At 70.3% G+C, this 113,214-nt stretch carries 110 protein-coding genes and 1 pseudogene (1 of these 111 only partly in view); 52 read left to right on the top strand and 59 right to left on the bottom strand.

Annotated features, from left to right (window positions below):
- Positions 1–494 carry the beginning of a uroporphyrinogen decarboxylase/cobalamine-independent methonine synthase family protein gene (locus ABD989_RS07185; protein ID WP_345312940.1) on the bottom strand. It extends 535 nt beyond the left edge of the window, so only the first 494 of its 1,029 coding nucleotides appear in the window; it begins with the start codon at positions 492–494; its stop codon lies off the left edge, out of view.
- Positions 495–545: 51 nt separating this feature from the next.
- Between ABD989_RS07185 and ABD989_RS07180 the strand changes: the two genes are divergently transcribed.
- Entirely contained in the window at positions 546–2,462 is a 1,917-nt protein-coding gene (locus tag ABD989_RS07180; RefSeq protein WP_345312939.1) for an N-6 DNA methylase, read from the top strand.
- Positions 2,463–2,474: 12 nt separating this feature from the next.
- On the opposite strand, the gene mnmA is transcribed toward ABD989_RS07180, so the two are convergent.
- The 6 genes from mnmA to ABD989_RS07150 all read right to left on the bottom strand — a co-directional run bounded on the left by mnmA (position 2,475) and on the right by ABD989_RS07150 (position 8,619).
- Positions 2,475–3,611: a tRNA 2-thiouridine(34) synthase MnmA gene (mnmA, locus tag ABD989_RS07175; protein ID WP_345312938.1), complete on the bottom strand. Its 1,137-nt coding sequence runs from the start codon at positions 3,609–3,611 to the stop codon at positions 2,475–2,477.
- Positions 3,611–4,780 (bottom strand): cysteine desulfurase family protein, encoded by a 1,170-nt coding sequence (locus ABD989_RS07170; protein ID WP_345312937.1) that lies wholly within the window; start codon positions 4,778–4,780, stop codon positions 3,611–3,613. The genes mnmA and ABD989_RS07170 overlap by 1 nt, the downstream gene beginning before the upstream one ends.
- A complete protein-coding gene (locus ABD989_RS07165) occupies positions 4,692–5,666 on the bottom strand; it encodes a lysophospholipid acyltransferase family protein (RefSeq protein WP_345312936.1) in 975 nt (324 codons plus the stop codon). Before ABD989_RS07165 ends, ABD989_RS07170 begins: the two co-directional genes overlap by 89 nt.
- Positions 5,667–5,713: 47 nt before the next feature.
- Positions 5,714–6,562 (bottom strand): GNAT family N-acetyltransferase, encoded by an 849-nt coding sequence (locus ABD989_RS07160; protein WP_345312935.1) that lies wholly within the window; start codon positions 6,560–6,562, stop codon positions 5,714–5,716.
- Positions 6,563–6,834: 272 nt separating this feature from the next.
- The gene (locus ABD989_RS07155) at positions 6,835–7,791 is read right to left on the bottom strand and encodes an electron transfer flavoprotein subunit alpha/FixB family protein (protein WP_345312934.1); all 957 of its coding nucleotides are present in this window, start codon (positions 7,789–7,791) and stop codon (positions 6,835–6,837) included.
- Positions 7,792–7,833: 42 nt separating this feature from the next.
- A complete protein-coding gene (locus ABD989_RS07150) occupies positions 7,834–8,619 on the bottom strand; it encodes an electron transfer flavoprotein subunit beta/FixA family protein (RefSeq protein ID WP_345312933.1) in 786 nt (261 codons plus the stop codon).
- A gap of 211 nt (positions 8,620–8,830) precedes the next feature.
- On the opposite strand from ABD989_RS07150, the gene ABD989_RS07145 reads away from it, so the two are divergent.
- The 5 genes and pseudogenes from ABD989_RS07145 (at position 8,831) to ABD989_RS07125 (ending at position 13,748) form a co-directional block, all read left to right on the top strand.
- Positions 8,831–9,631, top strand: a complete 801-nt coding sequence (locus ABD989_RS07145; RefSeq protein WP_345312932.1) for a class I SAM-dependent methyltransferase — start codon at positions 8,831–8,833, stop codon at positions 9,629–9,631.
- Entirely contained in the window at positions 9,628–11,163 is a 1,536-nt protein-coding gene (locus tag ABD989_RS07140; protein ID WP_345312931.1) for a 1,4-alpha-glucan branching protein domain-containing protein, read from the top strand. Before ABD989_RS07145 ends, ABD989_RS07140 begins: the two co-directional genes overlap by 4 nt.
- Positions 11,160–12,413 carry a glycosyltransferase family 4 protein gene (locus ABD989_RS07135; RefSeq protein ID WP_345312930.1) on the top strand — a complete coding sequence of 418 codons (1,254 nt, stop codon included), beginning with the start codon at positions 11,160–11,162 and terminating at the stop codon, positions 12,411–12,413. Before ABD989_RS07140 ends, ABD989_RS07135 begins: the two co-directional genes overlap by 4 nt.
- A gap of 164 nt (positions 12,414–12,577) precedes the next feature.
- Positions 12,578–12,949, top strand: a pseudogene (locus ABD989_RS07130) (AIM24 family protein); the annotation flags it as partial.
- A 49-nt stretch (positions 12,950–12,998) separates the two neighbouring features.
- Entirely contained in the window at positions 12,999–13,748 is a 750-nt protein-coding gene (locus ABD989_RS07125; RefSeq protein ID WP_345312929.1) for a nuclear transport factor 2 family protein, read from the top strand.
- 32 nt (positions 13,749–13,780) lie between these two features.
- Here ABD989_RS07125 and arfB read toward each other — a convergent pair whose 3' ends face one another.
- Positions 13,781–14,221 (bottom strand): alternative ribosome rescue aminoacyl-tRNA hydrolase ArfB, encoded by a 441-nt coding sequence (gene arfB, locus ABD989_RS07120; protein WP_345312928.1) that lies wholly within the window; start codon positions 14,219–14,221, stop codon positions 13,781–13,783.
- Positions 14,222–14,451: 230 nt separating this feature from the next.
- On the opposite strand from arfB, the gene ABD989_RS07115 reads away from it, so the two are divergent.
- The 3 genes from ABD989_RS07115 (at position 14,452) to ABD989_RS07105 (ending at position 17,879) form a co-directional block, all read left to right on the top strand.
- On the top strand, positions 14,452–15,630 hold the full coding sequence (locus ABD989_RS07115) for a hypothetical protein (RefSeq protein WP_345312927.1): 1,179 nt from the start codon (positions 14,452–14,454) through the stop codon (positions 15,628–15,630).
- Between the two features lie 169 nt (positions 15,631–15,799).
- Positions 15,800–16,825: a DUF2804 domain-containing protein gene (locus ABD989_RS07110; RefSeq protein ID WP_345312926.1), complete on the top strand. Its 1,026-nt coding sequence runs from the start codon at positions 15,800–15,802 to the stop codon at positions 16,823–16,825.
- A gap of 124 nt (positions 16,826–16,949) precedes the next feature.
- Positions 16,950–17,879: a glycoside hydrolase family protein gene (locus ABD989_RS07105; RefSeq protein WP_425556498.1), complete on the top strand. Its 930-nt coding sequence runs from the start codon at positions 16,950–16,952 to the stop codon at positions 17,877–17,879.
- A 28-nt stretch (positions 17,880–17,907) separates the two neighbouring features.
- On the opposite strand, the gene ABD989_RS07100 is transcribed toward ABD989_RS07105, so the two are convergent.
- Positions 17,908–18,672, bottom strand: a complete 765-nt coding sequence (locus ABD989_RS07100; protein WP_246991336.1) for an acyltransferase — start codon at positions 18,670–18,672, stop codon at positions 17,908–17,910.
- Between the two features lie 111 nt (positions 18,673–18,783).
- Between ABD989_RS07100 and ABD989_RS07095 the strand changes: the two genes are divergently transcribed.
- Entirely contained in the window at positions 18,784–20,088 is a 1,305-nt protein-coding gene (locus ABD989_RS07095) for an outer membrane protein assembly factor BamB family protein (RefSeq protein WP_345312924.1), read from the top strand.
- A 29-nt stretch (positions 20,089–20,117) separates the two neighbouring features.
- On the opposite strand, the gene ABD989_RS07090 is transcribed toward ABD989_RS07095, so the two are convergent.
- Genes ABD989_RS07090 through ABD989_RS07080 form a run of 3 tightly spaced genes read right to left on the bottom strand, consistent with a single transcriptional unit; the run spans position 20,118 to position 23,133 of the window.
- Positions 20,118–21,338, bottom strand: coding sequence for a class I SAM-dependent methyltransferase (locus tag ABD989_RS07090; protein WP_345312923.1), 1,221 nt, complete (start codon positions 21,336–21,338; stop codon positions 20,118–20,120).
- 30 nt (positions 21,339–21,368) lie between these two features.
- Positions 21,369–22,334, bottom strand: coding sequence for a methyltransferase domain-containing protein (locus ABD989_RS07085; RefSeq protein WP_246991342.1), 966 nt, complete (start codon positions 22,332–22,334; stop codon positions 21,369–21,371).
- A gap of 10 nt (positions 22,335–22,344) precedes the next feature.
- Entirely contained in the window at positions 22,345–23,133 is a 789-nt protein-coding gene (locus ABD989_RS07080) for an enoyl-CoA hydratase/isomerase family protein (protein ID WP_345312922.1), read from the bottom strand.
- Positions 23,134–23,210: 77 nt separating this feature from the next.
- Here ABD989_RS07080 and ABD989_RS07075 point away from each other — a divergent pair, with 77 nt between their 5' ends.
- Positions 23,211–24,212 carry a DNA polymerase domain-containing protein gene (locus ABD989_RS07075; RefSeq protein ID WP_345312921.1) on the top strand — a complete coding sequence of 334 codons (1,002 nt, stop codon included), beginning with the start codon at positions 23,211–23,213 and terminating at the stop codon, positions 24,210–24,212.
- Positions 24,213–24,267: 55 nt separating this feature from the next.
- Here the strand turns inward: ABD989_RS07075 and ABD989_RS07070 are convergent, their stop codons facing one another.
- The gene (locus ABD989_RS07070; RefSeq protein WP_345312920.1) at positions 24,268–25,095 is read right to left on the bottom strand and encodes an NUDIX hydrolase; all 828 of its coding nucleotides are present in this window, start codon (positions 25,093–25,095) and stop codon (positions 24,268–24,270) included.
- 67 nt (positions 25,096–25,162) lie between these two features.
- Positions 25,163–26,002, bottom strand: a complete 840-nt coding sequence (locus ABD989_RS07065; RefSeq protein WP_345312919.1) for an ABC transporter ATP-binding protein — start codon at positions 26,000–26,002, stop codon at positions 25,163–25,165.
- A 70-nt stretch (positions 26,003–26,072) separates the two neighbouring features.
- Between ABD989_RS07065 and ABD989_RS07060 the strand changes: the two genes are divergently transcribed.
- The gene (locus ABD989_RS07060) at positions 26,073–27,080 is read left to right on the top strand and encodes an LLM class flavin-dependent oxidoreductase (protein WP_345312918.1); all 1,008 of its coding nucleotides are present in this window, start codon (positions 26,073–26,075) and stop codon (positions 27,078–27,080) included.
- A gap of 13 nt (positions 27,081–27,093) precedes the next feature.
- On the opposite strand, the gene ABD989_RS07055 is transcribed toward ABD989_RS07060, so the two are convergent.
- On the bottom strand, positions 27,094–27,834 hold the full coding sequence (locus ABD989_RS07055; protein WP_345312917.1) for an aminoacyl-tRNA hydrolase: 741 nt from the start codon (positions 27,832–27,834) through the stop codon (positions 27,094–27,096).
- A 68-nt stretch (positions 27,835–27,902) separates the two neighbouring features.
- On the opposite strand from ABD989_RS07055, the gene ABD989_RS07050 reads away from it, so the two are divergent.
- On the top strand, positions 27,903–29,069 hold the full coding sequence (locus tag ABD989_RS07050; protein ID WP_345312916.1) for a polysaccharide deacetylase family protein: 1,167 nt from the start codon (positions 27,903–27,905) through the stop codon (positions 29,067–29,069).
- On the opposite strand, the gene serB is transcribed toward ABD989_RS07050, so the two are convergent.
- Positions 29,070–30,275, bottom strand: coding sequence for a phosphoserine phosphatase SerB (serB, locus tag ABD989_RS07045; RefSeq protein ID WP_345313039.1), 1,206 nt, complete (start codon positions 30,273–30,275; stop codon positions 29,070–29,072). It abuts the gene before it with no gap.
- Positions 30,276–30,404: 129 nt separating this feature from the next.
- Positions 30,405–32,120, bottom strand: coding sequence for an aa3-type cytochrome oxidase subunit I (gene ctaD / locus ABD989_RS07040; RefSeq protein ID WP_345312915.1), 1,716 nt, complete (start codon positions 32,118–32,120; stop codon positions 30,405–30,407).
- A gap of 236 nt (positions 32,121–32,356) precedes the next feature.
- Between ctaD and ABD989_RS07035 the strand changes: the two genes are divergently transcribed.
- The 5 genes from ABD989_RS07035 (at position 32,357) to ABD989_RS07015 (ending at position 38,799) form a co-directional block, all read left to right on the top strand.
- Positions 32,357–33,403: an ABC transporter substrate-binding protein gene (locus ABD989_RS07035; RefSeq protein WP_425556493.1), complete on the top strand. Its 1,047-nt coding sequence runs from the start codon at positions 32,357–32,359 to the stop codon at positions 33,401–33,403.
- Positions 33,404–33,415: 12 nt separating this feature from the next.
- Positions 33,416–36,280 carry a DEAD/DEAH box helicase gene (locus ABD989_RS07030; RefSeq protein ID WP_345312914.1) on the top strand — a complete coding sequence of 955 codons (2,865 nt, stop codon included), beginning with the start codon at positions 33,416–33,418 and terminating at the stop codon, positions 36,278–36,280.
- Positions 36,281–36,293: 13 nt separating this feature from the next.
- Positions 36,294–37,076: an SWIM zinc finger family protein gene (locus ABD989_RS07025; protein ID WP_345312913.1), complete on the top strand. Its 783-nt coding sequence runs from the start codon at positions 36,294–36,296 to the stop codon at positions 37,074–37,076.
- 107 nt (positions 37,077–37,183) lie between these two features.
- Positions 37,184–38,110, top strand: coding sequence for an AurF N-oxygenase family protein (locus ABD989_RS07020; protein ID WP_425556492.1), 927 nt, complete (start codon positions 37,184–37,186; stop codon positions 38,108–38,110).
- Entirely contained in the window at positions 38,107–38,799 is a 693-nt protein-coding gene (locus tag ABD989_RS07015; protein ID WP_345312912.1) for a DUF4873 domain-containing protein, read from the top strand. Before ABD989_RS07020 ends, ABD989_RS07015 begins: the two co-directional genes overlap by 4 nt.
- On the opposite strand, the gene ribB is transcribed toward ABD989_RS07015, so the two are convergent.
- From ribB to ABD989_RS07000, 3 genes are read right to left on the bottom strand one after another with little or no spacing between them, the layout of a single operon-like run.
- Positions 38,789–39,994: a 3,4-dihydroxy-2-butanone-4-phosphate synthase gene (gene ribB / locus ABD989_RS07010; RefSeq protein ID WP_345312911.1), complete on the bottom strand. Its 1,206-nt coding sequence runs from the start codon at positions 39,992–39,994 to the stop codon at positions 38,789–38,791. The two genes, ABD989_RS07015 and ribB, sit on opposite strands and share 11 nt — an antisense overlap.
- Complete coding sequence (locus ABD989_RS07005) at positions 39,991–40,512, bottom strand: flavin reductase family protein (RefSeq protein WP_345312910.1); 522 nt, start codon at positions 40,510–40,512, stop codon at positions 39,991–39,993. Before ABD989_RS07005 ends, ribB begins: the two co-directional genes overlap by 4 nt.
- 7 nt (positions 40,513–40,519) lie before the next feature.
- The gene (locus ABD989_RS07000; protein WP_246991365.1) at positions 40,520–41,686 is read right to left on the bottom strand and encodes an LLM class flavin-dependent oxidoreductase; all 1,167 of its coding nucleotides are present in this window, start codon (positions 41,684–41,686) and stop codon (positions 40,520–40,522) included.
- A gap of 171 nt (positions 41,687–41,857) precedes the next feature.
- Here ABD989_RS07000 and ABD989_RS06995 point away from each other — a divergent pair, with 171 nt between their 5' ends.
- Positions 41,858–42,622 carry a helix-turn-helix transcriptional regulator gene (locus ABD989_RS06995; protein WP_345312909.1) on the top strand — a complete coding sequence of 255 codons (765 nt, stop codon included), beginning with the start codon at positions 41,858–41,860 and terminating at the stop codon, positions 42,620–42,622.
- Positions 42,623–42,655: 33 nt separating this feature from the next.
- On the opposite strand, the gene nrdF is transcribed toward ABD989_RS06995, so the two are convergent.
- Positions 42,656–43,657 carry a class 1b ribonucleoside-diphosphate reductase subunit beta gene (gene nrdF / locus ABD989_RS06990; protein ID WP_345312908.1) on the bottom strand — a complete coding sequence of 334 codons (1,002 nt, stop codon included), beginning with the start codon at positions 43,655–43,657 and terminating at the stop codon, positions 42,656–42,658.
- A 186-nt stretch (positions 43,658–43,843) separates the two neighbouring features.
- Between nrdF and ABD989_RS06985 the strand changes: the two genes are divergently transcribed.
- From ABD989_RS06985 to ABD989_RS06965, 5 genes are all read left to right on the top strand, one after another.
- Positions 43,844–44,500: an LON peptidase substrate-binding domain-containing protein gene (locus tag ABD989_RS06985; RefSeq protein ID WP_345312907.1), complete on the top strand. Its 657-nt coding sequence runs from the start codon at positions 43,844–43,846 to the stop codon at positions 44,498–44,500.
- Positions 44,501–44,593: 93 nt separating this feature from the next.
- Entirely contained in the window at positions 44,594–46,144 is a 1,551-nt protein-coding gene (locus ABD989_RS06980; protein ID WP_345312906.1) for a protein kinase domain-containing protein, read from the top strand.
- Between the two features lie 11 nt (positions 46,145–46,155).
- Entirely contained in the window at positions 46,156–47,031 is an 876-nt protein-coding gene (locus ABD989_RS06975; RefSeq protein WP_345312905.1) for a serine hydrolase, read from the top strand.
- A gap of 102 nt (positions 47,032–47,133) precedes the next feature.
- A complete protein-coding gene (locus tag ABD989_RS06970; RefSeq protein ID WP_345312904.1) occupies positions 47,134–47,415 on the top strand; it encodes an MFS transporter in 282 nt (93 codons plus the stop codon).
- 22 nt (positions 47,416–47,437) lie between these two features.
- On the top strand, positions 47,438–47,803 hold the full coding sequence (locus tag ABD989_RS06965; protein ID WP_345312903.1) for an MFS transporter: 366 nt from the start codon (positions 47,438–47,440) through the stop codon (positions 47,801–47,803).
- A gap of 67 nt (positions 47,804–47,870) precedes the next feature.
- Here ABD989_RS06965 and nrdE read toward each other — a convergent pair whose 3' ends face one another.
- From nrdE to ABD989_RS06945, 4 genes are all read right to left on the bottom strand, one after another.
- On the bottom strand, positions 47,871–50,120 hold the full coding sequence (gene nrdE / locus ABD989_RS06960) for a class 1b ribonucleoside-diphosphate reductase subunit alpha (RefSeq protein WP_345312902.1): 2,250 nt from the start codon (positions 50,118–50,120) through the stop codon (positions 47,871–47,873).
- 55 nt (positions 50,121–50,175) lie between these two features.
- Entirely contained in the window at positions 50,176–50,631 is a 456-nt protein-coding gene (gene nrdI / locus ABD989_RS06955; protein ID WP_345313036.1) for a class Ib ribonucleoside-diphosphate reductase assembly flavoprotein NrdI, read from the bottom strand.
- Positions 50,632–50,752: 121 nt separating this feature from the next.
- Positions 50,753–50,986 (bottom strand): glutaredoxin-like protein NrdH, encoded by a 234-nt coding sequence (gene nrdH / locus ABD989_RS06950; RefSeq protein WP_246991388.1) that lies wholly within the window; start codon positions 50,984–50,986, stop codon positions 50,753–50,755.
- 309 nt (positions 50,987–51,295) lie between these two features.
- Entirely contained in the window at positions 51,296–51,853 is a 558-nt protein-coding gene (locus tag ABD989_RS06945) for an NAD(P)H-dependent oxidoreductase (protein WP_246991389.1), read from the bottom strand.
- Between the two features lie 158 nt (positions 51,854–52,011).
- Here ABD989_RS06945 and ABD989_RS06940 point away from each other — a divergent pair, with 158 nt between their 5' ends.
- Entirely contained in the window at positions 52,012–52,647 is a 636-nt protein-coding gene (locus ABD989_RS06940) for a TetR/AcrR family transcriptional regulator (protein WP_345312901.1), read from the top strand.
- Between the two features lie 20 nt (positions 52,648–52,667).
- Here ABD989_RS06940 and eccB read toward each other — a convergent pair whose 3' ends face one another.
- Positions 52,668–54,035: a type VII secretion protein EccB gene (eccB, locus tag ABD989_RS06935; RefSeq protein WP_345312900.1), complete on the bottom strand. Its 1,368-nt coding sequence runs from the start codon at positions 54,033–54,035 to the stop codon at positions 52,668–52,670.
- Between the two features lie 141 nt (positions 54,036–54,176).
- Here eccB and ABD989_RS06930 point away from each other — a divergent pair, with 141 nt between their 5' ends.
- Positions 54,177–55,511, top strand: a complete 1,335-nt coding sequence (locus ABD989_RS06930; RefSeq protein WP_345312899.1) for a type VII secretion protein EccE — start codon at positions 54,177–54,179, stop codon at positions 55,509–55,511.
- Positions 55,512–55,608: 97 nt separating this feature from the next.
- Here ABD989_RS06930 and manA read toward each other — a convergent pair whose 3' ends face one another.
- The 3 genes from manA to ABD989_RS06915 are packed head-to-tail and all read right to left on the bottom strand — an operon-like array spanning position 55,609 to position 58,487.
- On the bottom strand, positions 55,609–56,850 hold the full coding sequence (gene manA, locus ABD989_RS06925) for a mannose-6-phosphate isomerase, class I (RefSeq protein ID WP_246991393.1): 1,242 nt from the start codon (positions 56,848–56,850) through the stop codon (positions 55,609–55,611).
- 43 nt (positions 56,851–56,893) lie between these two features.
- Positions 56,894–58,021 (bottom strand): hypothetical protein, encoded by a 1,128-nt coding sequence (locus ABD989_RS06920; protein WP_246991394.1) that lies wholly within the window; start codon positions 58,019–58,021, stop codon positions 56,894–56,896.
- Positions 58,022–58,046: 25 nt separating this feature from the next.
- A complete protein-coding gene (locus ABD989_RS06915) occupies positions 58,047–58,487 on the bottom strand; it encodes a DUF3499 domain-containing protein (protein ID WP_345312898.1) in 441 nt (146 codons plus the stop codon).
- Positions 58,488–58,572: 85 nt separating this feature from the next.
- Here ABD989_RS06915 and ABD989_RS06910 point away from each other — a divergent pair, with 85 nt between their 5' ends.
- Complete coding sequence (locus ABD989_RS06910; RefSeq protein WP_246991396.1) at positions 58,573–59,064, top strand: metallopeptidase family protein; 492 nt, start codon at positions 58,573–58,575, stop codon at positions 59,062–59,064.
- Between the two features lie 113 nt (positions 59,065–59,177).
- On the opposite strand, the gene ABD989_RS06905 is transcribed toward ABD989_RS06910, so the two are convergent.
- Positions 59,178–59,516 carry a WhiB family transcriptional regulator gene (locus tag ABD989_RS06905; RefSeq protein ID WP_246991398.1) on the bottom strand — a complete coding sequence of 113 codons (339 nt, stop codon included), beginning with the start codon at positions 59,514–59,516 and terminating at the stop codon, positions 59,178–59,180.
- A 289-nt stretch (positions 59,517–59,805) separates the two neighbouring features.
- On the opposite strand from ABD989_RS06905, the gene cofD reads away from it, so the two are divergent.
- The 3 genes from cofD to ABD989_RS06890 are packed head-to-tail and all read left to right on the top strand — an operon-like array spanning position 59,806 to position 62,764.
- Positions 59,806–60,813: a 2-phospho-L-lactate transferase gene (cofD, locus tag ABD989_RS06900; protein WP_345312897.1), complete on the top strand. Its 1,008-nt coding sequence runs from the start codon at positions 59,806–59,808 to the stop codon at positions 60,811–60,813.
- 26 nt (positions 60,814–60,839) lie between these two features.
- On the top strand, positions 60,840–62,192 hold the full coding sequence (locus ABD989_RS06895) for a coenzyme F420-0:L-glutamate ligase (protein WP_345313035.1): 1,353 nt from the start codon (positions 60,840–60,842) through the stop codon (positions 62,190–62,192).
- The gene (locus ABD989_RS06890; RefSeq protein ID WP_345312896.1) at positions 62,192–62,764 is read left to right on the top strand and encodes an NUDIX hydrolase; all 573 of its coding nucleotides are present in this window, start codon (positions 62,192–62,194) and stop codon (positions 62,762–62,764) included. Before ABD989_RS06895 ends, ABD989_RS06890 begins: the two co-directional genes overlap by 1 nt.
- A gap of 42 nt (positions 62,765–62,806) precedes the next feature.
- Here ABD989_RS06890 and glgC read toward each other — a convergent pair whose 3' ends face one another.
- From glgC to dapE, 10 genes are all read right to left on the bottom strand, one after another.
- Positions 62,807–64,021 carry a glucose-1-phosphate adenylyltransferase gene (gene glgC, locus ABD989_RS06885; RefSeq protein ID WP_345312895.1) on the bottom strand — a complete coding sequence of 405 codons (1,215 nt, stop codon included), beginning with the start codon at positions 64,019–64,021 and terminating at the stop codon, positions 62,807–62,809.
- Positions 64,022–64,119: 98 nt separating this feature from the next.
- The gene (locus ABD989_RS06880; RefSeq protein ID WP_345313034.1) at positions 64,120–64,941 is read right to left on the bottom strand and encodes a putative RNA methyltransferase; all 822 of its coding nucleotides are present in this window, start codon (positions 64,939–64,941) and stop codon (positions 64,120–64,122) included.
- Positions 64,942–64,982: 41 nt separating this feature from the next.
- The gene (locus ABD989_RS06875) at positions 64,983–65,150 is read right to left on the bottom strand and encodes a DUF3117 domain-containing protein (protein WP_246991403.1); all 168 of its coding nucleotides are present in this window, start codon (positions 65,148–65,150) and stop codon (positions 64,983–64,985) included.
- A 61-nt stretch (positions 65,151–65,211) separates the two neighbouring features.
- Complete coding sequence (locus tag ABD989_RS06870) at positions 65,212–65,565, bottom strand: DivIVA domain-containing protein (RefSeq protein ID WP_246991404.1); 354 nt, start codon at positions 65,563–65,565, stop codon at positions 65,212–65,214.
- A gap of 9 nt (positions 65,566–65,574) precedes the next feature.
- Positions 65,575–66,561, bottom strand: a complete 987-nt coding sequence (locus ABD989_RS06865; RefSeq protein ID WP_246991405.1) for a glucosyl-3-phosphoglycerate synthase — start codon at positions 66,559–66,561, stop codon at positions 65,575–65,577.
- The gene (folP, locus tag ABD989_RS06860; protein ID WP_246991406.1) at positions 66,558–67,436 is read right to left on the bottom strand and encodes a dihydropteroate synthase; all 879 of its coding nucleotides are present in this window, start codon (positions 67,434–67,436) and stop codon (positions 66,558–66,560) included. The genes ABD989_RS06865 and folP overlap by 4 nt, the downstream gene beginning before the upstream one ends.
- 32 nt (positions 67,437–67,468) lie before the next feature.
- Positions 67,469–69,262, bottom strand: coding sequence for a long-chain-acyl-CoA synthetase (locus ABD989_RS06855; protein ID WP_345312894.1), 1,794 nt, complete (start codon positions 69,260–69,262; stop codon positions 67,469–67,471).
- Positions 69,263–69,303: 41 nt separating this feature from the next.
- On the bottom strand, positions 69,304–69,846 hold the full coding sequence (locus tag ABD989_RS06850) for an LOG family protein (protein WP_246991413.1): 543 nt from the start codon (positions 69,844–69,846) through the stop codon (positions 69,304–69,306).
- Entirely contained in the window at positions 69,843–70,637 is a 795-nt protein-coding gene (locus ABD989_RS06845) for an LOG family protein (RefSeq protein WP_345312893.1), read from the bottom strand. The genes ABD989_RS06850 and ABD989_RS06845 overlap by 4 nt, the downstream gene beginning before the upstream one ends.
- Before the next feature lie 69 nt (positions 70,638–70,706).
- Complete coding sequence (dapE, locus tag ABD989_RS06840; protein ID WP_345312892.1) at positions 70,707–71,810, bottom strand: succinyl-diaminopimelate desuccinylase; 1,104 nt, start codon at positions 71,808–71,810, stop codon at positions 70,707–70,709.
- A gap of 35 nt (positions 71,811–71,845) precedes the next feature.
- On the opposite strand from dapE, the gene dapD reads away from it, so the two are divergent.
- Entirely contained in the window at positions 71,846–72,805 is a 960-nt protein-coding gene (gene dapD, locus ABD989_RS06835; RefSeq protein WP_345312891.1) for a 2,3,4,5-tetrahydropyridine-2,6-dicarboxylate N-succinyltransferase, read from the top strand.
- Positions 72,806–72,846: 41 nt separating this feature from the next.
- On the opposite strand, the gene dapC is transcribed toward dapD, so the two are convergent.
- Entirely contained in the window at positions 72,847–73,953 is a 1,107-nt protein-coding gene (gene dapC / locus ABD989_RS06830) for a succinyldiaminopimelate transaminase (protein ID WP_308221316.1), read from the bottom strand.
- A gap of 2 nt (positions 73,954–73,955) precedes the next feature.
- A complete protein-coding gene (gene fdxA / locus ABD989_RS06825; RefSeq protein WP_246991421.1) occupies positions 73,956–74,282 on the bottom strand; it encodes a ferredoxin in 327 nt (108 codons plus the stop codon).
- Between the two features lie 240 nt (positions 74,283–74,522).
- Between fdxA and ABD989_RS06820 the strand changes: the two genes are divergently transcribed.
- Entirely contained in the window at positions 74,523–76,172 is a 1,650-nt protein-coding gene (locus ABD989_RS06820) for an FAD-dependent oxidoreductase (protein ID WP_345312890.1), read from the top strand.
- A gap of 44 nt (positions 76,173–76,216) precedes the next feature.
- Complete coding sequence (locus ABD989_RS06815; RefSeq protein WP_246991425.1) at positions 76,217–76,375, top strand: hypothetical protein; 159 nt, start codon at positions 76,217–76,219, stop codon at positions 76,373–76,375.
- Positions 76,376–76,632: 257 nt separating this feature from the next.
- Here ABD989_RS06815 and ABD989_RS06810 read toward each other — a convergent pair whose 3' ends face one another.
- Genes ABD989_RS06810 through typA form a run of 5 tightly spaced genes read right to left on the bottom strand, consistent with a single transcriptional unit; the run spans position 76,633 to position 84,284 of the window.
- The gene (locus ABD989_RS06810) at positions 76,633–79,197 is read right to left on the bottom strand and encodes a bifunctional FO biosynthesis protein CofGH (protein ID WP_425556491.1); all 2,565 of its coding nucleotides are present in this window, start codon (positions 79,195–79,197) and stop codon (positions 76,633–76,635) included.
- 19 nt (positions 79,198–79,216) lie between these two features.
- Positions 79,217–79,558 carry a hypothetical protein gene (locus ABD989_RS06805; RefSeq protein ID WP_246991429.1) on the bottom strand — a complete coding sequence of 114 codons (342 nt, stop codon included), beginning with the start codon at positions 79,556–79,558 and terminating at the stop codon, positions 79,217–79,219.
- Positions 79,555–80,427 carry an N-acetyl-1-D-myo-inositol-2-amino-2-deoxy-alpha-D-glucopyranoside deacetylase gene (gene mshB / locus ABD989_RS06800; RefSeq protein ID WP_308221317.1) on the bottom strand — a complete coding sequence of 291 codons (873 nt, stop codon included), beginning with the start codon at positions 80,425–80,427 and terminating at the stop codon, positions 79,555–79,557. The genes ABD989_RS06805 and mshB overlap by 4 nt, the downstream gene beginning before the upstream one ends.
- Entirely contained in the window at positions 80,424–82,361 is a 1,938-nt protein-coding gene (locus ABD989_RS06795) for an ABC transporter family substrate-binding protein (RefSeq protein WP_345312888.1), read from the bottom strand. The genes mshB and ABD989_RS06795 overlap by 4 nt, the downstream gene beginning before the upstream one ends.
- Positions 82,362–82,376: 15 nt before the next feature.
- Positions 82,377–84,284, bottom strand: a complete 1,908-nt coding sequence (gene typA / locus ABD989_RS06790) for a translational GTPase TypA (RefSeq protein WP_345312887.1) — start codon at positions 84,282–84,284, stop codon at positions 82,377–82,379.
- A 155-nt stretch (positions 84,285–84,439) separates the two neighbouring features.
- On the opposite strand from typA, the gene ABD989_RS06785 reads away from it, so the two are divergent.
- Positions 84,440–84,634, top strand: a complete 195-nt coding sequence (locus tag ABD989_RS06785; protein ID WP_246991435.1) for a hypothetical protein — start codon at positions 84,440–84,442, stop codon at positions 84,632–84,634.
- On the opposite strand, the gene ABD989_RS06780 is transcribed toward ABD989_RS06785, so the two are convergent.
- From ABD989_RS06780 to ABD989_RS06765, 4 genes are read right to left on the bottom strand one after another with little or no spacing between them, the layout of a single operon-like run.
- Complete coding sequence (locus ABD989_RS06780) at positions 84,594–85,019, bottom strand: (deoxy)nucleoside triphosphate pyrophosphohydrolase (protein ID WP_345312886.1); 426 nt, start codon at positions 85,017–85,019, stop codon at positions 84,594–84,596. The genes ABD989_RS06785 and ABD989_RS06780 overlap by 41 nt on opposite strands.
- Positions 85,016–86,071, bottom strand: coding sequence for an ABC transporter ATP-binding protein (locus ABD989_RS06775; protein ID WP_345312885.1), 1,056 nt, complete (start codon positions 86,069–86,071; stop codon positions 85,016–85,018). Before ABD989_RS06775 ends, ABD989_RS06780 begins: the two co-directional genes overlap by 4 nt.
- Positions 86,068–87,711 (bottom strand): ABC transporter permease, encoded by a 1,644-nt coding sequence (locus tag ABD989_RS06770; protein ID WP_345312884.1) that lies wholly within the window; start codon positions 87,709–87,711, stop codon positions 86,068–86,070. The genes ABD989_RS06775 and ABD989_RS06770 overlap by 4 nt, the downstream gene beginning before the upstream one ends.
- Complete coding sequence (locus ABD989_RS06765; protein ID WP_345312883.1) at positions 87,711–88,733, bottom strand: thiamine ABC transporter substrate-binding protein; 1,023 nt, start codon at positions 88,731–88,733, stop codon at positions 87,711–87,713. The genes ABD989_RS06770 and ABD989_RS06765 overlap by 1 nt, the downstream gene beginning before the upstream one ends.
- Before the next feature lie 273 nt (positions 88,734–89,006).
- On the opposite strand from ABD989_RS06765, the gene ABD989_RS06760 reads away from it, so the two are divergent.
- The 3 genes from ABD989_RS06760 to ABD989_RS06750 all read left to right on the top strand — a co-directional run bounded on the left by ABD989_RS06760 (position 89,007) and on the right by ABD989_RS06750 (position 92,480).
- The gene (locus ABD989_RS06760; protein ID WP_246991445.1) at positions 89,007–89,894 is read left to right on the top strand and encodes an Rv1157c family protein; all 888 of its coding nucleotides are present in this window, start codon (positions 89,007–89,009) and stop codon (positions 89,892–89,894) included.
- 227 nt (positions 89,895–90,121) lie between these two features.
- Positions 90,122–91,162, top strand: a complete 1,041-nt coding sequence (locus tag ABD989_RS06755) for a hypothetical protein (RefSeq protein WP_345312882.1) — start codon at positions 90,122–90,124, stop codon at positions 91,160–91,162.
- Between the two features lie 130 nt (positions 91,163–91,292).
- The gene (locus ABD989_RS06750; RefSeq protein WP_246991458.1) at positions 91,293–92,480 is read left to right on the top strand and encodes an alpha/beta hydrolase; all 1,188 of its coding nucleotides are present in this window, start codon (positions 91,293–91,295) and stop codon (positions 92,478–92,480) included.
- A 37-nt stretch (positions 92,481–92,517) separates the two neighbouring features.
- On the opposite strand, the gene ABD989_RS06745 is transcribed toward ABD989_RS06750, so the two are convergent.
- On the bottom strand, positions 92,518–93,024 hold the full coding sequence (locus ABD989_RS06745) for a hypothetical protein (RefSeq protein WP_246991459.1): 507 nt from the start codon (positions 93,022–93,024) through the stop codon (positions 92,518–92,520).
- A gap of 102 nt (positions 93,025–93,126) precedes the next feature.
- Here ABD989_RS06745 and ABD989_RS06740 point away from each other — a divergent pair, with 102 nt between their 5' ends.
- Positions 93,127–93,699 (top strand): HhH-GPD-type base excision DNA repair protein, encoded by a 573-nt coding sequence (locus tag ABD989_RS06740; protein WP_246991461.1) that lies wholly within the window; start codon positions 93,127–93,129, stop codon positions 93,697–93,699.
- Between the two features lie 84 nt (positions 93,700–93,783).
- Positions 93,784–94,812 carry a hypothetical protein gene (locus ABD989_RS06735; protein WP_246991463.1) on the top strand — a complete coding sequence of 343 codons (1,029 nt, stop codon included), beginning with the start codon at positions 93,784–93,786 and terminating at the stop codon, positions 94,810–94,812.
- 45 nt (positions 94,813–94,857) lie between these two features.
- Here the strand turns inward: ABD989_RS06735 and ABD989_RS06730 are convergent, their stop codons facing one another.
- Positions 94,858–96,231, bottom strand: a complete 1,374-nt coding sequence (locus ABD989_RS06730; RefSeq protein WP_246991465.1) for an NAD-dependent succinate-semialdehyde dehydrogenase — start codon at positions 96,229–96,231, stop codon at positions 94,858–94,860.
- Positions 96,232–96,240: 9 nt separating this feature from the next.
- Positions 96,241–97,548: a wax ester/triacylglycerol synthase domain-containing protein gene (locus ABD989_RS06725; protein WP_345312881.1), complete on the bottom strand. Its 1,308-nt coding sequence runs from the start codon at positions 97,546–97,548 to the stop codon at positions 96,241–96,243.
- Positions 97,549–97,618: 70 nt separating this feature from the next.
- Here ABD989_RS06725 and ABD989_RS06720 point away from each other — a divergent pair, with 70 nt between their 5' ends.
- Together ABD989_RS06720 and ABD989_RS06715 are read left to right on the top strand one after the other, a co-directional pair.
- Entirely contained in the window at positions 97,619–100,003 is a 2,385-nt protein-coding gene (locus ABD989_RS06720) for an acetyl-CoA acetyltransferase (RefSeq protein ID WP_345312880.1), read from the top strand.
- A 56-nt stretch (positions 100,004–100,059) separates the two neighbouring features.
- A complete protein-coding gene (locus ABD989_RS06715) occupies positions 100,060–100,449 on the top strand; it encodes a hypothetical protein (RefSeq protein WP_246991470.1) in 390 nt (129 codons plus the stop codon).
- Between the two features lie 10 nt (positions 100,450–100,459).
- On the opposite strand, the gene ABD989_RS06710 is transcribed toward ABD989_RS06715, so the two are convergent.
- Both ABD989_RS06710 and ABD989_RS06705 read right to left on the bottom strand, forming a co-directional pair.
- Positions 100,460–100,918 (bottom strand): peroxiredoxin, encoded by a 459-nt coding sequence (locus tag ABD989_RS06710; protein WP_345312879.1) that lies wholly within the window; start codon positions 100,916–100,918, stop codon positions 100,460–100,462.
- A gap of 40 nt (positions 100,919–100,958) precedes the next feature.
- Positions 100,959–101,741 carry an enoyl-CoA hydratase gene (locus ABD989_RS06705; RefSeq protein ID WP_246991474.1) on the bottom strand — a complete coding sequence of 261 codons (783 nt, stop codon included), beginning with the start codon at positions 101,739–101,741 and terminating at the stop codon, positions 100,959–100,961.
- A gap of 101 nt (positions 101,742–101,842) precedes the next feature.
- Between ABD989_RS06705 and ABD989_RS06700 the strand changes: the two genes are divergently transcribed.
- A complete protein-coding gene (locus tag ABD989_RS06700; protein ID WP_345312878.1) occupies positions 101,843–102,259 on the top strand; it encodes a YbaN family protein in 417 nt (138 codons plus the stop codon).
- A gap of 69 nt (positions 102,260–102,328) precedes the next feature.
- On the opposite strand, the gene ABD989_RS06695 is transcribed toward ABD989_RS06700, so the two are convergent.
- Positions 102,329–104,563: an NADP-dependent isocitrate dehydrogenase gene (locus tag ABD989_RS06695; protein WP_246991478.1), complete on the bottom strand. Its 2,235-nt coding sequence runs from the start codon at positions 104,561–104,563 to the stop codon at positions 102,329–102,331.
- A gap of 220 nt (positions 104,564–104,783) precedes the next feature.
- Here ABD989_RS06695 and ABD989_RS06690 point away from each other — a divergent pair, with 220 nt between their 5' ends.
- The 7 genes from ABD989_RS06690 (at position 104,784) to ABD989_RS06660 (ending at position 110,349) form a co-directional block, all read left to right on the top strand.
- Positions 104,784–105,137 (top strand): HNH endonuclease, encoded by a 354-nt coding sequence (locus ABD989_RS06690; RefSeq protein WP_345312877.1) that lies wholly within the window; start codon positions 104,784–104,786, stop codon positions 105,135–105,137.
- Positions 105,138–105,249: 112 nt separating this feature from the next.
- Positions 105,250–105,837, top strand: a complete 588-nt coding sequence (locus tag ABD989_RS06685; protein ID WP_345312876.1) for a TetR/AcrR family transcriptional regulator — start codon at positions 105,250–105,252, stop codon at positions 105,835–105,837.
- A 209-nt stretch (positions 105,838–106,046) separates the two neighbouring features.
- The gene (locus ABD989_RS06680) at positions 106,047–106,904 is read left to right on the top strand and encodes an MFS transporter (protein WP_345312875.1); all 858 of its coding nucleotides are present in this window, start codon (positions 106,047–106,049) and stop codon (positions 106,902–106,904) included.
- A gap of 101 nt (positions 106,905–107,005) precedes the next feature.
- On the top strand, positions 107,006–107,998 hold the full coding sequence (locus tag ABD989_RS06675) for a pseudouridine synthase (RefSeq protein WP_345313033.1): 993 nt from the start codon (positions 107,006–107,008) through the stop codon (positions 107,996–107,998).
- Positions 107,999–108,121: 123 nt separating this feature from the next.
- Positions 108,122–108,406 (top strand): FmdB family zinc ribbon protein, encoded by a 285-nt coding sequence (locus ABD989_RS06670; RefSeq protein WP_345312874.1) that lies wholly within the window; start codon positions 108,122–108,124, stop codon positions 108,404–108,406.
- 47 nt (positions 108,407–108,453) lie between these two features.
- A complete protein-coding gene (fmdA, locus tag ABD989_RS06665; protein ID WP_345312873.1) occupies positions 108,454–109,710 on the top strand; it encodes a formamidase in 1,257 nt (418 codons plus the stop codon).
- Positions 109,711–109,782: 72 nt separating this feature from the next.
- Positions 109,783–110,349 (top strand): YdeI/OmpD-associated family protein, encoded by a 567-nt coding sequence (locus ABD989_RS06660; protein WP_345312872.1) that lies wholly within the window; start codon positions 109,783–109,785, stop codon positions 110,347–110,349.
- A gap of 119 nt (positions 110,350–110,468) precedes the next feature.
- Here the strand turns inward: ABD989_RS06660 and ABD989_RS06655 are convergent, their stop codons facing one another.
- Positions 110,469–111,041, bottom strand: coding sequence for a dihydrofolate reductase family protein (locus tag ABD989_RS06655; RefSeq protein ID WP_345312871.1), 573 nt, complete (start codon positions 111,039–111,041; stop codon positions 110,469–110,471).
- Position 111,042: 1 nt separating this feature from the next.
- On the opposite strand from ABD989_RS06655, the gene ABD989_RS06650 reads away from it, so the two are divergent.
- The gene (locus tag ABD989_RS06650; RefSeq protein WP_345312870.1) at positions 111,043–111,267 is read left to right on the top strand and encodes a hypothetical protein; all 225 of its coding nucleotides are present in this window, start codon (positions 111,043–111,045) and stop codon (positions 111,265–111,267) included.
- Position 111,268: 1 nt separating this feature from the next.
- Positions 111,269–111,490, top strand: a complete 222-nt coding sequence (locus ABD989_RS06645; protein WP_345312869.1) for a hypothetical protein — start codon at positions 111,269–111,271, stop codon at positions 111,488–111,490.
- Here ABD989_RS06645 and ABD989_RS06640 read toward each other — a convergent pair.
- Positions 111,487–112,323: a mycofactocin-coupled SDR family oxidoreductase gene (locus ABD989_RS06640; RefSeq protein ID WP_345312868.1), complete on the bottom strand. Its 837-nt coding sequence runs from the start codon at positions 112,321–112,323 to the stop codon at positions 111,487–111,489. The genes ABD989_RS06645 and ABD989_RS06640 overlap by 4 nt on opposite strands.
- A gap of 272 nt (positions 112,324–112,595) precedes the next feature.
- Between ABD989_RS06640 and ABD989_RS06635 the strand changes: the two genes are divergently transcribed.
- A partial coding sequence (locus ABD989_RS06635; RefSeq protein ID WP_345313032.1) for an IS256 family transposase occupies positions 112,596–113,214 on the top strand: 619 nt, incomplete at its 3' end.

The following is a 113,214-nucleotide window of genomic DNA, read 5'->3' as shown; positions in this document are numbered from 1 at the left end:
CGTTCCAGGTCCTGCGCCTGCTCGTCCAGTCCGGCCGCCAGCGAGGCCGCGATGTCGCGCACGGCGCCGCCGTCGCGGATCACCTTGTGTCCGCCGCGCAGCTCGACGTGCGCGGCGAAGGTGTACGGACCGCACGCCTGCATCTTCAGGACCTCGTGCTCGCCGCCCAGACCGCCCGTCTCCCAACACTCTTCGACGGCGTCGACATCCCAGCGCAGGTAGTCACGGGCCCGCCGCGTCTCGACGGTGGGCGCCACCGCCAACCGGTAGGTGCGGTGCACGTAGTCCACCGGAACGTCGACGAGCAGACCGGCGGTGCGCCCGATGAGGTCGCCGCCGACCCCGCGGCCGGGCAGTTCCGGCAGATGCGGCAGACCTGATTCGCCGGTCACGACGGTCGCCGCCTCGCGGGGATCGGTGCCCGGCATGGAACCGATCCCGGTCGCCGTCGCCACGGGGATCCGGGGGGCCGCCGGTACGGAACGCTCGCTCACCACGCCAGCCTAATCTCCTCGGCCGTACCGCACCGCCCTAGGATGAGGGCCATGCCCTCGCCCTCGAACTCGCACCTCGGCGAGGCCTTCCGCAGCCTCTACTTCCACCTCTACTCCAACGGGCAGAGCAGTCGCGCCGAACGCATCGTCGAGGACATGACGCTCGCGCTACTGGTGAAGCTGGCGGCCGAACGCGCCGGCCGCACGCAGGTGTGGCAGTCGGTGCTCGACGGCGCCGACCCGGCGCTGCTGCTCGACCTGGCCCATCACGAGTTCCCCGGTGCCATCTCCCCCGACGAGGCCTTCCACAACGACGACGCGGTGATCCGCGACGCGCTGCGCGCCCTGTCCGACATCGCCCTCGACGATGCGCCCGCGCACATCGTCGGCGACGCCTTCCAGGCCGTCCTCGGGCCGCGTATCCGCGGTGAGAAGGGCCAGTTCTTCACCCCGCGCACCCTGGTGCGGGCCATCGTCTCGATGCTCGATCCGGCCGACGGCGAGCGCGTGGTGGATCCGTCCGCCGGTTCCGGCGGCTTCCTCGCCGAGGCCGTGGCCCACGCCGCCGACCGCGGGGCCCGCGTCGAGGTGGTGGGCGCGGACAAGGACTTCGACCTCTACCGCCTGATGACCGCGCTGCTGGCCATGGTGGCCGGCGACGACGGCCGCGCCTTCCACCGCAACTCCCTGGACCCGGCCGCGTGGATCGACGCCGACGGGCGCACCGAGCAGTTCGACGTGGTCGCCACCAATCCGCCGTTCGGCGCCCGGATCGGCGTCACCGACCCGGACCTGCTGCGGCGGTACGACTTCGGGCACGTCTGGACCCGGGACACCGCCGGAGCGTGGACGCAGACCGAACAGGTGGAGAAGAGCCGCGATCCGCAGATCTTGTTCGTGGAACTGTGCGTGCGGCTGCTGCGGCCGGGCGGCCGGATGGGCATCGTCTTGCCCGAGGGCGTCTTCGGCAACCTGGGCTCCGGCTTCGTGTGGACGTGGCTGCGGCGCCGCGGCACCGTCGACGCCCTCCTCGACTGCCCGCGCACCACCTTCCAACCGGGCACCGACACCAAGACCAACGTGCTGTTCTTCACCAAGAACGACGAGGAGACCCCCACCGCCGACGACGACGGGGGCGACGCGACGACGTGGATCGCGGCGGCGCTGCACTGCGGGCACGACCGCCGCGGCAAGTCGGTGACCGCCGACGGCGCGGCGTATCCGGATGACTTCGCCGATCTCGCCGCGGCGTATCCGCACCGCGCCGACGGCACCACGGCCTGGTCGGCGGCGGACCTGACCGGCCACACCTATCTGGTGCCGCGCTACTTCGAGCGCCCCGCACCGCGCAGCGCCGACGAGCAGGCCCTCCTGGCCGGCGCCGAGTGGGTGACACTCGGGCAGCTGCGCGAGGCCGGCCTGATCCGCGTGCGCAAGGGACGCGAACCGGGGTCGGCGGCCTACGGCACCGGCGACATCCCGTTCATCCGCACCTCCGACCTCAACAATTTCGAGGTGTCCACCGATCCCACCAAATCGGTGAGCGAGGCGGTGTACCGGGAGCATCGCGGGCCGATCGACCTGCGGGTCGGCGACGTGCTGATCGTGGTCGACGGCCGCTACCGGATCGGCGCCGCCGCCATGATCACCGAGCGCAACGTCCGGAGCCTGGTGCAGAGCCACCTGCAGGTGATCTCGGTGAGCCCGGACGCGCCGGACCTGGACCCGTATGCGCTGCTGTTCGCACTGACCCTGCCGTCGGTGCGGCACCGCATCCGCGATCTGGTGTTCGTGCAGAGCACCCTGGGCACCCTGGGAAAGCGCCTCTTCGAGCTGGAGATTCCGCTGCTCGGCGGGCCGGGGCCGTGGACCCCGCGCGTCCAGGAGTTCGCGCGGGTGATCACCGCCCGCGACCGTCTGCTGGGCGAACTCGAGACCGCGACCGCCGGCGAGACCTTCGAACTCTGACCCGGGGCGGGTTCAGGCGGCCGCGGAGATACGACCCGAGCCGAGCACCAGGTCGCCCTGGACCGCGTCCGGCAGGTACAGGACCGCGGCCTGACCGCGGGCGACGCCGCGCAGCGGCTGCCGCAGCGCGATCTCGATGCCGGGTCCGTCGGGGCCGTCGACGGGGGTGGCGACCGCGTCGGCCAGACCGCCGTGGGCGCGCACCTGCACCACGCACTCGACGGGCCCCGCGGGCACCTCGCCGGACGACCAGATCGCCTTGGTGGCGCTGATCGAGTGCACTTCCAGATCCTCGGCGGTGCCGACGGTGACCGTCCCGGTGCCCGGATCGATGGCGGTCACGTAGCGCGGGCTGCCGTCGACGGCGGGTGCCTCGATGCCGAGACCCTTGCGCTGGCCGATAGTGAAACCGTGCACGCCGTCGTGCTCGGCGAGTTGCTCGCCGGACTTCTTGTCGACCACCGCGCCGGGCCGCACGCCGATGCGCGCGCCGAGGAAGGCCTTGGTGTCGCCGGTCGGGATGAAGCAGATGTCGTGCGAGTCGGGCTTGTTCGCCACGAGCAGGCCGCGCCGCTCGGCTTCCTCGCGGATCTGCGGCTTCGGGGTGTCCCCGATCGGGAACATGGCCCGGCCCAGCTGACCGTGATCGAGCACCGCGAGCACGTACGACTGATCCTTGTCGGCGTCCACCGCACGACGCAGCTCGCCGTCGTCCAGTCGCGCGTAATGACCGGTGGCCAGCGCGTCGAAGCCCAGGGCGACGGCCCGCTCGGCGAGCGCCGCGAACTTGACCTTCTCGTTGCAGCTCAGGCACGGATTCGGGGTCTCGCCCGCGGCGTAGGCGGCGACGAACTCGTCGATCACGTCCTCTTTGAAGCGGTCGGCGAAGTCCCACACGTAGAACGGGATGCCGAGCATGTCGGCCACGCGGCGCGCATCGTCGGCGTCCTCGCGCGAGCAGCAGCCGCGCGAGCCGGTACGCAGCGCGCCCGGCGCGGTCGACAGCGCCAGGTGCACGCCCACCACGTCGTGGCCGGCCTCCACGGCGCGGGCCGCGGCGACCGACGAGTCGACACCGCCGCTCATCGCGACGAGCACCCTTCGACGGGGCTCAGGGGTCGATTCGGTGTTCGGTTCGAGTTCCGCCATCAGCGCACTCCCATCAATCCGGCCGCGCGAGCGCGGCCCACGGCCTCGGGCAGGACGGCGGCGACGTGGTCGATGTCGGCGACGGTGTTGTCCGGTCCGATCGAGAACCGCAGCGAGCCGCGCGCCGCGGCGCGGTCCAGACCCATCGCGAGCAGCACGTGACTGGCCGAGGCGACGCCCGCCGTGCACGCCGAGCCGGTGGAACACTGGACGCCCTTGGCGTCCAGGAGCATGAGCAGCGAGTCGCCCTCGCAGGAGTCGAAGCTGGCGTGGACCACCCCGGGCAGACCCTCGGGTCCGGAGTTCACCGTCACCCCGTCGAGGGTGTCGAGCACGGCGAGCAGTCGATCGCGCACCGCGGTCACCGCGGCGGTGTCCTCGTCGCGGTGGTCGACGGCCCGCTGCAGGGCCGCGGCCATGCCTGCGGCGCCGGCCACGTCCTGGGTCCCCGACCGGAGGTCGCGTTCGTGACCGCCGCCGTGCTGCAGTGGCTGCGCGGCGACGTCGCGGCCCAGTACCAGCGCACCGACGCCCTGCGGGCCGCCGAACTTGTGGGCGGCCAGAGTCAGCGCGGACAGCCCGCTCGCGGCGAACTCGACGGGCACGTGGCCCACGGCTGCCACCGCATCCGAATGCATCGGCACCCCGTGTTCGCGCGCCGCCGCCGCCAGTTCGGCGATCGGCTGCAGGCAGCCCACCTCGTTGTTGACCCACATCACCGAGATCAGCGCGACCTCGTCGGCGTGCTCGGCGAGTTCGGCGCGCAGGTCCTCCGGATCCACCCGGCCGTGCGCGTCGACCGGCAGGATCACCAGTTCGGCGTCCTCGTGGTCGGCCAGCCACTGGGCCGGGTCGAGCACCGCGTGGTGTTCCACGGCGGAGATCACCAGGCGGCGTCGTCGCTCGTCCTGCGCACGACGGGCTCGATAGATGCCTTTCACGGCGAGGTTGTCCGACTCGGTGCCGCCCGCGGTGAAGATCACCTCGGACGGGCGCGCGCCGGTGCAGCGGGCGATCGTCTCTCGGGACTCCTCCAGGAGGCGGCGGGCCCGACGACCGGCGTCGTGCAGTGACATCGGGTTACCCGGTCGACTCCAGGCATCGCTCATCGCCGCGAGTGCTTGGGGCACCAGCACGGTGGAGGCGGCGTTGTCGAGATACACGGACATGATCGCCGTCCAGAATAGCCGCGGGTGGCCTTCCCGGCCCAATGCCGACGACCAGGTCACTCCGGCGCACCGGCACTGCCCACGCCCGTGGTGCTCGCTCCGGACGGATCAGGTCGCCGCAGCGCGTCGCCAGGGTTCGACGATCCCCGGCCGGCAGTTGCAGCGGGTGCACCGTCACCGCGACGACGAGGCCGCGGGAGCGCAGTACTCGGCGCAACGTGTCGACCACCGAGTCCTCCCCCAGATATCCGGGCGCCACGGCGGTCGTGCCCGCCCGGTGATAGCGGAGGGCGATCGGCAGCACCGGTACGCCCGCGTCGATCGCGCTCTGAAAGAAGGCCGACCGGAACGCGCCCGCGGCGATGCCGCAGCGGGTGGTGCCCTCCGGAAAGACCACCACGGGGCGGCCCCGGTCGAGGATGCGGGCCACGCGGCGCACATCGGACCGCAGTTCGCGCAGCAGACCCCGCCGGTGCGGCAGCACGCCGAAGCAGCGCAGCAGCGGGGTGAGCGCACCCATCGCCAGCACCTCGCGTTTGGCCACGAAACGGGCGGGCGCCACCGCGGCGACCGCGAAGACGTCGAGGAACGAGATGTGGTTGGCCACCACCAGCGCCCCGCGCACCGCGCGTGCACCGCGCGGCCGATGGTCGGTCACCGCCACGCGCAGGCCCACGGTCCGCAGGCACGCGCGCGCGGCACAGCGCCAGTAGCCGGTTCGGACGCGCCGCGGCAGCGCGGGGGTGAGCAGCCCGACGAGCAGCAGGATCAGTCCGGCCAGCACCAGCGCGGACACGCGGCCCGCGACCCGCACCGCGCCCACCCGATCCCGCTCGGGCGGGACGCACTGGGGCCCGCACCCACTGACCGGAACCCACGGATCCATCGTCTGCGCAGCCTGGGCCCCCTGGGCCGCCGGGGCCGCGGCCACCGTCAGTGCTGCCCGTCCGCGGCCGCGGCGGGTGCGGACAGCCGAGCGAGCGCCCCGCGCATACGCGTGAGGTAGCGGTCGTCGCCCTCCTCCCGGTCGATCACCGTGAGGAAATCGCCGACGTCGAAGACCTCGTCGAAGGCGGGCTCGCCGCAGACCCGCGCACCGAGTCGGAGGTAGCCCCGCAACAGCGGCGGGAGCACCGGCTTGGCCACCGCGGGCAGGTCGTCCAGGCGCGCGCCGTCGACCTCCACGTGCCGGTACGGAAACGCCTGCCACCGCGCGCTGTAGCGATCGCGCACCACGTCGCGAATGCCGCGCAGGTCCCGCCCGCGCCCGGCCTCGGCGTCGACCGGCACCGAGACGCACCCCATCAGATAGCGGTAGCCGCCGTCCTCGAGGTAACCCAGCACCGCGGTCCACAGCAGTCCCGTCACCGCGCCGCTGCGGTGCGCCGGGTGCACCACCGCGCGCCCCATCTCCACGGTCTCGGGCGCGATCGACGCCAGTTCGCCCAGGTCGAACTCCCCGGCCGAGTACCACCCGCCCGCGGCGATGGCCCGCGCCGGCGGCAGGACTCGGGCGCACCCGGCCACCTGACCGGTCGGCAGGTGCCGGATCAGGAGGTGATCGCAGAAGCCGTCGAACCGGTCGGCGTCCACACCGGTCGCGACGTCGCCGATGGCGTCGGAGTAGCCGGGCTCGGCACGGAAGGCCGCGAACCGCAGGCGTTGGGCGGCCCGGATGTCGGCGGGATGTCCGGTCACGACGACGTCGTACTCGCCGGCGACGAACAGCGTCCGGCGCACGGCCGATTCGGACAGTGGACTGTGGATCGGAAGAACCGTCATGCCTCGAAGTGAAACGACCGGGATCGACGCCGCGGCAGCCGTCCGGCGACGCCCATCCGGCCACGCGGTGAACGACGGCGATCACGGTCACGCACAAGGGAAAACGCGTCCGCTGAGCGTTGTGCCAGGCCTGCCCGGCGGGCCTGCCATCGATCCGTCGACCCGGCCGCAGAAGCGAAAGAGCCACTGCCCCGCAGCTCACACGGAGCTGCGGGGCAGTGGCTGTCGACGCGGGAGACGCCGACACTCACGCGAGCGTCGGCGTCACCGCATCACTTACGAGCGTTGATCGCCTCGGTCAGCTGCGGGGCGACGTCGAACAGGTCGCCGACCACACCGAAGTCGCTGATCTCGAAGATCGGGGCCTCTTCGTCCTTGTTGACGGCCACGATGGTCTTCGAGGTCTGCATGCCGGCGCGGTGCTGGATGGCGCCGGAGATGCCCAGCGCGATGTACAGCTGCGGCGACACGGTCTTGCCGGTCTGACCCACCTGGAACTGGCCCGGGTAGTAACCGGAGTCGACGGCCGCACGCGAGGCGCCCACGGCAGCGCCGAGCGCATCCGCGAGATCCTCGACCACGGAGAACTTCTCCGCCGAGCCGACACCGCGGCCACCGGACACGACGACCGAGGCCTCGGTCAGCTCGGGGCGGTCGCCGCCCACGTTCGGCGCGAAGCCGGTCACCTTGACGGCGTTCTCGGCCTGCTCGGGCACGGCCACGTCGACGCGGGTGCCCGCGCCGGCCGCCGGAGCGGCTTCGATGGCGCCCGGACGGACGCTGATCACCGCGGTGTCGCCACCGGCGGCGGCGTCGACGGTGAACGCACCGCCGCGCACGGACAGCACACCGGTGCCGCCTGCGCCGACCTCGATGACGTCGACCAGCAGACCGGAGCCCAGGCGCACGGCCAGACGTCCGGCCACCTCCTTGCCCTCGGCGTTGGCGGCGATCAGCACCGCGGCGGGGGTGTTCTCCTCGGCGAGCGCCGCGAGGACGTCGACCTTGGGGCTCACCAGGTAGTTGGCGACGTCGTCGGACTCGGCGACGTAGACCTTCTCGGCGCCGGCCTCGGCCAGGGCGCCCAGGACGCCGTCGGCCTTGCCCGGGGCGTCGATGACGACGGCGGCGGGCTCGCCCAGTGCGCGGGCAGCGGTGAGAAGTTCGTTGGTGACCTTCTTCAGCCCACCCTCGGGATCCTGCTCAACGAGCACGAGTACTTCAGCCATGTTCTCTCTCCTGAATGTCTTTGCTTGTCGGGGTGGGGGCGATCAGATGATCTTCTGGCCGACCAGGTACTCGGCGACCTTGGTGCCGCCGTCGCCCTCGTCGGTGACGCGCTCGCCCGCAGCACGCGGGGGCTTCGGGGTCACACCGGTGACGCTGCTGCCCGCGTTGGCCACGCCCATGACGCCGTCTTCGATGCCGAGTTCGGCAGCGGTGAGGACCTCGGGGGTCTTCTTCTTGGCGGCCATGATGCCCTTGAACGACGGGAAGCGCGGGTCGTTGATCTTCTCGTTCACCGAGACGATCGCCGGCAGGGAGGCCTCGACGTTGAAGATGCCGTCGTCGGTCTCGCGCTCGCCGCGCAGTGCCTCGCCGTCGACCTCCAGCTTGCGCAGGTGGGTCAGGTGCGGCAGGTCCAGGTACTCGGCGATCATCGCCGGGACCGCACCGGCGCGGCCGTCCGAGGACTCGTTGCCGGCGATGACCAGCTCGACGCCCTCGACGGTGCCCAGGGCGGTGGCGAGCAGGTAGGCGGTCTGCACCGCGTCGCTGCCGTGCACGGCGTCGTCCTGAATGTGGATCGCCTTGTCGGCGCCCATCGACAGCGCCTTGCGGATCGCGTCGGCCGCCTGTGCGGGGCCGGCGCACAGCACCGTGACCTCACCGCCGTTGGCTTCCTTGATCTGCAGCGCGGCTTCGACGGCCCGCTCGTTGATCTCGTCGATGATGCCGTCGACAGCAGCGCGGTCGAGGGTGTAATCGTCGGCGGAGAGCGTCCACTCGGCCGTGTAGTCCGGCACGTGCTTGATGAGCACAACAACGTTCGTCATGGGTCTTCGTCGACCTCCTGCGTAGGTTTCGGCAACTTACCGGCCGGTAAGGCCATGGGTCATCGCTAACTCTAACCGTTCGTTCACTCGGGCAATACACCGCCCGCGAGGAATTTGCGTCGGGTTACTCACACTCGTGAGCGCCGGGCGCGTCCGCGCCCGCGCAGGGCGAGGCGGGGCGAGCCCGTCGGTATGCCCTAGTGTCGTGCAGATGAGCGATTCCCCGGCCTCCTCCGAGCCCGTCCTCGACGTGGAGCAGCACCTCGCCCTGACCGGCGAGCGCACCGTGCCCGGCATCCCCGCGGAGAACTACTGGTTCCGTCGGCACGAGGTGGCCTACGACTACATCGAGTCGCGCAGCGCCGGCAAGGACGTCCTCGAGGCCGGTTCCGGCGAGGGCTACGGCGCCGCGCAGCTGGCTCGTCGTGCCGCGTCGGTCACCTGCGTCGACTACGACGCCCAGGCCGTGGAGCACACGCGTCGCCGCTACCCGGAAGTGACTGTGCACCAAGGGAATCTGATCGATCTACCGCTGCCCGACGGCTCGGTGGATCTGGTGGTGAACTTCCAGGTGATCGAACACCTCTGGGACCAGCCCGCCTTCGTCGCCGAATGCCATCGCGTACTGCGGGCCGGCGGCGAACTGCTGATGAGCACCCCGAACCGCATCACCTTCTCCCCCGGCCTGGACACGCCGCTCAACCCGTTCCACACCCGCGAGCTGCACGCCGCCGAGCTGACCGAGCTGCTGACCGACGACGGTTTCGACGTGCAGGCCATGCTCGGCGTCTTCCACGGACCGCGTCTGCGCGAGCTCGACGCGAAGTGGGGCGGCTCGCTGATCAACGCCCAGATCGAGCGCGCGCTGGCCGGCGAGGAATGGCCGGCCGAGCTGGTCGCCGACGTCGCGGGCATCACCGCCGCCGACTTCGAGATCGTCGACGCCCGCGAGCGCGACATCGACACCAGCCTCGACCTGTTGGCGATCGCCACCCGCCGGGCCGACTCGTGACCGACGTCGATCCGGTGCCGGGCCAGTTCACGCTGGTCCTGCATTCGCATCTGCCCTGGCTCGTCAACCACGGCCGCTGGCCGGTGGGCGAGGAATGGCTGTATCAGTCGTGGGCGCACTGTTACCTGCCGCTCTACGGCATGCTGCGCCGACTGGCCGCCGACGGCTTCACCGATCAGCTCTCGCTCGGCATCACCCCGGTCCTGGCCGCGCAGCTCGACGACCCGCACGCGGCCGCGTCGATGTACGAGTGGCTCGCCGACTGGCAGTTGCGCGCCATGGAGGCGGCGGTCGACGACGACCCGGACCGCCGCGCCAGCGGCCACCGCGAATACCGGGAGGCCGCCGCGGCGCTCGCCGACTTCGAGCAGCACTGGCGGCACGGCGGCAGCCCGCAGATCCGCAGCCTCGTGTCCTCCGGCGTCCTCGAACTGCTGGGCGGCCCGTTGGCGCATCCGTTCCAGCCGTTGCTCGACGAACGTCTGCGCCGACTGTCCCTCACCGAAGGCCTCGCCGACGCCCGATTGCGGTGGGGCACACAGCCGGTCGGGATCTGGGCCCCCGAATGCGCATACACCCCGGGCATGGAACGCGAGTACGACGACGCCGGCGTCGGGCACTTCATGGTCGACGGCCCCACCCTGCGCGGCGACACCGCCCTCGGCCGACCGGTGGGCGACAGCGACGTGGTGGCCTTCGGCCGCGACCTGACCGTCAGCTACCGCGTGTGGTCGCCCAAGTCCGGCTACCCCGGACACAGCGCCTACCGCGACTTCCACACCTACGACCACAAGACCGGCTTCAAGCCGTTCCGGGTGACCGGCAAGAACGTCCCGGGCGACGCGAAGAAGCCGTACGACCCGGCCTTGGTCGACGCCGTGATCGACGCCCACGTGGAGGACTTCGTCGACGCCGTGCGTACCCGCATGATCGACGAGTCCGCCCGCCTCGGTCGCCCGGCGCTCGTCGTGGCGGCCTTCGACACCGAGCTGTACGGCCACTGGTGGCACGAGGGGCCGATCTGGCTCGAACGGGTGCTGCGCCGCCTGCCCGAGGTCGGCGTCACCGTCGGGACGCTCGCGAGCGCCCGCCGCGACGGCTTCGTCGGCGAGCCGGTGGAACTCGCCGACTCCTCCTGGGGGTCGGGCAAGGACTGGCGCGTCTGGGAGGGCCCGCAGGTCGCGCACCTGGTGCAGTTGAACGCCGAAGTCTCCGAGACCGCCCTCGACGTCCTGGACAAGCTGCTCGAAGGCGGCCACGCCCGGGACACCACCGCCGACCAGATCCTCCGCGAGACCCTGATGACGTTGCAGTCGGACTGGCCGTTCATGGTCTCCAAGGACACCGCGGCCGGATACGCCGAGGACCGCGCGTACAAGCACGCGCACGCCACGCGGGAGATCTGCGCCGCCGCCGCGGCCGGACGCTCCGAGCACGCGGCCCGCCTGGCCGCCGGCTGGCGCCGGGCCGACAATCTGTTCGGCGCGCTCGACGCCCGCCGTCTGCCTTCACGCGACGGGAGTCTCCGATGACGCGACGCAAAGCCTTGATGGTGTCGTGGGAGTACCCGCCGGTCGTCGTCGGCGGCCTCGGGCGGCACGTGCACTATCTCGCCGAAGCCCTGGCCGCACAAGGGCTCGAGGTGACCGTCCTGACCCGACAGCCGTCCGGCACCGACGCATCGACGCACCCCACCACCGACACCGTGGTGAACGGCGTCCGCGTGGTGGCCGCTGCCGAAGACCCGACGGAGTTCGACTTCGGCGTCGACATGATGTCGTGGACGCTGTCGATGGGGCACAGCTTCATCCGTGCTGCGCTCGCGCACCTCGGCCGGGACTGGACGCCCGACGTGGTGCACGCGCACGACTGGCTCGTCGCCCATCCGTCGATCGCGCTCGCCGAGTTCTTCGACGTGCCGCTGGTCGCCACGCTGCACGCCACCGAGGCCGGTCGGCACTCGGGGTGGGTGGCCGGACACGTCAACCGGCAGGTCCACTCGGTCGAGTGGTGGCTCGCCAACTCCGCCGACGCGCTGATCACCTGCTCGTCGTCGATGCGCGAGGAGGTGACCGCGCTCTTCGGCCCCGGGCCGGCACCGATCACCGTGATCCACAACGGTATCGATCTGACCGCGTGGGCCTTCGCCGAACGCCCGCCCGACGACGGCCCCGCCGAGCTGCTGTTCGCCGGCCGCCTCGAATACGAGAAGGGCGTGCAGGATCTGCTCGCCGCCCTGCCCGCCGTACAGCGCGCCTACCCCGGTACCACCCTCACCGTCGCGGGCGAGGGCACCCAGCTGACCTGGCTCACCGAACTCGCTCACCAGCACGGCGTCGCCGAGTCGGTGGTCTTCGCCGGCCGCCAAGACCATGATGGTCTGGTGACCCTGATGCAGCGGTGCGCGGCGATCGTGCTGCCCAGCCGCTACGAGCCGTTCGGCATCGTCGCCCTGGAAGCGGCGGCGTCGGGCATTCCGCTGGTCACCTCCACCGCGGGCGGCCTCGGCGAGGCCGTCGTCGACGGTGCCACCGGCGCCACCTTCGCCCCCGCCGACGTTCCCGCGCTGGTCGACGCCGTGTGCCGGACGCTGGCCGAACCGGAGACCGCCGCCGTGTGGGCGCATCGGGCCCGCGCGGTGCTGACCGAGGAATTCACCTGGCCGGTGGTCGCCGAACGCACGGCGGCCGTCTACCAGGTGGCCACCCGACATCCCCGGCGCCGCCTCGCGCGTCCGGAGATCCCGTTGCGTCCCCTCCCGGAGCGCGATCACGAGAACTGAGTCGGCCGTCGCAGAGACGGTCGAGGACGGAGACAACGACATGCGCAGTGCCCTGTTCGACCAGAACAACCGCGAGTAGGAGACCAACCAGCGTTGGACGCTGCAGTCGAACAAGATGCTGCGCGTCGCCTTCGGTCCCGGGTGCGCTCGCCGCGAAGGGCGCCATGGTGGCCTACCAGGGCGTCTTCGACTTCAAGCACGAAGGTTCCGGATCGGTCAGCAATTTCCTGAAGAAGGCCATCAGCAATGAGGGCGGCCATCTGATGCGGGTCAACGGCCAGGGCGAGGTCTTCTTCGCCCGACGCGCCGAGGACGTCTTCACTCTCCAGCTGGAGGGGCCGCAGGACGCGATCACCGTCAACACCTCCAGCCTGCTCGCCTTCGACGACTCGCTGGCCTGGAAGATCACTTCCATCGGCAATGCGGGCACCATGGCCGGCGGCCTGTTCAATCTGACGCTGTCCGGGCAGGGCGTGGTCGGCGTCACCAGCGACGGTCCGCCGATGATCCTCGACTGCTCCCGCCAGCCGACCTATGTCGATCCGCAGGCCGCGGTGTGCTGGTCGGCCAACCTGACCCCGTGCATTGCTCGCGGGGGCCGCCGCCGTCGCCGCGCACGACAAGCAACGTTGGCTGTCGTTGTTCACCCCGTCCGCGGTGGTCAACGATCCGGTCGGCTCGGCGCCGCACCGCGGCTCCGAGCAGCTCGCGCGGTTCTACGACACCTTCATCGCCCCGAACCGCATCCGCTTCGAGGTGGCCCACGACGTGGTCTGCGGCCGCGAGGTGCTCCGCGACGTCACCATCGTCATCGAGATGAGCGACCGCGTGACGCTCCGGGTGCCCGCCCACCTGCGCTATGCGATGACCGACGATGCGCACATCGACGCGCTCGCCGCGCACTGGGAGTTGGGTCCGATGATCGGCCAGCTGCTCGGCAACGGGTCGGCGGCCGCGCCCGTGGCCGGCCGACTCTCGGCGGGCCTCCTGCGCAACCAACGCCTCGGCGGCGCGCTGGGCTTCGCCCGCGGCTTCGTCGGCGTTGGCGCCCCCGCCAAGCGGCAGGCGATCGCCCTGCTCCAGGCGCTGGGCGCAGGCGATGTGCGCGCCGCCGAACAGGTGTGCACCGCTGCGCCGGTACTCCGGTTCGGTGGACGGCCCGCGGCGTCGCCCGCCGACCTCGGTCGACTTCTCGCCGGATGGCGGGTCGGCAAGACGCTGGCTGCCGGCCGTACCGTCTCGGTGACCCTGACCGACGGCGAGGCCCACGCGGTGGCGCTGGTGGAGTTCGCCGGGCGCTCGGTGTCCGCGGTGACGGTGTACGTCGACGCCTGACGACTGACGCCCGCGAGGCTGCGCAGTGATCCCTAGTCGGCGGCGGGCCGTCGGCGGTTCACCTTGAGCGCGCCGCGGCGCGTCTTGGCGTCGAGCCGTCGACGCTGGGAACCCTTGGTCCGGCGCGTGGGACGGCGCGGTACCTCCGGGGCCACCGCCTCGCGCAGCAGGTCGGCGAGCCGCTGCCGGGCCAGGGTCCGATTGCGTCGCTGAGCCCGCTCTTCCGAGGCGGCGATCGTCAGGACACCGCCACTGAGCCGCGGCGCGAGGGCGCGCAGCATGCGGGCGCGCTGGGCGTCGTCGAGCGCCGTGGTCGCCGCGAGATCCAGGCTCAGCTGCACCCGCGAGTCGGTGGTGTTCACGCCCTGGCCGCCCGGTCCCGACGAGCGGGAGAACTGTTCGATCAACTCCGACGCCGGAATCCGGAGGCCGCGCGGCGCCCCCGGTCCCGGCGTGATGAGTAGATCGTCCATGGCTGCCATTCTGCGGGTCGCCGCCGGATCTGGCCAACGAGTTATCACGGCTCAGTCGTCTTCGGGTCTCGCGTCGCCTCGCCCTGGGCGGTATGCGTAGCAAATACCTTTTCACGTGCAAAGACCGCTGCGATCCTTGCGAGTCGCAGGGTCTCGGGGGAGCCGGCCTGAACATCTCATCTCAGGAATAGCTGTGACTTGCACCTTCACCCCGTAACAGGAGAGCCGCCTTGAAGAAGACGACCATTCCCCTGCGCGCAGGAATCACCGCCTCCGTCGCACTCACCGCAGCCGCCGCGATCGGCGTCGCCACCACCTCCGTCGTTCCCGAGACCACCGTCTCGGCCGACCCGGCGCTGACGGCTTCCACCAGTGTCGCCGGCGGCATCGCCATCGACCCGGAGGGGATCATCAAGGGCATCCCGCGCATCGGTGATGCGGCATGGCTTGTCGCCAAGACCCAGCTGGGCACCACGTCGGCCACGGCGATCCTTCCGGGCTTCGCTGCGGCGTACGCCGACAAGGGCGAGAGCGCTACGGCATTCTCGCTGCTCGGCATCGCGGTGGCCTCGACCGACTTCAAGCTCCTCGGCTTCATCGACGTGCCGACCGGGCAGCTCGCCTGCCTGGGTGCACTGACCTTCGCCCAGTCTTCGACCGAGGGCTTCTGCCTCAACGTGCTGGGTGTCTTCGACATGAAGAACGACAAGGACAAGGGCGAGTTCTCCCTGGCGCTCACCAACCCGATCGCCCTGCTCACCGATGGGATCGACGCGAGCGAGATCATCGGTGCCATCACCGGCGACACCAGTCTGTCGGAACTGCTGACTGCCGACTTCGCCCGCGCCACCTTCGGTGGCGCCGACACCTTCAAGGTCACCAGCTCCTACGGCTTCCTGCCGATCAGCAAGCAGATTCCGGGCGCCATCCAGGTCGGGTGGCTCGGCGGCACGATGACGCTGCTGCCGGTCACCAGCGACGGCAAGATCAACTACGTGGGCCTGCCGAACTTCGACTTCTCGAACTTCGGCCAGTTCGACGACATCACCTCGATCATCCCGAGCCTGAACGTCGGCGGGTTCCAGACCCCGATTCCGGGCCTGGACATCCCGGGCTGGAGCACCAACGACATCTTCGGCGGCCTCACCACTCCGGCCACCCAGGAGGCCACGGTGAAGCTGGACGCCTCGGCGGTCGACAACACCTCGGAGGCTCCCCTCAAGGTCGCTGACACCACCGTCGAAACCCCGACGGTCGAGACGGACGACGCTGCGGTGCAGCAGCCCGCTGTTGAGGCTCCCGCTGTGGAGGCTCCCGCAGTGGACCAGCCCGCCGCCGATCCGGTGGTGGACGCCCCCGCGGCAGAGAGCGCGCCCTCTTCCCCGGAGCCCGCTGTCAGCCTGGGCTAGTCCCCCCTCCCCTCGGGGAGACACGAGAGCGCCCTCCACGGTGAGATTCCACCGCGGAGGGCGTTCTTCGTCCACATCGGTGCAAGTCACCCGGGGAGGGCTGTGCGGTGAACCTCCGACGCCGAGCCACCCCGCTGCACCCGGCGGCGTCGTCCGTAGGCTCGTCGGCATGAACGCCGACGCATCGCACGATCGGGAGCGCGAGCTCACCGAACGCATCTCGCTGACCCTGCCCGACGGGCAGTTGAACCGGGAAGCGGTCGGCTTCGCGCGCTGGCCCCTCGTCGACACCTCCGGCATCGGTCGCGGACTCCGAGCCGTCGGCCGCAACAAGCGGTGGGAGTACTGGAGCGTCATCACGCCCACCCACATCGCGGCGCTCACGGTCTCGTCGATCGATTACGCCGGCGTCCACGAGGTGTGGCTGTTCGATCGGGCCACCGGCGAGGAGGTCGGCAAGGCCGCCACCGTCATCCCCCCGCGCCACGTGGAGCTGCCCGCCTCGCTCGGTGGCGGCATCGCCAGCGCCCGCGCCAAAGACCTCGCGATCGACATCACCCCGCTGCCGCACGACGCCACCCGACTGCGCGCTCTCATCCCCGGCGGCGTGATCGACGTCGTGGTCCAGCGCCCGCCGGCCCACGACTGCCTCGCCGTGGTGGTGCCGTGGAGCGACACGCGCTTCCAGTACACGGTGAAGGACGTCGCGCTGCCCGCGTCCGGCTCACTGATCATCGACGGCGTCGAGCACGTGCTCCCCGAGGGCGAATCGTGGGCGGTGCTCGATCACGGCCGCGGCCGGTGGCCGTACGACATCACCTGGAACTGGGGCGCGGGTTCGGGCCGATCGCACGGGCACACCATCGGACTCCAGGTGGGCGGCAAGTGGACCGCGGGCACCGGCGTCACCGAGAACGGCGTGGTGATCGACGGTCGCCTGCACAAGATCAGTACCGAACTGCGCTGGGAGTATTCGACCGACGACTTCCTGGCCCCCTGGCGGGTGTCCGGCGGTGGCTTGGACGCCGAGCTGGTGCCCTTCCACGACAAGCGGAGCCGGATGAACTTCGGCGTCCTCGCCGGCAACACGGACCAGTGCTTCGGTACCTGGTCGGGCACCTTCGACACCGGCCTCGACGTGATCGAGTTCAACGGGCTGGTCGGATTCGCCGAACACGTCCACAACCGCTGGTAGCCGCGTGGCCGCGGTGTAACAACTCGGTGCCCATGTGGCCACAGTGATTGATGGTGCGCACGTGGTCATCGATACTCGTCTGGTGAGAGTCATCCGGAGAGGCAGCCGCACGGTCGTCACGGACATCGCGATCGCCCTCGCCGCGCTGCTGGCCACGACCCCGGGCGGCAGCGCCGCCGAACCCGCCGCCGCGCGGTACACCATGGTCGCGTTCAGCAACGCCAGCGCCCGCGACCTGGACGTCTACGAGTCGAGCGACGGCACCGACTTCCAGCCGCTCGCACTGTCGGCGTACCGCCCGCCCGCGGGATTCGTCCGGGATCCGAGCATCTTCCGGCACACCGACGGGCAGTACTACCTCACCCACACCACGGCCGACGGCGCGAACATCGGCTTCGCTCGCAGCAGCGACCGCATCACCTGGACGCCGATGAAGAGCTGGCCGGTCCCGCTGTGCTGCGCCCTCCTCCCGGGCACCGGCGACGGCAAGGGCCCGGTGAATCCGTTCGGTATCACCGGCTCGGCGGGCTTCCGCGACGGGCCGTCGCTGTCGCCGTTCACCACCAAGGCGTGGGCGCCGGAGTGGTTCATCGACGACGGCCGGGTGCACATCATCATGTCGATGTCGACCGGCGGCGGCTTCGTCCCCTATCTGCTGACCGCTCTCGATGCGACGCTCACCCGATGGAGTTGGCCGGTGCCGCTCGACGGCCTGAACGCCGACCGGATCGACACCACCGTCGTCAAGGTCGGATCGACCTATCACGCGTTCACCAAGAACGAGACCAAGAAGGTGCTCGAGCACGCCGTCGCCCCCGCCCTGCGCGGCCCTTACACGTTCGTGCCGCCGGGCGAGTGGGGCACGCTGGTGGAGGGCCCCACCGTGACGCAGCTGCCGAACGGCGACTGGCGGCTCTACTTCGACGCCTACAAGGCCGGCAAGTATCTCTATTCCGACAGCAGCGACGGCATGAAGACGTGGACGCCGCCGAAGGAACTGCCGGGAATCTCCGGCACCGCACGCCACTTCGGCGTCCTCCGCGAACCCGCATAGGGTGAGCGCACACGGGTGAGCGGGCGGGTCAGCCCGCTTCAGTCGCCTCTGCCCGGGCCTGCGCCTTCTTCCGTTCGATGTCGGCGAGCGCACGCTCGTACTCAGCGCGCTGCTCGGCGCCGGCCTCCCACGCCTCCATGCGGTTCTTCACCACGCGGGCCGGGGAGCCGACCGCGATCGAGTAGTCGGGGATCACGCCGCGGGCGACGGCGTGGGCGCCGAGGACGCACCCGCGGCCGACGATGGTGTTGCGCAGCACGGTGACCTTGGTGGCGATCCAGGTGTCGGCGCCAATCCGCAGCGGCCCCTTGACGATGCCCTGGTCCTTGATCGGGATCCCGATGTGGTCGGTCACGTGGTCGAAGTCGCAGATGTAGCACCAGTCGGCGATCAGCGTGGAGCCGCCGATCTCGATGTCCAGGTAGGCGTTGACCACGTTGTTGCAGCCGAAGACGGTCTTGTCGCCGATTCGGAGGCTGCCCTCGTGGCAGCGGATGGAGTTGCCGTCGCCGATGTGCACCCACCGGCCGATCTCCATGCGCGACAGTTCCGGCGTCGCATGGATCTCGACGTTCTTGCCCAGGAAGACCATGCCGCGCAGCACGATGTGCGGGTTGGCCAGGCGGAACCGCGCCAGCCGGTAGTAGCGCACCAGGTACCAGGGCGTCCAGGCCTTGTTCTTCTTGATCCAGCGGAGCGAGTCCAGCGTCAGGAAACGGGCCTGCTGGGGGTCGCGGCTGCGCAGCCCGGCACGCCAGCGCGAACGGTACGAGGCGTTCCACATGGTGGTCATGGGGACAAACCCTAATCGACGCGATTTTCGGACACGATAGAGTCTTGCCCGAACGGCCCGCACGCGCGACACCGCCGCGGTCGGGGCAGTCGAAGGAAGGTACCCCCAGGGATGCAGCAGTCAGTCGGACGACGTCGGCGGCAGGGTCGTATCTTCGCGTCGGTGGTCTTCGCCGCCGTCCTCGGCCTCGTGATGACCGCCTGCTCCGACGGGCACACGGAGGTCCGCGCGATCCCGGCGGCCGGGTGGCCCACGTTCGGGGGCGACGGCGCCAACGCGAACTACACCCCGGTCACCGCACCCGACAACCTCGCCCTGGCGTGGACTCGACCCACCGGCGGACCGATCAGCGCCCCGTTGACGATGAACGCCCTCGGCGACATCGGCGTCACCGCGAACACCGCCAACGGCTGCAACACGTTCGTCTTCGACCGCGCCGCCGGCCGGAAGAACTTCTGCAAGCGCATGGCCTCCGGCGTCGAGCTCAACGCCATGGCCTTCGACCAGAACAATCAGCCGTACCTCGGTGAGTCGGGCACCTTCCTGGCCTTCAACGGCGGCGGCTCGATCCGCTGGCGGATGCCGGCCATCGGTGTGCCGCTGTCGGCGAAGTTCGCCGGCCCGGGCCGCGTCCTGATGGTCACCACGCAGGGCCAGATCCTGCTCATCAACGCCCAGACCAACGTCTTCGAGGCACCCGAGATCCGGCTGCGTCCGGACGCCCGGCCCGACGAGCCGCTGTTCGGCCTCGGCGACTGCGTCACCGGCGGCCCGCTCTGCGCGGTCTCCGCTCCCCCCGCCGTCGACGCGGCACACGAGCGTTTCTACCTCAACTTCCATCCCGAGGGCACCGAGCAGTCGCAGCTGAGCGCGCTGACCTACAGCGACAACGACATCGTCCAGCGCTGGCACGTCGAGGTGCCCGGCGGCATGGTGGGCCCGCCGACGCTGTCGGCCGACGGTGGGACCGTCTACGCCTTCGGCCGCGACGGCCGCCTGTACGCCTACGACACCGCCGACGGTAAGCCGCGCTGGAATCACGACCTCGGCGGCTTCGGCTTCGCGACCCTCGCCGTCTCGCCCGACGGCATCCTCATCCCCACCGGCACCGTCGGTGCGCCGCTGACCATCCTGAAGGACGCCGGCACGAGCGCCGAGGTGGTCGCCACGCGCACCGACCTGCAGACCGTCAGCCTGTCGACCATCACCGGCGGCGACCGCGCCTGGACCGTGGTACGCACCGGTGCCGACCAGAAGCTCATGCTGACCGAGATCTCCACCGCCGACGGCGCCACCCAGCGCTCCCTGGAACTGCCGAAGGCCGCCGGATTCACCACCGGCGTCGCGGTCTCGGCCTGGGGCAGCGTCGCGGTGGCCACCCACGCCGGCGAGGTCTTCTACTTCACTCCCCAGTAGTTCCGCCGGGCGTCGTCAGCCGGGAGTAGTCAGTCGCGGGTAGCGGCGCGGACGCCGGGCTCGCACAGGAAGGCGACGCCCTGGCGGCCGATCCGCGTGAGGATCAGCGCGTAGGGCTCGGATCCCTTGAGCTTCAAGCGTTTCCGCAGCCGGTCGGGGTCCACGTCGAGACCGCGCACCAGCACTTCCAGGCTCCCGCAGTCGCGAGCCGCAAGCGCGCTGCGGAGCGTTCTCTCGTGGACCGGCAGTTGCTCGATCACCCGAAAGCCGCGTTCGCCCGCAGGCACCGCGCTGCCGGTCAGGTAGGCGATCTGCGGATCCAACTGCACCAACCCGTGCCGGTACCCGTACTGGCGCACCAGGCCGGCGCGCACCACTGCGCCGTCGGGGTCGACGATCCACTCGCCCACCCCGGGGGCGCCCAGGTCGTCCGGGTCGTCGGAGGTCACCTCGTACAGCGACGTGGTGCCGTCCGGGCGGCTGCGCAGCACGCTGGCGCGATTGGCGGGCTGTCCGGCGGAGTCGGTCCACAGGCAGGCTTCGCGGACGCCGCCGTCGAGCGAGACGATCTGCACCTGCCCCTCGAAGCCGAAGCGGGTACGCAGATGCTGATAGTCCAGTCCGGGTGAGCATTTGACGACCATCGGCCGCCCGGCGTACACGGCGAGCAGTTCCAACAGCGGCGGGTCGAGCTGATCGATGCCGAAGACCCGGCCGCCGCTGTTGCGGCGTCCGGGGTCGGCGATGAACACCTCCGCCGTCGACGTCGGTGTCAGGGCGTCGGCGCGCAACAGCGTCGGCGCGGTACCGCCGACCAGGCTGAGATTGTGCTGCGCCATGGCGAGGCGCACCGGATCCAGATCCGAGCCGATCACCGCGCCGATTCCGGGCGCGGCCGCCAGCGTCGTCAGTTCCGCACCGATCGAGCAGGTGAGGTCGTGCACCAACGCGCCGGGGTGCCGACGGGCGATCTCGGCGGCACGCAGTGCGGCCACCGGGGTCGCCGTGGCCTGCTGGACGGCGTTGTCGTCGGCCAGCAGCGCGTCGGCGTAGGCCAGCTTCCCCGCCGCGCGGCGTCGTGCCCGGACCGTCTCCACCAGAGCGGCGGCGTGCTCCGGGTACCGCGAACGCAGCTTCGTCAGGTCGCCCAGCAGCGACGCCGAGGTCAGCGGAAACTCCGCAGCGACGTCCAACGCCTTGCTTCCGTACCGGGAACGCAGGAAGACGACGTCGTCGTCACTGACGGTCATGGGTCGCGGCGTCCAGGTGCGTCGACGCCCCTACGGGGTCGGCTTCACACCGGTGATCAGCACGTTGTAGAAGTACTGCGGCGGGACGATCTTGGACAGGACGTTGTCGTCGAGCCAGGTCATCCGCTTCCAGCCGCCGAACGCGAAACGCGCCCAGCCCCAGCCGAGCTTGTCGGCGGGCACGGCCGCCTCGAACGTACGGACCGGCCAGCCCAGCATGGCCGCGGCGAGCTCCTCGCTGGCCGACTCCACCTGCACGGCGCCGGCGGCGGTCGCGAGGTCCTCGAGGTCCTGCGGGGAGAAGGTGTGGATGTCCACGACGGCCTCCAGCGCCGCGGCGCGCGAGGACTCGTCGAGCTCCTCCTGCGGACGGCGCCACGACTGCAGCGGACCGAACTTGGTCATCGTGGTGGTGGCCCACCAGGTGGCCCGGCTCATCCAGCGCGCGTAGAAGTCGCCGAGGGTCGACGGCTCACCGGCGAAGACGAAGCGGCCGCCCGGCTTGAGCACGCGCAGCACCTCGCGCAGCGACTGCTCGACGTCCGGAATGTGGTGCAGCACAGCATGTCCCACCACAAGGTCGAAGGTGTTGTCGTCGTACGGGATCTTCTCGGCGTCGGCCACGCGGCCGTCCACATCGAGCCCGAGGCCCTCCGCGTTGCGCAGCGCCACCTTCACCATGCCCGGCGACAGGTCGGTGACCGAGCCCTTGGTGGCCACGCCCGACTGCATCAGGTTCAGCAGGAAGAAGCCGGTGCCGCAGCCCAGCTCCATGGCGTGCCCGTAGGGCAGCTCGGCGTCGGGCACGATGCGGTCGAGGCGGCCGCGCGCGTAGTCGATGCAGCGCTCGTCGAACGAGATCGACCACTTGTCGTCGTAGCTCTCGGCCTCCCAGTCGTGGTACAGGACCTGGGCGAGCTTGGTGTCGGTCAGCGCGGCCTCGACCTGCTCGGCGGTGGCGTGCGGGTTCGGCTTCGGATCATCGATCGTCGTCATGAAGGTGGTGCTACTTTCCGGTGAAGTCGGCCTTGCCGGGGCCGGTCTCGATGAACGACGCCATGCCGATCGCACGGTCGTCGGTGGCGAAGAGCGAAGCGAACAGATGTGCTTCGATCTTCAACCCGGTTTCCAGGTCGGTGTCGAGACCCTCGTCGATCGCGGCCTTGGCCGCGGCCAGAGCCGCCGACGCACTGCCGACGAAGCGGGCGGCCCAGGTGACCGCCGCGGTGTAGACGTCGTCGGGGGCGACGACCTCGTCGACCAGACCGATCGCCAGCGCCTCCTCGGCGTCGACGAAACGACCCGTGAACACCATGTCCTTGGCGCGCGACGGTCCGATGAGACGGGCCAGTCGCTGGGTGCCGCCGCCGCCGGGGATCACGCCGAGGAGCACCTCGGGGACGCCCAGCTTCGCGTTGTCGCCGGCGATCCGACGATCCGCGCCCAGCGCCACTTCCAGACCGCCGCCGAGTGCGTAGCCGGTGATCGCGGCGACGGTCGGCTTGGTGATCTCGGAGATCGCACCCAGGCCGCGCTGCAGCCGACGGGCCACCTTGGTCATCTCGGCGGGGGTGATGTCGATCATCTCTTTGATGTCGGCGCCGGCGGCGAACACCTTGGGTCCGCCGTAGACCACCACGGCCTTGATGTCGTCGCGGGCATTCGCCTCCGCGGCGGCCGCGAGGAGCTCGTCCTGGACCTGTCGGTTCAGTGCGTTCATCGGCGGTCGACGCAGCTCGATGATGCCCACACCCGGGTGGTCGGGAGCGGTTTCGAAGGTCACGAACTCAGCCATGGCAGGCACGTTACCGGGTAACTGTCACGTCCTCCCAACCGCACCCGGCGCGATGTACTCGTCGGTAGAGTGCGGGCATGAGTGGCGACGCCGTCGAACTCGTCGTCCCGGGACCGCCCGGCGACGACGGCACCGACACCGCGCGCACCATCCGACTCAGCAGCCCCGATCGCCTCTACTTCCCGGACGCTCCCGGCCCCCGCGGCACCGGCCTCACCAAACTCGATCTCGCCGAGTACTACCGCGCCGTCGGCCCCGGCATCACCGCGGCCCTCGATCGGCGCCCCACCATGCTGCACCGCTTCCCCAAGGGCCTGGCCGGCCCCAAGGTGCACCAGAAGAAACTGCCCGCGGGCGCACCCGATTGGGTCGAGACGGTCGGTATCTACTTTCCCCGCTACGAGCGCATCGTCGACGAGCTCTGCGTCACCGAGCTGGGCGCGGTGCTGTGGGCGGTGCAGATGTCCACCGTGGAGTTCCACCCGTGGAACTCGCGGCGGCCAGAGGTGGAGTTCCCCGACGAATGGCGGATCGACCTCGATCCCATGCCGCACTGCGACCTCGCCCGCACCCGCCGCGTGGCGCGCGCCGCCCAGGACCTGTTGGCGGAGTTGGGCATTCGGGGTTTCCCGAAGACGTCCGGCGGTCACGGCCTGCACATCTACGTGCGGATCGTTCCGGAGTGGGGTTTCGCCGACGTCCGCCGCGCCGCCCGTGCCTTCGGACGCGAACTGACGCGCCGGGTGCCCGCCGACGCGACCGTCGTGTGGTGGCGCAAGGACCGCGACCCGTCGAAGGTCTTCGTCGACTTCAATCAGAACGCGCGCGATCACACGATGGCCGCCGCCTACTCGGTGCGGTCCACGCCGCGCGCCACGGTGAGCGCACCGTTGGACTGGTCCGAGGTCGACGACGCCGAGCCCGACGACTTCACCGTCGGCACCATGCCCGAACGGTTCGCTCGACTCGGCGACCTGTTCGCCCCGATCGAGCTCGTCGCGCACCGGCTCGACACCCTGCTCGAGTGGGCCGCACGCGACGAGGCCGCCGACGACGTCGCCGACCCCCCGAACTCCTGAGTCCCGAACTCCTGACCCCCGAACACCGGGGTCCGCGCAGGTGTATCGGCGTGCGCTACTTGGCCACGTCGCGCAGCGTGTCCAGGCGCCCGTCCGCCATCGCGGCGAAGTAGTCGGCGGAGTCGTCGAAGCCGAGGCCCAGGATGCCCTGGCCGTCGGAGACGACGGGTTCGATCGGCTCCAGCACCCGCGGCTGGGCCACGAGGTCGGCCACGGTGGCGTACTCGCCGACGTGCCGCAGCTGGGTCCAGGTGGGCGGCAGCAGGAAACGGCGGCCGTCCTGCCAGTCGGCCAGCGCCGCGGCGGCCGTGCGCCATTCGGTGGCCTCGGCCTCGGTGGTGGCGCCGTCGGCGTCGTGCCCGGCGGGCAGCTGGGCGAGGAAGAAGCGGGTGTCGTAGCGACGTCGTTCGTTCTTCGGCGTGATCCAGTGCGCCAACGGCGTCAGCAGATCGGTGCGGAGCACCAGCTCGTGATCGGCCAGGAACTGCGCGAAGGAGAGTTCCTTGCTCACCAGCGCCGCCCGCTCGGCGGCGTAGATCGACGGATCGGCGCACACCTGCGTGGCCGTCCCGGCCAGCAGGACGCCGCACTCTTCGAAGGTCTCCCGGACGGCGGCCGAGACGAGGGCGCGCGCGGTGGCCTCGTCGGCGGACAACTGCTCCGCCCACCAGCCGACCTCGGGACCCACCCACTGGATCTGCGCGTCGCGGTCGCGATCGTCGACGCCGCCGCCGGGGAACACGGTCATCCCGCCGGCGAAGGCCATCTGCTGCACGCGATGCTGCAGGAACACCTCGATGCCGTCGGCGGCGTCGCGCACCAGAACGACGGTCGACGCATCGCGCAGCGGCGCGACCTGTTGCGGATTGTCAGCAGCACTCATGGATTCGGCCTCCTGCTCAGCCTGTGTGAGCAAGCGCTCACTTGTGGTCGTCTCTCGACTGTATCGCTCAGCCTTCGGCGGCGCGCCGGTGCCCACCGGCGCGACGCGCTCGGCGGGCGAAGTAGCGCCCGTCGTCCTGTGTCAGGGCGATGTTCTGCCGGAACGTCGTGGTCAGATTCTCCGCGGTCAGGGTCTCGGTGAGCGGCCCCTGGGCCGTGACCTGGCCCTCGGACAGCATGATGAGGTTGGTGAAGCCGGGCGGGATCTCCTCCACGTGGTGGGTGATGAGCACCATCGCCGGCGCGTCGGGATCCTGCGCCAATCGGCTGAGCCGGTCGACGAGTTCCTCGCGGCCGCCGAGGTCGAGACCGGCCGCCGGTTCGTCGAGCAGCAGCAGCTCCGGGTCGGTCATCAGGCCGCGCGCGACCAGCACCCGCTTGCGTTCGCCTTCGGAGAGGGTGCCGAACGTGCGGTCGGCGAGGTGTTCGGCGCCCATCGACTCCAGCACGTCGGCGGCCCGCTCGCGATCGAACTCGTCGTACTCCTCCCGCCAGCGGCCGAGCACGGCGTAGCCGGCCGAGATCACCAGATCCGACACCACTTCGCCGCCCGGGATGCGACCGGCGGTCGCCGAACTCACCAGGCCCACCCGCGTCGTCAGATCCCGAGTGTCGGTGCGCCCCAACTGTTCCCCGAGCACGAAGGCGGTGCCGGAGCTCGGATGCTCCACGGCGCCGGCCATCCGCAGCAGCGAGGTCTTGCCCGCCCCGTTCGGGCCGATGATCACCCAGCGTTCGTCGAGCTCCACCTGCCAGTCGATCGGCCCCACCAGGGTCTTGCCGCCGCGCACGAGGCGCACGTCGGAGAAATCGAGGATCAGGTCCGGATCGGTCTGCACGTCAGTCACCCCACCATGATGGATCACCTCGCGGCCGGAGTGCGGGAGGCCCACTGGAATATCTGTCGCGGCGGCCGACTTGAACTACAACGTGAGCCTGTCCGAGATCCCCCTGTCCCTGCTCGATCTGGCCCAGGTGGGTCCCGGCGAGACGGTCCGCGAATCGCTGGACCACTCGCTGGCACTGGCGGAGTTCGCCGACACCACCGGCTACCGGCGTCTCTGGTACGCCGAGCACCACAACATGTCGGCCATCGCTTCCGCCGCGCCGGCCGTGCTGATCGCGCGGATGGGCGCCGCGACCCGACGCATCCGACTGGGCGCCGGCGGCGTGATGCTGCCCAACCATTCACCGCTGGCCATCGCCGAGCAGTTCGGCACCCTCGCCGAGCTGTATCCGGACCGAATCGATCTGGGCCTGGGCCGTGCGCCCGGCGGCGACCAGGCGACCTTCGCGGCGCTGCGCCGCAGCCCGGCCGCCTCCGAGCAGTTCCCGGCCGACGTGGTCGAACTGCAGAAGTACCTGCGCGGGCAGCCGCAGCAGTCCGGAGTGGTGGCCACCCCCGGCGCAGGCACCGACGTGCCGCTCTACATTCTCGGTTCCTCGTTGTTCGGCGCGCAGCTCGCCGCCTACCTCGGTCTGCCGTACGCGTTCGCCTCGCATTTCGCACCTGCCGCGTTGGAGCAGGCGGTCGCCCTGTACCGCAGCGAGTTCCGCCCCCTGCAGGCCGAGTTCGGCGGTGTGACGGAGCCGTACGTGATCGCCGCGGCCGGGGTGATCGCCGACGACGACGCCGACCGCGCCACCGCGCAGTTCGACGCCACCCGGCGCCACCGCGCTAAGTTCCTGTTCGCGCGGGACACGTCGCTGTCCGACGAGGAGGCCGACGTGCTCCTCGACGGGCCGGTGGGGCGCCAGGTGAACGAGATGCTGCGCCACACCGCCGTCGGCACCCCGCAGCAGGTGTCCGACCAGTTGGCCCGGTTCGCCGAGTTCGCGCACGCGGACGAGCTCATCCTCGCGCCGATGGCCCCGGACCGCGGCGTGTGGCTGGGTACCGTACGGGCGCTCGCGCCCGCACTCTGACCCGACCCGCGGTTCAGCCCGCGGGCAGCGGGGCGGCGATCACCGTCGCCGAGCCGGGCGCGATCTCGGTGTACCCGGCGTCCCGGACCACGATCGCGGCGCCGCGCGTCTCGCCTTCGAGCAGTTCCGCCCAGCGTCGTCGATCGGCCTGGCACACCTGCACCGGGCAGCCGTCGTCGAACCAGCGCTGCGCCTGATCGGTGGGCACCAGGACCGCGCCGAGCATCGAGGCGTGCGCGACCTGCGCGGCCAGCTTCCCCACGGTCATCGGCAGATCCGGTGCCACCCACAGGCACAGTCGCGCACCGCGGCCGTCGACGATCGGTGTGCCCGGCAGTTCGCCCTCCACGTCGGTGCCCTCGATCTGCAGTTTGGTGAGCCGCCGGTCGGTGGTCCCCACCGGGCCTGGCACGAAGGCCCGCGCCTGCGCCTGTCCCACCTGTGCGGTCACGCCGGGCAGATCCGCCGCCGCCGCCCACTGGGCGCCGCGCGCGCGTCGCGCGATCTTGCGGATCCGGCCGGCGCACCACGCGTCGAACTCGGCCGCCCACGGTGCGCCCGGTTCCGATCGCGGATCCAGGCAGGCGAGTGCGGTGGCCTGTGCGGCGGCCGCCAGTAGGTCGGCCCGCGCGGGCGGGGTCGCCTTCTCGATCTGCAGCACCAGCGGCATGGCGAGCACCAGCGCCGGGTCGTCGGGGTCGACGCCACGGGGCGAATAGTGGGTAAGCCGGGCAAAATTCTGAGATAGTGCCATCGAGGACACCGTAACGCAGCCGGTGTCCTCGACTCGTGTCTGCTGCGCTTGCACACTCAGGGGACCCGATGCCGACGAGCACGCGCCGATGGGCGGCCCGCGCGGCCGCCGCGACCGTGACGCTGTCCTTCCTCCTCGGCACCGTCGCCTGTTCCCGCGACACCGCGGGTCTGGCCGTGCGCGCGCCGTCGACCACCGATACGGCTCCGCCGGTCCCGGTCCGGGCCGCGTCGAACGTCCCGCTGACCAAGCTCGCCCCGGGCGCCAAGCCACCCCAGTTCATCCTCTTCTCGTTCGACGGCGTGGGCGTCGGCCCCAACTGGGACATGTTCCTGAAGACGGCGAAGGAGACCGATGCCCGTTTCACCGCGCTGATGACCGGGCTGTACTTCCTCACCGACGCCTCCCGAAAGAAGTACCGCGCCCCCGGGCACAAGCCGGGCGAGGCCGCGATCGCCTTCGGCGGCACCAAGGCCGAGGTGATCGAGGAGATCGAGTACCTCAACCGGACCTGGTACGACGGCCACGAGATGGGCACGCACTTCGTGAGCCACTTCTGCGCGGGCACCAAGTATCCGGGCAAGGACTGGACCACCGCCGACTGGAACCACGAGCTCAATCAGTTCTTCTCCCTGATGGTGAACTGGCGAACCAACAACGGCATCACCACCGGTCCCGACCTGGCCTTCGGCCCGGAGGTGGTCAAGGGCGGCCGCACCCAGTGCCTGGAGGGCACCCCGAAGGCGCTGTTCCCCGCACTCCGGAAGCACGACATGACGTGGGACTCGTCGATGGCAGCCGTGCAGCCCGGGCTGTTCTGGCCCGCCAAGGAACGGGGTATCTGGGAGTTCCCCATCCCCTACGTCTATTCGCCGGCGCTCAAGCACCGGCAGACCGCGTTGGACTACAACTTCTGGTACACGTACAACGGCGCGGTGAATCGTCCGAAGGATGCCCCGAAGATCCGCCGGGCGGTGAAGTCCACGTACGACTATATGTACCGACGCGCCTACGAGGGCAACCGTGCTCCGCTGGTCATCGCGAACCACTTCAACGAGTGGAACGGTAACGCCTTCAATCCGGCCACCGCCGACTTCATGCGCGAAACCTGCACCAAAGCCGAGACCATCTGCGCCACCTACCAGGACGTGATCGCCTGGATGGAGCTGCAGGATCCACAGGTCCTCGCCGATCTGCAGAAGCTGCCCGCGGTGGCGGTCGACGGCAAGCGCTGATCAGGCGAGCGGCACCCGGCGCACCCCGCCGTCGACGGCGTCGGCGGCCTCGATCTCGTCGCGCGTCACGCCGAGCATGTACAGCACCGCGTCCAGGAACGGGTGATCCAGCGTCGCATCGGCCACCTCGCGGAGGGCGGGCTTGGCGTTGAACGCGATACCCAGGCCGGCCGCGGTCAGCATGTCGATGTCGTTGGCGCCGTCGCCGACGGCCACCGTCTGTTCCATCGGGACGCCCATCTCGGCGGCGAAGGCCGCGAGCGCGCGCGCCTTGCCCGGCCGGTCGACCACTTCGCCGATCACCCGGCCGGTGAGCTTGCCGTCGACCACCTCGAGGGTGTTGGCGCGGACGAAGTCCAGTTCCAGCTGCGCGGCGAGCGGTTCGATCACCTGGCGGAAGCCGCCGGACACCACGCCGCAGTGGTAGCCCAGCCGGTTGAGGGTGCGGATGGTGGTGCGCGCGCCCGGCGTCAGTTCGATGGACTGCGCCACCCGATCGATCACCTCAGCGTCGAGGCCCTCCAGTGCCAGCACCCGCTGGTGCAGCGATTGCGCGAAGTCGAGTTCGCCCCGCATGGCGGCCTCGGTGACCGCGGCGACTTCGGCTTCCCGGCCCGCTTCGGCGGCCAGCATCTCGATCACTTCGCCTTGGATCAGTGTGGAGTCGACGTCGAACACGATGACCCGCTTGGCGCGGCGGGCCAGACCGGCCCGTTCCACAGCCAGGTCGATCGGATAGCGGCTGGCGACGGCGCCGAGGGCCTTTCGCAGAGCGGCATCGTCGCCGTCGTCGACGGTGACGAGCAGTTCCAGGCCGGTGAGCGGATAGTCGGCGACGCCGCGGATGGCGTCGATGTTCCCGCCGCGTTCGGCGAGGGCGGCGGCCACCGCCGCGAAGGCCTCCGCCGCGATCGGGCTGCCCAGGATCACCACCGCGTGACTCGACGGTCCGCGGACGGCCGCGCCGTCGTTCTGGGCCGCCACCACGTCCATGCCGTGCTCGGCCAACGCCGCCGACACGCTCGCGCGCAAGGCCTCGGCGGACTGGCCGGTGGCGACGAGCACCCCGAGGGTGAGGTGATCATGGATCACCACCTGCTCCACGTCGAGCAGGTCCACCCCGCATGCGGTCAGGACGGTCATCAGCGACGACGTCACACCGGGCTTGTCCGGCCCGCTCACCGTTAGAAGTACCGACGAATCCATCTCTGCACTAGCCACACCTTGATTATGGTGCCCGAACTTCCGGGGCGGTAATCCGGGATGCACCAGGCCCGCCCGAGGAGGACTCGGGCGGGCCTGGTGGTTGTCGTGCGGGGTCTCACCCCGCCGCGATCACTTCGCTTCGACGTGCTTGTCGCTACCCCAGCCGACATGCGCTTCTTCACGCATGCGATCGACCATGTGCGGGTAGTGCAGCTCGAACGCAGGGCGCTCGGAGCGGATGCGCGGCAGCTCCGTGAAGTTGTGGCGCGGCGGCGGGCAGCTGGTGGCCCACTCGAGCGAGTTGCCGAAGCCCCACGGGTCGTCGACCGTGACGACCTCGCCGTAGCGGTAGCTCTTGAACACGTTCCAGAGGAACGGAATCATCGACAGACCCAGCGTGAAGGCACCCGCCGTGGAGATCACGTTCAGCGTCGTGAATCCGTCGGTCGGCAGGTAGTCCGCGTAACGGCGGGGCATGCCCTCGTTACCGAGCCAGTGCTGCACCAGGAAGGTGAGGTGGAAGCCGATGAAGGTGAGCCAGAAGTGCCACTTGCCGAGGCGCTCGTCGAGCATGCGACCGGTCATCTTCGGGAACCACAGGTAGATGCCCGCGTAGGTGGCGAACACGATGGTGCCGAAGAGGACGTAGTGGAAGTGCGCGACGATGAAGTACGTGTCCGAGATGTGGAAGTCGATCGGCGGGCTGGCCATCAGCACACCGGTCAGACCACCGAACAGGAAGGTCACGATGAAGCCGATCGAGAACAGCATGGGAGTCTCGAATGTCATTCGACCCTTCCACATGGTTCCGATCCAGTTGAAGAACTTCACGCCGGTGGGCACCGCGATCAGGAACGTCATGAACGAGAAGAACGGCAGCAGGACCGCGCCGGTCACGTACATGTGGTGCGCCCAGACGGCCACCGACAGCGCGGCGATCGACAGGGTGGCGTAGACCAGACCCGAGTAGCCGAACAGCGGCTTGCGGGCGAAGATCGGGAAGACCTCCGAGACGATGCCGAAGAACGGCAGCGCGATCACGTAGACCTCGGGGTGACCGAAGAACCAGAACAGGTGCTGCCAGAGGATGACGCCGCCGTTGGCCGGGTCGTAGATGTGGGCACCGAACTGGCGGTCCACCTCCAGGCCCATCAGGGCTGCGGTCAGCAGCGGGAAGATCAGCAGGATCAGGACGCTGGTCACCAGGATGTTCCAGGTGAAGATCGGCATGCGGAACATGGTCATACCGGGGGCGCGCAGGCACACCACGGTGGTGATCATGTTGACGGCGCCGAGGATGGTGCCCAGGCCGGCCACGCCGAGACCCATGATCCACAGGTCGGCGCCGAAGCCCGGCGAGTGCACGGCGTCGCTCAGCGGCGCGTAGGCGGTCCAACCGAAGTCAGCGGCGCCGGCGGGGGTGAGGAAACCACCCAGCGCGACCAGGTTGCCGAACAGGAAGAGCCAGAAGCCCATCGCGTTCAGACGCGGGAACGCGACGTCCGGCGCACCGATCTGCAGCGGCAGCACGAAGTTCGCGAAGCCGATCACGATCGGGGTCGCGTACATCAGCAGCATGACGGTGCCGTGCATGGTGAACAGCTGGTTGAACTGCTCGTTCGAGAGGAACTGCAGTCCCGGGGTGGTGAGCTCGGCGCGCATCAGGAGCGCCATCAGGCCGCCCACCAGGAAGAACGCGAACGACGCCACCATGTACATCTGACCGATCAACTTGTGATCGGTCGTGGTGATCATCTTGTAGAAGAACGACCCCTTGCGCTCATAGCGCTCGGGATACGGACGAACCGGAGTCACCTCGGTCGTCGGTTGGTCTAGGGCGGTCACAGATCCTCCTCCTGGGCGCCCGACCGGCGCCTGGACTCTAACCATCTAAGGCGCGAAACGGCACGCCGCCGCCTGCGCTGTCCATTGATCGTAAACCAGACGTGGGCCGCGCACCGCACGGGTCCTACGATCTGTCGTATTCGATCCTACCCACCCCGAGTTTCCGCAGGTCGGGGCCGCCATCGGGGCGACTCGCCCGTCGCCGCGGCGCCGCTGGGCTCTGCTAGCGTGGTCGGGTGCTCGCTAACTCCTCGCGCCGCGGACCGGGACGCGCCCGCTCCCGCGGCATCAGCGCCCTGGTCGCACTGTCCACCGTCGCGACCCTCGGTCTGACCGCGTGCGGCGATTCCGACACCACGTTGCGGACCCCGGACGGCGAGGTGATCTCCACGGTCACCTCACGGATCGCGGGCGTGAACATCGTCAACGCCGACCGCGACTACGCCAAGACCTGCCTGGCACCCACCGCCACGGATCCCGGTCGCAGCGACACGTCCCGCGTGATCGTCACCGATCCGAGCCTGCTCGATGCCTTCTGCGCACTGGGCATCGGTAATAAGGTGCGCGCGGTGACCGCCGCCCCCGGCAGCATCCCCGCCTATCTCGGTCCCGAGCTCGGCGCCGTCCCCACAATCGGCGACGACCCGACCGCCGACGCGGTGCGCGCGGCCGACCCCCAGCTGGTGCTCGGCACCCCGAGTACGGCCGCCGAGCTGTCGGCTCTGCGCAAGACCGGCGCACTGGGCGACGCGCGCATCGCGACGGTGCAGCCGGGCAAGGACTGGCGCAGCCTGTTCACCGCCGTCGCCGATGCGATGAATCGATCCGCGGCCGCCACCGAGCGGCTCGGCGAGTTCGACGCCGAAGTCAAGCGCATCGGCACCGTGATGGATGCCGCGCACAGCCAGGTCTCACTGGTCCGGTTCACCCCCGACGACGAACTGTTGGAAGGCACCGACAGCTTCGGTGCCTCCATCCTCGCCGAGGTCGGGGTGCAGCGACCGGCCGGCCAGCGCGGTGCGGATCCGGTCGTGGTGACCGACGCCAACTTCACCGAGGCCGACGCCGACCTCATCTACGTCAGCGCCGAAGGCGAGGCGGGCATGAACCGCGCGACCTCCGTGCTCGACAGCGATCGCTGGAAAGAGATGGGCGCACCGAGCTGGCAGCGGGTGCTCTGGATCAACGACGACGTCTGGTACCGCTCGTCCGGCCTGGCGGCGGCCTGGCTGGTCCTCAACGACATCAAGAGCTCGCTGAACTCGAGCTCCGCCGGCGAGTAGGTCGGCGCCCGCTTGTCCCGCGGCCCGACACTCGGACTGCGCGCCCTCTGGCGGCCGGGCCTGGGCCTGGCCCTGTGGCCGGACGGCGCACCGGTCACCGCCGAGAAGTCCCTGCCGCTCGGCGATCTGACCGAGGTCCCCGACGCCGTCGCCGACCTGGTGTCCCGGCGGAGACTCCGGCACACGGTGGATCACGTCGGCCCCGACGGTACCCGCGCGCTGCGGCCGGCCGTGACCCTCGGTGTCCCCACCGCCGTCGAACTCCTGGACCGGTGCGCGCATCTGAGGGTCGGCGGTGACCTCGCCTTCTACTGTTATCTGCTGGCCGGAGCGCGGCGGCTGCGCGATGCGGGCGCGGTGGCGCCCGGCGTGCGGCCGGGCCAGGACGAGGTGCGGTGGGAGCCGCTGCCCGGCCCGGCCTGGCTGGGCTGGCAGACGGTCATCGCCGCCGGTGCCCCGCCCGCATTGATCGCCAACGGCGACACCGGCGCGCTACTGGACTTCGTCGCCGAGGTACTCGATGCCGAGACGCGGCGGGCGCTGATCGACGAACGCGGCCGGTCGCGGGTGCCTCTCGTCGACGGCCTCACCCAGGCCGCGCCGATGCCCCTGCCCGCCGGGGCGAGCGCGACCGCCGCGTGGCAGGGCTGGCAGAGCACCGGCGCTCCGACCGGTCCGAGCCTGGTGCTGCGCCTGCACCAGCCGGACGACGCCCCGGACGCCCCGGTCCTGCCGCCCGAACAGGAACGCTGGCGCTTGGAAGTGTGCCGCCGCTCCCCCGACGGCGCGGTGACCCCGGTGGTGCCGCACCGGCTGGGTCCGCACGAACTCGACGATCTCACCACCGAGCTGGCCGCCGCCGTCGCCGCGTTCGGTCGACTCTCCCGCGCCGACACCGACCCGCACACGCTCGACTTCCTTCTCGACACCGCGACGGTCGCCGACTTCTTCGCCACCGGCGCGGCCGCGGTCGGCGCCGCCGGGATCACCGTCCTCCTGCCCCACACGGTGGCCACCGTGACGCCGACCCTGCAGATGCGCGGAAGCGCGGTGCCCAGCGGCGGGGCCCGTCCGGGATTGGTGGGACTCGACGAGATCTCCGACTTCGAATGGCGGCTGGCGCTCGGCGACGGCGGTGCCGCCCTCGGCCAGGACGATCTCGACGAGCTCGCCCGCCAGCACGGCGACCTGGTGCGGGTCCGCGGCCGCTGGGTGCGCGCGGAAGGCGCCGCGCTCAGCCGCGCCGCCGCGTTCCTCGCCGCCGGGAAAGCCGTCGGCACCGACCTCGAATTGGCCGAGGTGATGCGCCTCATCACCGGTGACGATGCCCGCCTGCCGGTCCCGGTGAGCAGCGTCCAGGGCCTCGGCTGGCTCGACGACGTGGCAGCCGGCGGCACGCTGGTGCCCGAGCCGGTGACGCCGCCGCCGACGCTGCATGCCGCCCTGCGGCCCTACCAGCAGCGCGGACTGGAATGGCTGCACGCGCTGGGCCGCATCGGCGCGGGCGGAGTCCTCGCCGACGACATGGGACTGGGCAAGACCGTGCAGGTGATCGCGCTGATCACCTGCCGCCGCGACGAAGAACCCGGCGCACCACCGGCACTCGTGGTCTGCCCGATGTCGGTGATCGGCAACTGGCAGCGCGAACTGGAACGGTTCGCGCCGGTGCTGGGCGTGGTGGTGCACCACGGACCGCGCCGCGATCACGCGCAATTGTCCAGCGCCGCTACCGATGTGGTGGTGACCACCTTCGCCACCCTGACCCGGGATCGCGAAACGTTCATCGCGCTGGACTGGGACCTGCTGGTGGTCGACGAGGCCCAGCACGTGAAGAACTCACGGACCGCGGCCGCGAGATCCCTTCGCGCACTGGATATTCGGCGGCGCATCGCCCTGACCGGTACACCGGTGGAGAATCGCTTGGAAGACCTCCGGTCGGTGATCGACCTGGTGAACCCGGGACTGCTGGGGACCGCGTCGTCGTTCCGCTCGCGATTCGCCGAACCCATTGAGCGCGAACGTGATCCGCGCGCACTGGACCGGCTCAACGCGATCACCCGGCCCTTCGTGCTGCGGCGCCTCAAGACCGATCCGGCGATCGCCGCCGATCTGCCGGCGAAGACCGAGCTGACGGTGCGCACCAACCTGACCGCCGAGCAGGCCGGGCTCTATCAGGCGATCCTCGACGACCTGCACGAGGCACTCGACGACCGCGCCTACCTCGGCGCCCGACGCCAGACCGTACTGGCCGCCCTGACCCGACTCAAGCAGGTGTGCAACCACCCGGCGCACTACCTGGGCGACGGCTCCCCCATGCTGCGTCAGGGCCGACACCGCTCGGGCAAGGTGGAACTGCTGACCGACATCGCGACCACCCTGGTGGACGAGGGCGACCGCGGCTTGATCTTCACCCAGTTCGCAGCCTTCGCCGACCTGCTCAGCCAGTGGCTGGGACCGATCCTCGGCCGCGACGTCCCGGTGCTGCACGGCGGGCTCCCCCGCACGCGGCGCGACGAACTGGTCGCCGACTTCGCCCGCGGCGACGGCCCGCCGATCATGCTCGCCACCCTCAAGGCCGGCGGCACCGGACTGAACCTGGTGGCCGCCAACCAGGTGATCCACGCCGACCGGTGGTGGAACCCGGCCGTCGAGGAACAGGCCACCGACCGCGCCTACCGGATCGGTCAGACCCGCGCGGTACAGGTGCGCAAGTTCGTCTGCGTGGGCACCCTGGAGGAACGCATCGACGAACTGATCGCCGCCAAGCGCGAACTCTCCGCGCTGACCGTCGCCACCGGGGAGAGCTGGCTCGCCGATCTCGGCGACGACGCCCTCCTGGACCTGTTGTCCCTCCGCGATGAGGCGGTCGGCGAATGAGGGCGGTGGGCGAATGAGCGCGCGCCGCAAAGGTTCTCGGCCGCCGGTGCGCGGCTACGGTCTCACGCCGTGGGGTCGCGCCTTCGCCGGCGTCGTCGAGACCGGCGCCGACCATCGGCATCTCACCGGCGCGCGCCGCTACTTCCGCGACCACCACGTCGACGACCTCGTCGTGGCGCCCGGCGAGATCACCGCCGCGGTGCGCGGCAGCCAACTCGATCCCTTCGACGTGGTCCTCACGCCGCGCCCCATCGACCCGGCGACGGTGGTGACGCTGCTGCGCGCAGCCGGCGAGACCGATGCACTGCTCGCTCTGGCCCGCGGCGAACAGCCCCCCGCCCTGGGCGAACTCGTCGCACCCACCGAATCGGCCGACGTGGCCTCGACGTGCACCTGCCCCGACGAGGCGCCCCGCTGCATCCACGTGCTGGCCACCGCCTTCGAGGTGTCCGCGCAGATCGACCGCCATCCCACCGTCCTGCTGCGGGTGCTGGGCACCGATCTCCCCGACCTGCTGGCCCTGGCCCGCGACCGCGCGCCCGATCGGGACGACGCGTCCCCGATCCAGAACGCGGGGAACGCCCCCACCGCGACGCCCGAGCAGATCGCCGCGACCTACTACGGCGATCAGGCCACCATCCCCGCGCTGCCCACCGCCGCGCCGATGGATCCGCTCACCGAGCTGGACGTGGGTGCACTGCGCGCGGCCCTGCGCGCCTCGGGTATCGGCGCGACCGAACTCGCCGAAGCCCTCGACGACCTCGCCGAGCTGTACGCGGCGCTCCGGGATCGGTGAGCACCGCCGAGCGCCGACTCCGACATCGACATCCACAACCATGTCATTGGCCATTGACACCGTTCACGAGTCGTCATAAGGTCCAGGACATAACCGGAGGTAGTCCTGTGACCATCGCAAACAACCCCGAAACCGCCACCGAGTACGACTACGACGCACGCGCCGTAGTGGCCCGCAGACTGCTCAAGGGATCGGCGCAGCGCTCCTACGATCCGATCATCGAACTCGACTTCGACGCGCCGTTGCCGTCGGACAAGTTCTTCCTGCCGCCCCGCGTGGTCAGCATCTACGGCACCGACCTGTGGGAGTCGTTGACCACGCAGCAGCAGATCGAGGTGTCCCGGCAGGAGCTGGCCAACATCCTGTCGGTCGGCATCTGGTTCGAGAACCTCCTCAACCGCGCACTGCTGGTCCGCCTGATGCGGCAGGACCCGGCCGCCTCCACCACCCACTACGCGCTCACCGAGATGGGCGACGAGTGCCGCCACATGACGATGTTCGGCAAGGTGATCGAGCACGTCGGCGCCCGCGCCTATCCGATGCGGCGCTGGGAGAGGGGCGCCATGCACCTGCTCCCGTTCACCATGCGCGGCACCCTCCTGTGGGTCATCACCCTGGTCGGCGAGGAACTGTTCGACGCCCTCCAGCGCCAGATCAAGGACGACCCCGAGCTGCAGCCGATCGTCGCCCGCCTCATGCAGATCCATGTGACCGAGGAGTCCCGGCACATCGGGTTCGCGCGCGACGGCATCGTGCGCCGCATGCCGATCCGCTCGCGCGCCGAGACGGTGCTCGCCGCGAATCTGCACGGCCTGGCCGCGCCCATCTTCCGTCTCCTGTTCACCAATCCGGAGATGTACCAGCGGGCAGGACTGCCGAACCCGCGCGAGGTGGCCGCGATCGCGCGCGCCAATCCGCACTTCCACGCCTCGCAGATCACCTCGTTCGCGCCGCTGGCGGCGTTCTTCCGCAAGACCGGACTCATGGGGTCGTTCGCCGAGCGTCGGTGGCGCCGGGCCGGATTCCTGCCGTGACCACGATCGCGCTGGTGGACCGCGGCCCGTCGATCACCGAGGTCCGACGTCGGCTGCAGCGGTCTCCGCTGGCGTTCGACCTGGTCGACGACCCGGCGCAGACCGACCTGGTGGTGACCGATCAGCCGGCGCCGGTACCGAACTTCCTGACGGTGGCGGCCGCCGCCACCCCCGACGTCTTCTATTGCCGCCCCGCCTCGGTCGACTACGTGGTGGCCGCGCTCACCGAGGCGCACCTGGTCGGCGCGCACGGCGTCCGGGTGCGCCCGTCCGTGCAGGCTCGGCCGGATCGAGCACCGCGCCCGCACTGGTGGCGGCGGGCGTTCCGGCCGCTCGTGCACTTCGACGCGACCCATTTCGACTGGTCAGGTGTCGAGGACGTCGAGGCGGGCGTATTCGACGACGAGGCGCACGTGGTGCTCGACGACGCGGAGTTCACCGCCCGTCTGCGCGCCCGCGGCCGCACCGACGGCGCGGAGGGACGCTTCCGCTGGGCCGGCATCCTGTACGGCGCGGCCGCCCGCGCCGCCGCCCCGGACGGCCGCGGCCGGGTGCAGGTTCGCATCCGCGACGGCGCGCCGGTCGACGCTCGACTCACCGACCTCACCCCGTGGGGGACCGTCCGGATCGCCGGTGTCGGGGCCCCGCCTTGGAGCCCCGACACCGAACCGGCCCGACTCAGCCGGTGAACTGACCGAGCAGGTGGCCCATCCGGTCCCGCTTGGTCTGCAGGTAGCGGATGTTCTCCGCGCCGGCGGCCACCTCCACCGGGATCCGGCGGCCGACCGGAATGCCGAAGTCGGTCAGCCGATCCACCTTGTCCGGATTGTTGGTGAGCAGGGCGACCTCCTCCACCCCCAGGTGCGCCAGGATCTGCGCGGCCACACCGTAGTCGCGCGCGTCCACCGGCGCACCGACCGCCACATTGGCGTCGACGGTGTCGAGCCCCTCGGCCTGCCGCCGGTAGGCCCGGAGTTTGCGCCCCAACCCGATACCGCGGCCCTCGTGCCCGGTCAGGTAGACCACCCCTCCCCCGCCGGCGGCGACGATCGCGTCGACCGGGGCCGACAACTGCTGCCCGCAGTCGCATTTCGCCGAACCGAACAGGTCGCCGGTCATGCATTCGCTGTGCACCCGCACCAGCACCTCGGCCCGCTCGGCGATGTCGCCGTAGACCATCGCCAGGTGTTCCACCCCGCCGCTCCGATAGGCGTACGCGTGCGCCCGACCGCGGTCGGTGGGCACCGGCGCATTGCCGGTCGGCACCACCTTCAGGTGCTCCTGCAGCTGTCCGACGGTGATCACCGGCAGGCCCCACTGGCGCGCGAAGGCGACGGCATCGGCACCGCGCAACATGTCGCGGGCGTCGACGGTCACCAGTTCGCAGATCACCGCGACCGGCGTGCAGCCGGCCACCCGGCACAGCGCCACCCCGGCCTCGGTGTGCCCGCCCCGCGCACTGAGCCCGCGCGGATGCTCGGTGAGCGGGAACACGTGCCCGGGCCGGACGAAGTCCGCGGCGCTCGACCGCGGATCGGCGAGGGCGCGGGCCGTGGCCGCCCGGGCGCCGGCGCTGATCCCGGTCCCGGTGCCGGCCAGGTCGACGCTCTGGGTGAACGCCGTGCCGTGCGGGTCGGTGTTGTCGGCGACCATCGCCGGCAGCCCCAGCTCCGCGGCCCGGGCCCGCTCCAACGGCACGCACAGCAGACCCGAGGTGTGCTCGATGAAGAAGGCCATCGCGTCGGTGTCGGCGAACTCGGCGGCCATCACCAGGTCGGCTTCGTTCTCCCGGTCGGCGTCGTCGAGCACCACCACCATGCCGCCGGCGGCGACGGTCGCCGCGGCGTCGGCGACCGTCGACAGCAGGTGGCGCGGGAGGCTCATCCGACCGCTCCCTGCGGGAGCGGCACCTCGTGCGGCAGGTGGGTGCCGAAGGTGCGCGCGAAGTACGTCAGCGGACGATCGACGCCGCCGTCGGCCTCGACGACGGTGCCGAACAGCACCGTGTGGTCGCCGCCGACCACGAACTCGGTCGCCTCGCAGGCCACCCAGCCGGCCACGTCGGCCAGTTTCGGGACGCCGTGCGAATCCGACCAGGACACGCCGTCGAACTTGGCGGCGCCCTTGCGAGCGAAGGCCCCGGCGAGGTCGTGCTGCGGCGCGGCGAGCACATTGACGCCGAAGCGACCGTGCGCGCGGACCGCGGCGAGGAGGTCGGAGCCGTGATCGAGGGCCACCGCGATCATCGGCGGCTCCATGGACAGGGACATGAACGCCGAGACCGTGGTGCCGTGCGGCCGGTCGCCGTCGCGCGAAGTCACGACGGCGACCGGACTGCACACACCGGCCATGGCGTCCCGGAAGCGGGATTGCAGCGAGAGAGTCACAGCTGTGTCGGCCATCGTCGTCTCAGGCCTTCGCGGCCAGCTCCTGCTCGTACTTCTTGGTCATGTGGTCGACGGCGGCCATCTGCTTGTCGGCGTAGCCGCTCTGGACCGCACGGGCCCGCTCAGCGGCGTCGAGAGTCGGCTGCGCCTGCCCCTGGAAGTACGGGAAGACCTGTTCGGCGAACAGCTCCGCCGAGCGCCGGGTGTCGCGCGGGGTGGCCCAGTCGGTGGCCATCTGCAGCATGGAACCGAAGCCGCCGGACTGGTCCCACAGCCGCTGGACCTGGTTGCGGGCCTGCTCCGGGGTACCGATGACGCCGATGCCGGAGTCCTTCACGAAGTCGATCATCTCGTCGAGCTTGTCGCCGGAGACTCCCATCTGCGGGAACGCGGCCACCCGCTGGAAGTAGTCGAACCACTGCTCGATGCCGTGCCGCACCTGGCGACGGGCCTCGTCCTCGGTCTCGGCGATGTGGAAGATGCCGACCAGGCTCCACTCGTCGCGATTCACCGTCTTGCCGTGCTCCTGCGCCCGCTCCTCCATGATGTTCCAGTGGTGGGCGAGGGCGTCGAAGCCGTCGGCCGAGAGCGTCGCGCCGATGGACAGCAACCCGAGGCCGTGCGTGCCGGCCAAACGCGGCCCGGTGGGCGAGGCGACCGCGGCCACCGACACCGGCAGACCGGTCGGGCGGTACGGCGCCAGTTGCAGGCGCGCGTCGATCAGTTCGTGGGTGCGGGTCTTGGCGGTGACCGCTTCACCGTTGAGCAGTCGCACGATGATGTCAACGTTCTCCTGCAGGAGTTCGCGGGTGTCGATCGGGTCGAGGCCGATCATCATCGAGTCGGTGGGCAGCGAACCGGGGCCGACGCCGAAGATGACGCGGCCGCGGGTGAGGTGGTCGAGCTGGATCATGCGGTCGGCCGCCCACAGCGGGTTGTGGTACGACAGCGACGTCACACCGGTGCCGAAGGTGATGTTCGGGGCGCGCGAGGCAGCCGCGGCGATCATGATCTCCGGCGAGGCGAAGATCTCCGAGCCTGCGGAGTGGTGCTCGCCGAACCAGATCTCGTCGTAGCCGAGGCCGTCGAGGTGTTCGACGAACCGCAGGTCGCGTTCCATCAGCATCGACGGGTTCTGCCCGGCCGGGTGAAACGGTGCCATGAAGTAGCCGAAACGCAGTCGTGACATGAGATTCTCCTCGGTTGGTGATCGGCGTCGAGCCGGTTCTGCTCGACGGTCACCCCACCGTAAGATCGTTGTGATTGCACGCACATTGCACCAAAGTGGTGTCTTGCACCACAGCGCACGAACGCCCACAATCGACGCAACGTCGGCAGCCCACCCGAACAGGAGGACCCCGTGCAGCGATCCGAGTCGTCGACCCTGCCCAGCCGCGAGTACGACGCGATCTTCGCCGTCCTGGACGACTGCGCGCAGGCTGCTTCGCTCCCGGAGTTCAAGAACCTGCTGATGGACGCCCTGCACCGGCGCTACCGGTTCCCGAACACGACGTTCCTGACCGGCGCGACCTTCCGAGGCGCCTTCCGGGATCCGCACCCGGTGACTACCGGCCGGATCACGCCGATCATCGACGAGTACACCGCCGGGTGGTACGCCGACGACATGTTCGCCACCCCGCAGTCGTACGCGGCACTCGCGCGCAACCGAGCGATCTGCCACACCAGTCTCCGCGAGCTGCCCACCGAAGCGGTCACCTACCTCGACCGCTTCCTGTACCGACATCGGCTCAAGAGCGCCTCGGTGCTGCACCTGGCACTGGCCGGGCGCAGTCACGCGATGGTGGGGATCTTCGACGACGAGGACAAGAGCGTGCCGCCCGAGCGCCTCGCCGGGCTGGGCCTGCTCGCCCGGCAGCTCTCCACCTTCGCGCAGACGTTGCCCGGGCACGACGCGCCGTCGTGGCGGTCGGCGCTGACTCCGCGGCAGGCGCAGATCGGCGAATTGGTGGCCGACGGTCAGACCAACGAGGAGATCGCCGCAACCCTCTGCATCGGTCTGGACACGGTGAAAAAGCACGTCAGCGCCGTGCTGGCGGCCACGAAGACCCGCAATCGGGTCGAGTTCGCGAAGCTGGTCCTCACCGAGGAACTCGCCCGCGCGTGACCGCCGGCCGGCGCCGACGGGACATACCGTTTCTTAGAAGTCCCAGTCCTCGTCTTCGGTGTTGATGGCCTTGCCGATGACGTACGAGCTGCCCGAGCCGGAGAAGAAGTCGTGGTTCTCGTCGGCGTTCGGCGACAGCGCCGACAGGATCGCCGGGTTCACGTCGGTCTCGTCCTTCGGGAACATCGCCTCGTAGCCCAGGTTCATCAGGGCCTTGTTGGCGTTGTAGCGCAGGAACTTCTTGACGTCCTCGGACAGACCCACCTCGTCGTACAGGGCCTCGGTGTAGTCGGACTCGTTGTCGTACAGGTCGTAGAGCAGCTCGAAAGTGTACTCCTTGAGCTCGGCCCGACGCTCGGCGCTCTCGGTCTCCAGCGCGCGCTGGTACTTGTAGCCGATGTAGTAGCCGTGCACGGCCTCGTCGCGGATGATCAGGCGGATCATGTCGGCGGTGTTGGTGAGCTTGGCCCGCGAGGACCAGTACATCGGCAGGTAGAAGCCGGAGTAGAACAGGAACGACTCCAGCAGCGTCGAGGCGACCTTCCGCTTGAGGGGGTCGTCGCCGCGGTAGTACTCCATGATGATGTGCGCCTTGCGCTGCAGGTGCACATTCTCCTCCGACCAGCGGAAGGCCTCGTCGATCTCGCGGGTGGAGCACAGCGTCGAGAAGATCTGGCTGTAGCTCTTGGCGTGCACCGACTCCATGAAAGCGATGTTGGTGAGCACGGCCTCTTCGTGCGGGGTCTGCGCATCGGGGATCAGCGAGATCGCGCCGACGGTGCCCTGGATGGTGTCCAGCAGCGTCAGACCGGTGAAGACCCGCATGGTCATGGTCTTCTCGTAGTCGGTCAGGGTGGCCCACGACTGGATGTCGTTGGACACCGGCACCTTCTCCGGCAGCCAGAAGTTGCCGGTCAGTCGATCCCACACTTCGGCGTCCTTCTCATCCGGGACGCGGTTCCAGTTGATCGCGCTGACGCGGTCGACCAGCTTGATCGGAGCGCCTTCGGCAGGACTGTGAGCGGACGCAGACATGGCACCTCGGGTTTCATGAATGGCTTGGGAGTTCAGAACGCCCCCAACACTACTCGTTGCGTCCGGCCGGTCTAACCACCACAAGATGGTGTGTCTCGGCGCGCCCGGCGTGTCGCCGGAATCGGCGGCCCGGCGTGTCGTGGCCGATTGCAAGCGGTTCCGTCTTCGCCGAGGCATGCTGAGGGCATGCCGGTCCTGCCGATGTTTCCCCTCGAGCACGCCCTACTCCCCGGTGAACCCCTGCAGCTCAACGTCTTCGAACCGCGCTACCGCGCCCTGGTGGCCGACGTCGTCGCCGGCGACGGCCGATTCGGGGTGGTGCTGATCGCCCGCGGCAGCGAGGTGGGCGGCGGGGACGATCGCTGCGACGTGGGCACGGTGACCGGACTGCTGGGTCACCGGAGTCACGCGAGCGGTCAGATCCGTCTGGCCTGTCGCGGCCTAGACCGGATCCGGGTGACCCGCTGGCTCGACGACGACCCGTACCCGCGCGCCGAGGTGCAGATGTGGCCGGACGAGCCCGCGGGCACCACCGCCGACTGGCAGTGGGCACGGTCGGCGTTGACCGACGCGCTGGTGCAGGCCCAGGAGCTGTACGACCGCATCGCCGAGCGCAGCGGACGTCCCACCGCCACGCTCGCGGCACCCGAGGATCTGCCGCCCACCGAGTACACCTTCCGCACCGCGGCGATGCTGCCCCTCGGCGCCGCCGACCGCTACGCGATCCTGACCGCCCGGGGCCCGCGTGAACGTGTCGCGGCCATGACCCGTGCACTCGACGACGTCCTGCCCCTCCTCCGGGACCGGTTGACCCCGCCGACCGCACCACCGAACAGTCCGTGACCCCGGGCATCCGCCGACCGGATCGAGCCCCGTGTCACATCTGACACCGCTCTCCCTTTACTCTTTTCATGCCACCGATGAGGAGCGTGCGAGATGACTGAGAAGACGACGGGCCGAGAAGGCGAGACGGTCGGGCCGTATCGGCTCGATGCGCTCCTCGGCCGCGGCGGCATGGGCGAGGTGTACCGCGCCCACGACACCACCCGCGACCGCACCGTCGCGCTGAAGCTGCTGCCCGGCCATCTCGCCCAGGATCCGGCGTTCATCGAACGCTTCCGCCGCGAATGCCAGACCGTCGCCCGCCTCGACGAACCGCACGTCATCCCGATCCACGACTTCGGCGAGATCGACGGTCAGCTGTTCCTCGACATGCGCCTGGTCAACGGTTCCGACCTGCGCACGGTGATGCGCGAGCGGGGCGCCCTGGAGCCGGCCGAAGCGGTGGGGCTGCTCGAGCAGGTGGCCGCCGCACTCGACGCCGCCCACGCCGCCGACCTGGTGCATCGCGACGTGAAGCCGGAGAACATTCTGGTCACGACGGCCGACTTCGCCTACCTCGTCGACTTCGGCGTCGCCCACGCCGACACCGACACCCACCTCACGAAGACCGGTACCGCCGTCGGTTCGGTGGCCTACATGGCGCCCGAGCAGTTCGACGATTCGCCGGTCACCGCGGTCACCGACGTCTACGCGCTCGCCGCGGTCTTCTTCGAGATGCTCACCGGCGCCAAGCCGTACCCCGGCTCGTCGGTCTCCACCATCACCAAGGGCCTGCTCTTCGACCCGATCCCGGCGGCGAGCACCGTCAATCCGGCCCTCACCGAGGCGATGGACCAGGTCCTCGCCTGGGGCCTGGCGAAGGACCCGACGCAGCGCTGCCCCTCCGCGCTCGAGCTGGCCCGGGCGGCGCGCGCCGCGCTGTCCGGCGAGCGTCCGCCGACCGTCGGGGAATCGGAGACCGGCCTCATCGCCGCAGCGGGCGCCGCCCCGACCACCGTGCATCGCACCGAGCCCGCCGCCCCGGCCGAGGCCGCCTACGCCGCCGTCGAAGCGCCCGCCAGCGCGCCCCCGCCGCCGGGCGCCTACGGAATGCAGCCGCCCCCGGGGCAGCCGTACCCGCAGCAGCACTACGGTCAGCAGCCCTACGGCCAGCCCTATCCGACCTACGGCCCGCCGCCCGCGAAGAGCAACGGGCTCAACACCGCCCTGATCGCGGTCCTGAGCGTGATCGTGGTGGCGCTGATCGGCGTCGGCGTCTGGTATCTGCTCGACCAGCGGTCGACGGACACGGAGACCGTGGCCGCCACCAGCACCGTGGTCATCACCCCGCCGACCGCGGCCCCCACGACCGTCGAGGCGACGACCTCGGCACCCACCGCGGCGTGGACCCCGGGCCCGCCGCCGTCGGACAACCAGCCGTGCCCCGGTTTCCCGGGCGTCGGCACCGGCTACCCGCAATGGACCGGCTGCGAGTTCGCCGCCAACGTCCGCACCGCCTACCTCGAGAGCGGGCCGATGGGCGGTACCCGCGCCGTGAACGGCTGGGCACCGCAGCAGCGGATGAACTATGTGATGAACTGCGGCCCGTACCAGCAGGTCATCGCGTGTCGCGGCGGCAACCAGGCCGTCGTCTACATCTACTGACAGGAGCGTCGGTGCAGATCACTCGAACGGCCCGCCGCACCCGTACGACAGCAGCGTTGCTGTCGCTGAGCACGATGGCCGCTCTGACCGGCTGTGCCGAGACCGCCGGCGTTCCGCAACCGACCCCGGCGGTGTCCACCGGCGTCTCGGTCACGCCCGCCGGGCCCACCACGACGGCCGCGGCCGAGCTGGCGGCGAGCTTCGACAAGGCCGACTTCGGGCCCGGGGTGGGAATGGTGCTGGCCCCCGTCGGCTCCTCCGAGGTCGCGGTGTTCGGCGATCAGAAAGCCCGGGTGGCCTGGTCGACGATGAAGGTGCCGGTGGCGCTGGCCGCCCAGCGCAACGGCGCCAAGCAGTCGCTGATCAACCGCTCCATCATCGATTCGGACAACGACGCCAACCTGGCGTTGCGCGAATCCCTCGGCACCCCGGAGCAGGCGAGCGACAAGATCACCGCGGTCCTGCGCGACGGCGGTGACACCACCACCGAACTGGTGGAGATCGTCGAGCCGGACGAGACCTTCGGCCTCACCGTCTGGCCGCTGACCGCCAGCGCGGTCTTCACCGCGCACCTGCCGTGCCTGCCCGACGCCGGGCAGATCGTCACCGACATGGGCGAGGTGGCCGGCAACCAGCAGTGGGGCCTGAAATCGATGACCGCCAAGCACATCACCACCGCGGTCAAGGGCGGCTGGGGGCCGGCCGCCGAGGGTGGCGTCGAAGTCCGCCAGATCGGCCTGATCACCTGGCGCGACGGTCGCCAGCTCGCGGTCAGCATGAGCAGCTATCAACCCGGCGCGGAGATGGGTGTGGGCACCGCCAACCTGAATCGGATGGCGACGTGGCTGGGTCGCAACCTCAAGAAGCTCCCCCGCGGCGCCTGCTGACCCTGCGCGCCGGAGACAGCTAGGACCCGGCCTCGGGCGCCGACCCCACGAGCAAGTAAGTAGCGAATATATCGCAGGTCACACAGTCTCAATCCGGTCCTGATGGGTATCGCCACCATCCTGATCGGCTTCATCCCGGAGACCTCGACGGTCTGGCTGGCACCCACCCTGCTGGTCATCCCGCGCGTTGCACAGGGCCTTGCCGTCGGCGGCCAGTGGGGCGGCGCGATCCTGCTGGCCACCGAATACGCACCGGCACATCGGCGCGGCTTCTACGGCAGCTTCCCGCAGCTGGACATCCCCCTGGGCCTCATCCTGGGCAACGGCGTCTTCCTGATCATGACCGCCGTCACGTCCCCGGAGGCCTTCATGGCCTGGGGTTGACGTATCCCGTTCTGGATCAGCGATGATGGGCGTCTGGGCGATCCCCATGTGGTTCCTGATGGCCTCGTCCAGCGCCGACAACATGTGGCCGCTGGTCGTCGCGATCTTCGTCTCCTGCCTGGCCATGAGCTTCCAGACCGGACCGCAGCCGGCACTCTTCGCCGAGATCGTCCCCGCGAAGGTCCGCTACTCCGGCGCCAGCCTCGGCTACCAGTTCGCCGCCGTCATCGGCGGCACCGCACCGATGGTGATGGTCGCGGTGATCAACGGCCAGGTCGATCAGATCTGGCGCATCGGACCGATCATCTCGGTCCTGGCGGTCGTCGGCCTGGTGTCCCTGTACACGCTGAAGCTGCGGCAGGAGCGCGCCACCGCAGAGGCCGCGTAGACACACCTCCTCAGACAAGTAGGCCGCCGGTAGGTCAGACCTACCGGCGGCACACTTTCTGTTTTCTCTACAGCATGCAGCTGACGCAGTTGTCCAGCTCGGTGCCTTCCAGCGCCATCTGCCGCAGGCGGATGTAGTACAGCGTCTTGATGCCCTTGCGCCAGGCGTAGATCTGCGCGCGGTTCACGTCGCGAGTCGACGCGGTGTCCTTGAAGAACAGCGTCAGGCTCAGACCCTGGTCGACGTGCTGCGTCGCCGCGGCGTAGGTGTCGATGATCTTCTCGAAGCCGATCTCGTACGCGTCCTGGTAGTACTCCAGGTTGTCGTTGGTCAGGTACGGCGCCGGGTAGTAGACCCGGCCGATCTTGCCTTCCTTGCGGATCTCCACGCGCGCGGCGATCGGGTGGATCGAGCTGGTCGAGTGGTTGATGTAGCTGATCGACCCGGTCGGCGGCACCGCCTGCAGGTTCTGGTTGTAGATGCCGTCACGCATGACGGCTTCCTTCAGCTCGCGCCAGTCGTCCTGCGTCGGGATCTCGATGCCGTCGGTGCTGAACAGGCCCTTCTCGTTGCCCGAGCCCGCGTTGGCGAACAGCTCGCGCACCTTCTCGGTGGCCGGCACCCATTCCTGGTCGATGTACTTGTCGAAGAACTCACCGCTGGCATAGGTGCTGTTCTCGAAGCCGATGAACGGGCGACCCTTCTCCTTGGCGAGCTTGTTCGACGCGCGCAGCGCGTGGAACAGCACCGTGTAGAAGTACATGTTGGTGAAGTCGATGCCCTCTTCGCTGCCGTAGAAGACACGCTCGCGCGCAAGGTAGCCGTGCAGGTTCATCTGCCCCAAGCCGATGGCGTGCCCCTCGTCGTTGGCCCGCTTGATCGACGGCACCGAATCGATGGCCGTCTGGTCGGCGACGGCGGTGAGACCGCGGATGGCGGTCTCGATGCTCAGGCCGAAGTCCGGCGAGTCCATCGTCTTGGCGATGTTCATCGACCCGAGGTTGCACGAGATGTCGCGGCCGATGTGGTTGTACGAGAGGTCGTCGTTGTAGGTCGACGGCGTCGACACCTGCAGGATCTCCGAGCACAGGTTCGAGTGCGTGATCTTGCCCTCGATCGGGTTGGACCGGTTCACCGTGTCCTCGAACATGATGTATGGGTAACCCGACTCGAACTGCAGCTCGGCGAGGGTCTGGAAGAACTCGCGCGCCTTGATCTTGGACTTGCGGATGCGCTTGTCGTCGACCATCTCCTCGTACTTCTCGCTGACATTGATGTCGGCGAAGGGCACACCGTAGATGCGCTCGACGTCGTACGGGCTGAACAGGTACATGTCGTCGTTGCGCTTGGCCAGCTCGAAGGTGATGTCCGGGATCACCACGCCCAGGCTCAGCGTCTTGATGCGGATCTTCTCGTCCGCGTTCTCGCGCTTGGTGTCCAGGAAGCGATAGATGTCGGGATGGTGCGCGTGCAGGTACACCGCGCCGGCGCCCTGGCGGGCACCGAGCTGATTGGCGTAGCTGAAGGAGTCCTCCAGCAGCTTCATGATCGGAATGACGCCCGAGCTCTGGTTCTCGATCTGCTTGATCGGGGCGCCCTGCTCACGGACGTTGCTCAGCAGCAGCGCCACGCCGCCGCCTCGCTTGGACAGCTGCAGCGCCGAGTTGATCGACCGGCCGATCGACTCCATGTTGTCCTCGATGCGCAGCAGGAAGCACGACACCGGCTCGCCGCGCTGCTTCTTGCCCGAGTTCAGGAAGGTCGGGGTGGCCGGCTGGAAGCGGCCGTCGATGATCTCGTCGACCAGGTTGCGCGCCAGTGCGGTGTCGCCGGCGGCCAGCGTCAGCGCGACCATGCAGACGCGGTCCTCGAAACGCTCCAGGTAGCGCTTGCCGTCGAACGTCTTGAGCGTGTAGCTGGTGTAGTACTTGAACGCTCCGAGGAACGTGGGGAACCGGAACTTCTTGCCGTAGGCGTGGCCGAACAGCAGCTTCACGAACTCACGGTCGTACTGATCGAGAACCTCGGCCTCGTAGTAGTTCTCCTTGACGAGGTAGTCGAGCTTCTCGTCGAGGTCGTGGAAGAAGACGGTGTTCTGGTTGACGTGCTGCAGGAAGTACTGCCGCACCGCCTGCTGATCCTTCTCGAACTGAATGTTCCCGTCCGCGTCGTACAGGTTCAGCATCGCGTTGAGGGCGTGGTAGTCGAGGTCCCCCGGGGTATGTCCGGCCGGTCCGGCGTGCACGCCGGAAACACTGGCCGAGACGGTGGGCTCGACAGCGGGAAGGTCAGACACGGGAACAACGGTAGGCGACACGACGACTCCTGGATATTGCGTGAGGTGAATACAGAATCAGGGCGAACGCGAGCGTTCAGCGAGTGAATGCGGGACTGGCGGCGAATCCGGCGAGACCGGCGCGGACGCGTTCGACGTCCTCGCTGGTGCCCATCAATTCGAAGCGGTACAGGTAGGGCACTTGACACTTGCCGGCGATGATGTCGCCGGCCACGCAGAAGTCCTCGCCGAAGTTGGTGTTACCGGCGGCCAGGACCCCGCGGATGAGGGATCGGTTGTGCGCGTTGTTGAGGAACCGGATCACTTGCTTGGGCACGTGACCGCCGCTCCGCTGCGCACCGTCTGCGCTCTGCCGCCCGGCGGCGATGGACTTGCCACCGCCGTAGGTCGGGCTGATCAGCACGTAGGGTTCGTCCACTTGGAAGGCGCCGGTCGGGTCGTGCAGCGGGATCCGCTGAGACCGGGCACCGAGCTTCTCGACGAACCGAAGGGTGTTCTCCGACACGGAGGAGAAGTAGACGATCAGCGGCAGTTCGCCGCCGACCGACTCCCCCGATTCAGAGGTGTTCTCCGCACCACCGACTCCCCGGCTCGATGAGCCGGTATGCACGGAATCCCGTGCAGAGGCGACGACGGACACGACGATCGCCTCCTTACGCTGCGCGAGCGGCGACGGCCTTGATGCGTTCCGGGCGGAAGCCCGACCAGTGCTCGTCGTCGACGACGACGACGGGCGCCTGCAGGTAGCCGAGGGCCATCACGTAGTCGCGGGCTTCGTCGTCGAGGCTGATGTCGACGACGTCGTAGGACAGACCGTGCTTGTCGAGCGCCTTGTAGGTGGCATTGCACTGCACACAGGCCGGCTTGGTGTAGACGGTGATAGCCATTGCGGACTCCTCGCAAACAGTTCGAACGCGGAAACTGACAGGTCGTCCGGCGGCTTCTCCATGAAGAATGACCACCGTGTGGTTTCAGGTGCTCCGCGCACCTGATCCGCACTGCGGGCTGTTCCCCCCGTCGGACAACCAGAACACTACCCCTTGTGTCCGACATTTCCTCACACCACAAGAACTTGTGAATAACAATCGTGAAAGACCCAGGTCGACGACGAGTAATCCACAGCCCCTCCCGGCGTGTCTCGGCGTGTTGGGCGTGTCGCCCACACCCGCCCGACCGCGCCGCGCCGGCGGCGTCGATCAGACCGCGCCGACGAGCTCCCCGAGCAGTCCGTCGAGCACACCGGCGACCTGCTGGGCCAGCAGCTCGTCGCCCTCCGCGCCGCCCAGGACCTCGCCGGCGAGGATGCCGAGTTCGACGGTCTCGATCACGGTGGCGCCGGCGATGCCGACGGCCTTGCGGGCATCCTCGCGGGCCCACGTCCCGGCGTAGCGACCGAGGGCCGAGCCGATCACGGCGACCTGCCGGCTGCTCAGCGCGCACTCGCCGAACGGGCGCGACAGCCAGTCGATGGCGTTCTTGAGGACCGCGGGCAGCCCGCCGTTGTACTCCGGGGTCACCATCAGCACCGCGTCGGCGGCACCGACCTGTGCGCGCAGCGCGTCGACGGCCGCGCCGCGCACACCGTCCACGTCGAGGTCTTCGTTGTAGAACGGCAGCGTGTCCAGGCCCTCCACGATCTGCACGTCCACCCCTTCCCCGGCCTGCTCGGCGACGAGGCGGGCGATGCGCCGGTTGATCGAGTCGCGACGAAGGCTGCCGACCAGAACGACGACGGTGCGGGAGGTAAGGGACATGCGGGAACTCCTCGAGAGTTGCGAAGGGGCGCGATGCACAGATCGCAGAACAGCGATCGTGCGAACACGATGACCCCCCTACAACAAAACCGCGACGCGAAGTCGTCCCGCCGCGACGGTGAGTCCGGTCACCCGCCCGGTCGGGATATCCTCGGGCCATGACTTCCGACCGCGGACCCATCCTGGCGCTGCAGATCGTGCCGGATGCCGCCGCGGGGCCCGAACGGGCCGACGCCGCACGCAACCGGCAACTGCTGCTGGCCGCCGCCAAATCCCTGATCGACGACCACGGCGCCGCCGCCGTCACGATGGACGCGGTGGCCCGGGCCGCCGGCGTCGGCAAGGGCACCGTGTTCCGCCGGTTCGGCAACCGCACCGGTCTGATGATGGCGCTGCTGGATCATTCCGAGACCGAACTGCAGCAGAACTTCCTGTCCGGCCCGCAGCCGCTCGGACCGGGCGCGCCCGCGCTCGACCGGCTGATCGCCTACGGTCGCGCCCGCCTCAAGATGACCGTCGACCACCTCGACATCCTGTTGGAGGCCGGGGCCGACGATCCGGATCGGCTGAGCCACCCGGTGTGGGCGATGTCCACCCGGCACGTGCAGTACCTCCTCGGCGAGCTGGGCTATGCGGGCAATCTCGCCACGGTCGCCGTCGCGGTGCAGGCGCCCATCGAGGCCATCGCCGTCCGCCACCAGCTCGACGTGCTCGGCATGACCCCCGCGGCGCTGGCCGACGATTGGGAGCAGATGATCCGCGTCCTCGCCGCGGGTCTGTCCACGCGCTCCTGACGGCTGCCCCGCCGGGGAATTCAGCGGGGCAGATCGCGCTCGACGAGCGCGGACTCCCGTGCCAACTGCGGCCCCGCCGGCAACAGCGACAGCACCGGCCACGGTGCCGGGCGCGCCGCCGTCGGCAGCCCCAGGACGGCGCCCACGTCCTCGCCCACCAAGCGGTAGCGGACGCCGGCGTCGGTCACGTAATACTGGGCACCCGCCACTTCGACCCGTTCGCCGGTCCCCGGTCGCAGATACGCGCCGTCGAGCGCGGGTCCGTCGCCGTCGCCGGCCCGCAGTCCCACCACGCGCGCTCCGGTCGGCAACGGCAGTCGCTCGGTGACCGTCAGGGATTCGCGCGCCGCCGCGCTCGATCCCGCGTACTCCCATCGGCGGCACAGCACCGCTCCGGCCGGAGTGAGGGCGACGGGTCCGGCGGGAAAGTGCTCGAGCGGCAGCCGGTGCACCACCGGCACCCTGCTCAACACACCCGGCGACACCTCCCGCACCGATCCCGCCGAGCCGACGTCGGAGCCCCGCAACGCTTCGGCAGCCGCCACCGACAGCGGCTGCACGCCCTCGGCCAGGACCACGAAGTAGGACGCCCGGCCGTCGACGCCGAGCAGCCGGATCACCGTGCCGACCGGCTCGGCGCGTAGCGCCCCCGGCCCCGGCCCGCCGCGGCCGGCGATCTCCGGCACCGCGAGTTCGGGCTCGGCCGGGAACGCGTTGAGCAGCGCCGGACTGATCGGCCGGGCGGTGGCGCCGTCGATGCCGAGTGCCCGTCGCACAGCCGTCGACGAGGGCTGCACCCGAGCGCGCACCGGACGCCACCCACCGCGCTGTTGCTGCTGGTAGAGGAGCCATTCACCCGACCCCGACCGCACCAGAGCGCCCGTCGTGCTCGGTGCCGGATCCGCGGCGAGGGTCCCGGCGACCACCGCGGTGCCGCCGGCGGGGTCGTCGCACACCGACCACGACGACACCGCCCGGTCCGCCGGGCCCGGCAGGGCGACCGGCGCGCCGGGGATGCCCAGCGCCGATCCGCGCGGATACCGGCTCACCGCGCTCTGGGCCACCGTCTTGGCCGGCAACGGTTCGCCCACCACCAGGCGGGCCGACGCGAGATTGGGTACCGGATGCATCACGTCGTCGACGAGGACGTAGAGCCCGCCCGCGTCGGAGGTCACGATCTTGGCCTGTGCCACCGACGGGGCCGGCGCGATCAGCCCGTAGATCCCCGCTCCGGCGACCACCAGCAGCGCCACCACGGCACCGGCGATCAGCGCGCGGAATTGGGATCGCATCGGATCGTGCAGCATGCGCGCGTCGCGGCGCACCAACGCGTGCTCGGCGCGTGCGAGCCCGAACCGGTATCCGCTGACTTGCGCGCGCGTCGTCATCTGTCTCGACACTCGACCCCCCGATCGAATCCCCCCGGTCAATCCCGTGCTGCACACCGTAGTGCGGCAGTAGGGTGACGCCAGGCGCTTTCGGGGAATGCGCCGAGGATTGCCGCAATGTCGCTCGGGGGAGGCAGACACATGCAGAGACGTCGATCAGTGCCGCCGGTCCGGCGCGGCATCGGGCCGGGATCCGCGCCGTTCGACGTGCCGTGCCCGGAGGGCTTCCTCGGCGTCCAGTACCTCGACGGCACCCTCGTCACCGTGCTGGCCGTGCGGCCCGCCCCGCCCACTCCGCACCGCCTCGCCGCGCCGTGGTCGGCCGGCGACGGCCTCCCCGGCATCGCGGGGAATACGTTGCGGCAGTGGATGACTCGGCCCGAGGGTGCGGCCACGGTGATCACCGTGATGACCGAAGGCCACAGCGGTCCGCGCCACGGCCCCGCGGCCGCCGCGTATCGCACCCTCACCGGACCGCTGTCGATCGCCGGAAGCCGCCGTGTGCACGTGGTGCTCGCCTTCGCTCCCCTGGACCACCACGAGTTGGTCGCAGGCTACGGCTCCGGTACCGCGGCGGCGTTGCGGGCGTGCCGATCGATCACGCGCCGATTCGCGGCGCTCCTCGCCGCCGACGGTGTGGCGACGACCGCGTTGACCGCGGCCGAGCTGACCGATTTCACCACCGTCCAGCACGCGCGCGGCCCCGCCTTCACCGTGCTGCCGAGCGCACCGACCGGACTCCCGGAAGCACTGGAGTCCGTGTGGCGGGCAGCGGGCGCGGGAACCACCGCGGTCCAGTGCCTGGTTCGCGCCGACGGTCCGGTGGTGCGGGCCCGCGTCCGGCTCCCCGCCGCGGCCGCCGAGCCCGCCGTCGGGGCGTCGCACGGCTGGCAGCCCCTGCCCGCAGACCGCCCGCCGCTGCCGGGCACCGCCTGGCCCGAGGCACCCCTGGACCGATCCGTCGACACGCTGGCGGACACCGTTCTTCCGTGCGACGGCGCCGGGCCGATCGTCGGCGCCGACCGGCACGGCCGACCGGTGACCCTGCGGCTGGCCGGTCCCGACGTTCCGCTCGCCGAGATCTCCGGCGACCTGACCGCCGCGCAACGTCTGGTGGCACGACTGGTCGCCGTCGGCGGCGGGGCCGCCGTCTTCACCGACCGGCCGCGCCGGTGGGCCGGGTTGATCGACGCCGTGGCCGATCCGCGCCTGCTCCACCCGGCCTCCGACGGTCCGGCGACGCTGCTCGTCGACGATCGTCCCGACCACCGACTGGGACCGCTCGCCGGCTGCACGGTGCTGCGTCTGACCGAGCCCGGACCGGTGGCATCCGCCGACGTCCCGGCGTGGCGAGCCGACCCGGACGATCCGGACCGCGCGACGGTCACCGGCGGCGGCCGATCGCTGCGGATCCGCCCGGTCAGCACCCCGGCCGAGGACGCGTTCGTACGCGCATCGATCCCGGTGAACGGCTAGGCCGAGACGCGCCGCGTATCGAGTGGGCAACAGAGTGTGAGGTTGTGGTGCGCTGAGCGCCACAACCTCACACTCTGGTCGGCGAGAGAGTCCGGCGCTATGCGCCGGGATCGAGCGGCACCCGCGACCGGAAGAAGATCGTGTGCGCGGAGCCGGCATGCACGGTCACGTCCGGATCGTCGTCGGACACCCAGAGCGCCTCGCCCTGGGACACCACGCGGCGTTCGCCGTCGGCCACGTCCACCTCGATCCGGCCCGCGGTGACGGTCAGGATCTGCGGTCCGGGCATGTCGAAGCTGATGCTCGACGGCAACCGCAGCCCGGTGCCGTCGAGTTCGATGCGCGACAACAGGAACTCCGGTGCCGGCGTGAGATAGATGCGTTCGGCGCCGACGGAGCGGACCGCGGGCATCAGGGTGTCCCGCGAGACCGGTCGGAAATCGAGCACGCGCAGCAGCTCGGGCACGTCGATGTGCTTGGGGGTCAGTCCGCCGCGCAGGACGTTGTCCGAGTTCGCCATCGCCTCGATGGCCGTGCCCCGCAGATAGGCGTGCAGGTTGCCGGCCGGAAGATAGATCGCCTCGCCCGCACGCATGCGCAGGAAGTTCAGCAGGAGCGCGGCCAGCACACCGGGATCGTTGGGATACGCCTCGCCCAGTTCCAGCACCGCGCGCAACTCGTCCGCGAAGCGCGTCTCACCGCGACCCAGCACCGCGACGGCGCCGTTGAGCACCTCCGGGACCAGCTCGATGATCACTCGCTCGGGCAGCGTCAGCCAGGTGGTGAAGACCGCGCGCAGGCCGTCCGCATCGGGCGAACCGGCCAGCATGCCGAGGGCCGAATCGAGCCCGGGGACCTGCAGACTGCGCAGCAGCTCCACCGTCTCGTGCGGATCCCGGAACCCGGCCAGCGCCTCGAAGTCGTCCTCGAGGGCGACCACGATCTCCGGCTTGTGCCATGAATCGCGGTAGTTGCGGCGCGGATCATCCGCGGCCAGCCCGGCCCGATTCTCCGCGTCGAAACCCGCCCGGGCCTGCTCGGCGCTCGGATGCGCCTGCAACGACAGGGCCTCGTCGGCGGCCAGGATCTTGACCAGGAACGGCAGCCGCGCGTCGTAGGTCTCGGCGGTGGGTGCGCCGAGCGCGGCCACCGGATCGGCGTCGATCATCGACAGCAGATCCTCCGATTCGCCGTCCAGACGCGCCGGCGACGCCGGATGGGCACCGAACCACAGCTCGGCTTCGGGATGCGCCGACGGCGACGGCCGCCCCTGCAACTCGGCGATCGCCGTCCGCGATCCCCACGCGTACGGACGGATCATCCCCGCAAGTACCTTCATGCCGTCCTCCTGTCCTTCTCCCCTGCGGCCGCCGGCCGGCTCCTCACACGTCTGCTTCGGCTAAGGCCGCGTAGGCGGCTGCCAATTGGGCCCGGACGACCACCACCAAGTACGCGGTCAGGTCCGCCGGTGTGTCGACCACCGTCTCCGCTCCGCCTCGCGGTGGCAGCTCGTCGAGGCCGAGCTCCTCGGTCTGCTCGGTGACGATGTCGATCTCCCGGCCGCCGAGGCGCCGGGCCAGCGCCCCGGACCGATCGGCGGTGCTGACCCAGAACCCGCGCAGCGGCTCGCTCGGCGCCGGTCCGTCGAACTCCGGGTCGTAGAAGAGCGAGTCGACGGCGCCGCCGGACGCGGTCGAGGCGGTCAGGGCGGCCAGGGCGCGCGGTTCGTCGGCGACCGCCCCGGTGCGCACAGCGATGTCGAAGAAGGCGGCGGCCACCGCAGCGGCCACCGCGGCCGCGCCGGGGGTGTCCCCGACCCAGACCAGCCGGTGCCCGGCGGTCCGCAGCGCCAACAGTTTGGCCTGATTGTGAAAACTCTCCTGGCCGGGATGGTCGGCGGCCGCCTCGGCGTCGAGGTGCTCGGCGACCTCGGCGAGCGCCGGTGCCGCGGGGGTCAGACGCACGGTCGTCAACCCGGTCAACACCGCCACCAGCGCCGCGACCTGCCCGGCGAAGACGAAACGCGGATCGATCGGCAGGCGCGGCGACAGGTCGACGAACGTCATCGCTCCGGGCCGGCCGACACCGGCGGCCTCGCGCAGCGGTCCCTCCAGCGGCGCCGCCACCACCACTTCGGCACGACGACGCGCGGCCCGCGCCAACGCATCGGAGAGCTGCGGGTCGCCGGCATCCGCGCCGAGCACCACCACCACGTCCAACGGTCCGATCCAGCCCGGGAGCGTCGGAGCGACCACGATCGGAACGTCGATGCGGGCGGCGAAGACCGCGGTCACCAGGGCGGCGGCGCGCACCGACAGGGCCGACGAACCGGTCACCACCACCACCGCGCGGGGGCGGAGATCGGCGAGCGGTTCGAGGACGCCTTCGGCCTGTGCTTCGGCCACCGCGCGGACCTGCGCGCCGGCCATCGCGGCGGCGTGCAGAAGACCGTGGCGGTCAGCGGAGTGCAAGAACTCCGTGTCGTCGAGAACTTCGATGGTTACCGGCATGAATCACACGACTCGGGGCGCGCGATCAGTCGACCGGATCCGGCAGCACGCGCAGATGTCCGCGGCGGCCGGGTCGGGGGCCCGGCGCCGGTGCCGCGGAAACGGCCCGGCGATCGGCGCGATGGCGCCCCGGATTCGAGTCGTCGCTGTCGACGCGCGCGGTGAACGAGGGCATCGGCGGCAGGCCGGCGCGTGCGGCACCGCCCGCTTCGCGCACCACGTCGGCCAGCGCGGTCAGTTCCTCGTCCTCGGCGGGCTGGACGAACTCCCGCTCACTGCGGAGCAGTTCCCACCCGCGCGGCACGGTGATGCGATCGGCGTGATCGGAGCACAGATCCCACGAATGCGGTTCGTCGGGACCGGCCAACGGGCCGATCACGGCGGTCGATTCCGCATACACGAAGGTCAGGGTCGCCACAGCGAGGCGCGAGCACCCGGGACGGCAGCACTGACGGGGAGCATTCACACCGAGCAGCCTATCGCGCAGGGACGTTGTACCCGGCATCGACACGCAAACCGGGCGGCCCCCTCGGGGGCACTAGACTCGTGACATGCGCTTTCATCCGGCCGATCACCTGGAGCTTCTGCGCCCGCCGCGCCCCGCACGCGACCGCCGCGGCCGCGGACTGCGCAGCCCGGTGCTGCCGCCCCATCTCCCCGCCTACCGCACCCGCGCCGGCGAGTTCGACCACACGGCGGTGATCGCCTTCGCCGAGATCGATCGACTCTGGCACGAGCGCCTGACCGGACTGGATGTGGCGGTCGACGACATCCCCCGCATGATTCCGCGAGACCTGGAGACCGTGCAGTGGCCGGAGGAGGTCACCGCCGACGGCCCGGTGCCGCTGGCGCGCCTGATCCCCGCCGGGGTGGACGAGGCCGGACGTCCGACGCGCGCGCAACTCATCCTCTTCCGGCGACCGCTGGAGCTGCGGGCCCGGCACGACGACCTCCCGGACATCCTGCGCGAGGTGCTGATCCAGCAGGTCGCCACCTACCTCGGAGTGGACGAGGAGACCGTCGAGCAGGGCCCGGAGAACTGACGCTCCAGGATAACTCGGACCGGCGACGGGGCCACCGTAGCCACCGACGCCGACGGGCCCGGCAGATCAGTGATCTGCCGGGCCCGTCGACAAGTTTCGGTAGTGGCGGCTACTCAGATGATGCCGCGCTTGAGGCGTCGTCGCTCCCGCTCGGAGAGTCCGCCCCAGATGCCGAAGCGCTCATCGTTGCCGAGTGCGTACTCCAGGCATTCCGCCTTCACTTCGCAGCCGTGGCAGATGCGCTTGGCTTCCCGCGTCGATCCGCCCTTCTCCGGGAAGAACGCCTCGGGATCGGTCTGCGCGCAGAGCGCACGATCCTGCCACTCGTCCTCGACCGCTTCGAAGTAGGCGTCGAGTTCGCCACGAACCAGCGAAAGATGGCTGCTGTCGCCGACGAAGACCGACGACGACGTCGTGTTTCCGAATGGATCACCATTCCCCGCAAAGGTCATTCCTGCCCTCCCTGCTCGATGATCAGTGCCGGTGTCCTTCAACAATGTGATCTGGCCCCCACCTCAGCCCTTGTCAAGGAACCAACGGCAAGAATCACACTCCTGTGATTACACACGGAACCGACCGCGAAAATCAAGCGAACGGCGAAGTTTCCTTGATATCACCCGCCACCGACGAGGCCCGGGATGCACTCTCGTATCAGGAGCATGATCGGCGTGTCGCGCCCGAGCTCCGCCGCCGCCCCGCCCGATCGTCCGTTCCCCGAGCCGCCGCCGTAGGGTGAACGCTGTGAAGGTGACGGTACTGGTCGGGGGCGTCGGCGGCGCCCGGTTCCTGCAGGGTGTGCGCGAAGTCTTCGGCCCCACACCCTTCCCCGCGACGGGCGAGTCTGCGGGGGGCCCGCACGAGGTCACCGCGGTGGTGAACGTCGGCGACGATGCCTGGATGCACGGCGTCCGCATCTGTCCCGACCTGGACACCTGCATGTACACCCTCGGCGACGGCATCGACACCGAACGGGGCTGGGGGCGCCGCGGCGAGACCTTCCACGCGAAGGAGGAGTTGGCCGCCTACGGCGCCGATCCGGACTGGTTCGGACTCGGCGACCGCGATCTGGCCACGCACCTGCTCCGCACCCAGATGCTCGACGCCGGCTACCGCCTGTCCGACATCACCGCCGCCCTGTCCAAGCGCTGGCAGCCCGGTGTCCGGCTGCTGCCGGTGACCGACGATCGGCACGAGACGCACGTGCTGATCGACGCCCCCGGCGGCGAGCCGGGCGAGCGGGTGGCGATCCACTTCCAGGAGTGGTGGGTGCGCCACCGCGCCCAGGTGCCCACGCACGGCTTCGTCCAGGTCGACGGCAACGCCGCCCCGGCCCCCGGGGTCGTCGAGGCGATCAACGACGCCGACGTGGTGCTGCTGGCGCCCAGCAACCCGGTGGTCTCCGTCGGCGCGATCACAAGCGTCCCCGGGATCCGCTCGGCGCTGCGCAACACGACCGCTCCCGTGGTCGGCATCAGCCCGGTGATCGACGATCGGCCGCTGCGCGGCATGGCCGACGAATGTCTGTCGGTGATCGGCGTGGACACCACCGCGCGCGCCATCGCCGAGCACTACGGCGCCCGCAGCGGCAACGGTCTGCTCGACGGCTGGCTGGTGGCCCCCGGCGATGCCGCGGCCGCCGACCCGGTCCCGGGCATCGCGATCGCCGCCGCGCCCCTGCTGATGACCGACCCGGTCGCCACCGCGGACATGGTGCGCGCCGCCTGTGCCTTGGTCGGAGTGCAGCTGTGACCGCTGCCGATCCGCCGCTCGCCCCCATGGATCACCGTGCTCCCGTGGATCACCGCGCCACCGGGACGGTCGAGATCCGGCCGGTCACCGGGCTCGGTGAGTTCACTCCCGACAGCGACCTGGCCGCCGAACTGCTGGCCGCCGCACCGTGGATCGCCGACGGCGACGTGGTGGTGGTGACCAGCAAGGTGTTCTCCAAGATCGAAGACCGGCTGGTCCCCGCCCCGACCGACCCCGAGGCGCGAGATGCCCTGCGCCGCAAGCTGATCGTCGACGAAGCGGTGCGTGTCGTCGCGCGGCGCGACGAACTCCTGATCACCGCGAACCGCAACGGACTGGTGCAGGCCGCCGCGGGCATCGACGCGTCGAACGTCGCCGGGGACCAACTGGCCCTGCTGCCCGTCGATCCCGACGCCAGCGCCGCCGGCCTGCGCGCCGCCCTGGCCGCCCGCGGCCGTCGGGTGGCGGTTCTCGTCACCGACACGATGGGCCGCGCCTGGCGGGCCGGCCAGACCGACGTGGCCATCGGCGCGGCCGGGATCGCCGTCCGGCACGCCTACGACGGCACCGTCGACCCCTACGGAAACCTGTTGCGCGTCACCGACATCGCGGTGGCCGACGAACTGGCGGCCGCCGCCGATCTGGTCAAGGGCAAGGCCGCCGGCGTACCGGTGGCCGTGGTCCGCGGCCTGACGCCGACCGACGACGGCAGCGCGGCCCGCGACCTGGTGCGCGATCCCGCGTCGGACCTGTTCCGACTCGGCACCGACGACGCCCTCGCCCAGGGTCGCACCGAGGCGCTGCGGACACGACGGTCGGTGCGCACGTTCGCCCCCGGCCCGGTGGACCCGGACGTGATGCACGCGGCCTTCGCCGAAGCGCTCACCGCACCGGCCCCGCACCACACCCATCCGGTGCGCTTCCTGTGGGTCCGCGCCCCCGCCCGTCGTCGCGCACTGCTCGACGCGATGGCCGACGACTGGCGCGCCGACCTGACCGGCGACGGCAAGACCGCCGAATCGATCGCCAAGCGCGTGGCCCGCGGCCAGATCCTCTACGACGCACCGGAACTCGTGATTCCGGTGCTGACCCGCGACGGCATGCACGACTACCCGGACGCGCGCCGCACGGACGCCGAGACCACCATGTTCACCGTCGCCGCGGGCGCCGCCGTGGGCTACCTCCTGGTGGCGCTGTCGACGCGCGGCGTCGGCAGCTGCTGGATCGGTTCGACGATCTTCGCCGCCCCCACCGTGCGGCGGGTGCTGGATCTGCCGGCCGACTGGGCGCCGCTGGGCGCGGTGGCCGTCGGCCGTCCGGAAACCGAGAGCGCCCTGCGGGCCGCCGCCGCCACCGAAGGACTGGTGATCGAGCTGTGATGATTCCCAACACCCGTGCCGCACTGGCGGAGTGGGCCGCACCCGGCGCCGAGCAGGACTCGCTGCGCCACGCCTACCTCGCCTTCCTCGACGCGGCCCCGAATCCGTGCGAGCGGGCTTGTGTCCCCGGGCATCTGACGGGCTCGGCGATCGTCTTCGATGCGACCGGTGAGCACGTCCTGCTGACGCTGCACCCGCGGGTCGGCAAATGGGTGCAGCTGGGCGGGCACTGCGAACCGGAGGACACCGGTATCGACGCGGCCGCCCTGCGTGAAGCCACCGAGGAATCGGGGCTGCCCGATCTGGTGCTGTCCCCGGGCCCCGTGCACCTGCACACCCACCCGATCACCTGCTCGCTGGGACAGCCCACCCGGCACCTGGACGTCCGCTACGCCGCGGTGGCACCGTCCACCGCGGACGGCACGCCGCCGACACCGGTGCGCAGCAGCGAGTCGACGGACCTCGCGTGGTGGCCGGTCGACGCCCTGCCCGCGGAGGTCGACGCCGAGTCGGTGCCGACCCTCATCGCCTTCGGTCGGTCCGCGCTGCGGGACGCCGGTCTCCTCCCCTGACCCGGCACCCGAACAAGGCACCCGGCCCGGCGAGGAGCCGGATCAGACGGTCTCGTTCTTGCCGACGGCGACGATCCCGCCGCTGCTGACGGTGAATCGCTCGCGATCGGACTCGAGGTCGACGCCGATCTGCCCGCCCTCGGGCACGCAGACGTTCTTGTCGAGAATCGCGTTGCGCACCACCGCGTTCGCGCCGATGCGCACGCCCGGCATCAGGACGCTGCCCTGCACCACGGCGCCTTCGTCGATCACCACGTCCGTCGAGAGCACCGAATTGTGCACGGTGGCGCCGGAGACGATGCAGCCCGCACCGACCATGGAGTCGTTGGCGCTGCCGCCGCGGATGAACTTGGCCGGCGGCAGGTGCGAGGTCTCCCCGCGGATGGGCCAGCGCTCGTTGTAGAGGTTAAAGACGGGGTTGGCCGACACCAGATCCATGTGTGCCTCGTAGAAGGCGTCGATGGTGCCGACGTCGCGCCAGTAGCCCTGATCGTCCGGGGTCTGCCCGGGCACCACGTTGCTGTCGAAGTCGTAAACGTACGCCTGCTCCAGTTCGACGAACGCCGGGATGATGTCGCCGCCCATGTCATGGTCGGAGTCGGGATCGGCCGCGTCCTTGCGGAGCATGTCCACCAGCGCCTCGGTGGAGAAGACGTAGTTGCCCATCGAGGCGAACGTGACGTCCGGGTCGTCGGGGGCGCCCGGCGGGTCGCTCGGCTTCTCCACGAAGTCGGTGATCCGTCGATCGGCGTCGGCCTCGATGCAGCCGAAGGCGATGGCCTCCTTGCGCGGCACCCGGATACCGGCCACGGTCACCGCGGCGCCGGTGGCGATGTGCTGCTCCACCATCTGGGCCGGGTCCATCCGGTACACGTGGTCGGCACCGAACACCACGATGTAGTCGGGCTTCTCGTCGAAGATCAGGTTCATCGACTGGTAGATGGCGTCGGCGCTGCCGGTGTACCAGCGCGGGCCGAGCCGCTGCTGCGCCGGGACCGGGGTGATGAACTCGCCGTGGAAGCCCGACGACCACCACGTCTGCGAGATGTGACGGTCCAGCGAATGCGACTTGTACTGGGTCAGGACGCAGATGCGCTCATACCCGGCGTTCACCAGGTTCGACAGGACGAAATCGATCAGTCGGTACGAACTGCCGAAGGGCACCGCAGGCTTGGCCCGGTCTTTGGTCAGGGGGTACAGCCGTTTCCCCTCGCCCCCAGCGAGAACGATTCCGAGCACGTGCGGTTGTGATCTCACCCCACCAACATATCGCCAACCCCGCGCGCGTGGGCGACGGGCGTGAACGATCACGGACCTTCGGCCTCGGTCGAACGGTCTACCGCCCGGTACCCGGCTCAGTTCGCGGCGGGGACGGCGACGGTCAGCGTCACGTCGAGCGTCACCGGCAGCGCCTCGGCGGCCGCGGTGAGGGCCTGCGCCGCGGCGTGCAGTTCGTCCTCGGTGCGATGGAAGCCGGCCGGCCCCATGCCGGCCAGATCCGCGAGCTGCTCGGCGTCGAGCAGTGCGGTGGCGGTGAGCGGGGTACTGCCGCGCACCTGCAGTCCGCCCGCGGTCAGGTCGGCGTGCAGGCGGTCGAGTTTGTCGGCGCCGATCTCGAGCATGCCGAGCGGCTCCCGCACCTCGTGCAGATGTCCGGGGTTGGGCGTCACCAGCAGCCAGCGTCCGTCCGGCGCCAGCATGCGCACGGTCTCGGCCACGTTGCGGGGCGCGAAGACCGAGAGCACCGCGTCGGCCGTGCCGTCGGCCACCGGGATGGGCTCCCACAGGTCGGCGACCACCGCGATGGCGCGCGGGTGGGCGCGCGCGACGGCCCGCGCGCAGTACTTGGAGAGATCCAGACCGATACCGACGGCCCGCGGCGCCGCGTCGAGGACGGCGGCGAGGTAACGTCCGGTGCCCGCGCCGGCGTCGACGACGACGGCGGCTTCCGGGTCGATCGCGGCGGCCAGCGCCTGCGCGACGGGATCGAAGACTCCCGCGTCGAGCAGACGACGACGGGCGGCGACCATGGGTGCGGTGTCGCTGCGATGCCGATTGCCTCGGCCGCTCAGCAGCGCCACATACCCTTGTCGGGCTTGGTCGAAGCGGTGCGCGTGCGCGCACTGCAGGCCGCGCTCGACCACGTCGAGTGGCCCTGCGCAGACCGGGCAGCGCAGGGCGCGAGCCCCGCGCCGCCCGGTATCTGAAGCGACTTCGGTCAGGCCACGACCTCGCGGAGGACCTCACCGAGGGCTGCGGCTTCTTCGTCGTTCAGTTCGACGACCAGACGACCACCGCCGTCGATCGGAATGCGCACCACGATGCCGCGCCCCTCCTTGACCGCCTCCAGAGGACCGTCACCCATTCGGGGCTTCATCGCTGCCATTCTCGCGCTCCCTTCCCAGACACATGTCAATCTGCGTCCATGATACGTGGCGCAGATCTCGTCACTGTCGCCGGGACGGGTCTACCAGTGGGATCGGCCCGGTGTCGGCGGCCGCCTCGTCTTCCGCGGCCCGCACCGTGAGATCGTGCACCACCGCGCGCAGGTCGTCGATCTCGCGCGCGAGCTTCTCCACCGCCCAGTCCACTTCTTGCGCCTTGTAACCGCGCGTGACCTGCTGGAACACCAGTGCCCGCGCGTCATCGCCGGTGATCCCGACCCGCGGCAGGCGGGTGAGCGTGGTCCCCTTCTGCAGCGGCGGCAGATCCTCGCCGCGCCCGAACACGAACCACACCACGGCGAAGACCACGGCCACCACGAGGATCAGGCCGAGGACGTACAGCACGATGGTCACCACGGCGCCACCCTACCGATCGGCCCCGGGCCGGTCACCGAGCAACGCGGCCACCGGCGGTCGGTCGGCCACCGCGAGTTCGGTGGTGACCGGGGAGAAGGTGCCGTCGATGCCGGGCACGAACTGGGTCAGTCCCACTCCCGAGTCCTCGATCCCGCAGCGCTGCAGCAGGGTCGCGATGATCTGTCGGCTCATCACCGCGAGCTCGGAGAGCGGGCGGTTGCGGTGAGCGCGGGTGCCGAGGTTCACCTGCCCGATCCCGGTGAGGCCGTAGCGGTCGTAGGTATCGATCAGCAGACCCACCTCGACGCCGTAGCCCGCGGCGAACGGGACCGACGACAACAGCTCGCGGGTGCCGGCGTATTCGCCGCCCAGCGGCTGGATCACTTCGCCCAGTTCGGGTTTCAGGGCCGTCAGCAGCGGTCGGGCCGACAGCTCGGTGACGCGGCCGCCGCCGTCGGCCACCTGCGCGCCGCCCGAACGCAGCGGGCGCCGGTAGTAGCCCTTGACCAGGTGGATGTCCGGGTCGAAGAGCAGCGGGCCGAGCAGTCGTGGCACGAACATCGGATCGGGGTCGATCAGGTCGGCGTCGATGAAGGCGATGAGGTCGCCGGTGGTGGCCGCCACCGAGCGCCACAGCGCCTCCCCCTTGCCGGGGCGCGGCGGCAGGTCGCCGAACACGTCGTCGCGCGCCACCACGCGCGCACCGGCGGCCCGGGCGATCGCAGCGGTGTCGTCGGTGGACCCGGAGTCCAGGACCACCAGTTCATCGACCAGGGTGCCGACCAGCCCCATGATGGAGGCCACCACACCGGCCACCGCATCGGCTTCGTTGAGCGCGGGCAGCACCACCGAAACGGTCCGCCCGGCCTTGGCTTCGACGAGTTCGTCGACGGTCCACGCGGGCCTGTCCCAGGCATGGGTGTGCGACCACGGTGCCTGTGCACCCAGCGTCGTGGGCCCGGTGGCCGCCGCGGCTGCGGAGATGTCCTTGCTCATGCCAATCCTCTGACCGTCCGGGCAGGCGGTCGCGTGCCGGCTATCGACGCGACCATGTCGAGCACGCGGCGGGTGTCAGCGACTTCGTGAACGCGAAAGACGCGAGCACCCGCGGCGGCGGCCAACGCCGTCGCGGCCAGCGTACCGGCCACCCGTTCGTGCAACGCCACGCCCAGCGTCTCCCCGATGAAGTCCTTGTTGCTCAACGCCATCAGCACCGGCCAGCCGGTGTCGACGAGGCAGTCGAGACGACGCAGCAGGGCCAGCCCGTGGTGGGTGTTCTTACCGAAGTCGTGCGTCGGATCGATCAGGATCCCGTCGCGGCGCACCCCGGCATCGGCGGCCCGCTGTGCGGACGCGGTGAGCTCGGCGGTCACTTCGGCGACCACGTCGTCGTAGGCCACCCGGTGCGGGCGTGTCCGCACCACGGCGCCGCCGGTGTGCGAGCACACCAGCCCGACGCCGCGGTCGGCGGCCACCGCCACCAGCTCCGGGTCGGTCCCCGCCCACGTGTCGTTGATCAGATCCGCCCCCGCATCGCAGGCCGCCGCGGCGACCTCGCTGCGCCAGGTGTCGACGCTGATCAGCACCTCGGGGTGCCGCTGCCGGATCCACGCGATCATCGGCACCACGCGCTGCGCCTCGGCGGCCGCGTCGACCTCCTCGCCGGGACCGGCCTTGACGCCGCCGATGTCGACGATGTCGGCGCCCTCGGCGATCACCGTGTCGATGCGCGCCATCGCGGCGTCGTCGGTGAACGTGCTGCCGCCGTCGTAGAAGGAGTCCGGGGTGCGGTTGACGATCGCCATCACCAGCGCCCGATCGGTGGCGACCGGACGCCCGCACAGGGTGGTCGACGGCTCGGGCGGGCTCATCCCTCCATCATGGAGCAGTGCCGATTCGTCGGTCAGCGCGGGGCCTTGGCCGCCGCGACCTCGGCGGGGTACTCGGCATAGAACGGGACGTAGCCGTCGGCCTTGCCCTTGAGCACCCACACCGGATCGTCGCCGGTGTCCGCGTAGCCTTCGTCCCGCAGCTCCACCTTGCGGTTCTTGAACGTGGTGGTGGCCTCGATCTCCGGCACCTGCCGTAGGAACAGCGGCAGCGCGTACGACGGCAGGTCCGCGTACAGCCGGTCGGCCAGCTCCTTGCCGTCGAGCACGGCGCCCTCGGCCAGGGACACCGCGGCCATGCCTGCGCGGCCGTCGCAGCCGGGGACCTCGATGCCGTAGACGGCCACGTGCTCTACCGCGGCATCGCCGGCCACCGCGGCCTCCACCTCGGTGGTCGCCACGTTCTCGCCCTTCCAGCGGAAGGTGTCGCCGAGGCGGTCGACGAAGGCGATGTGGAAGAAGCCCTGCTGGCGGACCAGGTCGCCGGAGTTGAAGTACGCGTCGCCGGGCTTGAACGCGTCGCGGATCACCTTGCGTTCGGTCTCGGCGTCGTCGGTGTAGCCGTCCAGCGGCACCCGCGCGCTGATCTCGGCGATCAGCAGCCCGGGCTCGCCCTTGCGCACCGAGCGCAGTCGACCGTCCGCGTCGCGGCGCGGACTGCCGTCGGCGTCGTACTCCACCACCTTGAACGGCAGCGGACAGAAGCCGGCGGTGCGCTTGACGTTGAAGGCGTTGACGAAGGCCAGGTTCAGTTCGCTGGCCCCGTAGAACTCCACCACGCGCTCGATGCCGAAGCGCTCGGCGAACTCGTCCCAGATCTCCGGGCGCATGCCGTTGCCGACGATCACCCGCACCGCGTGCTGACGGTCTGTCGGTCGAGCGGGCTGCGCGAGCAGGTAGCGGCACAGTTCACCGATGTAGCAGAAGGCGGTGGCCCGGTTGGCGATCACGTCGTCCCAGAACCGGCTCGCCGAGAACTTGCGGCCGATCGCGATGCATGCGCCCCCGGCCAGGACCGCACCGAGCGACACCGACAGCGCGTTGTTGTGGTACATCGGCAGCGGGACGTACAGGGTGTCGCTGGGCCGCAGCCGCACCGCGAGCCCGCCGATGCCGGAGTAGTTCGCGAGCCAGCGGTTGTGGCTCATGCGGCTGGCCTTGGGCAGGCCGGTGGTGCCCGAGGTGAAGATGAGGAAGGCGTTGGTCGACGCCGGGAGGGTCGCGGTCACCGCCGGATCGGCGTCCGGCTTGCCCGCGGCGGCCGCGTCGAGCTCGTCGAAGTCCAGGACGTGCTCGGGGCGCCGCTCCGGGCGCATCGTCTCCCAGGCCTCGACGCACCGCGGGTCGCGGATCAGCACCTTGGCGTCGAGCAGCGTCATGCTGTGGTCGATCACCGCGCCGCTCTGGTTGTAGTTCAACATGCCCGCCGACGCACCCAGCTTGACCGTCGCCAGAATCACCAGCAGGTCGGTGTCGCTGTTCTCGGCCAGGATGCCGACCACGTCGCCGACGCCCACGCCGCGCTCGGCGAGGACCGCCGCGTACCGATTGACCACCCGGTTGGCTTCCCCGTAGGTCAGCATCGCGCCGTCGAAGCGGACGAACGGGCGATCCGGGTACTTGGCCGCCAGGTTCGCGAAGACCGAGCCGATCGTCTTGGCGGCGTCCGGCGAACGCAGCACCATGCCAGGCGCGTGCCGCGCCATGGACAGCAGATCCGGTGCCATCTCAACCGCGCCCTTGAGCAGGTCGGCGACGCCGACCCGGTTTCGTTCGAGGCCGGGACGTCGACTGGTCTGCTGGGTCATGGCGAGGAGACTTCCTTCTCGAGGATGCTGGGGGAGTGACGCTACCTTACCGTCGAGTCAGCTACGGCGAGCGCACCGGCCAGGTCCGGCACCACGGTGAGTCGGTCCAGGGCATGCTGTGCGACGAAGCCCCGCGTGGCCAGGTCCCGCAGCCAGGCGAGCATCGGATCGTAGAAGCCCTCGTGGTTGAGCAGCGCGATCGGCTTGTCGTGCACGCCGAGGAAGCCGCCGGTCCAGGTCTCGAAGAGTTCCTCGAGGGTGCCGATGCCGCCCGGCAGCGTGATGAAGCCGTCGGCGAGCTCGTCCATCAGGCGTTTACGCTCGCGCATGGTGCCGGTGACGATCAGCTCGTCGGAGTCGGTGTCGGCTACTTCCGCGGCCATCAGGTGCTCCGGGATGATGCCGATGGTGTAGCCGCCGGCGGCCCGCGCACCCTGCACCACCGCGCCCATCATGCCCACGTTGCCGCCGCCGGACACCAGGGTCAGGCCGGCCTCGGCGATGGCCGCGCCGGTCTGCTCGGCGAGATCGAGGTACGTCTGATCCACCGGCCCGGAGGCGCAGTAGACGCAGATCGCGCTCATCGGATCCCCGACGCGATCACCACGTCGACGGCCTCTTGCGGCGTGTCCACCACCGTGATCAGTTCCAGGTCCTCCGGACTGATCTTCTCGCCGGCGAGCAGGGTGCCGCGCATCCAATCGACCAGTGGGCTCCAGAAGTCGCGGCCGATCAGCACGATCGGAAAGCGCTTGACCTTGCCGGTCTGCACCAGGGTGAGCGCTTCGAAGAGCTCGTCGAGGGTGCCGATGCCGCCGGGCACGCAGACGAAGGCCTGCGCGTACTTGACGAACATCGTCTTGCGGACGAAGAAGTACCGGAAGTTCATGCCGAGCGTCAGGTACGGATTCATGTGCTGCTCAAAGGGCAGCTCGATGTTGAGTCCGATGGATTCGCCGCCGGCCAGGAAGGCGCCCTTGTTGGCGGCTTCCATCGCGCCCGGACCGCCACCGGTGATCACGGCGAAGCCCGCCTCCGACAGTCGTCGCCCCACCTCGACGCCCAGTTCGTACTCGGCGCTGCCCGGCACCGACCGGGCGGTGCCGAAGACGGTCACCGCTTCGGTGACCTTCTCCAGCGCGTCGAATCCGGCGACGAACTCGGACTGGATGCGCAGCACGCGCCAGGAATCGCGCACGGTGCGCTCGAGCAGCAGGGCGCTGTCGCGCGGATCGACCCATTCCAGCAGGTTCTCGTCGCTGGTGACGTACTGCTGGTCCTCGCCGACGCGGAGTTGGGCGGCGCCCGCGTAACGCACCTGGGTGCCGTCGACGGGCACGTCGTCCTCGAGCGGCTCGGGCCGCAGATCGCTCATGGCTTCACGCTAGCAACCGGGCGGCACCGGGACGCTCACGCACTGAGGACGCTCACGCACTGAGGACGCTCACGCGCGGAGGTAGCGGCGGAGCACCTCGGTCACCTCGTAGATCTGGGCGACGGGAACCCGCTCGTCGGCACGGTGCGCGAGGCTCGGGTCGCCCGGACCGAGGTTCACCGCGGGCACCCCGAGGGCGGCGAAGCGGGCCACGTCGGTCCACCCGTACTTGGCGCGGAAACGGCCGCCGGCCGCCTCGACCAGGGCCGCCGCCGCGGGCTGCGCCAGTCCGGGCAGTGCGCCGGGCGCCGAGTCGGCCACTGCGGCGGTGAGCACACCGTCGGCGAGTTCGGCCGCGAAGACCTCCCGCACGTGCGCCAGGGCCTGCTCGGGCGTGCGGTCCGGGGCGTAGCGGAAGTTCACGTCCAGGTGCGCGGCGTCGGGCACCACGTTGCCTGCCACTCCTCCGGCCACCGCGACCGCCGAGAGTCCCTCGCGGTACTCGCAGCCGTCGATGTCCACGCGGCGCGGCACATAGGCGCCGAGCGTCACCAGCGCGCCGCCCAGTTTGTGGATGGCGTTCTCGCCCATCCAGGCGCGCGCCGAGTGGGCGCGGGTTCCGGTGGCGGCCAAGCGGACGCGCAGCGTGCCCTGGCAGCCCGCCTCGATGAGACCGCCGGTCGGTTCGCCGAGGATCGCGACGTCGCCGACCAGCCAGTCCGGCTTCTCGCGTTCGATCCGGCCGAGCCCGTTGAACTCGGCGGCGATCTCCTCGCAGTCGTAGAAGATCAGCGTCAGGTCGTGCGTTGGATCGTCGAGAGTGGCGGCCAGGTGCAAGAACACCGCGAGCCCCGACTTCATGTCGACGGTGCCGCAGCCGTGCAGCACGTCGCCCTCCTCGGAGGTGTCGGTCCGCCACGACGGGACGTTGTCGGCCAGCGGCACGGTGTCCAGGTGTCCGGCCAAGATCACCCGGGAGGCGGCGCCGCGCCGGGTCCGCGCCAGCACGTTGTTGCCGAACCGGGCGATCTCGAAGCCGCGGGTCTGCGCGCGCAGCGCCGCCTCGACGGCGTCGGCGATCAGCGTTTCGTCGCGGCTCACACTCGCGATGTCCACCAGGGCGGCGGTCAGGTCGACGGGATCGGCACGCAGGTTCAGGTCGGGAACGCTCACCGGATCCACTGTAGTGAGGCGGGTAAGATCTCTCCGTGACTACTCAAGGTGCAACTGCCATCGGAATCGCCACGCTCACCGACGACGGTGTCGTCCTGGACACCTGGTTTCCCGATCCGCAGCTGATCACCGATCCGAGCGAAGACGCGGGCACAGTGCTCCTGAGCGATGTGGACACCCCCCGGGAACTGATCGAGGCCGTCGGCGTGGACGGCGCCCGGCGCGTGAGCACCGTCGCGGTCCGCACCGTGATCGCCGACTTGCAGGCGCCGCCGGTCGACGCCCACGACGTCTACCTTCGCCTCCATCTGCTCTCGCACCGCCTGGTGCGCCCGCACGGCCAGAACCTGACCGGCATCTTCGGTCTGTTGGCCAACGTCGTCTGGACCAACTTCGGCCCCTGCACCGTCGACGGCTTCGAAGCCACCCGCACCCGGCTGCGGGCCCGCGGCCCGGTCAGCGTCAGCTCCGTCGACAAGTTCCCGCGCATGGTCGACTACGTGGTGCCCAGCGGCGTCCGCATCGGCGATGCCGATCGCGTGCGCCTCGGCGCGCACCTGGCGTCGGGCACCACCGTGATGCACGAGGGCTTCGTGAACTTCAACGCCGGCACCCTGGGCCATTCCATGGTGGAGGGCCGGATCTCGGCGGGCGTCGTGATCGGCGACGGGACCGACATCGGCGGCGGCGCGTCGACCATGGGCACGCTGTCCGGCGGCGGCAAGGAGATCATCTCGATCGGTCGCCGCTGCCTGCTCGGCGCCAACGCCGGCTGCGGCATCCCCCTCGGCGACGACTGCGTGGTCGAGGCCGGGCTCTACATCACCGCGGGCACCAAGGTGACCGGACCGGACGGCAAGGTGGTCAAGGCGCGCGCACTGGCCGGCCGCAACAACCTGCTGTTCCGCCGCAATTCCCAGACCGGCACCGTCGAGGTGACCGCCTCGCAGGGGGACGGCATCGAGCTCAACGAAGCCCTGCACGCCAACGACTGATGTCCTCCGGCGCCGCGCGGCGCCCGCCTTTTCGGCCGTACTCAGGCCAGGCGGGCGGCCGCGGCGGCGACGCGTTCGTCGGTGGCGGTGAACGCCATCCGGATGTGGCGGGCGCCCTGCGGTCCGTAGAAGTCGCCGGGGGCCACCAGGATGCCGCGCTCGGCGAGCCAGTCGACGGTCGCACGCGCGTCGTCGCCCCGCGTGGCCCACAGGTAGAGGCCGGCCTCGGAGTGGTCGACGGTGAACCCCGCCGCGCCCAATGCGGCCTTCAGGGTGTCGCGGCGCAGGCGGTAGCGCTCGCGCTGCTCGTTCACGTGCACGTCGTCGTTCAGGGCGGCGATCATCGCCCCCTGCACCGGGTACGGCACGATCATGCCCGCGTGCTTGCGCACCGCGAGGAGCTCGGCGATGAGCGCGGTGTCTCCGGCCAGGAAACCGGCCCGGTAGGAGGCGAGATTGGAGACCTTGGACAGCGAGTGCACGGCGATCAGGCCGGTGTGGTCGCCGCCGCAGATCGCCGGATCCAGGATCGAGACGGCCGGGGTGTCCCAGGCCAAGCCCAGGTAGCACTCATCGGAGACCACCACGACGCCGCGCTCGCGCGCCCACGCGACCACCTTGCGCAGGTGGTCCGCCGGCAGCACCTTGCCCGTCGGGTTCGACGGCGAGTTCAGGAACAGCAGCGCCGGGCGCTCCGGCCCCACCGCCACCGTCGAGTCGGCGCGGAGCACACGTGCACCGGCGAGCAGCGCGCCGACCTCATAGGTCGGGTACGCCACCTCGGGGATCACCACCAGGTCGCCGGCGGGTACGCCCAGCTGTGCGGGCAACCCGGCGATGGCTTCCTTGGTGCCGATCACCGGGAGGATCGACGACTCGTCCAGCCCGTCGATGCCGAAGCGCCGAGCGAGCGCGGCGACGGCGGCGTCGCGCAGTTCACGGGTGCCGACGGTCGCGGGATAGCCGGGGAACTCCGAGGAGTCGGCGAGTGCCTGCCGGATGATCGGGTCCACCGGGTCCACCGGGGTGCCGACCGACAGGTCGACGATTCCGCCGGGGTGGGCGCTCGCCTGCGCCTTCGCGTCGGCGAGGGAGTCCCACGGGAAGTCGGGCAGCGTCGCGCTGACCGGCTGCAGGCGATGGGCCACCGCTAGGCTTCTTCGCCCATCGGCGGCAGGTTCTTGATGAACGGCGGGTCGAAGTCGACCTTGCCGACCTTGCTGGCGCCGCCGGGCGAGCCGAGCTCGCTGAAGAAGTCGACGTTCGCCGCGTAGTAGGGCTCCCACTCGTCGGGCACGTCGTCTTCGTAGAAGATCGCCTCGACCGGGCACACCGGCTCGCACGCACCGCAGTCGACGCACTCGTCGGGCTGGATGTACAGCATCCGGCCGCCCTCGTAGATGCAGTCGACGGGGCACTCTTCCACGCACGCCCGATCGAGCACATCCACACACGGCTCAGCGATGATGTAGGTCACGACGTCTCTCCTCTTCACACACGCCAGAACTCCGGTTCGAGGGCTGATCGCACCGGAAAGTCTCAGACAACTATGACAGCCTAACCGGCATGCGGCCGAGGTCTGCATCGGCGACGCGGGCATACCCCCTCACCGGCGCGGATTTATGCGCAGCCCGAGAAAAACGAGCGTGAACAAGCCCACATCGGTCCCGGAATAGATACCCCCGAGGGTATAGTTGGACCCACGGAGGAGGCAATCATGAGAATTGTTGTGGTCGGCGGCGTCGCCGGCGGAATGAGCGCTGCGGCGCGGGCCCGGCGATTGGACGAGAACGCTGAGATCATCGTTTTCGAACGCGGCGAACATCCCTCGTTCGCCAACTGCGGTCTGCCCTACTACGTCAGCGGCGAGATCACCGACCGCGCGGACCTGCTGGTGCAGACCCCGGAATCGCTGCGTGAAGCGCTCGACATCGACGTGCGCATCCGCCACGACGTGATCGCCGTGGACCCCGCGGCCAAGACCGTGCAGGTGCGCAACGACGCCGGCGTCGAGACGGTGGCCTACGACGCCCTCGTGCTCTCCCCCGGCGCCTCCGCCATCCGCCCGCCGCTGCCCGGCCTCGACTCCCCGCGCGTGCAGACGCTGCGGACGGTGGGCGATGCCGTGCAGATGCGCGACACCGTCACCGACGGCGCCCAGCGTGCCGTCGTGCTCGGTGCGGGCTTCATCGGCCTCGAGGCCGCCGAGGGCCTGCGCATGCAGGGCCTGGCCGTCGACGTCGTGGAACTGGCCCCGCACGTGCTGCCTCCCCTGGAGTCGGAGATCGCCGCCCGGATCAGCGCCGAGCTGACCGCGATGGGCATCACCGTCCACGAGGGCGTGGGCGCCACCGCCATCGAGTCGGGATCCGACGAGGACGTCGTCATGCTCGCCGACGGCACGCGGATCCCCGCCGACGTGGTGGTCCTCTCGGTCGGCGTGCGTCCGGACACCCAGGTGTTCCTCGACGCCGGTGTGGCCGACGAGCGCGGCGCGCTCATCGTCGACGAACACGGTCGCACCAACCTCGACGGTATCTGGGCCGTCGGCGACGCCGTGATCTCCACCGACCGGATCACCGGTCTGCGCCGCCCGGTCGCGCTGGCCGGTCCGGCCAACCGTGCCGGACGCCTGGTGGCCGATCACATCGTCAACCCGGACACCGCGCGGCCGATCCCCCATCCGCTGGGCACCGCCATCGTCCGCGTCGGCTCGCTGACCGCGGCGCTGACCGGCGCCAATCGCAGCGCCCTGGAGGCCGCGGGCATCGAGTACCGCACCATCCACCTGCACGCGGACAACCACGCCGGCTACTTCCCCGGCGCCGTCCAGATGAGCCTGCTGGTGCACCTGCGCACCTCCGACGGCCTGATCCTGGGCGCGCAGGGCGTGGGCCCGGACGGCGTGGACAAGCGGATCGACGTGTTCGCCACCGCCATCGCCAACCGAATGACCGGCCCCGAGCTGATCGACCTGGACCTGGCCTACGCACCGCCGTACGGCTCGGCCAAGGACCCGGTGAACCTGGCCGGCATGATCGCCGAGAACGTGCTCGACGGCGAACTGGACCTCTGGTACGCCGATCAGCTCGACGAGCCCGGCTACTTCCTCCTGGATGCGCGCAGCCGGGAGGAGTACGACGAGGGCCACGTCGACGGCGCCCTGCTGGTGCCGCACACCCAGGTGCGCGAGCGTCTCGACGAGATCCGCGAGGCCGCGGCCGGTCGGCCGATCCGCGTCTACTGCGCGAGCGGCAAGCGCAGTTACCTGGCCTACCGGATCCTGCGGCAGTCCGGCCTGGAAGCGGCCAACCTGTCCGGCGGCATCCTCACCCTGCGTGCCGTCCACCCCGAACTGGTCCCCTGACCACCCTCTAGACCCCCTGATCAGTCAGTTTTAGGAGAACCATCATGTGTCAGCAAGCCACCTGCAAGACCTGCGGCAAAGTCACCTGGCGCGGCTGCGGCCAGCACGTCGACCAAGTGATGCGCGGCGTGCCCGCCAGCAAGCGCTGCCCGGGCCACGAGAAGCAGCCCGGCCGTCTCGCCAAGATGTTCGGCGCCCGCTGAGTCGGCCCTCAGCCACTCAGTAGCCGAGCCCGGAGGGCGGCCCCGCCACGCGGCGGAGCCGCCCTTTCGGCATCGCCGAGCACGCGTGTTCGCGGCAGTCGGCCCCCTCCGCGGCAGTCACCCCCACAGGCGGCACCCCCGGCTGCCGCCTCCGGGGTCGGCTGCCGCCCCTGTGGTCCGTTGTCGCCTTTGTGCCGCGCTGTCGCCTCTGGGAGCGGCGGACGCCTCCGGGGTCCGCTGCCGCCTTCCGGCTCGGATCAGTCGACGACGGCGAGGGTGGGGCGAGCGGCGACGGGTGAGTCGACGCGGCCGTACTCGGTGCTCCGCTGGCGCGGGGTGCGGCCGATGCCCTCGACGATCTCGTGCAGTTCGGCGACGGTCTTCTCCGAGCCGTGCGCCGAGCCCGCCATCCGAGAGATGGTCTCCTCCATCAGGGTGCCGCCGAGGTCGTCGGCGCCGCCGCGCAGCATCGCGCGTGTGCCTTCCACGCCCAACTTCACCCAGCTGGTCTGGATGTGGTCGATCCGGCCGTGCAGCATGATCCGCGCCAGCGCGTGCACGGCCCGGTTGTCCCGCTGCGTGGGGCCGGGTCGCGAGGCGCCGGCCAGGTAGAGCGGCGACGACTGGTGCACGAACGGCAGCGGCACGAACTCGGTGAACCCGCCGGTGCGGTCCTGGATGTCGCGCAGCACGTTCAGGTGCCCCACCCAGTGCCGGGGCGCGTCGACGTGGCCGTACATCATCGTCGAACTCGAGCGCAGGCCCACCTCGTGCGCCGTGGTGATCACGTCGATCCACGACGCGGTCGGCAGCTTGCCCTTGGTGAGCACCCACCGCACCTCGTCGTCGAGGATCTCGGCGGCGGTGCCCGGAATGGAGTCGAGCCCGGCTTCACGCAGACCGATCAGCCACTCGCGTACCGACTCGCCGGAGCGGGCGGCGCCGTTCACCACTTCCATCGGACTGAAGGCGTGCACGTGCATGGACGGCACCCGGGCCTTCACGGCGCGCACGATGTCGGCGTACCCGGAGGCCGGCAGCTCGGGATCGATGCCGCCCTGCATGCACACCTCGGTGGCGCCGGCGAGGTGCGCCTGGAACGCCCGGTCGCCCACCTCTTCGGTGGACAGCGTGAAGGCATCCTCGTCGCCCTTGCGCTGGGCGAACGCGCAGAACCGGCAGCCGGTGTAACAGATGTTGGTGAAGTTGATGTTCCGGTTCACCACGTACGTGACGTCGTCGCCCACCACGTCCGCGCGGATCGCATCCGCCAGGGCGGCCAGGGCTTCGAGGCCGTCGCCGTCGACGGTGGCCAGCGTCAGGTATTCGTCGTCGGACAGTCCGGCCGGGTCGTTCTCGGCGCGGGCGAGGGCACTGGCCACCTCGGAGTCGAGGCGGCGCGGCGCCCCCTGGTCGCCGAGCGCGAGCACCTGCTCGCGGATGGTGTCCCAGTCGCCGAAGGCGCTGCCGAGGTCACTGCGGGTCTCGGTGTTGCGGCCGTCGACGTCGATCTCGGTGTTCAGATCGATGCGGCCCGACGACCCCCACTCCTCGTCCGGCTCCTGCCACGGCAGCCCGGTGGGCAGCACGTCGCGGGCCAGCCCGGTTACGGGATCGGACAGCGCGGCCACGTGACCGGCGATCCGCGGGTCGATCCACGGCTGGCCGGCCAGCACGTAGCGCGGCTGCGCGGCGATCCGCTCGGTCAGCGTGTATCCGCCCGCCGCGGTGATGCGCGCCAGATCGTCGAGGTTGGGCCACGGGCGTTCGGGGTTGACGTGGTCGGGGGTCAGCGGCGAGACGCCGCCCCAGTCGTCCACGCCGGCCGCGATCAGCGCGCGACATTCGTTCTCCGACACCAGGTTCGGCGGCGCCTGAATCCGCATCTTCGGCCCCAGCAGCAGGCGGGCCACCGCGACCGACGCAAGGAACTCGCTCATCTCGGCGTCCGGCACCGCGCCCATGGCGGTGTCCGGCTTGGCCCGGAAGTTCTGGACGATCACCTCTTGCACGTGCCCGAAAGCCTTGTGCACCTTGCGGATCTCCAGGATCGAGTCGGCGCGCTCGAGGCGCGTCTCCCCGATACCGACCAGGATCCCGGTGGTGAACGGCACGGACAGGCGCCCGGCGTCGACCAGCACGCGCTTGCGGACCTCGGGGTCCTTGTCCGGACTGCCGTAGTGGCATTCGCCCTTGTCGGTGAACAGCCGCCGCGCCGTGGTCTCGAGCATCATGCCCATCGACGGTGCGACGGGCTTGAGCCGGTTGATCTCCTCCCAGCTCATCACGCCGGGATTCAGGTGCGGCAGCAGACCGGTCTCTTCGAGTACCCGGATCGACGCGGCGCGCACGTAGTCGAGCGTCGAGTCGTAGCCGCGCTCGTCGAGCCACTGGGCCGCGGCGGGCCAGCGGTCCTCGGGCCGGTCGCCGAGGGTGAAGAGCGCTTCCTTGCAGCCGAGTGCGGCGCCCTCGCGGGCCAGCGCCACCACTTCGTCGAGTTCGAGGAACGCGCCCTGTCCGGCGCGGGCCAGTTTGCCCGGCACGGTGACGAAGGTGCAGTAGTGGCAGCGGTCGCGGCACAGGCGGGTCAGCGGGATGAAGACCTTGCGCGAATAGGTGATCTGCCCGGCCCGCCCGTCGGCTTCCAGGCCGGCGTCACGGACGCGGGCGGCCGCCTCGCAGAGGGCGGTCAGATCGTCCCCGCGCGCGGCCATCAGGACCGCGGCCTCGTCCTGATTGAGGGTGACGCCGTCGTGCGCCCGACGAAGAGCGCGCCGCAGTGCCGAGGGGGTGGGATCGACTTCGAGGGTCACACGACCCACTGTAGACAGCCGTGCTTCCTCACCGCAGACGGGCGGCGACCGAGGCGGGCAGCCCCAGGCCGAACAGCAGCATCAGCAGCATCGGGAGCCCGGTGATCCACCCGGGGAAGTCGCCGGGGATAGGCATCATCGCCACGATCATCACCACCCCGGACACGGCCAGCGGCGCGAATCGCCACGCGGAATCGGTGTACTGCGCGGCCAGCCACACCAGGCCGAAGTTGCCGAGTCCGGCCAGCAGCGCGGTCACCGGGAACGGCACCGGCCCCACCGAGATCATCAGGAAGGCGCAGCAGAGCACGGTCAGGAGGCCGGCGGCCACCGTCACCAGTGCCAGTTCGACGCGCTCGCCCGCGGTCACGGCAGACCCGCGAACAGATCGGTCTCGCGCTGCGCCGGGGTGTCGAGGTCGTCGCCGACCCGCAGGAAGTACTCGGTCGGCAGGATCGGCTGGATGATGTTGTTGCTCAGCGCGAACTCGGTGCCCGACGGCGCCACCGTGATCTGGGTGGCGTGCGCCGCCAGTCCGGCGACCTTGGCCGCGTACACGTCGGAGACGTCCACCGCGGCACCGATCGCCTCGTCCGGGTAGCTGGCCAGCTCACCGGGCTCCGGTCGACGCCAGCCGGCGGGCACATCGCCGATGCGCGCCTGCCCGGCGGCCAGTCCCCCCGCTTCGGTGACCGATTCGTAGACCTTGGCGCCGTGCCCCAGTTCCGCGGCGGCCAGCGGGATCGCCAGGTGCGAGATCTCGTGCACCCGCATGTGGTCGGGGTGCCCGTACGTGCCTGCGACGTCGTAGGTGACGATCACGTGCGGATCGAAGGCGACGATCTCGTCGGCCAGGGTCCGCGCCAGCAGGTCGGCGTCGGCCTGCACCAGCGCCCGCGGGTGCTGCGCCGACGGGGTGCCCGCCATGCCCGAATCCCGCCACCGGCCGGCGCCGCCGAGAAAGCGCGGTCGCACCGGCGCACATCCGGGCGGCGTGAGGGCGGCGAGCGCGGCCGTCAGTTCGGAGATCCGGAAACCACCGAGTTGATCGGCGCGATCGGCGATGAGCTCGGCCCATTCGTCACCGATCACCTCGCCCTCTTCCCCGAGCGTGAAGGTGAGGACGCGGACGTCCACGCCCGCGGCCAGGTAGTGCGCGATGATGCCGCCGGTCATGATCGACTCGTCGTCCGGGTGCGCGTGCAGCACCAACAGGCGCCGTCGGCCGACTGCGGTCACGACTGCCTCCACGCCACGGCGTCACCGAAGATGCCGACCTGCATCGGGCCGGTCACCGGCACCCCGGTCACCTTGTCGGTGACGGCGACGAACACCGAGTCCTGGTAGATCGGCAGGTACACCGCCTTGGCGGCCAGCAGCGGTTCGGCGGTGGTCAGCGTGGCGGTCGGATCGGACTCGGTCATCGCGGTCGCGGCCAGGTCGATCAGCTCCGGGTCACAGAGGCCGGAGATGTTGCCGATGTAGCTCGCGTCCGGGTCGGACTCGCCCTCGTCCTTCGTGCCGGACGGTGCCGGCGTACCGGCCGAGCCGGTGGGCGTGGGCAGCACGCTGTGGTCGACGGCCGGATCGGCCTCCGGTTCCACGGTGTGCGCACCCGATTCGGTGCCAGCGGGCGGCTCCTGACAGCCCACCTGGGAGGCCAGTGCCGCGGCCGGGTCGATACCGGCGGAGGCCCAGCCCACCACGAGGTCGACCTCGGCGCGGGAGAGCGCCTGGCCGTACAGCTCGGTGTTGCTCAGCCCGCGGACCGCCGCGCGCACGCCTTGGCCGCGCAGTTGGTCGGCGATGTTCTCGGCGGCGGACATCGCGCGCTGATCGGTGTTCGTGGCGCCGATCTGCACCACCAGCGGCCTGCCGTCCTTCAGATACGGCGCGACGCCGTACGGAAGTTCCGGTGCGTTCTTCACCGCGGTGGTGGTGGGCGGCGCGCTGGTCGTGGGGACCTCGCTCGACGGCTGCACCGAACTGCTCGTCCCGGGCGTATTCGGCGCGGGTCGCTCGCGGGGCACGCCCCGCTCGTAACCGGCCGAGGTGAGCCAGCGGTGCACCTGGTCGGCGCTCGGGCGGGCGCGATCGACCTCGAAGTAGCCGCGCTCGGACGGCGCGTACACGGTGTTCGCGAACGGCGCGACCACGTCGTCGCCGGCCGCGGCCGCGGTGATCACGCCGCCGTTGAGCATGCCGAGGACGGCCTGCCGCACCGGCAGCTCCTTCATGACCGAGGCGCGCGTGTTCAGGTTCACCACCAGCGTTCGGGTGGCGGGGGTGCGAGCGCTGCGGACCCCGGGGATCGCCGACAGTTCGGCGGCGCTCGCCGGTCCGGCCGTCAACGACGCCACGTCGGTGTCGCCGTTGCGGACGGTCTGCGCCATCTGCGGCTCGGTGCCCGCGCGACGGAGCACCACCTGGTCCAGGGCCGGCGGCGTGCGCCAGTACCGATCGTTGCGGATCAGCCGCACCTCGTCGCGGGCCCGGTCGATCGAGTAGACCGAGAACGGCCCGGCGGTCACCGGCTTGCCCTTGTCCATCCCGGTCTGGAAACCGATCGGATCCGACCGCAGCTTGTGACTCGGGAGCAGGTTGGTGAACAGCTCGCGCCACGCCGGGTACTCGTCGAAGAAGGTCACCGCGACCACCTTGCCGCCACCGGAGGTCTGCACGTTCTTGATCGCGCGGTAACCGGCCTGACCGACGACGTTGGGCTGGCGCGCCATCTGCTGCCAGAGGTACGCGAAATCGTCGCCGGTCACCGGCAGTCCGTCGGACCACTGGGCGTCGTTCACCAGGTGATAGGTCACCGTGAACGGCTCAGTGCTGGTCACCTCCGCGGAGGTGAGCAGGACGTCGTTGAGCCGCCACACCTCGCCGGCCGGGGTGCTCTCCGGGACGAACGCGCTCGGCAGCGTCATCGCCGCGATCGCCGTGGTCACCACGCTCTGATCGGCACCCAGGTGCGGATTGAAACCGGCGCCGATCGAGTCCGTGGCGAGGTAGACGGTCCGCTCGTCCGGATACTCGTTCGGCGTGGGAGTCTGCAGGGTCTCCCGAACCGGCGGAGGCGGATCACTCATGCAAGCGGTCGCACTCACCGCGACCAGACCGGCCATGGCCGCCACGGTGCTACGACGCCCGAACCGCGCCCATCGACTCATCGGACTCCTCGCTCGTCAGGCGTTCGCGTCGCGCGCCTTCGCCCGCGAACGCTCACGGGCACGGGTCGTGCTGTCCAGGTTGACCTTACGCACGCGCACCACCTCGGGCGTCACCTCGACACACTCATCGGCGGCGCAGAACTCCATCGCGGCCTCGAGATCGAGCTCCATCGGCTTGGCGAGGGTCTCCATCACGTCCGCGGACGACTGCCGCATGTTGGTGAGCTTCTTCTCACGCGTGGCGTTGATGTCGAGGTCCTCCAGGCGCGGATTGATCCCGACCACGTGGCCCTCGTAGGTGTCGTCGCCGGGATGCACGAAGAAGGTGCCGCGGTCGGCGAGCTGGATCATGGCGAACGGGGTCACCGAACCGGCGCGGTCGGACACCAGCGAACCGGTGTGCCGGGCGCGGATCTCGCCGGCCCACGGCGCGTACTCGGCGAAGACCGCGTTGGCGATGCCGGTGCCGCGGGTCTCGGTCATGAAGTCGGTGCGGAAGCCGATCAGACCGCGCGAGGGCACCGTGAACTCCATGCGCACCCAGCCGGATCCGTGGTTGTTCATCTGGTCCATACGACCCTTGCGGGCGGCCAGCAGCTGCGTGACCGAGCCCAGGTATTCCTCGGGCACGTCGATGGTGAGGTGCTCGAACGGCTCGTGCACCTTGCCGTCGACCTTGCGGGTGACCACCTGCGGCTTGCCGACGGTCAGCTCGAAGCCTTCGCGACGCATCTGCTCGACGAGGATGGCCAACGCCAGCTCACCGCGGCCCTGCACCTCCCACGCGTCGGGGCGGCCGATGTCTTCCACACGGAGCGAGACGTTGCCGATGAGCTCGCTATCCAGACGGTCCTTGACCATGCGGGCGGTGAGCTTGTGGCCCTTCACCCGACCGGCCAGCGGCGAGGTGTTGGTGCCGACGATCGCCGAGATGGCGGGCTCGTCGACGGTGATGCGCGGCAGCGGCATTGGGTTGTCGGCGTCGGCGAGGGTGTCGCCGATCATGATCTCCGGCATACCGGCGACGGCGACGATGTCGCCGGCCACGGCCTCCTCGGCGGGCGCACGGTCGACGCCGACGGTCTGCAGCAGCTCGGTGATCTTGGCCTTCTCGATCACGGGCCGGCCGTCCACCTCGCGGCACCACGCGACGGTCTGCCCCTTGCGCAGCATGCCGTTGTGGATGCGGACCAGGGCCAGGCGACCGAGGAACGGGGAGGCGTCGAGGTTGGTGACGTGCGCCTGCAGCGGAGCCTCCGGGTCGCCCTTGGGCGCGGGGATCTTGTCGATCAGGACGTCGAAGAGCGGGTCGAGGTTGTCGCCCTCGGGAACCGAGCCGTTGGCGGGTTCGACGGTGCTGGCGATGCCTGCGCGGCCGGAGGCGTACAGCACCGGCAGCTCCAGGGCCAGCTCGGCGGCTTCGGCGGCCTCGTCGTCGAGGTCCGACGCCAGGTCCAGAAGCAGATCCTGCGCCTCGGTGACGATCTGGCTGATGCGCGCATCGGGACGGTCGGTCTTGTTGACCACCACGATCACCGGCAGCGACGCGGCCAGCGCCTTGCGCAGCACGAAGCGGGTCTGCGGCAGCGGGCCCTCGGACGAGTCGACCAGCAGCACCACGCCGTCGACCATCGACAGTGCGCGCTCCACCTCGCCGCCGAAGTCGGCGTGGCCCGGGGTGTCGATCACGTTGATGACGTACTCGGTGCCGTCGGGCTGGCGGCGGTGAACGGCGGTGTTCTTCGCGAGAATGGTGATGCCCTTCTCGCGCTCGAGGTCTCCGGAGTCCATCACGCGGTCGACGAGTTCGGCGCGCTCGCCGAAGACGCCTGACTGGCGCAGCATCGCGTCGACCATGGTGGTCTTACCGTGGTCGACGTGCGCCACGATCGCGACGTTGCGGAAGTTGGTGACAGGGCTCACTGAAGGTCTCTCTCGCTCTCTTTGGTTCCACCCGGCCTCAGCACGACGGCATCGCTCGCGGTGAAAATTAACCTCATCAGAGTACCCGTACCGCACCCCGGTGCGCGATCCGCACCCGGCCCTCGCGGCGCGCCGGTGGGCGTACCGTGAGAGGTATGGGCAAACCGGATCCGGCGAAGGTCGCGCACCTGACCCCGAAGAAAAAGTGCTGCAAGAAGAGCACTCGGTGCCTGCGCTGCCCGGTGGTGATCCACCGGATGCAGAAGCTGGACCTGGACAGCATGTCCAAGAAGGAAGCGCGCAAGGCGCTCAAGAAGGCCCGGCTGAATCCCGCCCGCGAAGGTAAGTGAGCAGCTCCGGCACCCACGCGGTATCGGCGGGCACCAGCTCTCCACCGGCGGCCATCGCCGCCAATCCGTCGGCATCCACCCAGGTCAGACCTTGATGCTCGACGGCCCGCGGCACGCCGTCGACGAGCGTGGCCCAGTGCGCGATGAGGGTCAGGTCGGGCTGGAGCAGCACCTGTTGGGTCAGCGCCGCCCCTGGACGGACGGTGACCGTGAGCTCCTCGGTCAGTTCGCGCACGAGCGCCGCTGGGGCGGTCTCCCCCGGCGCGAGCTTGCCGCCGGGCAGTTCCCACAGCCCCGCGACGTCGGCCGGATAGGACCGCTGCGCCAGCAGCAGTTCGCGCTCGACGCGCTCCCGGACCACGGCCCCGGCTACGACGAATCTCACAGTCCGATCACCCCCACGTGAGCCGGATCGAGGGTCAGAGCCACCGCATCGCCGATCCGCACCGGCCCCTCGGCGAGCGCATCGATCTCGCCGAGCACGTCGGTCCGCACACGCAGACGCAGTCCGGACGGCAGCGCCGCGACGTGCGTCACCACGCCCACGGCCGCCGGGGCGTCCGGGGCGTCCGGTTCCGCGGGGACCGGCGCCGCGAGCACCGACTCCGGTCGCAGCGCGAGTCGGCACCGTCCGTCCGGCAGCGCCCCGAAGGCGGTCGCATCGAGTTCTCCGAACACGGTCACCAGGCGGCCGCCGACCACCTGGGCATCGAGCTGCGACGTCGCTCCGAGGAAGTCGGCGACCCAGTCGTCGGCCGGTCGGCGCCACAGGTGCGCGGGCGCTCCGGTCTGCACGATGACCCCCGCGCGCATCACCGACACCTCGTCGGCCAGGAGCGCGGCTTCGGCGCGGTCGTGGGTCACCACCACCGTCGGGGTGGCCGCCGCGCGGACGATGTCGCCGATCGCGAAGGCCAGGTCCTCCCGCAGCCGCGCATCGAGGGCGGCCAGCGGCTCGTCGAGCAGCAGCAGACGCGGCCGCGGGGCCAGCGCGCGGGCGAGCGCGACGCGCTGCGCCTGCCCGCCGGACAGTTCGGTGACGCGGCGGGCCGCGATACCGGGCAGCTGCACCAGCTCCAGCATCTCCTCGATGCGCGCCGCGATCTGCGGACGCGTCCAGCGGCGTCGCCGCAGACCGTAGGCGACGTTCGCGCCCACGGTGCGACCGGAGAAGAGTTGTCCGTCCTGGAACACCACGCCGAAGTCGCGCCGGTGCACCGGCACGGCCGCCAAGTCCTGACCGTCCCAGGTCACCGCGCCGCGTGCGAGCGGCTCCAGGCCGGCGATGGCGCGCAGCAGCGTCGACTTCCCGCACCCGGACGGCCCGAGCAGCGCAGTGACCGGACTGTCCTGGGCACCCACCGCCCAGTCCAGGCCGTCGAGCACCGTGGTGGCGCCGTAACGGACGGTCACGTCGCGCAGTTGCAGAACACTCATCGTCGCCCTCCCACCGCGGCCTGCGCGCCGCGCGGCGCGGCGAGCTCGACGAAGAAGACCACCGCTGCACTCACAGCGACCAACAGTACGGAGGCCGCCATCGCGGCGGCCAGGTTGTCCGCGCCCGGCCGGCCCATCAGCGAACCGATGAGGACCGGCAGCGTGGTGGTGTGGGCCTGGGCCAGGAAGGTGGTGGCGCCGAACTCCCCCATCGCCATCACGAACGCGAAACCCGCTGCGGCGCCCAAGGATCGACCGATCATCGGCAGGTCGACGGTCCAGAACACGCGCGCCGGACCGGCGCCGAGCACGGCGGCGGCATCGCGGCGCCGCTGCGGCACCTCGGCCAGCGCCGGCACCACCATGCCGATCACCACCGGGATGGCGATGAGCGCCTGCACCGCGGGGATCAGCAGCGACGACGTCCCCACCTCCCGCGGGAGGTAGGTGGTGAGCACCACGTATCCGAAACCGAGGGTCACCGCGCTCACCCCCAGCGGCAGAATCGCCAGGGCCGCACCGACTTTGGCCACCGCATCGCGGCGCCGGGTCATGACGGTCGCGGCGATCAGGCCCACCGCCACCGCGATGACCATCGCCGCGAAGGCGCTGCTGACCGAGTAGCGGAGCGAGTCCGCGATGCTGACCGACGAGGCGTCGTCGAACAGCACCCGGTAGCCCGCGGTGGACCACTGGCCGCCCGGCCGCAGCGAGCGCACCACCAGCGAACCGATGGGCACCACGAGCCACAGCACCGTCCACGCCGAGACCGCGAAGACCGCGAACCAGACCCACCCGCGCGGGCGCTGTCGACGGCCGCCGCGGTCGCTGGTGGCCGGGGCCGACCGCCCCAGCAGCCGCGCCAACAGCAGGGCGCACACCACCAGCAGGATCTGCAGGAACGAGAGCGAGACCGCCTCCGGGATCCGGAAGTACCCCACCCCCTGCTGATAGATCTCCGTCTCCAGGGTGCGCACCCGACCGTCGCCGAGAATCACGATCACGCCGAAACTGGTGGAGCAGAACAGAAAGACCAGCGCCGCGGCCGCCGCGACGGCGGGCACCAGGCGGGGCGCCACCACGTCGAGGAAGGCCCGCCACGGCGAAGCCCCCAGGGTGCGGGCGGCGACGACGGCCTGCGGATCGACCTGCTGCCAGACGGCCGAGACCACGCGCACCACCACGGCCACGTTCAGGAAGACGTGCGCCAGCAGGATCGCGCCCAGCCCGGAGTCGAGGCCGAAGCCGTCGAGCAGCCCGGTGCCCAACGCGCGGAAGGCGACGCCGACCACCACGGTCGGCAGCACGAACGGCAGGGTGACCAGCACGCGCACCGCCAGCATGCCGGGCAGATCGACGGTGGAGACGAGCCACACGATCGGTGCCGCGACCAGCACCGCCAGCACCGCCGACGCCGCCGCCATGCCCACCGTCACGCCCAGTAGGTCCAGCGCCTCGGTGCGCCGCCATGCTTCGGCCAGGGACACCGCGTCGGCGTCGTCGAACGCCCGCTTCGCCAAGGCGGCCAGCGGCGCGAGGAACAGCGCCCCGACGAACAGCAGCGGGACGAGGGCCGGCAGCGCGCCCGCGGCCCGTCGGCCGAACCGACGGGTCGCGGGAGCGGGCGGCGGAACCGTCATCAGCGGACGGTGGCTCGCCAATCCTTCAACCAGGCTTCCCGATTGGCGTTGATGTACTGCGGCGACATCGTCACCGTGTACTGCGGCGCCGGCGCGCGCAGACGCCAGTTCTGCGGCAGCGGCGTGCCCTCACGGACCGGGTAGACGTACATCGACGTCGGGAGCGCGGCCTGCACCTGCGGGCTGAGCATCCAGTCGATCACCTTACGCGCGCCGTCGACGTTCGCCGCACCGCGCAGCACCCCGATGTACTCGATCTGGGCGAAGCAGCCCGACAGCAGGGCGCGAGTACCCGGCGTCGCCGCGGGCGAACTCGCATAGGAGACCACGATGGGCTTGGTGCCGTGTCCTTCACCGGCACTGAAGAGCTGGTTGTAGGCGATCTCCCATCCGGAGACCACCTGCGCGCCGTTGTCCATCAGTGCACGCCAGTAGTCGGGCGCCTTGTCCTTGTACGTGCCGATGGTCGCCAGGAGGAAGCTCATGCCCGGGGACGACGTCGCCGGATCGAGCAGCACCGCCTGGTTCGCGTACTGCGGGTCCTTCAGGTCGTCCAAACCGGTCGGCGCGGGGATGCCCTCGCGGTCGTACCACTGTTCGTCGATGTTGATGCAGACGTCGCCGTGGTCGATCGCGGTCAGTTCGTTCTCCGAGTCCGGCACCGCATAGCGATCGGCGCCCTCCCCGGCCAGCGGCGAGGTGTACGGATCGAGCGCACCGGCCTCGATCGGTCGCGCGGCGAACGTGTTGTCGATGCCGAAGACCGCGTCCCCCTTGGGCTTTCCAGCGCTCAGCGAGACCACCGAGGACAACTGGCCCGCGTCGCCGGACGCGACGAAGTCGACCTTCAAACCGGTCTCGGCGGTGAACTCCTCGATGAGCGAGCTCGGCAGCTCGAAGGAGTTGTGCGTGAGGACGGTGACCGTCGTGTCCGACGAGTCACTGGTGCACGCGGTGAGCGTCGCCACGAGGGCGCCGACGGCGAGCAGCGCCACCGGTGTGCGACGGGACAGCTTCTTCACAGCGGGTCTCCTGACAGATGCGATGCGGTAGAGATCTAGGCGAACATAGATCTGCCGCGGAACATATCTGGGGCAGAACAGATCTGGGTCGGCTCCGGGGTGTCCGGCGACCGTTCAGGAATCTACCGAGTCCGCGCCGTCGACGACACCCCTACCGCTCGACACTGCCGTCACACATCACTTTGGTAACACTGGCAACAATTGCCACAGTAGTTTCAGGCAAGTGTGGTTACACTCGCCCGCAGACTGTTTTCGAACGTTAGGAACTCCGCTGTGCGTACCGTTCGCACCCGCACCCGAGTAGCCCCGGCCTCGCTCGCCGCGCTGTCGCTGGCCGCCGCACTGGCCTTCACCGCTCCGGCCGCCTACGCCGAGCCCGGCGCGCCCGCCCCCCAATCGGATCAGGCACAAGAGCTCCCCATCCCGGACGCCGCCGACGCGCCCGAGGTGGATCAGCAGGTTCTCGACGCACTCGGGGCGATCGCCCCGGCCCTGATCGGCTCCGTGGCCACCCGCGACTCGGACGGCCAGGTGAACACCAAGCTGCTCGCGGACGTGCGCTCGATGGCGGACAACCCCCTGCTCCCCGCCGAGGCCGCCGACACCTTCCGACAGCTCATCGACTTCCTCGGCGAGCCCGGCGCGACCGAGGCCGCCGCCGTCCACGCCCGCGAGGATGCCGCGCTGCGCACCCCGGCCGCCAAGGACGACGACTCGCCGCAGCTGCCGAGCGGACCGAACAAGCCGCGCATCCAGCAGTTCCTCTACCCGACCATCGGCCTGGGCTGCATGCCCGGCAACGGCAACTCGGTCGGCATGGCCCTGGTGACCGCGGGACCGCAGAAGGCCCCGGCCCCCGGCCCCAAGCGCGGCCAGGCGGGCTACGTCTACACGAGCCTCGGCACCGGCGTCGCCCAGAAGAACACCGCCCGCTCACTGTGGGTCTCCTGGCTGAACATCGATAACGGCCGGACCGGCCAGCAGCGCCTGCTGCCGAACGCGAAGATCAACGCCGAGAAGGGCCCGGGCACCTTCACCGCGATCGCCAATACCGGCCGCGGCCGGATCGTCTCGACGATCCACGGCAACGTGACCACCAAGATCAAGGGGAAGCGGATCACCTGCGGCATCGCGCCCACGATCGGTACCGCGATCATCTGACCACCCCGGTCGCCCAGCTCAGCGGGCCCCGACGCCGATTCGGCGTCGGGGCCCGTCCGCATCGACGGACCGTCCGCCGGCCACCCCCTGCATGCGGGAATCTCCTGCGGGTCGCGATCAGGTCACGGTAAGAACTCGGCGACTTGCAAAGAAGTCACAAGACTGTTTTTCTTTAACATAAGCAACATTAGTCCCATCTGTTTCACGTACTCGTGAGGAGTTTCGCCGTGGCCGCACGCCTTCGCCCCGCCGCTCGTACCGGCGCCATCGCCGTGGCCGCCGCACTCGCCGCCGCCCTCATCGGCGCCGGACCCACCCAGGCCGAACCGGTATCGCAGGCCCCGGCGCTGCTCGCCGGCGGACTGCAAGCCCTGTCGCTCGGCCAGATTCCGTTCGACGCCGAGTTGGCCGCCGCGCTACGCGCGCTGAAGGCCGCGGGCGGCGATCAGATGACGACCGAAGCGCTGCAGGCGATCCTGGAGGCCGGCGGCCAGCTCGATCCGAGTTCGCTGCTGCCGGGCACGGACGGCGATCCCGCGGCGCCCGCGAGCCCGACCGCACCGGCACCGGCACCGGCCGACCCGAACCCCGCTGCACCGGCACCTGCGGACCCGGCGGCCCCGGCACCGGCTCCCGCGGACCCGGCACTGCCCGCACCCGCCCCCGCGGCGGCCAATGACGTCGACAGCCCGCTGGGTGTGGCGGGCAGCGGGCTGGAGGCCCTGGAGCGACTGACCGGAGCCAAGGCGCTGACCCCGGCCTTCGCCCCGTTCTGCGGAACCCCCACCGACGACAATCCGCTCGGCCTGGTCACCGCGCCCGCCGTCGGCTTCCCCGGACCGTTCCCCAAGGTCGGCGACAAGACCGCAGGCGAGGCCCTGGGCGACCTGCTCGACGGCCTCGGCATCGGCGCACTCGGCGATCTGCTCGACCAGAATCAGGATCTCACCGAGATCACGTCGGCACTGAGCGCCGACCAGACCGCCTACGCCCTGCTCCCGCCGGCCGGCCACACCCGCGACAACTTCCAGGTGGCGTGGTTCAACACCGCGTCGATGAAGGGCGGCCTGGCCGATCTGAAGCCCGTCTCGGAGATCACTGATTCGGCGGCCCTGAAGGCGCTGACCCGGTCGGCACCGATCCGCATGGCCCGGGTCGACACCGGCCAGGGGTCGATCCTGACCGCGGTGTTCGGCACCACCACCAACGCGGGCCGCACCTGCTTCTTCCTGCCCGCGGTCGGCATCGTCGACACCCCCGCCTCCTGAGTCGGCACCGCCCGACCGGCGTGCCGCGGCCGACCGGTCCGGCGCGTCGGCGGCTTCCGCTCTGCTGATCCCCCCCGATCCCTTGATGGAACCCCGATCCCTGGATCCTTGAATTGAACAGAGAACGCTCATGAATCCCCGCCGCTCCCGCCTTCAGTCCCCCCGTCTCCGCAAGACACTGGCCGCGACCACCGCCGTGGCCGCGCTGGCCGCGGGCGGCGTGGTGACAGCGACGCAGGCGTTCGCCGAGCCGGATACGGCTCAGCCCAGCCAGCCGAGCCGATCGGCGCCCGGCCAGACCGCGGGCGCGGTCTACGCCAACCAGCAGCTGCTCCAGGATTCGCTGCCGACCGCTGCGGCGGCGGGACAGCGGTACAGCTACTGGACCACCGGCGTCGACGACAGCCTGCACTTGGCGATCGCCACCATCCTCGAACCCAAGGGCAAGGCACCCGCGGGGGGATGGCCGGTGGTGGTCAACGCTCCCGCCGGCTACGGCATCGCGGAGACCTGCAACGCCTCCAGCGGCCCGGTCGCCGGCAATCGCGACACCGTCGCCGCCTTGCTGCGCAACGGTTTCGCCGTCATCACCCCGGACTACGGGATGGTCGGCGCCGGCACCTCGCCCCAGTACATCGATCATGCGGTGACCGCTCGCAACCTGCTCGACGCCGTCCTCGCCGGCGTCGTGGTCGACGGCTCGGTGGCCCCGCAGTGGGCGGTGCTCGGCGAAGCGCAGGGTGCTGCCGCCGCAATCGAGTTGGCGCGCAAGGGCACCCAGTGGCAGGGACGCGACAGCGACTTCCAGGGCGCCGTCGCCACCAGCATCCCGGCCGGCATCGACGTGCTGATCAGCGGCCTCAAGCCCTCCTCGCCCGCGGTCTCCGAGACGATCACCGCCGACGTGGTCTACGCGCTGGCCTCCCTGGAGGCCGACGACGTGGCCTCGGTGCTGTCGAAGACCGGCCAGCAGCTGGTCACCAAGGCGCAGACGATGTGCGCGCCCGACCTGCGCGACGCCGTGAAGGGTGTGGCCCTCGGCGATCTCGTCAGCAAGTCGGTGGCGTCGAGCCCGAAGCTGGCGGCGTCGCTGCGACGTTCACTCGCGTTGCCGCGCAACGGTTTCAGCCGTCCGCTGATGATGAGCCAGACGCTGCGCAACGACGCCAACCAGGTCCACGAGGCGCTGCGGTACCTGGCCGACGCACAGCTCGCCAGCAATAAGGTGACCGCGAAGACGTACTTCACGCCCGACGCCGCCGACGGTGATCGTCAGGAGAAGGCCGCCGTCCTCACCTACCTCGAGGGCCTGTTCTAGGTCGCGGTCCGTCCGCGCGGGTCGGCGTCGACAGGCGTCAGGCCCGTGCGGAACCCCGGCAGGTGGACACTTGCGGGTTCACCATGGGCACGAAGACCAACGCGCCGATGCGTTGCGTGATGCGGAAGTTCACCTGGCCCGCACCGGGGTGCAGTACGGCCTGCCACGTGATGCGGTTCGCGCGGGTGGGCACGCGCACCACGCCGCGCTTGCCGGTGGTCACGTTGTGCCAGTTCACCGTGGTCGACATGGTGTAGATCCCGGTGTTGGGCAGCAGCCCCTGCGGGCGCGGGCTGCTGGCAATCAGTTCGATCGCGGGCCCGGGCAGACCGTCGGACGGGAAGCGCACCTGATTCCACACGTCCACCGTGATCGGTACGCGGGGCGCCGGGAACGGGTTGGCACTGTCGCACCGGATGGTCTTGACGTAGTTGCGCAGTTCCGGCGCGGCCTGCGCCTCCCCCACCGCGACGCCTCCGGCGACGGTGGCGGCCGCGAGGGCCAGCGAGGCGAAGGGACGGACGAGGCGCGAGCGGCGGGACATGTCAGCAGAGTCTGCCAGCCCACCGACGTCGCCGCGGCTGATTAGCCCCGAGCCCGATTAGCCCCGAGCCCGATTAGCCCCGAGCCCGATTAGCATGGCCTCATGGCCGACCTACACCTGACGATGGATCCCGTCGCCGACGAGCTCATCTCCCGCGACCCGTTCGCCCTGCTCATCGGCGGGCTCTTGGATCAGCAGTTCCCGATGGAGCGCGCCTTCGCCGGACCGGTGAAGATCCTCGAGCGCTTCGGCACCCTCGACCCGGTCACGATCGCCGACGCTGACCCCGAGGAGTTCGCGGAGCTCTGCGCCACTCCCCCGGCGGTCCATCGTTACGGCCGATCCATGGCCGCGCGTATCCAGCAGTTGGCCCGGGTCGTCGTCGACGAGTACGACGGCCACGCCGCGCGTGTCTGGACGGAGGCGACGACCGGCCGCGATCTGGCACGTCGCCTCGAGGGCCTGCCCGGCTACGGCAAGGCCAAGGTGAAGATGTTCGTCGCCCTCCTGGGCAAACAACTCGACGTGCGCCCGGACGGCTGGGAGAAGATCGCCGGGGATTTCAGTGAGGACGGCTACCGGTCGATCGCCGACGTGGTGGATCCGGAGTCGTTGCTGAAGGTCCGCGAATACAAGAAGGCCGCGAAGAAGCGGGCCGCCGCGGAAAAGGGCTGATGCGAAATAGGGGGTCGACGCCGACACGGTCCCCGTCGGCCGAGGGGGTTGTTGTGACCATCGGTAACGGTAGAGTTCTGGCCTATGAGTAAGCTGCCCGACCCCCGTGGCCTGGTGACCACGCCGATCCGGCTCGGTTTCGCGGCCACCGGCGTGGTGCTGAGCACCATCGAGTCGACGATCAACGTGGCCCGAGTGGCTGCCAACAGCATCGAGTCCGAGGTCAACAGCGCGCTCGGTCTCCAGGGCGAGGGCGAGGTCGCGACGGTCCGCGCGCCGCTGGTGATTCTGGCGCAGGTCGCCGACCTGATGAGCCCCGATCGTCCCTTCGGCCGACTCCTGGCCACCGGGGGGCCGCTGGATCGGCTGATCAAGCCGGGCGGTGTAATCGACCGGTTGACGGCGCCGGACGGACTTCTCGAGAAGCTCACCGAGCGCGGCGGCCTGCTCGATCAGATGACCGACGAGAAGGGCGCGCTGATGCGCATCGCCGCCAAGGACGGCCCGATCGACCGGCTCACCCGGGCCGGCGGCGTCGTCGACCAGTTCACCGAGAACGACGGCATCCTCGATCGCCTCACGCAGCCGGGCGGCGCCATCGACCTGCTGACCGACGAGAACGGCGCCCTGATGCGCATCGCCGCCAAGGACGGTCCGCTGGACCGTCTGACGCGGGCGGGCGGGGTGATCGATCAGATCACCGAGAACGAGGGCATCCTGGAACGACTGACCAGCCAGGGCGGCGTCATCGACAAGCTGACCGCGCCCGACGGCGTGTTGACCAAGCTCGCCCAGCCGGGCGGCGTGCTCGATCGCGCGGCCAGCGACGAGGGCCTGCTCGACCAGCTCGTCGGCGAGGGCGGCGCGCTGGAGCAGATCATCGCCCCGGACGGTCCGCTAGACAAGTTCGCCGAGCTGTCCGACACGCTGGCCGCTCTGCCGTCGAACCTGTCCGCGATGCAGGAGACCGTCGACCATCTCAACGAGGTGGTCGAGCTACTGAATCGATCGGTGGCGCCGATCGGCGGGCTCGCCGACCGTCTGCCCAAGCGGTTGACTCGCGGCACTCCGCGCGGCATCAGCGCGGCGACCGTCGACGACTACATCGAGTAGCCGCGACGGTCGCGCGCTCAGGTCACGTCAGGACTTGGTGAAACGTCAGGACTTGGCGATACGACGCAGACGCAGGTTGGCGAACTCGCCCAGTCCCCACGGACCGAGTTCCCGGCCGTAACCGGACGCCTTGACGCCGCCGAAGGGCAGGCCGGGCAGCGACGTGCCGTGCTCGTTGACCATGGCCATGCCGACGTCGAGCCGGTCGGCGATGGCGCTGGCGCGCTCGACGTCCGAGCTCCAGACCGAGCCGGACAGTCCGTAGTCGACGTCGTTGGCCAAGGCGACGGCCTCCTCGTCGCTGCTCACCGAATAGACCATCGCCACCGGGCCGAAGACCTCTTCGGAGTACACGTCCATGTCCGGGGTCACGCCGGTGAGCACGGCCGGGGCCATGAAGGCGCCGGGGCCCTCGAGCGCTGCCCCGCCGGTGTGCAGGGTCGCGCCCTGCGCGACGGCACGCTGGACCTGGCCGACCACCTGGTCGCGCGCCGCCACCGACGACAGCGGACCGATGGCGGTACCGGGATCGGTCGGGTCGCCGACCGCCATGGCCTCCACCGCGGCCGTCAGGTTGGCCACGAAGCCGTCGTAGAGGTCCTCGTGCACGATGAACCGCTTGGGCGAGTTGCAGGCCTGGCCGCAGTTCATCATCCGGCGCGCGGCGGCGCCCGCGGCGGTGGCCGCCACATCCGGGGTGTCCAGGAGGATGAAGGCGTCCGAGCCGCCGAGTTCGAGCACCGACTTCTTCAAGTGCGCGGCCGCGGTCTGCGCGACCGCCGCGCCGGCCCGGCCGCTGCCGGTCAGCGAGACGCCCTGGATCCGCTTGTCGGCGATCATCGTCGCGGCCTGCTCGTTGCTCGCGTACACGTTGATGTACGCATCGCGCGGCACCCCCGCGGCGTGCGCGATCTCTTCCATCACCTGCGACGACGCGGCGCAGATCGGGGCGTGCTTGAGGACGATGGTGTTGCCCAGCAACAGGTTCGGGGCCGCGAAGCGCGCCACCTGGTAGTACGGGAAGTTCCACGGCATGATGCCCAGCAGCGGTCCGACCGACTCGCGGGTGACGGTGGAGCTCGCGGCGCCCTGCGGGGCGAGTTCCTCGGTCTCCAGCAGCGCCGGACCGTGTTCGGCGTACCAGTCGTAGATCATGGCGGTCAGGGCGAGTTCGCCCTGGGCCTGGTTGAGCGGCTTGCCCATCTCGCGCGCGATGATGGCGGCCAGTTCGTCGGCCCGATCGCGGTAGGCCTGCGCGGTGTCGCGGAGCATGCGCACCCGCTCGTCGATCGGCGACAGCCGCCATTGCGCGTACGCGGCGGCCGAGCGTGCGAGGACGTCTTGGACGTCCGCGTCGCTCATGGTGTCGAAGGTGCGTTCCACGGTTCCGGTGGCCGGATTCTCAGTGACGTAGCTCATGCCTGGACCCTAACCGTCCAGAGCAGCCGCCAACAGGGGGACCAGGCAATCGGCATCGACGGCATCCGGGTCTGTGGTGATCGACACCGCGACGACCCCGCCGATGGCGTGCACCCCAATGGTCATCGCGTGCGCTGCCGACAGCGCCGGGAAACCCGCGGTGAACAGGACGGCCCCGCCCGCGAGGGTCAGATCGGCCGGTCCACGGTGCACCGAGGAGACCACCGTGGCCCCGACCACGGCGGCGGGGGCGACGTCGGTGGGCGTCAGCCGCACCGCCAACGCCCGCAGCACCGCCGGGGTGGCCGCTGCGGCGCGCCGTTCGAGCCGCCGCCCCGCCGTCTGGTCCCGCTCCCGCGCGGCGCGGATCTGGGCGTCGATGGCCCGCACCCGTTGGGCCCGTGCGAGTTCCGGGTGCAGCCGGATGCCGGCGTTGTGGAAGTTGTTGCGGCCCTGCCGCTGTCGGTCCGAACCTGGTTCGCGGCCGACGGTGAGTTCGACGGCCGACGTGGTGTCGTCGATGCCGAGGTTCCTGCCGAGGACCTCCGCGAGCCGCGCGAGCACCGAGACGGTGACCGTGGCGCCGTCTATGCGCAGTGCGGACGCATCGGCCACGACCACGTCGATCCGACGTCGATCACCGGCGACCCGATTGAGCACGGTGGCCGCGGTGGCCGGCGAGCCCGGTTCGGCGGCGTCGGCGGCAGCGGAATCGACGGCGGACCGGCGCCAGGCCCCGATCCCGAGCGCCATCCCGGCGGCCACGCGCGCCGGCGCGGCGACGGCGCCGCCGACCACCGCGAGCAGGCCCGGCGGCGGTCCCGCCGGCGACGGGGGTTCGTCGACCGGCTCGGGACCCAGCAGCGCTCGGGCGAGATCGGCCACACCCCGTCCGTCGGCGAGGGCGTGCGAGACCTGCAGCACCACCACCCACGCGAGACCCGCCGCGCGGGGCACCCCCTCGACCGGCCCGACGAGGTGGAGCCGCCAGGTGTGTGCGGTGGCGTCGAGGCGGTCGGTGAGCAGCCCGGCCACCGCCGCCCGGCAGTCGTCCCACGACTGGGGGCCGGGGTGATGTCGGAACTGGGCGTCCACGACGGGTGCGGCGCACCACCGCGGGAACGCGAGATCGTGGCGGGCCGGCGCCACCCGCAGGTGCAGCCGCGGAAGTCGGTCAGCCCGCGCCCGCAGTGCGGAGAGGATCTCGGCGGCTGCGCAATCGCGTTCCGCGGCAAAGCAATACAGCGCGAACTGGTCGGTCGCGCTGTATTGCGCACGCCAGAACATGTCGGCGTCCTGCGGGGCCAACTCGGTCAACGCACCTCCTCTCTCGCTCGGGCGACGTCGCCCGTAGGGTCCGAGTACTACCGTACGAGGGAGCACGCACATGCCTGATGAGAGCACGTTGATCCACGGAGTCGATCCGTCCACCCCGGTGATCGTCGGGGTGGGGCAGGCCGCCGAGCGGCCCGACGACGCCGACTATGCGGCGCTGAGCGAGGCCGACCTGGCCGCGCGGGCCGTGCGCGCAGCGCTGGCCGATGCGGGCGCCGCGACAGATCTGGCGGCCGCCGTGGACGTGGTGGCGGCGACGCGCTCCTTCGAGATCTCCAGTCCCGCAGCGCAATCGCCGTTCGGTCGGCCGGACAACCTGCCGCGGGCCGTGTCGGCGCGCACCGGCATGAACCCGCGCCGAGCCGTCGCCGAGATCACCGGCGGCCAGAGCCCGCAGCACCTGGTCAACGAGTTCGGCGCCGAGATCGCCGCCGGCCGGTGCGGTCCGACTCTGCTCTTCGGCGCCGAGGTGATGTCGACGGTGCGGCAGGCGCTGGCCGGCCGCATCGATCCGGCGCCCGACTACACCGAGGAGGTCGGCGGGCAGCTCGAGGACCGCGGCTTCGGCATCGCCGGGCTCACCTCGGTGGAATCGGTCAAGCACGGGGTGATGCTGCCGATCCACCAGTACGCCCTGCTCGAGAACGCCCGCCGGCACCGCCTGGGTCTGTCCGCGGCGGAGTACGCGCAGCAGATGGGCGAGCTGTTCGCCCCGATGACCGCGGTGGCCGCCCGCAATCCGTACGCGGCGGCGCCCCGCGAGCACACCGCCGCCGAACTGGCGACGCCCGGGGAGAACAACCGCGTCGTCGCGACCCCGTACACGCGGCGCCTGATCGCGCGCGACCACGTGAACCAGGCGGCCGCGGTGCTGATGATGTCCGTCGGCGAGGCGGCGGCCGCCGGTATCGATCCGGCCCGCTGGGTGTTCCTGCACGGCCACGCCGACACCGCCGAGGCACCCGTATTGGAGCGCCCGGAGCTGTCGGCGACACCGGCCTCCGACGCCGCGCTGGCGCAGGCCCTGGACATGGCCGGCGTCGGCCCCGACGACATCGCCGCCTTCGACCTCTACAGCTGCTTCCCCATCGCCGTGTCCACGGTGGCGGACGCGCTGGGGTTGCGCGCCGACGACCCGCGCGGGTTGACCGCGACCGGCGGACTCCCCTACTTCGGCGGCCCCGGCAACAACTATTCGATGCACGGTATCGCCGAGATCGTCGACCGGGTGCGCAGCGCCCCGGGCACCCGCGGTCTGGTGACCGCCAACGGCGGCCTGCTGAGCAAGATGTCGGTGGGCGTGTACTCCACCGCGCCCGCACCGTGGCGTCCGTCCCGCTCGGCGGCGCTGCAGGAATGCCTGGACCGCGGTCCGCGGATCCCACTGTCCCGCTTCCCCGACGGGCCCGCGACGGTGGAGTCGTTCACCGTCCTCGACCCCGATCGCGACGCGCCGGTCGGCGTGGTGATCGGGCGGCGCGACGACGGCTCCCGGTTCATCGGCCTGGCCGACCCGGACGACGCCGTACTGGCCGAGCGCCTCCTGGGCGATCCGATCGGCACGCCGATCTGGGTGCGCTCGTCGCCGACGCGCAACACCGTGACCGTCGACGAGAACACCATGGAGCGGCTGCACCCGCGGCGTGCGGTGGGCTTCCGCGACGACTACTCGGACGTGATCGTGCGGCGCGACGGCCACCTGCTGGAGATCGTCATCAACCGGCCGCAGGCGCGGAACGCGCTGACCGCGCACACGAATCAAGAGCTGGACGAGATCTTCGACGCCTACTTCGCCGACCCGGACCTGTGGGTGGCGATCCTGACCGGCGCGGGCGAGAAGGCGTTCTCGTCGGGCAACGACCTCGCGGCCAGCGCCGGCGGCGGCGGACTCGCGACCCCGGCCAACGGGTTCGGCGGTCTCACGTCGCGGCGGCACAAGCCGAAGCCGATCATCGCCGCGGTCAACGGTTTCGCTCTCGGCGGCGGCCTGGAGGTGGCCCTGGCCTGCCACCTGATTGTCGCCGACGAGCACGCCACGTTCGGTCTGCCCGAGGTGAAGGTCGGGCTGGTCGCCGCCGCGGGCGGGCTGGTGCGCCTGCCGCGCTTGCTCCCACCGGCGCTGGCCCGCGACCTGATCCTCACCGGCCGCCGTCTGACGGCCGCCGAAGCCCTCACCCACGGGTTGGTCTCCCGCGTGGCCGCACCGGGCGGAGTGCTCGACCTGGCCCGCGAGGTGGCCGCCGAGGTGCTGGCGGCCTCCCCCACGGCGGTGCGCGCCTCGTTGTCGACGATGGCCGACGCCGAAACGCAGCCCGACACCGTGCAGGCGGTGCAGGACAGCCTGGCGGTGCTGGACGAGATCCTGGTCAGCACGGACACTCGCGAGGGCATCCTGGCATTCGTGCAGAAGCGGGAGCCTCGCTGGACCGGCCGCTGATCGCGAAACTGCGTACCGTGGACGTCGAATACGTTCGCGATCGGCGAGGAGCGCCCATGTCCCCCAGCAATTCCGCCTCGGGCGGCTCGTTCGGCCCCGGCGACGACGACTTCGACCGCTTCACGCGGGAGGTCGGCGACGGCCTCAAGGACATGATCGGCAAGTTCCTGGCCGGGCAGGGCGGCCAACTCGCCTGGTCCACCCTCTCCGATGCCGCCGCGCGTCCCCGCCGGGAGGCGCCGCGCCCGGAAGCGCCGGTGGTCAGCGCCGACTCCGACAGCGGCGTCTGGGCCATCGTGGCGAGCGACGAGGGCGGTGCGCGGGTGGAGCAGGTGTTCCCCACCGAACTCGACGCCCTGCGCGCGCATCAGCACAACACTGATCCGGGCCGTCGCGTGCGCTTCCTGCCCTACGGGATCCCGGTCACCGCGCTCGACGCCGACTGAACCGCCGTTCTCAACTCCGCAGCGCGGTGAGCGCCCGGTCGGCGTGCACGGTCATGTTGACCTCCGAGGCGATGACGTCGGCGATCGTGCCGTCGGTCCGGATAGCGAAGGTGGTGCGTTTGGTCGGCATGCCGATCGTGCGCAGCAGCGAACCCCGTTGCACGCCATAGGCCTTCGCGATCTCCCCGGACACGTCCGCGAGTAGCGGGAAGTCCAGGCCGTGCTCGGCGGTCCACCGGTCGAGCTTCTCCACCGCGTCGGCGCTGATACCGATCCGCTGCACACCGGCCGCGGCGAACTCGGCGGCCAGGTCGCGGAAGTGACAGGCCTCCTTGGTGCAGCCCGGGGTGAACGCCGCCGGGTAGAAGAACAGCGCCACCGGACCGGCGGCCAGCAGTTCGTCGAGCCGCCGCACCGTGCCGGTCTGGTCGGGCAATGCGAATGCGGGGGCCTGCTCACCGGGTCTCATGCACTCCAGTGTGCCGGACGCCCCGCTGCCGATGACCCGCCTACCGGTCGGACCAGACCGGCGGGCGCTTCTCCAGGAACGCGGAGATCCCTTCCTTAGCGTCGGGAATCACGGCGTTGACGGCCATGGTCTCCGACATCAGTTCGTAGGCCGCGGGCTCGGACACGTCGATCTGGTCGTAGAAGGCCCGCTTGCCGATGGCCAGGGTGGCGCTGCTGGAGGCGGCGATCGAGGCGGCGAGCTGCGCCACGGCCCGGTCGAGCTCGTCGGCAGGCACCGCCTGGTTGATCAGGCCCCAGTCGGCGGCCGTCGCCGCGTCGATCATCTCCCCGGTGAGGAGCATGTGCATGGCGCGCTTGCGTCCGACGGCCCGGGTGAGCGGCACCATCGGGGTGGAGCAGAACAGTCCGATCTTGACGCCCGGGGTGCTGAAGCGGGCGGTGTCGGCGGCGATCGCGAGATCGCACGTGGCCACCAGCTGGCAGCCGGCGGCCAGTGCCATCCCAGCGACCTTCGCGATCACCGGCTGGCGCACCTCGTGGAGGGTGAGCATCAGATCCGAGCAGGCGCCGAAGATCTCGCGCTGATCGTCGAGCTCGGCGCCGGCCACTTCGGCGAGGTCGTGCCCGGCGGAGAACGCCGGGCCTTCGGCGGCGATCACGATGACCCGCACCTGCGGATCAGCGTCGAGCTCGCGCAGCAGGCGCGTGGCCGTGCGCATGGTGTCCTTGGACAACGGGTTGCGGCGTTGCGGCGCGCGGAGGGTGAGGGTGGCGATCGGGTCGACCACCTCGACGGTCACGGCGGTGCTGTTCTCGGTCATGGCTGCCATTGTGTCGTCGACGGCCCGGATTATCTCGGCAACCGCGAGCGTGGGATCTGCGCCACTGACCTCAGTCCGCGTGCGCCCATAGAATTCTCGGTATGGCCCCCACGACGCGCTTTCGCTGGTTCTGGTGGCTCGTCGCTTACCTGGCGCTCGCGCTCGGGGTGATCGGCATCGTGCTTCCGGTGGTGCCGACGGTGCCGTTCATTCTGCTGGCCGCGTTCGCCGCGGCCCGCGGTTCGCAACGCCTGCACCACCGTCTGCTCAGCCATCCCCGCCTGGGCCCGATGATCACCGACTGGCAGGCGCACGGCGCGCTGCGTCGTCGGGCCAAATGGCTGGCCACCGTGATGATGCTGCTCGCGGCGGCACTGCTGTTGTGGCTGGCCCCGCACCTGTGGATCCCGCTGGTGGCGTCGTCGATCATGACCGTGGTCTGCATCTGGCTCTGGCTCCGCCCCGAGCCGCCCACGGACCCGGAACCCACGGCGGCGACAGCACCTCCTCCGGACTGACTCGGCGCGGATGCGAACCGGCCGCCGAGTGAGCTCGGCGGCCGGTCGCGATGCGGTGCGCGGAAGGCGTCAGGCCTGAGCGCTCGCCAGTGCGGCGTTCAGCGTGGCGCTCGGGCACATCGCCGCGTGCAGCTTCTCGGTGTCCGGCTCGTAGTAGCCGCCGAGGTCCACCGCACGACCCTGGACGTCGGAAAGCTCCGCCAGGATGGTGTCGGTGTCGGCCGCCAGCTTCTCCGCCAGCGGTGCGAAGGCGGCGGCCAGCTCGGCGTCCTCGGTCTGGGCGGCCAGTTCCTGCGCCCAGTACAGCGCCAGCCAGAACTGGCTGCCGCGGTTGTCGAGCTCACCGGTCTTGCGCGACGGCGACTTCCGGTTCTCCAGCAGCTTGCCGGTCGCGGCGTCGAGCGCCTCGGCCAGGATCGTCGCCTTCGGGTTGTCGTTCTTGCGACCAAGGTCGTCGAGGCTGGCGGCCAGCGCCAGGAACTCGCCGAGCGAATCCCAGCGGAGGTGGTTCTCCTCCACCAGCTGCTTGACGTGCTTGGGCGCCGAACCGCCGGCACCGGTCTCGTACAGGCCGCCGCCGGCCATCAGTGGCACGATCGACAGCATCTTGGCGCTGGTGCCCAGCTCCAAGATCGGGAACAGGTCGGTGAGGTAGTCGCGCAGGATGTTGCCGGTCACCGAGATGGTGTCCAGGCCGCGCATGGCGCGCTCGAGCGTGTAGCGCATCGCGCGCACCTGGGACATGATCTGGATGTCCAGGCCCTCGGTGTCGTGGTCCGCGAGGTACTTGTTCACCAGGGTGATGAGGTTGTTCTCGTGCGGGCGGTACGGGTCGAGCCAGAACACAGCCGGCATGCCCGAGGCGCGCGCACGGGTCACCGCGAGCTTCACCCAGTCCTGGATCGGCGCGTCCTTGACGATGCACATGCGCCAGATGTCGCCGGCCTCGACGTCCTGCGACAGCAGGACCTCACCGGTGGAGACGTCCACGATGTTGGCGACGCCGCCCTCGGGGATCTCGAAGGTCTTGTCGTGCGAGCCGTACTCCTCGGCCTTCTGCGCCATCAGACCGACGTTCGGCACGGTGCCCATGGTGGTCGGGTCGAAGGCGCCGTTGGTCTTGCAGAAGTTGATGATCTCCTGGTAGATCCGCGCGAAGGTGGACTCCGGCATCACGGCCTTGGTGTCCTTCTTGCGGCCGTCGGCGCCGTACATCTTGCCGCCGATGCGGATCATGGCCGGCATGGAGGCGTCGACGATCACGTCGCTGGGCGAGTGGAAGTTCGAGATGCCGCGAGCCGAGTCGACCATGGCGAGCTCCGGGCGGCCCTCGTGGCAGCGGTGCAGATCTTCGACGATCTCCTCGCGCTTGGAGGCCGGGAGGGTGTCGATCTTCTCGTAGAGGTCGACCATGCCGTTGTTGACGTTCACGCCCAGCTCGTCGAACAGTTCCTGGTGCTTGGCGAAGGCGTCCTTGTAGAAGACCTTGACCGCGTGACCGAAGACGATCGGGTGGCTCACCTTCATCATGGTGGCCTTCACGTGCAGCGAGAACATGACGCCGGTCTCCTTGGCGTCGTTGAGCTGCTCTTCGTAGAACTCCAGCAGCGCCTTCTTGCTCATGAACATGGAGTCGATGACGTCGCCGTCGTCGAGCGGCACGGTCTTCATCACGTGGGTCTTGCCGTCGGGCGTGACCACCTCCATGCGCGCATCGCAGGCGTGGTCGAGGATCATCGACTTCTCACCGGCGTAGAAGTCGCCGTGCGTCATGTGCGCGACGTGCGACTGCGAGGCCATGGACCACTTGCCCATGCTGTGCGGGTTGGCCCGCGCGTACTCCTTGACCGCCTTCGGCGCCCGACGATCCGAGTTGCCTTCGCGCAGCACGGGATTCACGGCGCTGCCCAGGCATGCCGAGTAGCGGTCGCGGATCTCCTCTTCCTCGGGGGTCTTCGGATCCTGCGGGAAGTCGGGGATGTCGTAGCCCTTGTCCTGCAGCTCGGCGATGGCGGCGTTGAGCTGCGGGACCGAGGCGCTGATGTTGGGCAGCTTGATGATGTTGGTGTCCGGCGACTGCGTGAGGCGCCCGAGTTCGGCGAGGTTGTCCGGGACGCGCTGCTCGTCGGTCAATCGCTCGGGGAAGGCGGCCAGGATGCGCGCGGCGACGGAGATATCGCTCGTGGTCACATCGATGCCGGCGGCTTCGGCGAACGTGCGGACCACCGGCAGGAAGGCTTCGGTGGCCAGGCGCGGGGCCTCATCGGTGAGCGTGTAGATGATCTTCTGGTTGTCGGAGGTCATTAGGGTATCGACTCTTTTCAGCTCGGTCGGATCGCAAGTTCTTGTGGAACATCCGTGTCTAACTCGTCGCAGACATTCTCCACCTGTTTGTGATTTTCCGCGAACGTAGTTCCAGAATGCGAGGGGGCCCACACACCCGCCCCGCGCCCACCTGCGGTGCTAGCTAGAGGTAGCGCCGCCTCGGCGTGTTGCTCCGCGGCGAGCACTAGGGTTTCCAGGCATGGCCGGTCGCAGTCGTTCCGCGGTGTACGCACGTCGTCGACGTCGTCGGATGGCGGCATCCGATCACGACCTCACCGACGCGCAGTGGGACGCACTCCAGGCGGAGTGGCGCGGCTGCGCCTACTGCGAGCAGCCCGACGACGCGCTGCAGCGCGACTGTATTCTCCCGATCTCGCGGGGCGGCCGATACACGCTGACCAACGTGGTGCCCGCCTGCCGCTCGTGCAACGCCAGCAAGTGCAATGCCGAGGTGACGCAGTGGATGCGCCGCAAGAAGCTCGACGAGAAGCGGTTCCTGGTGCGCCAGTTCCAGATCTCCCGGGTGGTGGCGGAGGCCCCCGAGGCCGGCTGATCCGACCTACCCACCGCTGACCCCTCACCCCCCTACCAGCGCCAATGGCAGGTCTAGAAACAATACGATACAGTTTCGTATCGTATTGATCGGACGGTGAACAGGAGCGGTCGTGACCACACCGAAAGCCGGTCGACCCCGCGACGTCGACCGGGACCGCGCCCTGCTCGTCGCCACCGGCGACCTCCTCGCCGAAGTCGGCTACGACCGCCTCACCATCGACGCCGTCGCCGGCCGTTGCTCGGCAGGCAAGGCCACCGTCTATCGCCGCTGGCCCAGCAAGGCCGAACTCGTGGCCGACGCCGTCGCCCTGCTGCACGACTCCTACGACGCGCCCGACACCGGCGACCTGCGCGAGGACCTGATCGCGATGGCCGAGCAGTGGCACGATCTCGACGCACGACGCGACGCCGTAATCGCCGGACTGCTGACCGCGATGGCGCACGACGAACCGCTGCGCACCGCCGTGCAGACCGCGATTTCACAGCCGCGTCACGCCTGCTATCGCGCCGTCGTCGATCGTGCGATCGCCGACGGACAGCTCTCGCCCGACCTCGACGTCGACCTCATCGGCGCGGTCTTTCCTGCCCTGACCTTCCACCAGATCACTGTGCGCGCCGAACCGGTCGACCGCAGCCTGATCGAGCGCATCGTCGATCACCTCGTCCTGCCGGCCCTGACTCGCCCCAACGCCCCGTAGAAAGCCCTGACCATGCCTGATTCCGTCGCGCCAGCTCGCGCCCCCGATACGCGCTCGACGCGGCCCGCTGCTGGTGGGCATCGTCGGTTTCGTCGTCTTCAGCGCGGCCATCGCGTTCGCCCCGAACTTCGAGACCATGCTCGTCCTGCGCGCCCTGCAGGGCTTCGCCGCCAGTTCCGGCATGGTGCTGGGCCGTCATCGTGCACGACGTGGCGCACGGCGCGAAGGCCGCCCGCGCGCTGAACCGGATCATGGCCGCCACCCTGGTGGTACCCGCCCTGGCTCCGCTGCTCGGCTCGGCGATCCTCGCCGTGGGCGACTGGCGGATGATCTTCCTGGCGCTGGCCGCCATCGGTACGGCGGTGGGCGTCTGGGTGGCCCTGGGCATCCCGGAGACCCGCGCGCGGGCCGGCGACCAGGCGTCCGGTCCGGGCGGCCCGCCCGGACGCCCCCGCGCCGCCGACAGTCCCCCGCCCAGCATGTTCCGCTTCGTCGGCTATACCGCCGTGGTGAGCCTGGGCTTCATGTCGATGTACGCGTACGTCTCAGCGGCACCGTTCCTCTTCCAGAACATGTTCGGATTCAGCCCGACCGGCTACGCCCTCATCGGCGCCGGACTCTCGCTGCTGATGGCCGGCATCGGCCTGTCCGGCTCGCGCCTGATCGGACGGACCACCCGCTGGGGCCTCATCACCGCCGCGCGGGTGGTGGACCTCAGCCTCGCCTGGCTCGTGGCCGGTTCGGCGCTGGTGCTGGCCGCTGTTCTCACCGACGCGAGCGCACCCTGGTTCATCGCCGCGCTGGCGGTGACCGTCGCACCGGTGGCCCTGATCTCCGGCAGCGGCATGGCGCTGGCGATGGACGCCGCACCCATGCCGGGCGGCCGGTCGTCGGCCATCATCGGGTTCACGCAGGCGCTGCTCGGCGCCGCCGCACCGCCACTGGTCGGCGTGCTGGGGGTGGATGCTCGGCCGATGGCGATCCTGCTGGCCGCCGCCGCGGTGGCCGCCCTCATCGCTGCGCGCCTGTCGACGTCCAGTCGGCGCGGCGAGGCGGACGTTCGGTAGCCGGCCACCGCTCACCGGACGAATCGGTGGCCCGGCCGACAGTCCGACCGGAGGAGCCCCCTGACCGCGCCCCACGCGGGTGCGAAGATGGGGGCGTGCCGATGCCCGCCCCGCTGCCGATGAAGGACGGCGTGGGCCCGACGCGTCTGCGCGTACCCGCGGAGGGTCCGTGGCCCACTGTCGCCGCGTTCGTGACCGAGCGCTTCTCCCATGTGAGCGCCGACGAACTGCGGCGCCGCTTCCGGGACGGCGAGGTCGTCGCCTACGACGGCACGTCGCTGGACGCGGACACGCCCCTGGGGCGGCACGAGTTCCTCTGGTACTACCGCGAATTGCCCGACGAGCAGCCGATCCCGTACCGCGAGGACATCCTGTACATCGACGACGACCTCGTCGTGATCGACAAGCCCCACTTCCTCCCCACCACGCCGGGCGGCCGCTACCTGCGCGAATCGGCACTGGTCCGCCTGCGGGTGCGCCTGGAGAATCCGGAGATCGCCCCGATCCATCGGCTCGACCGCCCCACTGCGGGGCTGGTGCTGTTCTCCGCGCGCCGCGCGTCCCGCGGGGCCTACCAGTCGCTCTTCGAACGGCGGACGGTGGCCAAGGTCTACGAGGCGGTGTCCGCGCGGCCCGCCGACTGGGACCCGGCCGAACCGCGCCTGGCCGGGCAGCGCCTGGCCGGGCAGCGGTTTCCGTTGATCTACCGCAACCACATCTTCCGCGATCCGACCGCCGCGCAACGCAACGACCCACGCGTCGGCGTCGACCCCGACCGCCCGCCCAACGCCGAGACCGCGATCGAACTGGCCGGAGCGGGTCGGTCCGCGAGCGGTCGTGCGGTGCTGCACACCGTGCTGCGCCCGCACACCGGACGCATGCACCAGTTGCGGGTGCACCTGGCCGCGTTGGGCGTGCCGATCCTGGGCGATCGCCGGTACCCCGATCTGCTGCCCGAGGAGGCCGACGACCCGGCGTTGCCGCTGCAGCTGTTGGCGCGCTCGCTCGCGTTCCCCGATCCGCTGTCCGGGCAGGCGCGCGAGTTCACCAGCCGGCGCACCCTCAGCGAGGCGCCGTCGACGCTCCAGCCGTGAGCGCAACGGCGTGGTCGTTACCCGACATCGTCGGCGGCTCCGCACTAGGATCGGGTGCACCCCAGTCGTTCTGCGCAACCCCGTCGGGCGCGCTCGCACCGAAGGGAAGGTTGCCCGAAACCCATGCCGGTCTACCAGTTCCATTGCGCCGATTGCGGCCGCTTCGAAGCGTCGTTCCGCATGGCCGACGTCCCCGATTCCACCGCATGCGCCTGCGGCGCGCCCGCTCGTCGCGGGGTCAGTTCGCCCGCGTTCGGTCGCGGCGGCTCCGCGATGAAGCTGATGGACGCCACCCGTGCGACGGCCGACACGCCAGCCGTCGTCGACCGCATTCCCCCGAGCGGCGCCCCGCGTCGCGCCGCCGGGAAATCGACCAACCCGCTGCACGCCAAGCTGCCGCGGCCCTGATCGGCCGACGTCCGGCCGTTCTGTTTCAGAGTGAAAGGTTCGTTGTCTTGCCCGAGCTCGTCTTCCCACTCGATTCGTCCAAGAAGTTCACCGATCAGCAGATCCTCGGCCACAACCGCTGGCACTACGCCATCCCGCCGGCCGTCACCGTGAAACCCGGCGACACCTTCCGCGTGCACTGCCGCGAATGGTTCGACGGTGCCATCGTCAACGACGACTCCGCCGAGGACATCCTGAATGCGCCGCTGAAGACCGTCCACACGTTGTCCGGGCCGTTCGGGGTGGAGGGCGCCGAGCCGGGCGACCTGCTGATCGTCGACATCGTCGACGTCGGACCCATCCCGCAGGAGGATTCCGGACCGCTCGCCGGTCAGGGCTGGGGCTACACCGGCATCTTCGCGAAGGCGAACGGCGGCAGCTTCCTCACCGACCAGTTCCCGGACGCGTACAAGGCGGTGTGGGACTTCCACGGACACACCGCGACGTCGCGGCACATCCCGCACGTCAGCTTCACCGGCATGATCCACCCGGGCCTGATGGGCACCGCGCCGTCGAAGGACCTGCTCGGCACCTGGAACGCCCGCGAGGCGGCGCTGATCGCCACCGACCCCGACCGCGTGCCGCCGTTGGCGCTGCCGCCGGAGCCCGAACACGCCGTTCTCGGCGGGTTGACCGGGGACGCGTTCACCGCGGCGGCCGCCGAAGCCGCGCGCACCGCCCCGCCGCGGGAGAACGGCGGCAACCAGGACATCAAGAATCTGACCCGCGGCACGCGCGTGTTCTATCCGGTGTTCGTCGACGGCGCGAACCTGTCGGTCGGCGACCTGCACTTCAGCCAGGGCGACGGCGAGATCACCTTCTGCGGCGGCATCGAGATGGGCGGCTTCATCGACCTGCACGTGGACCTGATCAAGGGCGGCATGGAGACCTACGGGGTCAGCGAGAACGCCATCTTCTTGCCCGGCGGTGACGTGGGTCCGCGCTACGAGAAGTTCCTGGCCTTCTCCGGCACATCGGTGACGCTCGACGGCGAGCAGCGCTACCTCGACTCGCAGCTGGCCTACCAGCGCGCATGTCTGCACGCGATCGACTACCTGTCGAAGTTCGGCTACAGCCCCGAGCAGGCCTACCTGCTGCTGGGCGCGGCCCCGGTGGAGGGTCGCTTCTCCGGCGTCGTCGACATCCCGAACTCCTGCGCCACCGTGTACATCCCGACGTCGATCTTCGACTTCGACGTGGTGCCCGGCAAGGACGGGCCGGTGCAGATCGACCCGGGCATCGGCGCTCCCCACGCCGCCTTCTGACTCGAGCCCACAGAGTGTGAGGTTGTGACGCCCGGAGCGTCACAACCTCACACTCTGCGGCAGGAAGCGACGATGACCGAAGAGTTCGAAGGCGCACCGGTGGTCCATGACGACCCCGCGGGCGCCTGGCGTGCCTGGCTGGCCGACCACCACGCGACGGCGGCGAGCGTGTGGCTGGTGATTCCGCGGGATCGGCGGCAGGGGTACGTCGACGCCGTGTGCGAGGCGCTGTGTTTCGGCTGGGTGGACAGTGTCACCAAACCGCGTGACGAGCAGACGCGTTATCAGCGATTCAGTCCGCGCCGACCGGGGTCGACGTGGGTCAAGTCCAACCGCGAACGCGTGGCCGTGCTGATCGAGCAGGGGCGGATGGCCGATGCCGGGATGCGGGTGGTCGAGGAGGCCAAGGCCGCCGGCACGTGGGACCTGTTCGCGGAAGTCGAGGAAGGCATCGTGCCCGACGACGTGCAGGCCGCGCTCGACGCGGTGCCCGCGGCGGCGGTCGGGTTCGCGGCGTTCCCGCCCAGTGCGCGCCTGCAGATCCTGATCTGGATCCTGCGCGCCAAGCGGCCGGAGACCCGGGCGCAACGGATCGCCGTCACGGTGGAGAAGGCGGCGCGGGGCGAGCGGTCCCAGTAACCCGGGCCCGACTCTCGCCCTAGCCGATCAGCCAGCGCGGCGTGGACGCCGCGTACCGCTCGAAGTCCGTGCCGCAGCGCGCGCATCGCCGCCTCCTGGCGGCAGGCGAACCGGAGTACTCACGACTGCTCCCGTGGTCGATAGTGCTGATAGGTGATGCCGTTGCCGAACACGCGGTGCTCGACGAGCCGCAGGTCCAGGCGGGCATCCGGCGGCAGTGCGCGCAGGCCGGCGCCGACGATCTTGGGCACCACGAAGAGCCGGAAGTTTTGCACCAGGCCCGCCCGGATGGCGGCTGCCGCGGTGGTGGGCCCGAAGATCTCCACCTCGCCCGGCACGTCGTGCACGATCTGCCGCAACTCGTCCAGATCCAGGGTGGGCACCAGGCGGGCCCGCGACCCCTCGAGATCGCCGGGGGTCAGCGTCGACGAGACGACGACCTGATCGATCGCGCGCCACCCCGCGGCGAACTGCCGTTCCAGTTCGCCCCACGGTGCGTCGACGGGCTCGTTCTCCCAGTACCGCATCAGCAGGTAGGTGTTGCGACCGAGTATCTCGGTCGAGACCGGGGCCATGCGCTCGACGTGGAAGGCGAAGACCTCGTCGCTCGGGGCGGTCCATTGGAAGTCGCCGTCCGCGTCGGCGGCGAAACCGTCCACCGAGACGGTCGCGGTGAAGCTCAGAGTTCCCATCGTGATCTCCTCACGCTTCAATTCTGCAGGGGCGGGGCCGGGTGAGCAATGGCATCCCGTCACCATTTCACCCGTCGGCGATGCGCTGACCTTCCGCGCCGATGTCGCTCACTCCTATGCCAACTCGACCGATGCCTTCACCCGCTTCACCCTCGCCGTGTACGAGCCGGGAGTGGGCGGCACCCATCGCACGGACCATCCAGCTGGCCAGCGCCTCGTCGGTTAGCGTGATCGACCAGGTCGGCTCCGGGGGTCTGCTGGGCCATCTACAACCTGTTGACCCAGCATGTCGGCAGTCGGTTCGCCGTGCTCATCGGCTGATCGTCCTGACGCAGCTGCCGTCGCCGCTGCAGGCCGTCGGCATCGCCCTGGTGGTGATCGCCGGTGCCGCAGCACAGCGCGGCGACCGACGACCCACCGACCAGGTCCGGGAAGAGGTCGTTCTCTAGCCGGTGACGCGGGCGGCGTTACCGGCGTCGATCGGCACGACGATGCCGGAGATGTGCGCGCTGCCCTCGGCGGCCAGGAACGTCACGATCCGGGTGACCTCTTCGGCCTCTACCCACGGCACCGGCTGCGCGTGCAGGGTGGTGAAGACCGGCGCGACGTCGTCGGCGGTGGGCGATTCCAGATCCGGCCGCATCAGCGAGTACAGCGCCTTGTTGTGGATCATCGGGGTGGAGACGTTGCCCGGGGCCACCGCGTTGACGGTGACGCCGGACTGCGCCAGGTCGAGCGCGGCGCTCTTCGTCAGTCCGATGACACCCCACTTGGAGGCGGCGTAACCGGCGATGCCCGGCCCGCCCATCCGGCCCATCATCGAGGAGACGGTGACGATGCGGCCGTAACCCCGTTCGGCCATGCCCGGCGCGACCGCGGCCACCGTGTGGAAGACGCCGGTCAGATTGCTGGCGATCACCTCGTCCCAGGCCGCCTCCGGCAGCGACTGGACCGTGCCGGGCATGGACACGCCGGCGTTGGCGACGGCGATGTCGATGCCGCCGAATTCTTCCGTCGCCCTGGCGACGAGGGCCTCGACGGCAGCACGATCCGCGGTGTCGAGGACTTCGCTGATGACGCGTCGGCCGGTCTCGGCGACCAGTCGTGCGGTCTCGGCCAGGTCGTCGGTGGTGGCCAGCGGATAGCCCATCACGTCTGGCGTGGCGCACCGGTCGGCGATCACGATGTCGGCGCCTTCGCGCGCGAACGCCAGCGCGTGCGCGCGGCCCTGTCCTCGTGCACCGCCGGTGATGAGTGCTACCCGTCCGTCGAACTCGCCCATGCCGTCTTCTCCTTGTCGATGTCAGTGATTCACTTCCACCCTAGGCACCGAGGCCCGACCCGGCTCCGGCTTGGACAGTCAGAGCAGTCTCATTTCTTCAATTCCGCACCTTGAACGTCCGACAAAGGGTGAGTCCCCTGGAGTGGTGGGGTTTGGTGGCTCGCTGAGGGCGGTGGACACGCCGGAGAGCTTGGTGTCGCCGTTGGGGTGGGCCATCGCGTGATGATCAGTGAGTTACCTCACAAGTGACTCAACTGAAAGGCAATCACGCGATGACCCACGACCATTCTGCCCTGCTCGAGCAGCTGACTGAACTCGGCACACTCCGATCCGACGAACTCGGTCTTGCCGGAGTGCTCCCGGAGATCCTGCGGGCTGGCTTGCAGGCCCTGATCGAGGCCGAGGCGACAGCGGCGATCGGTGCCGGCCGTTACGAGCGCTCGGCGGACCGAACGACGGTCCGAAACGGGCATCGACCCAAGACGATCTCGACGCCGGCCGGTGATGTGCGGGTGAAGATTCCCAAGCTGCGGGCTGGGTCGTTCTTCCCGGTCTTGCTGGAACGACGCCGCCGGATCGACAAGGCCCTCTACGCGGTGATCATGGAGGCCTATGTGCAGGGTATCTCGACCCGCAGTGTCGACGATCTGGTGCGGGCCATGGGCGTGGACTCCGGGGTCTCCAAGAGTGAGGTATCCCGGATCTGTGCAGGTCTCGACGCTGAGATCGCCGAGTTCCGGGAGCGTTCACTGACCCACACCGAGTTCCCGTATGTGTTCTGCGACGCCACGTTCTGCAAGGTCCGTGTCGGCGCGCACGTGGTCTCCCAGGCGCTGATAGTGGCTACCGGTGTGTCGATCACCGGCACCCGCGAGGTCCTGGGTACCGCTG

It is taken from the genome of Gordonia alkaliphila, assembly GCF_039542465.1.
In the GTDB taxonomy this organism is placed as follows: Bacteria; Actinomycetota; Actinomycetes; order Mycobacteriales; family Mycobacteriaceae; genus Gordonia; species Gordonia alkaliphila.
Note: the sequence above shows the minus strand (reverse complement) of the source record. Positions and strands in the feature narration are given on the sequence as shown.

Coding starts and splice junctions, on each gene's coding strand:
- ABD989_RS07180 (WP_345312939.1), top strand. CDS start 546: ATGCCCTCGCCCTCGAACTCGCACCTCGGCGAGGCCTTCCGCAGCCTC.
- mnmA (WP_345312938.1), bottom strand. CDS start 3,611: ATGGCGGAACTCGAACCGAACACCGAATCGACCCCTGAGCCCCGTCGA.
- ABD989_RS07170 (WP_345312937.1), bottom strand. CDS start 4,780: ATGTCCGTGTATCTCGACAACGCCGCCTCCACCGTGCTGGTGCCCCAA.
- ABD989_RS07165 (WP_345312936.1), bottom strand. CDS start 5,666: ATGGATCCGTGGGTTCCGGTCAGTGGGTGCGGGCCCCAGTGCGTCCCG.
- ABD989_RS07160 (WP_345312935.1), bottom strand. CDS start 6,562: ATGACGGTTCTTCCGATCCACAGTCCACTGTCCGAATCGGCCGTGCGC.
- ABD989_RS07155 (WP_345312934.1), bottom strand. CDS start 7,791: ATGGCTGAAGTACTCGTGCTCGTTGAGCAGGATCCCGAGGGTGGGCTG.
- ABD989_RS07150 (WP_345312933.1), bottom strand. CDS start 8,619: ATGACGAACGTTGTTGTGCTCATCAAGCACGTGCCGGACTACACGGCC.
- ABD989_RS07145 (WP_345312932.1), top strand. CDS start 8,831: ATGAGCGATTCCCCGGCCTCCTCCGAGCCCGTCCTCGACGTGGAGCAG.
- ABD989_RS07135 (WP_345312930.1), top strand. CDS start 11,160: ATGACGCGACGCAAAGCCTTGATGGTGTCGTGGGAGTACCCGCCGGTC.
- arfB (WP_345312928.1), bottom strand. CDS start 14,221: ATGGACGATCTACTCATCACGCCGGGACCGGGGGCGCCGCGCGGCCTC.
- ABD989_RS07110 (WP_345312926.1), top strand. CDS start 15,800: ATGAACGCCGACGCATCGCACGATCGGGAGCGCGAGCTCACCGAACGC.
- ABD989_RS07100 (WP_246991336.1), bottom strand. CDS start 18,672: ATGACCACCATGTGGAACGCCTCGTACCGTTCGCGCTGGCGTGCCGGG.
- ABD989_RS07095 (WP_345312924.1), top strand. CDS start 18,784: ATGCAGCAGTCAGTCGGACGACGTCGGCGGCAGGGTCGTATCTTCGCG.
- ABD989_RS07090 (WP_345312923.1), bottom strand. CDS start 21,338: ATGACCGTCAGTGACGACGACGTCGTCTTCCTGCGTTCCCGGTACGGA.
- ABD989_RS07085 (WP_246991342.1), bottom strand. CDS start 22,334: ATGACGACGATCGATGATCCGAAGCCGAACCCGCACGCCACCGCCGAG.
- ABD989_RS07080 (WP_345312922.1), bottom strand. CDS start 23,133: ATGGCTGAGTTCGTGACCTTCGAAACCGCTCCCGACCACCCGGGTGTG.
- ABD989_RS07075 (WP_345312921.1), top strand. CDS start 23,211: ATGAGTGGCGACGCCGTCGAACTCGTCGTCCCGGGACCGCCCGGCGAC.
- ABD989_RS07070 (WP_345312920.1), bottom strand. CDS start 25,095: ATGAGTGCTGCTGACAATCCGCAACAGGTCGCGCCGCTGCGCGATGCG.
- ABD989_RS07055 (WP_345312917.1), bottom strand. CDS start 27,834: ATGGCACTATCTCAGAATTTTGCCCGGCTTACCCACTATTCGCCCCGT.
- ABD989_RS07050 (WP_345312916.1), top strand. CDS start 27,903: ATGCCGACGAGCACGCGCCGATGGGCGGCCCGCGCGGCCGCCGCGACC.
- serB (WP_345313039.1), bottom strand. CDS start 30,275: ATGGATTCGTCGGTACTTCTAACGGTGAGCGGGCCGGACAAGCCCGGT.
- ABD989_RS07025 (WP_345312913.1), top strand. CDS start 36,294: ATGAGCGCGCGCCGCAAAGGTTCTCGGCCGCCGGTGCGCGGCTACGGT.
- ribB (WP_345312911.1), bottom strand. CDS start 39,994: ATGAGCCTCCCGCGCCACCTGCTGTCGACGGTCGCCGACGCCGCGGCG.
- ABD989_RS07005 (WP_345312910.1), bottom strand. CDS start 40,512: ATGGCCGACACAGCTGTGACTCTCTCGCTGCAATCCCGCTTCCGGGAC.
- ABD989_RS07000 (WP_246991365.1), bottom strand. CDS start 41,686: ATGTCACGACTGCGTTTCGGCTACTTCATGGCACCGTTTCACCCGGCC.
- nrdF (WP_345312908.1), bottom strand. CDS start 43,657: ATGTCTGCGTCCGCTCACAGTCCTGCCGAAGGCGCTCCGATCAAGCTG.
- ABD989_RS06985 (WP_345312907.1), top strand. CDS start 43,844: ATGCCGGTCCTGCCGATGTTTCCCCTCGAGCACGCCCTACTCCCCGGT.
- ABD989_RS06980 (WP_345312906.1), top strand. CDS start 44,594: ATGACTGAGAAGACGACGGGCCGAGAAGGCGAGACGGTCGGGCCGTAT.
- ABD989_RS06970 (WP_345312904.1), top strand. CDS start 47,134: ATGGGTATCGCCACCATCCTGATCGGCTTCATCCCGGAGACCTCGACG.
- ABD989_RS06965 (WP_345312903.1), top strand. CDS start 47,438: ATGATGGGCGTCTGGGCGATCCCCATGTGGTTCCTGATGGCCTCGTCC.
- nrdH (WP_246991388.1), bottom strand. CDS start 50,986: ATGGCTATCACCGTCTACACCAAGCCGGCCTGTGTGCAGTGCAATGCC.
- ABD989_RS06945 (WP_246991389.1), bottom strand. CDS start 51,853: ATGTCCCTTACCTCCCGCACCGTCGTCGTTCTGGTCGGCAGCCTTCGT.
- ABD989_RS06940 (WP_345312901.1), top strand. CDS start 52,012: ATGACTTCCGACCGCGGACCCATCCTGGCGCTGCAGATCGTGCCGGAT.
- eccB (WP_345312900.1), bottom strand. CDS start 54,035: ATGACGACGCGCGCGCAAGTCAGCGGATACCGGTTCGGGCTCGCACGC.
- ABD989_RS06930 (WP_345312899.1), top strand. CDS start 54,177: ATGCAGAGACGTCGATCAGTGCCGCCGGTCCGGCGCGGCATCGGGCCG.
- manA (WP_246991393.1), bottom strand. CDS start 56,850: ATGAAGGTACTTGCGGGGATGATCCGTCCGTACGCGTGGGGATCGCGG.
- ABD989_RS06920 (WP_246991394.1), bottom strand. CDS start 58,021: ATGCCGGTAACCATCGAAGTTCTCGACGACACGGAGTTCTTGCACTCC.
- ABD989_RS06910 (WP_246991396.1), top strand. CDS start 58,573: ATGCGCTTTCATCCGGCCGATCACCTGGAGCTTCTGCGCCCGCCGCGC.
- ABD989_RS06905 (WP_246991398.1), bottom strand. CDS start 59,516: ATGACCTTTGCGGGGAATGGTGATCCATTCGGAAACACGACGTCGTCG.
- ABD989_RS06895 (WP_345313035.1), top strand. CDS start 60,840: ATGGATCACCGTGCTCCCGTGGATCACCGCGCCACCGGGACGGTCGAG.
- ABD989_RS06890 (WP_345312896.1), top strand. CDS start 62,192: ATGATTCCCAACACCCGTGCCGCACTGGCGGAGTGGGCCGCACCCGGC.
- ABD989_RS06875 (WP_246991403.1), bottom strand. CDS start 65,150: ATGGCAGCGATGAAGCCCCGAATGGGTGACGGTCCTCTGGAGGCGGTC.
- ABD989_RS06865 (WP_246991405.1), bottom strand. CDS start 66,561: ATGAGCAAGGACATCTCCGCAGCCGCGGCGGCCACCGGGCCCACGACG.
- folP (WP_246991406.1), bottom strand. CDS start 67,436: ATGAGCCCGCCCGAGCCGTCGACCACCCTGTGCGGGCGTCCGGTCGCC.
- ABD989_RS06855 (WP_345312894.1), bottom strand. CDS start 69,262: ATGACCCAGCAGACCAGTCGACGTCCCGGCCTCGAACGAAACCGGGTC.
- ABD989_RS06850 (WP_246991413.1), bottom strand. CDS start 69,846: ATGAGCGCGATCTGCGTCTACTGCGCCTCCGGGCCGGTGGATCAGACG.
- ABD989_RS06845 (WP_345312893.1), bottom strand. CDS start 70,637: ATGAGCGATCTGCGGCCCGAGCCGCTCGAGGACGACGTGCCCGTCGAC.
- ABD989_RS06820 (WP_345312890.1), top strand. CDS start 74,523: ATGAGAATTGTTGTGGTCGGCGGCGTCGCCGGCGGAATGAGCGCTGCG.
- ABD989_RS06815 (WP_246991425.1), top strand. CDS start 76,217: ATGTGTCAGCAAGCCACCTGCAAGACCTGCGGCAAAGTCACCTGGCGC.
- ABD989_RS06795 (WP_345312888.1), bottom strand. CDS start 82,361: ATGAGTCGATGGGCGCGGTTCGGGCGTCGTAGCACCGTGGCGGCCATG.
- ABD989_RS06785 (WP_246991435.1), top strand. CDS start 84,440: ATGGGCAAACCGGATCCGGCGAAGGTCGCGCACCTGACCCCGAAGAAA.
- ABD989_RS06775 (WP_345312885.1), bottom strand. CDS start 86,071: ATGAGTGTTCTGCAACTGCGCGACGTGACCGTCCGTTACGGCGCCACC.
- ABD989_RS06770 (WP_345312884.1), bottom strand. CDS start 87,711: ATGACGGTTCCGCCGCCCGCTCCCGCGACCCGTCGGTTCGGCCGACGG.
- ABD989_RS06750 (WP_246991458.1), top strand. CDS start 91,293: ATGAATCCCCGCCGCTCCCGCCTTCAGTCCCCCCGTCTCCGCAAGACA.
- ABD989_RS06745 (WP_246991459.1), bottom strand. CDS start 93,024: ATGTCCCGCCGCTCGCGCCTCGTCCGTCCCTTCGCCTCGCTGGCCCTC.
- ABD989_RS06740 (WP_246991461.1), top strand. CDS start 93,127: ATGGCCGACCTACACCTGACGATGGATCCCGTCGCCGACGAGCTCATC.
- ABD989_RS06735 (WP_246991463.1), top strand. CDS start 93,784: ATGAGTAAGCTGCCCGACCCCCGTGGCCTGGTGACCACGCCGATCCGG.
- ABD989_RS06730 (WP_246991465.1), bottom strand. CDS start 96,231: ATGAGCTACGTCACTGAGAATCCGGCCACCGGAACCGTGGAACGCACC.
- ABD989_RS06720 (WP_345312880.1), top strand. CDS start 97,619: ATGCCTGATGAGAGCACGTTGATCCACGGAGTCGATCCGTCCACCCCG.
- ABD989_RS06715 (WP_246991470.1), top strand. CDS start 100,060: ATGTCCCCCAGCAATTCCGCCTCGGGCGGCTCGTTCGGCCCCGGCGAC.
- ABD989_RS06710 (WP_345312879.1), bottom strand. CDS start 100,918: ATGAGACCCGGTGAGCAGGCCCCCGCATTCGCATTGCCCGACCAGACC.
- ABD989_RS06705 (WP_246991474.1), bottom strand. CDS start 101,741: ATGACCGAGAACAGCACCGCCGTGACCGTCGAGGTGGTCGACCCGATC.
- ABD989_RS06700 (WP_345312878.1), top strand. CDS start 101,843: ATGGCCCCCACGACGCGCTTTCGCTGGTTCTGGTGGCTCGTCGCTTAC.
- ABD989_RS06695 (WP_246991478.1), bottom strand. CDS start 104,563: ATGACCTCCGACAACCAGAAGATCATCTACACGCTCACCGATGAGGCC.
- ABD989_RS06690 (WP_345312877.1), top strand. CDS start 104,784: ATGGCCGGTCGCAGTCGTTCCGCGGTGTACGCACGTCGTCGACGTCGT.
- ABD989_RS06675 (WP_345313033.1), top strand. CDS start 107,006: ATGCCCGCCCCGCTGCCGATGAAGGACGGCGTGGGCCCGACGCGTCTG.
- ABD989_RS06670 (WP_345312874.1), top strand. CDS start 108,122: ATGCCGGTCTACCAGTTCCATTGCGCCGATTGCGGCCGCTTCGAAGCG.
- ABD989_RS06660 (WP_345312872.1), top strand. CDS start 109,783: ATGACCGAAGAGTTCGAAGGCGCACCGGTGGTCCATGACGACCCCGCG.
- ABD989_RS06655 (WP_345312871.1), bottom strand. CDS start 111,041: ATGGGAACTCTGAGCTTCACCGCGACCGTCTCGGTGGACGGTTTCGCC.
- ABD989_RS06640 (WP_345312868.1), bottom strand. CDS start 112,323: ATGGGCGAGTTCGACGGACGGGTAGCACTCATCACCGGCGGTGCACGA.